Source organism: Sphingomonas lenta, assembly GCF_002288825.1.
In the GTDB taxonomy this organism is placed as follows: Bacteria; Pseudomonadota; Alphaproteobacteria; order Sphingomonadales; family Sphingomonadaceae; genus Sphingomonas; species Sphingomonas lenta.
The window spans coordinates 55,763-166,089 of the sequence record NZ_NSLI01000002.1; the positions used below are offsets into that span (position 1 = coordinate 55,763).

Genomic DNA, 110,327 nt, shown 5'->3' on the forward strand with positions numbered 1-110,327 from the left:
GCTCGGGCTTGTCATCGATGGGCTCCGCACTCTCGGCGGGCTCCTCCTCACGCCGGCGGCGGAACGCCTCGATGCGGGCGACGAGGTCGGAGATCGCGAAGCCGTCCGTCGGCGGCGGGGGCGGCGCCGTCTCCGGCTCGGTACGCGCCAGCGCTTCGGCGACGACGGGCAACCCGCGCGCGACCTCGCCCAGCGCCACGAACGGGCTCTCGCTCAGCGGCACGTTCGGCGGCGGCGTGAATAGCGGCTCGGCGGACGTGGCCGGCTCGGGCGCGGCGATCATGTCCGGCTGGAGCTCCAGCGCGTCGGGCTCCGGCAGGGCGAAGTCGATCGAGCCGAAGCTCTCCAGCGCGCGCACGACGTCGCCCGGCAGATCGCGGCGGTGCCGGAGCACGGAGCGCAGGGCGGGCGACAGCCTGGGCAGCAGCGCGATCCAGTCCACGGCCGGCAACTCCGCCGTACGCAGCACCGGCGCGGCGATCGCCAACGTGTCCTCGGCGAAGAAGCCGACCAGCCGCGCATCCGGCCGCGCATAGGCGAGCCCCCGCGCGCTCGCCGCGCGCACCTCGGCCGGCACGACTTCGCGCAGCATCCGTAGGCGCGCGATCACCGGCTCGTCCGTCGGCGCGCGGCCCCGACCGGCCAGGTCGACGAGCTGCCGCCACGCCGACCGCGCGCCGAAACCGGTCGTCACGTCGGAGTTGAGCACCGTCCTGAGGCTGTCGTCGAAACGCAATGAAACTTCCTCGCCGCGCCGGGTCCGCACCCCTGCGTCAAGAAACCCTTAACCGTCCGATTCACCCGGTCAAAGCGCCGTTTCGGCACGTCGCATTGTGGGACGATTGCACTTGCGCGCAATGTTCTTACGTTGAAGAGACAGTTTAGTTCAGATCAGACTAGTTCCAAGGAGTGACGATGGCGTTGGACCGTATCGACCGGCAGATTCTCGCGTTGCTGCAGGCGGACGGCCGCATGACCAATGTCGACCTGGCGGAGCGCGTCGGCCTGACCGCCCCGCCCTGCCTCCGGCGCGTCCGCGCGCTGGAAGAGATGGGCGCGATCCGCGGCTACCATGCCGAGCTCGACGGCACGCGTTTGGGCTACCCGATCACCGTGTTCGCGATGGTGAGCCTGAAGAGCCAGGCCGAGCACGACCTTTCCGCGTTCGAAGCGCACGTCGCCGCGATCCCCGAGGTCCGCGAGTGCCATATGCTCAACGGCGAGATCGACTTCATCCTGAAGATCGTCGCCACCGACCTGCGCGCGTTCCAGGAAATCCTGACGACGCATCTGACGCCCGCGCCCAACGTCGCGAGCGTAAAGACGTCGCTGACGATCCGGACGGCGAAGAGCGAGTCCGGCATCCCCATCACGGCGGAGTGAACGAGAAAGGGGCGGCCCCGCGGGACCGCCCCTTTCCCTTCTCATCGAAATCGCGGCGCTTACGCCGTCGTATCGACGTGCAGCGACCAGAGCGCGGCCAGGTCCTTGCGCGGCGCGCCCTGCACCGCGGCGAACGCCGCCTTGGCGCCGGCCTTGTCGCCCTGACGCGCGAGCGCGATGCCGAGGCGCGTATTGACCTCGTCCGCGTTCACGCCGCCCTTCTGCAGCGCGGCGCGATAGAGCTCCGCCGCCTTGGCGTTGTTGCCCTGGCTCAGATACGCGTCGCCCGTCTGCGCGGCGAGCTTGCCGTCGCCGGCCGCCTTGGCCTTGGTCTCCAGCGGGCCGAGCGGACCCTCGTTGGAGATCAGCTTGGCGATCTCCGACTGCATCGCCTTGTACTCGGCGTTGCCCGCCGGGATCTTGCCGGCGGCGATGCCCTCCTGAAGGATCTTGCGCGCCTCGACGGGCAGACCGCGGTCGCGCAGCTTCTGCGCGAACTCGCCGTAATCATACTGGTCCGCCAGCGAGTTGGTGTCATCCATCAAACGGAACAGGTCGATCTTCTGCGGCGTGTCGAGGGTCGCGATCGAGCCCTGCTGCAGACCGTAGAGGACCAGCATGTCGCGCCAGTTCTTCTGCGTCGGGTAAGCCGCCAGGAGCCGCTGCATCCAGGGCAGCGCCTGGCCGGGCTGCTTCATCGCGCGCGCCAGGGCATAGCGGTAGACTTCCTCCGGTGCCTTCTGGCCCGTCGCGGTCGCGCGCTGGATCTCCGCCTCGTAGCTTCCCAGCGCGCCTTGGACGTCGCCAGCCCGCTCCTTGGCTTGAGCGATCTGCAACGTCAGATCCGGGCTGGTATAGCCCAGCTGTTGAGCTTGCGTAAAATACTGAACGGCTTGCGGATACTGCTTGCTGTTGAACGAGATGATCCCGCGATTGTACGCCAGCTGCCCCTTCAGCTTGGGATCAGTGCGCGGCGAGTTGATCAGCACGTCGAGCGGCGCGGCGAGCCGCGTCTGGTCGATAACGCCCGTCGGGTTGGCCGCGCGCTGCGCCTGTATCTTGCGCTCCTCCAGGCTGATGCGTGAAGCCGCGGCGAAGTAACGATCTTCGTCAGTCTTCGCGGCGGCTTCAGCCTGGGCGATGGCAGGCTCTGCCGTAGCCAAATCGTTCACCTTCAGCGCCGCCTCGGCGGCCTGAAGCGGCTTAAGGACGTCCGGGCTCAGCTTAGGCTGCTGAACCTTCTCCTTCTTCTTCTGCGCCGCGGCGGGCTCGGCGACGATCGCGCCGCCGGCGGCGCCCGTCAGCAGCAGCGCGGACAGCACGGCGGTGGAAACGTTCTTCATGCGGGATCTCTCCTGATGGTGGGCGGGGGCCTTAACCACGGCCGGCGCTGTACCGACCCCGCCCGCCCCGTTCAAGCGATCCGCCCCATAGGCTTAGCCTACTGAACCGCGATTGAACGCGCCCGAGCACGCCGCTAACCCGCGCCTCGCACCATGATCGCCGTCATCTCACCCGCCAAGTCGCTCGACTACGAGCGCGCGCCGCCGCCCTGCACGCCCACCCGGCCCCGCTTCTCGGAGGAAGCGGAAACGCTCGCCAAGGCCTGCTCGCGCCTGTCGCGGAAGCGCTTGGCCGAGTTGATTAAGATCTCGCCCGCGCTCGCCAAGCTGAACGCCGACCGCTACCGCGGCTTCGCCGACGCGCCCGAGCGGCCCGCGCTGTTCGCCTTCGCGGGCGACGTCTATGTCGGTCTCGACGCCTATTCGCTCGACGAGGAGGCGGTGGCCTATGCGCAGGATCATCTCCGCATGCTGTCCGGCCTCTACGGCCTGCTCCGCCCGCTGGACGCGATCAGGCCTTACCGGCTGGAGATGGGCACGCGTTGGGCGCCCGGGGATCGCTCGGGTCGCGACCGGCTGACCGACTGGTGGGGCGACCGCATCGCCCGCGCGCTCGGGGAGGAGCTGGGGGCGGAAGGCTCGGGCGTGATCCTCAATCTCGCCAGCGAGGAATATTGGGCGGCGGTGGACAAGTTCGTCCCCGCCGGCGCGGGCGTGATCGCGGTCGACTTCCGTGAAGGGCCCGACGCCAGGTTCGTCAGCTTCCACGCGAAGAAGGCGCGCGGCATGATGGCGCGCTGGGTCGTCGAGCACCGCATCCAAGACCCGGCCGCGCTCCCCGGCTTCGACGCGGACGGCTATCGTCATGACGCCCAGGCGAGCACGCCCGACCGCCTCCGGTTCGTCCGCGCGTGAGGGCGGTCGTCATCGGCGCCAGCGGCGGCATCGGCGCGGCGCTGGTCGAGGCGTTGCGCGACGAGGACGCCGAGGTCCACGCCTTCGCCCGCTCGTTCGAGGGTGACCGCCGGATCGACGTCGCCGACGAGGCGAGCGTCACCGCCGCGGCCTCCCGCGTGCCGGCGGGGGTCGACCTGGTGTTCGTCGCGACCGGACTGCTCCACGACGACGGGCGTGGGCCGGAGAAGGCGTGGCGCGAGCTCGATGCCGACTGGCTCCAGCGCAACTTCCTCGTCAACAGCATCGGCCCCGCGCTCGTCGCCAAGCACTTCCTGCCGCTCCTGCCGCGCGACCGCCGCGCGGTGTTCGCGGCCCTATCCGCGCGTGTCGGCTCGATCTCCGACAATAAGCTCGGCGGCTGGTACGGCTATCGCGCGTCCAAGGCGGCGCTCAACCAGCTCATCCGCACGCTGGCGATCGAGGAGAAGCGCCGCAACCCGCAGTCGATCGTGGTCGCGCTACACCCGGGCACTGTGGACACGGGGCTGTCCAAGCCGTTCCAGGGCAACGTCCAGCCCGGCCGTCTCTTCACCCCCGACCGCGCTGCCGTGCAGCTCCTCGACGTGCTGGACGGGCTCAAATCTGGCGACTCCGGCCGCTTGTTCGACTGGGAAGGCAAGGAGGTCGCGCCCTGAACACCCCTCTCCCGCTTTCGCGGGAGAGGGACAGCGGCGCAGCCGCAGGGTGAGGGCCCGCTCTCGACAGGTACTGCCCTCACCCTGGCGCGTGCCGCGCCTGTCCCTCTCCCGCGAAAGCGGGAGAGGGCTAAGGTGTCGCTCCCTCGCGCGTACGCGCACGCGTACGCGCGCGTGACTTTGGTGGCCGGCGTTCCTATATTCGATCTGTAACGATCCTGAAGAAAGCTTGCCCTTTGGCCGACGACACCGCCCTCGCCGACCCCATCCAGTCCATTTCCATCGTCGACGAGATGAAGTCCAGTTATCTGGACTACGCTATGAGCGTCATCGTCGCGCGCGCGCTGCCCGACGTGCGCGACGGCCTGAAGCCCGTGCACCGCCGCATCCTCTACTCGGCGGCGGAGAGCGGCTTCACCTACAATCGCCCCTATCGCAAGTCGGCGCGCATCGTCGGCGACGTCATGGGTAAGTACCACCCCCACGGCGACAGCGCGATCTACGACGCGCTCGCGCGCATGGCGCAGGACTGGTCCATGCGCGTGCCGCTGATCGACGGCCAGGGCAATTTCGGCTCGATGGATCCCGATCCGCCCGCCGCGATGCGCTACACGGAGGCGCGGCTGGCGCGCGTCACGGGCGCGCTGCTCGACGACCTCGACAAGGACACGGTCGACTTCCAGCCCAACTACGACGCCTCGGAACGCGAGCCGCAGGTTCTCCCGGCGCAATTCCCCAACCTGCTCGTCAACGGCGCGGGCGGCATCGCAGTGGGCATGGCCACTAACATCCCGCCGCACAATCTCGGCGAGGTGATCGACGCCTGCCTGGCCTATATCGACAACGGCGCGATCACCGCGGAGGAGCTGCAGGAGATCGTTCCCGGTCCCGATTTCCCGACCGGCGCCATCATCCTCGGCCGCGCGGGCGCGCGCTCGGCATACAATACCGGCCGCGGCTCGATCATCGTCCGCTCGCGCCACGAGATCGAGGAAGGGCGCAACGACCGCCGCTCCATCGTGCTGACCGAGATCCCCTACCAGCAGGGCAAGAACGCCCTGGTCGAGAAGATCGCCGAGGCCGCCAAGGAGAAGCGGATCGAGGGCGTCACCGACGTCCGCGACCTGTCCAACCGCGAAGGCGTGCGCATCGTCATCGACCTGCGCCGCGACGCCACGCCTGAGGTGGTGCTGAACCAGCTCTGGCGGCACACGCCCGCGCAGTCGAGCTTCTCCGCCAACATGCTCGCCATCCGCGGCGGCCGGCCGGAGCTCCTCAACCTTCGCGACATCATCCAGGCGTTCGTCCAGTTCCGCGAACAGGTCATCACGCGGCGCTCGAAGTTCGAGCTCGCCAAGGCCCGCGAACGCGCCCACATCCTGCTCGGCCTCGTCATCGCCGTCACCAACCTCGACGAAGTGGTGGCGCTGATCCGCGGCTCGCGCAGCCCGGCGGAGGCGCGCGACAAGCTGCTCGCCCGCGAGTGGCCGATCGCGGAGATCCTGCCCTACATCCGCCTCGTCGAGGCGATCGAGCACGAGGTGGAGGGCGACACCTACCGCTTGTCCGACGCGCAGGTGAAGGCGATCCTCGACCTCCGCCTGAACCGCCTGACCGCGCTCGGCCGCGACGAGATCGGCGACGAGCTCAAGCAGCTCGCCGCCTCCATCACCGAGCTGCTCGAGATCCTGGCGAACCGCGCCAAGCTCTACGAGGTCATGCGCGGCGAGCTCCGCGCCGTCCGCGACCAGTTCGCGACGCCGCGCCGCACCGAGATCGCGGCAGCGGCCGAGGGCATCGACGACGAGGACCTGATCGAGCGCGAGGACATGGTCGTGACCGTGACCATGCAGGGCTACATCAAGCGCACGCCGCTCGACACCTTCCGCGCCCAGCGCCGCGGCGGCAAGGGCCGCGCCGGCATGGCGACCAAGGAAGAGGACGCGATCGCCAAGCTGTTCGTGACCTCCACGCACACGCCCGTGCTGTTCTTCTCCACGCACGGCAAGGTGTACCGCATGAAGGTGTGGCGCCTGCCCGAGGGCGGTCCCGCCACCCGCGGCCGGCCCATGATCAACCTCCTGCCGCTCGCGCCCGGCGAGACGATCTCGACCGTGCTCCCGCTGCCCGAGGACGAGGCGAAGTGGGGCGACCTCCACGTCATGTTCGCCACCGCGAACGGCACGGTGCGTAGAAACTCGATGGACGCGTTCACCAACGTGCCGTCGAACGGCAAGATCGCGATGCGCTTTGATGAAGGCTCGGACGACTGCCTCGTCGCCGTCGCGCTCCTGACCGAGGAGGACGACGTGCTGCTCGCGACCAAGGGCGGCCGCGCGATCCGCTTCGCCGCGACCGACGTGCGCGAGTTCCAGAGCCGCACCTCGACCGGCGTGCGCGGCGTCAGCCTCGCCGAGGGCGACAAGGTCATTTCGCTCTCCATCCTCAAAGGCTTCGCCGCGACTACCGAAGAGCGCGAGGCGTACCTCCGCGCCGCTCCGTGGAAGGAGGGCGAACGCGAGATGTCGCTGTCGCCGGAGCGCATGGCCGCGTTCGAGGAGGCGGAGGAGTTCATCCTCACCGTCACCGCCAACGGCTACGGCAAGCGCACCAGCGCCTACGAATATCGCCGCACCGGCCGCGGCGGCCAGGGGATCACCAATATCGTGACCTCCGACCGCAACGGCCCAGTGGTCTCCTCCTTCCCTTCGCACAATGGCGAGCAGCTCATGCTCGTCACCGATCAGGCCAAGCTCATCCGCATGTCGGTCGGCGACACGCGCGTGACCGGCCGGAACACGCAGGGCGTCAGGCTGTTCGACGTGGCGGCGGACGAGCACGTCGTCTCCGCCGCCCGCATCGACGAGGCGGAGGACGCCGAGGATCCCGCCGAGGAGGAGGTCATCGCCGAAGTGCGTGACACGCCCGCGCAAGCGCCCGACCCTGACAAGCAGCTGACCGTGGACGACGGCACCAGCCCGCACACCATGGCCGAGCGGGTCGATGAGAGTGGGGACGAGAGCGGGGAGGAGGACGAATGAGCGCGCCCGAACTCGTCTACAAGGTCCTGACCGGTGCCGAGATGGAGGCGTTCGAGCGCGACGGCCGCTTCGAGGGCTCGAATGCGGACCGTCGCGACGGCTTTATCCACCTGTCGACCTGCGACCAGCTGACCGAGACGGTGGACAAGCATTTCGCCGGCCAGGACGGCCTCCACGTCGCCGCGGTCGATCTCTCCGCCTACCGGTCGGAGAAGGTGAAATGGGAGGAGTCGCGCGGCGGCCAGCTCTTCCCGCACCTGTACGAGCCGATGCTGCTGGAGACGGTTACCGCTTACAGCCCGCTCCAGCGCAACGCCGACGGCACCGTCCGCCTGCCGGTGGCGGGCTGAAGTCCTACCCTCTCCCGCTTTCGCGGGAGAGGGACAGCGGCGCAGCCGCAGGGTGAGGGCCCGCCCTCAACAGGCACTACCCTCACCCTGGCGCGTGCCGCGCCTGTCCCTCTCCCGCGAGAGCGGGAGAGGGCTAGAATGTCACCGCCGCCACAGCCCCAACAACCCCCGCGGCTTGGGCGGCGGCGCCTCCGCCTCGGCGCGTAGCCGGTCGAACCCGGCCACGGCTTCCTCCGACCGCAACACCGCCTCCAGTTCCTCCGCCTCCAGCGGCGCCTGGAACAGGCACCCGTACCCGTTCCCGTCCCGCCGCACGACGCGCACCTCGCGCGAGCTGCCCGCGGGCAGCGCGGCGGTGAACCGCGCCCAGAGCGGCAACTCGATCGGCGATCGCACGAACATGCCCGTGGCCGAGATGTTCGCCGCCTCCGCCTCCACGGTCGCCGTCTCCGTCCGGTCGAGCGTGATCACGAAGGAGACGGGGACGCGGGCTGCGCCCCGGCGCTCGGCGGGCTGTGTCGCGGGTTCGGCCATGCCGGACAGGGTAGCGGGCCGGTTCCTAACGGAACGTTGCCGGGATCATCCCGGGCCGCGGCACACCGCTTCGATGTTCGCGCCGTCCGGGTCGAGCACGAAGGCGGCGTAGTAGTTCGGCCCGTAGTGCGGCCGGAGCCCCGGCCCGCCGTGATCGACGCCGCCGGCCGCTACCGCGGCCGCGTGGAACGCGTCCACCGCCGCACGGCTGTCGGCCGGGAAGGCGACGTGCGTGCCCTCACCCACCCGTTCGTTGTCGCCGATCCAGAAGAACGGGTAGCCCACGTCCGTCTTGCCGAACCCGATCGCCGTCCCGCCCGACTGCGTCTGCTCCGGCGTCGCCACCATGATCACGCCCATGCCGAGCGGCGCGAGCGCGGCCTCGTAGAAGCGCCGGGACCGCGCGATGTCCGACACAGCGAACCCCATATGGTCGATCATCCCCGCCTCCTCACCTGTTCGGGATGAGCAACTCCACCCGTCGGTTCCGCGCCCGGCCGCCCTCGTCGTCGCTCCCGTCCAGCCGCGCGTTGGGCGCGACGGGCTGCGCCTCGCCCTTGCCTGCGACGGTGAAGCTCCGTTGCCGCACGCCGACTTGGCCGCGCATCCACTCGGCCACCGCCCGCGCGCGGGCCTCCGAGAGCTCCTGGTTGTACGCGTCGCTCCCTTTGGCGTCCGTATGGCCGGTGACTGCGACGGGTCCGGGCGGCGCGCGGCGGATCGCCTCGGCGGCCTTGAGCAGGTTCTCCTGCGCGGCCGGAGTCAGCTCGGCCTTGTCGAACTCGAACAGCGTATCCGCCGGCAGCTCGATCACCGTGCCCAGGTCCGTCACCCGCGTGTTCAGCCCGCCCGTATCGGCGGCGAGCGCGCTCACCTCGCCGCGCAGCCCGCCGCCGGTGGTCGCGACGCCGCCCACATCCGCTTCGGGCGCGGACACCGCCGCCGCGGGAGGGGGCTGCGCTTGCCCGTCGGGCGACGGCTCGGAGCAGCCCGCGACCGCCAGCGCGAGCGCGGGCAGGAGCGGTCTCACCGGGTGACCGGGATGCCGTCGAAGGGACCGACGCCGGGGATGTTGATCGACACCGTCCGGCTGGTGGGCGGCGGCGCGGGGAACTTGAACCAGACGATCTGCGGCGCGCTCTCGTTCGTCTCCACGCGGATCTCTTTGTCGTTCGAGCCCAGCGGAGCGGCGAGCCAGCGGCCCTGCCCGTCCTTCAGGACGCCGATCTGCTGAGCGGTGGCGTCGTCGATCACGCTGACCCGATCGACTGGTATGTAGCCGCAGCAGCTCGTCCCGCCGCTAAAGCTGAGCTGCACCGTCATCACGTCGCCGGTCACCGCGGCGCGGTTCAGCGCCACGCGCGAGCCCTCCGGTCCCGGCTGCTCCTGGATCACGCTCGCCAGCGGCGCAGGCGAGGGCGTGGGGGACGGCGACACCTCGGTGCGCGTCACGCCGCCGGCGCTACCCCGCGAGGGCGGCTGCGTCGCGAGCACGTCCTCCGCCGCGCCTTGCTCCTGCTGCTGCCCGCATCCCGCCAGCATCGCCGCGCTCATCAGCAAGGCGGTCCAACCTTTTCGCAAAGCACGCACTCCCGACCGTTGTTGTTGCGATAGAGAAACGGCGAACGCGACGGGGGTTCCCGACCGGGGTTCACGGCTTGACCTCGCCACCCTCTTCCGATATTTCTGTTTTTACGGAAAGGACGCGCGACTATGTCCCTCATGGACCACCCCGACGCCAAGACGTTCATCCTTCACTGGGGTGAGATGGGGTCGCAATGGGGCGTCAACCGCTCCGTGTCGCAAATCCATGCGCTGCTCTACCTTTCCGACCAGCCGCTCACCGCCGAGGCGATCTCCGACACGCTCGGCCTCGCGCGCTCCAACGTATCGACGGGCCTCAAGGACCTGCAGGGTTACGGCATCGTCCGCCGCGTGCATATCGAGGGCGACCGTCGCGACCATTTCGTCGCGGAGGCGGACCTCTGGGACATGCTCACCCGCATCGTCGCCGAGCGCAAGAAGCGCGAGATCGATCCGACGCTCGAGGTCCTGGCCGAGCTCGCCGACCGCCTCGCGGCCGACAGGAGCGCCCCCGCCCACCTGCGCGAGCGCATCACGCGCATGCACGACTTCATGGGAAATCTGTCCCGTTGGTACGATCAGGTGCGGATGCTGCCCAAACCGACGCTCGTCGCGTTGATGAAGCTCGGCTCCAAGGTCGCCCGGTTCATCCCCGGCCAACGCGCCGCGAGCTGACGGGGTGGGCCGCTCCGACCCGATGCTCGCGCCGCCGAGCCGTCGACGGACCGCAGCCATTCGTATCACCGCAGCCCTCGCGGTCGCGCTCGCCTTTGCGCTGGGCGTGTACCTGCTCCTGGAGTTCACGCGTCCGAACGGCGGGCTGATCAGCTTCTCCTTTCTGATCATTCTGCCCGGCGCGATTTCGGCGTTCGTCGCCTACGTCGCCGACCCCTGGGGCGAGCGGTCGCGCGGGGCGTACCTGCTCGTCCCCGTCTGGCTGTCGCTCGCGGCGATCGTCGCGTCGGCCGCGTTCCTGCGGGAAGGCGTGATCTGCATCGTGATGCTCGCACCTCTTTGGCTGCTGAGCGGCATGGCGGGCGCCGCGCTCACCTACAGCTTCCGTCGTCGGCGGCCCGAGGTCGACATCGACGCCTTCTACTCGGCCGCGCTCCTCGCGCTGCCCGTCATCGCGTTGCAGGTCGAGCCGTTCATTCCTTTACCGGAGGCGAGCAGGACGGTCAGCCGATCGGTGGTCGTGCACGCGCCTCCCCAGGCGATCTGGCCGTTGCTCCGCGGCGTGCCCGACGTTCGGCCAGGCGAGGGTCGCTGGAATTTCACGCAGGACGTGATCGGCGTTCCGCGCCCGGTCGGCGCGCGGCTGATCGGCAATGGCCTGGGTGCGGATAGGCACGCCGTTTGGAGTCACAGAATCCGCTTTCGCGAGCGCGTCGTCGATTGGGAGCCGAACGAGCGGATCGGCTGGCGCTTCATCTTCGACGACGTCGCGGCCTGGGCGTTCACCGATCGCCATCTCACGCCAAACAGCAGCTATTTTCGCGTGACGACCGGCGGCTACGCGGTCGAGGCGCTGTCGGGCGGTGGTTCGAGGGTGACACTCACGACACGCTATTGGATGCGCACTCCCGTGAACGCCTACTGCGCCTTGTGGGGCAAGTTGTTCCTCGGCGATCTGGAGAACAACCTGCTGGCGGTTATCCGGCAGCGGGCGGAGGGTCGACCCGCCGCGCGGTGAGACGTAATTGGCCGGGCTGTCCTACAAGGCCGCACTCTGCCATGGCCTTCTCATGCCTGTCGACGCACCGGAGCCGCCGCGCAACAAAAGCCAAGTCGGACGACACGGAATTGCCGAACAGGCGCGAAGATTGAGAAGCTAAGCCGAATCATGACGTACCACATCCATATTATCGGCGGCGGCCTCGCCGGCTCGGAAGCCGCCTGGCAGCTCGCCCAGGCAGGGTTCCGCGTCCGCTTGTCCGAAATGCGCGGTTCGGGGGACATGACTCCTGCGCACCATACCGACGGCTTGGCCGAGCTCGTCTGCTCGAACAGCTTCCGCTCCGACGATGCGGAGTCGAACGCCGTCGGTCTGCTTCACCAGGAGATGCGCGCGCTCGGATCGCTGATCCTGACCCAGGGCGACCACCACCGCGTGCCCGCCGGCTCGGCACTCGCCGTCGACCGCGACGGCTTCTCCGCCGGCGTGACCGCCGCGCTCGAAGCGCACCCGAACGTGGAGATCGTCCGCGAGCGCGTCGACAGTCTGCCCGAGGACGGCCTCGCGATCGTCGCCACCGGTCCCCTCACCGCCCCCGGTCTGGCCGACAGCATCGGCCGGGCGACCGGCGCCGACGCGCTGGCCTTCTTCGACGCCATCGCGCCCATCGTCCACCGCGACAGCATCGACATGGGAACGGCGTGGTTCCAATCGCGCTGGAACAAGGGCGATGGGCACGACTACATCAACTGCCCGCTCACCAAGGAGCAGTACCTCGCCTTCCACCAGGGCCTGCTCGACGGCGAGAAGACGCCGTTCCGCGACTGGGAGAAGGACACGCCCTATTTCGAGGGCTGCATGCCGATCGAGGTCATGGCCGAGCGCGGCGTCGACACGCTCCGCTACGGCCCGATGAAGCCCGTCGGCCTCGACGATCCGCGCACCGGCCGCTGGCCTTACGCCGTCGTCCAGCTCCGCCAGGACAACGCGTCCGGCACGCTCTGGAACATCGTCGGCTTCCAGACCAAGCTCAAGCACGCCGAGCAGGTGCGCCTGTTCCGCACCATCCCCGGCCTGGAGAATGCCGAGTTCGCCAGGCTGGGCGGGCTGCACCGCAACACGTTCATCCGTTCGCCCGGGTTGCTCGACGGCTCCTTGCGCCTGAAGAGCCGCCCCAATATCCGCTTCGCCGGCCAGATCACCGGCTGCGAGGGCTATGTCGAGAGCGCCGCGATCGGCCTGCTCGCCGGCCGCTTCGCCGCCGCGGAGCTCAGGGGCGAGGCGCTGACGCCGCCACCCGTCGAGACCGCGCTGGGCGCGCTCCTCAACCACATCACCGGTGCAGCGGACGCGGAGCTCTACCAGCCGATGAACGTCAACTTCGGCCTGTTCCCGCCCATCCCGGGCCGGTCCAAGAAGGCCGAGCGCAAGAAGATGTACACCGACCGCGCCCGCGCCGCGCTGGCCGAGTGGCTCAGCCCCAATAACCTCAACCGTCGTCCTGCTGCGGAGGACAGGCCGGTCGCCGAGCCGGCCGCCGTTTGACTGCGGTGGTCGCGAACTCGGCCGCGTTCATCGCCCCCGACTTGTCGCGGTCGGCGGTCGCGAACTTGGTCGTGGTCTTCACCGACCACTCGTCGAACGACAGCCGCCCGTCGCCGTCGCGGTCGAGCTTGGCGTACGCCTTGCGCCGGCTCAGCAGATACTCGTCGCGCGTGATCGCGCCGTCGCGGTCCTTGTCATATCGCCCGAACCGCTTTTCCTCGCGCGTCTTCGGGGTCGCTTCCGGTAGGGTGGGCGCGCCGCCCTCCGTTTCTTGCGCCGGCGGGGCGACTTGCGCCGACGCCGTCGGCAATACGGCTGGCGGGGGCACCTCGCCGCCGACCAGGAGCCAGCCCGCCCCGCCCATGGCGAGCACCGCCGCCCCGCCCACCGCGTACCGCCACCACATGCGCCTGCTCCCTGTCGCCCGGTGGCGAGCCTAGCCATCCGTTACGGAGCCGCAACCCTCATCTAGCGTCCCGTCAGTCGGTGCAGCAGCAAGCGCCCCACACGCCCGGCCCCGCTCCCGCCCTCGAGATCGAACCGGGCCAGCAGCGCCAGCGCCCCCAGCGCCCGCCCCGCCCGCGACCAGCGCCACCCCATCGCCTCTACTAATCGCGCGCGCGCCAGCTCCCGTGCGCGCGCCGCGACTTGCCGGTCGGAGAGGTTGCTCGCCAGGTCAGCCAGCGCCCAACCCTCGCCCGCCACCGCCGCCTGCTCGTCCGCCGCGCCCGACACCGCCGCCGCCGCCCGGAACAGCCGACCGCCCCGCTCGCGCGCGAAAGTCCGCAGAGCCGTCTCGCCGAGCGGCTCCTCCAGGAGCACCTCCCACCCCTCGACCATGCCCGCCAGCGTCGTACCCGTGACGCCCCGTGGCAGCACCTCGCCCGCTAGCGCACGCAGCACCGGTTCGGCGGGGGGCGGCTCGCGGTCGAGCCGCTCCAACGCCTCGAACCACCAGGTCAGCCGCATCTGCCCCACCATCGGCTCGCGCGTGGTGCGCAGGATGCGGCCGAGCGTGTCGTCGAGGGCGAGCAACGCCTCCAGACCCGGGCGCGAAGCGGGAGGGGTATAAGTCAGGATGAGAGCACGGTCGGGCTTTTGGAAATCCTTCACCTTATTCCCTTAGCCGTTCGCAACGGACCCTTGTCCATCACCTCGTGCTGGACCCGGGCCGGTTCGACTCGCGGAGCGTTCGGCGGATGCATCAACGACTTTCCTCCTTCCTGGTACGGCTGCTTCGCAACAAAGCGGGCAACACCATGGTCATGATGGCCATGGCGATGGTTCCCTTGGCCGGGCTGGTCGGAGGCGCGGTCGACGCGAGCCGCCTCTACTTGGCGAAGACGCGCCTTCAGCATGCTTGCGACGCGGGCGCTTTGGCGGGCAGGCGTCAAATGGGTGCGGGAGCTTGGGCGGCGGATTCCAATCGCGCCCGCACCGTCGCCGACCGCTTTTTCGACGTGAACTTCCAGCAGGGGCTCTACGGCACCGAGACCCTGACCCGCAACTATGTCGAGAACGCCGGAAAAGTGACGGGCACCGCGAGCGTGATCGTGCCGATGACGTTGATGCGCATCTTCAACTTCCAGCAGACCACCGTCGATGTCGTCTGCGACGCGGAGATGCGGCTGCCCAACACGGACGTGATGTTCGTCCTCGATACGACCGGGTCGATGGAGCAGACGCTCAGCGGCGACACCCAGAACAAGATCGCTGGTCTGCGCACCGCCGTTCTCTGCTTCTACGAGATCCTGGCTCGTCTGGACACGAGCGCGACGTGCAGCGGCACCGGCGCAAGCGACGGCGTCGGGACCGAGGTGCAGATACGCTTCGGTTTCGTCCCGTACGCCACGAACGTGAACGTGGGAGAGCTGCTGCCCGCTTCGCACGTCGCGAACCAGTGGCCTTATCAGACCCGCCTGGCGAACTTCACCACGCAAGTCGCTGGTGAGGTCGTGTCCGACGAGTACGAAGCCTATAACGTCGATGGGACGCCCCGGTCCATCAGCATCAGCGACTGCGCGGCTTTCGGCAACAACGTACAGTTCACCGACCAGAATGACGGCAATCGGGTATATACGCCTAATCCGTCAGGTGCCTCGATCGACACCGGAACCGGGGCGAACCTTCGGCGCACGACGTACAGCAACAGCACCGCAGACGACCGCGACTGGGGTTACTCGGGCGCACCCGACAACTCCGGCGAGTTTCGCACCTGCCGGCGGCGCAAGATCGTCCAAAAGGTCGGGACGCCGCGTTTCGCCTTCACGGATTGGACCTACCGGCAGGACACGATCGACGTATCCAGCTACAAGCTCCGCAACGACGTGAGCTTCGCGAACGACACGTGCCTGAACGTGATCGGCGACGGCGCCGCTTGCACGGGCGAGTCGCGCATCTCCGGAACGGTTCCCGCATCCGGAACCTATGACGAGCGCGAGCTCGCGACCGTCTCCGGCCAACAGAACATCGACCTGATTAACCGCCGCTGGGACGGCTGCATCGAGGAGCGCGATACCGTCCACCAGGCGAGCTACGTCCCGATCCCCTCCGGCGCCAAAGACTTGGACATCGACTCCGCGCCCTCCCTCCTCTCCGGGACGAGCTGGGGACCGACGTTGTACAGAGTCGTCTACCCGCGTGGCACCGGCAGCGCGATCAACGTCAGCCAGTGGCAGAACGTCTCACAACAGACGACGATGCGAAACCTGATCTGGCCGGATTACCAATGCCCGACCGTCGCACGTAAAGTGCAGTCTTGGCCGACCGCCGCCAACTTCGAAAACTATGTCAACGGTCTGACTACCGGCGGCAATACGTATCACGACATCGGGCTGCTATGGGGTGCGCGCCTGCTGTCGGGGACCGGCATCTTCCGTGCCGATAACGAGTTCACGGCGCAAGGCGGCGCCATCGAACGGCACTTGATTTTCATGACCGACGGCGAGACGTGCACCAGCGTCTACAATTACGCCTCATATGGCCTCGAGTGGTTCGATCGCCGCAGAACCGGAACTTCGAATCCAGGAGGCCGATGCGAGACGAACAGTGATCCGGGCGGCAGCATCAGCGAGCAGGTGAACGCCCGCACGCTGGCGATTTGCGAAGCGGTGAAGAACAAGAACATCACCCTGTGGGTGATCTGGTTCGGTGAGAGCAAGCCCTGGCTGGAGACTCGCCTGACCGGCTGTGCGACGGCCAATCGCTTCTTCGCCGCGCGCACCTCGGCGCAGCTGCAGACAACCTTCGCGACGATCGCCGATCAGATCGGCCAGCTCAGGTTGACCAACTGATGCGGTCGAGTCTCGCCACCGACGTCCGCGGGGCCGCGTTGACCGAATTCGGCCTGCTGCTGCCGGTCCTCGCCATGCTGCTGCTGGGCTCGCTGGACATGGGGCATCGCGCCTATGCCCGCGTCGTCCTGGACGGCGCGCTGCAAAAGGCGGCCCGAGACTCCGCGCTGGAGGGCGGCAACGCGCCCGCCAAGCAAGCTCAGGTCGATGCGCGACTCCTCGACACGGCCCGCGATCTCCACAACGGCGCAACAGTGACGACGACCCGCTTATCCTATCGCACCTTCGCCGACGCGGCCCGCCGCCACGAGCCGTATACCGACACGAACGGGAACGGTCAGTGCGATAACGGCGAGCCCTTCACGGACGTGATCGTCAACAACAGCTTCGACGCGGATATCGGGCGCGCCGGTCAGGGCGGGGCGCAGGACGTTGTCGTCTTCACCTCGACCATGACCTATCCCGCGATCATGCCGGTCCGCGGATTGCTCGGTCTCAGTGACACCGTCAGCATCACGGCGACGGCGGTCGTCCGCAACCAGCCCTACAATGATCAGGGCGCGAACGGGACGGCGGGCACGGGGAACTGCACATGAGCCCGGTTCGTGGAATGCTGTCCGACGCCCGCGGCGTCGCCTTCGTCGAGTTCGCGCTGTCGCTCCCGCTGTTCCTCGTCATGCTGATGGGGGGCGCGGAGGTCGCGCACTACATGACGACGCGCATGCGCGTGAGCCAATTGGCGCTGCACGTGGCCGATCACGCCGCGCGCATCGGCGACGGCGACCTGCTCGCCGCCAAGCTCATATCCGAGCGCCAGATCAACGACCTGCTCACCGGAGCGGGCCTGCAGAGCGCCGAGTTGGACATCTACGGCCGCGGACGCGTGATCCTCTCCAGCCTCCAAGAAATGGACGCGCCGAACCCCAATAATCGCTTCGAGATCAAATGGCAGCGCTGCCGCGGATCGCTCACCCACACTCCCGAATATGGTGAGCAGGGCGCCACCGACCTCACCGGCATGGGTCCCGCAGGCAACCAGGTCACCGCGCTTCCGAACGGCGCGACCATGTTCGTCGAGATCCGGTACGATTATCGCCCGCTGCTCGGCTCGGATTACATCGCCTTCGGCGATTTCACGGAGAGCGCGGCGATGGCGGTACGCAACCGCCGCAATCTCCAGCAGATCGCCCAGGACGCGCCGCCGTCCAGCTGCTCCTAGCGGTAACACACCTTCCTGACTGCCGCGACGACCTTGGCCGCGTCGATCAGCGCCAGCTTCTCGAGGTTCGCGGCGTAGGGCAGCGGCACGTCCTCGTCCGTCACGCGCGTCGCCGGCGCGTCGAGATCGTCGAAGCCGTCCTCCATGCAGATCGCCATGACTTCCGACGAGATCGAGCAGGTGGGCCAGCCCTCCTCCACGACCACCATCCGGTTGGTCTTGGCCAGGCTCTTCAGCACCGTCTCGCGGTCGAGCGGCCGTAACGTGCGCAGGTCGATCACCTCCGCATCGACACCCTCGCCCGCCAACTGCTCCGCCGCCTCCAGCGCGACGCCGACGCCGATCGAGTAGCTGACGACCGTCACGTCCTTACCCGGGCGCACGATCCGCGCTTTGCCGATGGGCAGCACATAATCGTCGAGCTTGGGTACCTCGAACGAGCGTCCGTACATCAGCTCGTTCTCGAGGAACACGACGGGGTCTTCGGTGCGGATCGCGGCCTTTAGCAGGCCCTTGGCGTCCGCCGCGTCGTAGGGCGCGATGACGATCAGGCCGGGCACGCTCGCGTACCAGGGGCCGAAGTTCTGGCTGTGCTGCGCCGCGACGCGGCTCGCCGCGCCGTTGGGGCCGCGGAACACCATGGGGCAGCGCATCTGGCCGCCCGACATATAGTTCGTCTTCGCCGCCGAATTGATGATGTGGTCGATCGCTTGCAGCGCGAAGTTGAACGTCATGAATTCGACGACCGGGCGAAGGCCGCCCATCGCCGCGCCCGAGCCCACGCCCGCGAAGCCGTACTCGGTGATCGGCGTGTCGATGACGCGCTTGTCCCCGAACTCGTCGAGCAGTCCCTGCGTGACCTTGTACGCGCCCTGATACTGCGCGACCTCCTCGCCCATCACGAACACGCGCGGGTCGCGGCGCATCTCTTCGGCCATCGCGTCGCGCAACGCCTCGCGGACGGTGAGCTTCACCATCTCGGTGCCGGCGGGTACCTCGGGATCGGCGACGGAGGTGCGCTCGACGGCCTGTGTGAGCTGTTTGGTCCCCGTGTCCTGCTTCGGCGAGGGACCTGCATCTTCCGTACCCTGGTCGGACGGCCGCTCCACCTCGGCGGTGCCGCCGGGCGAGGCCGACGCCGCGCTCTGCGGCGGCGGCCCGTCGCTCGCCTGAGCGGGCGCTCCCGCGTCCTCGCCCTCGCCGGCCAGCGTGGCGATGACGGTGCCGACCTTCACGTTATCGGTGCCCTCGGCGACCAGCAGCTTGCCGATCGTCCCTTCGTCGACCGCCTCGAACTCCATGGTTGCCTTATCGGTCTCGATCTCCGCCAGGATGTCGCCCGACTTGACCGCGTCGCCTTCCTTCACCAGCCACTTGGCGAGCGTGCCCTCCTCCATGGTGGGCGACAGCGCAGGCATCTTGATCTCGACAGGCATCAGTAACGCTCCACCAGCACGTCCGTGTACAGCTCCGACGCTTCGGGCTCGGGCGTCTGCTCGGAGAAGTCGGCGGCCTCGTTCACGATCTTCCTGATCTCCTGCTCGACCGCTTTCAGCTGGTCCTCCTTGATCCCGGCCTGGTCGAGCAGCGGCTTCAGCCGCTCGATCGGGTCCGACTTCTCGCGCACCGACTGCACCTCCTCGCGCGAGCGATACTTGGCCGGATCGGACATGGAGTGGCCGCGATAACGATAGGTCTTCATCTCGAGGATGACCGGCCCCTTGCCCGCGCGCACCCATTCGAGCGCGGTCTCGGCGGCACCGCGGCAGGCGAGGACGTCCATCCCGTCGACCTGGATGCCGGGGATGCGGAAGCTCTCGCCGCGGCGGTAGAGCTGGTCCTCGGCCGAGGCGCGATTGACCGACGTGCCCATCGCGTACTGGTTGTTCTCGATCACGTAGATGATCGGCAGCTTCCATAGCTCCGCCATGTTGAAGCTCTCGTACACCTGCCCCTGGTTCGCCGCGCCGTCGCCGAAATAGGCGAGGCAGACGCCCCCGTCCTCGTTGTACTTGTGGCTGAACGCGAGGCCCGTGCCGAGCGACACCTGCGCGCCGACGATGCCGTGGCCGCCGTAGAACTTATGCTCCACGGAGAACATGTGCATGGAGCCGCCCTTGCCCTTGGAGATGCCCGCCTGGCGGCCGGTCAGCTCCGCCATCACGTCGGCGGGCGGGATGCGGCACAGCAGCATGTGGCCGTGGTCGCGATAACCGGTGATGACCGAGTCCTTCTCGGACAGAGCGGACTGGAGCCCGACCGCGACCGCCTCCTGGCCGATATAAAGGTGGCAGAAGCCGCCGATCAGCCCGAGCCCGTAGAGCTGCCCCGCCTTTTCCTCGAAACGCCGGATGAGCAGCATGTCGCGGTAGAACTGGAGCAATTCCTCCTTGGACGCGCTGTACGGTTGCGGCTCGCTCGGACGCTCGCGGTTGGGAGTCGCGGGCGGGGCTGGCGCGGGGCTTACGGCTTTGGCCACGATGGGTGAGACCTCTGATCCTGGGGAGGAAGATGCCGGGCCTATAGGCGCGAAGCCGCGCGGCTTTCAATCCGTTGGTCAGGGCCCTACACGCCCCGCCCGATGAGCAAGCCGCCGCATCCGTTCCGGATCGCCAACTTCCGCGCCTATTGGGTGTCGCGCTTCGCCGGCACCATCGCCCAGAACGCGATGGCGCTGATCATCGCCTACCAAGTCTACAACATCGCCCGCGAGACGCTGGACGTGCGCGAGGCGTCGTTCCTGCTCGGCATGATCGGGCTCGCGCAGTTCGTGCCGCTGTTCCTGCTCACACCGGTCGTCGGCCTCGTGGCGGACAGCGTCGATCGGCGCTGGATCGTGCGGAGCACCACCGCGCTCCTGATCCTGACCGCCGCCGGCCTAGGGCTGCTCACCTGGACGGGCGCGTTGACGCTGCCCGTGCTGTTCGGGGCGGCGGTGCTGATCGGCATCGCGCGCGCTTTTTCCGGCCCCGCCTACTCCGCGCTCGCGCCCAACCTCGTGCCGCGCGAGGTGCTGCCTACCTCGATCGCGGTAAGCTCCATCGCTTGGCAGGTGGGTACGATCATCGGCCCCAGCGTCGGCGGCGTGCTGCTGTCGATCAGCCCCAACGCGGCCTATGCGGGCGCGGTGGCGCTGTTCGCGGTGGCGCTTTCGGCCATCTTCCTGATCGGCCCCGTGCCGCAACCGCCGGTGCAGAAGGACCACCGTCCCCTCGCCCGCATCGCCGAGGGCTTCGACTATGTGAAGCGCAACCGTCTCGTCCAGGCGACGATCACGCTCGACCTGTTCGCCGTGCTGCTCGCCGGATCGACCGCGCTGCTGCCAGTGTTCGCGCGCGATATCCTGAAGGTCGGTCCCGACGGTCTCGGCGTGCTCGCGGCGGCGTCAGGTATCGGCGCGGCGGCGATGGCGATCTGGTTCTCGTTCAGGCCCATGAAGGAGAATGTGGGCGTGAAGATGCTGTGGGCCGTGGTCGCCTTCGGGATCGCCACCGTCGTGTTCGGCCTCTCCACCTATTTTTGGCTCAGCGTCGCCGCCCTCATCGTCGCGGGTGCGATGGACATGGTCTCCGTCTACGTCCGCTCCTCGCTGATCCAGCTCCACACGCCGGATGCGATGCGCGGCCGCGTCAGCGCCGTGTCGCAGCTCACCATTTCGGCCTCCAACGAGCTCGGAGAGGCGGAGTCGGGGCTGCTCGCCTCGATCCTGGGGCCGGTCGGCGCGGTGGTGTTGGGCGGAGCGGGCGCGATCGGCGTTACCCTGCTCTGGGCGCGGCTGTACCCGGAGCTGAGACTTGCAAAGACGTTTGACGCACCCGACAAACCCGCCCACGCAACACTCGGAGCCCAGACATGAAGGCTGACACGATCCTCCAGACCATCGGGAAGACCCCGCACATCCGCGTCCAGCGGCTGTTCCCGGGCTCGGAGGTCTGGATCAAATCCGAGCGGTCCAATCCCGGCGGCTCGATCAAGGACCGCATCGCGCTCGCGATGATCGAGGCGGCGGAGCGCGACGGTTCGCTCCAGCCCGGCGGCACGATCATCGAGCCGACCAGCGGCAATACGGGCGTGGGCCTGGCGATGGTCGCGGCGGTCAAGGGCTACAAGCTCGTCCTCGTCATGCCCGAGTCGATGTCGCTCGAGCGCCGCCGCTTGATGCTCGCCTATGGTGCGACCTTCGACCTCACGCCGCGTGAGCGTGGCATGAAAGGCGCTATCGAGCGCGCGCTGGAGCTGGTCGAGCAGACGCCTGGCGCCTGGATGCCGCAGCAGTTCGAGAACCCGGCGAACATCGACGTCCATGTGCGGACGACCGTGCAGGAAGTCCTTGAAGACTTCCGCGACGCACCGATCGACGTGATCATCACCGGCGTCGGCACGGGCGGCCACATTACAGCAGTCGGGCAGGAGCTGAAGAAGGTCTGGCCGGGCCTCAAGGTCTTCGCGGTCGAGCCCGCGGCGTCGCCCGTCATCTCCGGCGGCCAGCCCGGCCCGCACCCGATCCAGGGCGTCGGCGCGGGCTTCATCCCGGCCAACCTCCACACCGCCGTGCTCGACGGCGTGATCCAGGTCGACGCCGACGTCGCCAAGGACATGGCTCGCCGCGCCGCTCGCGAGGAAGGGATGCTGGTGGGCATCAGCTCAGGCGCGACCCTGGCGGCGATCCTGCAGAAGCTGCCCGACCTGCCCGACGGCGTGCGGGTGCTCGGCTTCAACTACGACACGGGCGAGCGATACCTATCGGTTCCGGATTTCCTGCCCGAGTGATGTGGCGCACAACTGACGGGGATGCTTCCCATCCCGTTCGTGCTGAGCTTGTCGAAGCACCGTCCTTCCTTTCACCGGAGGAAAAGGACAGCCCTTCGACAAACTCGGGGCGAACGGGAGCGAGCGGCCCGCCCGCAATCAAGGTGGTTCTCGTCGCCACGGCCGTGGCCGCGCTCGTCGCGCCGGCGCTGATCGTCCGCAACGCGCCGGCGGTCCGCCCCGTCCCGCGCGCGGTGGCGACACCCCAGCGCGTGGTGCCGCCCGCCGAGATCCCGCCCGTCGAGCCGACGCGCTTCGTCGAGATCGCGCCGGAGGACGCGCGCGCGATTAATGCAACCGTCCCATTCTCCGCCGCGCCCAACCCTGCCGCGCGCCCGTTCAGCTTCGCGGGTTCGACGGAGGACCTGGCGCGCGCCACCGACTGCCTCGCCGCGGCGGTGATCTACGAGGCGGGCGACGACGCGCCGGGCGAGCGCGCGGTGGCGCAGGTCATCATCAACCGCCTGCGCCACCCCGCCTTTCCCAAGACGATCTGCGGGGTCGTCTTCCAGGGGCAGGAACGCAGCACCGGCTGCCAGTTCACCTTCACCTGCGACGGCGCGCTAAACCGCTGGCGTCCGACCGAGGCCGGCTGGCGCCGCGCGCGCGAGATCGCCACCATGGCGTTGCGCGGATCGGTCTACCGGCCCGTCGGGCACGCGACGCACTACCACACCGATTGGGTCGTTCCTTACTGGAGCTCCAGCCTCGACAAGATCACTGCGGTCGGCACGCACCTGTTCTTCCGCTGGACCGGTTGGTGGGGCACCCCGCCCGCCTTCAACCGCCGCCAGGCCGGACCGGAGCCGGCCTTCGCCAAGATGGCCGCACTGTCGCCCGCCCACGCGTCGGGCGTCGCCGCCGGCGAGGCGGTCGCGGGCGACGAGCCGCTGCTGGAGGGGCTGCCGCCCGCGGCGGCCGAAGCCGCGGTGGAAGGCGCGGCCCTGCCCGACGCGGAGATGACGCCGGACGCGAACAGCTTCCTCATCACGCTTCCCGCGACGGTCGCGCCCGACTTGTGGCACCTGCTCGCCAACAAGATCTGCGGCGCGCGACGCTACTGCAAGGTACTGGGCTGGGTCGATCCGAAGCTGACGCCCGCGCGGCTCCCGCTCAACACGGCGCAGGTGGCGAGCCTCAGCTTCAGCTACCTGCGCGACGACGAGAACGGTTTGGAACGCCGTCTGTGGAACTGCCGCGAGTTCAAGCGCCCCGTGCCCGCGCAGTGCATGCGCGCGCAGGTCTTCATCCCGACCGGCGAGACGATCGGTGGCCCGGCCGACGTTCAGCCGCCCGCCGTGGTCCCGACGCGCGGGCCGGGCGAGCTCGACGGCGTACGGCGGAGGAGCGGGCCTCCGGCGCCCGCGCCGAGCCCGACGCCGAGCGCTGCGGCGGGTGCGCCGAAGGCGGCGACGCCCTGACGCGCGTGAACCGGCGCGGTGAAGCCGCGCCGTCGGTCGTCGGCGGGCCGACGCCGGCCGGGCTTGGGCGTCTCGCGGCCAGCCTCAGTCAGCCGCGTGCGCCCTGCGCCTAAGCCGCCAGGAACATCTCCGGCTCCAGCGCCATCACGCTGTCCGCTCCACCCTCGATCTTGCGCCGCAGCGCGCCGGTGTCCGGCAGGATACGCTCCGCGAAGAAGCGGGCCGTAATCAGCTTGGCGTTGAGGAACGTTCCGTCCCCCTCGCCTGCCGCCTTTAGCCGCGCGGCGGCGCGCGCCATCTTGAGCCACATGTAACCGACCGCCACGATCCCCATCAGGTGCATGTACGGCACCGCACCCGCGCCGACATGGTTCGGGTTCTTCATGCCGTTCTGCATAAACCAGAGGCTCGCCACCTGCAGGTCGCCCAACGCCTTCTCGAGGCGGGTCGCGATGTCAACGACGGCCTCCTCAGACTTACCCGCTGCGATCTCCTCCTGCACGAGCGCGAGCATCGCCTGCGCCGCGCGGCCGCCGTTCTGCATCAGCTTGCGGCCGACCAGGTCCATCGCCTGCACGCCGTTGGTGCCCTCGTAGATCATGGCAATGCGGGCGTCGCGGACATACTGCTCCATGCCCCATTCGGCGACATAGCCGTGCCCGCCATAGACCTGCTGCGCGTCGGTCGCGATCGCGTAGCCCATGTCCGTGCCGTAGCCCTTGATGACCGGCGTCAGCAGCCCGATCAGGTCGCCGGCCAGCCGCCGGTCCTCCTCGGTCGCGCCGTTGTGCTCGAGGTCGACCTGGAGCGCACCCCAGAGGCAGAGCGCGCGCAGACCCTCGGTCAGCGCCTTCATCTGCATGAGCATGCGGCGGACGTCGGGGTGGACGAACAGCGTGTCGGCGGGCTGGTCCGGCTCGGCCGCGCCGGTCAGCGCGCGGCCCTGGCGACGGTCGTGCGCGTAGGCGACGGCGTTCTGGTACGCGGTTTCGGCGACGCCCAGCCCCTGCAGGCCGACGCCCAGGCGGGCGGCGTTCATCATGATGAACATGGCGGCGAGACCCTTCATCTCCTCGCCAACAAGCCAGCCGGTGGCGCCGTCATAGTTCATGACGCAGGTAGAGTTGCCGTGGATGCCCATCTTGTGCTCGATCGAGCCGCAGCTGACGGCGTTGCGCTCGCCCAAGCTGCCGTCGGCGTTCACCAGGAACTTCGGAACGACGAAGAGCGAGATGCCCTTGGAGCTGTCGGGGGCGCCCGGCGTCTTCGCCAGCACCAGGTGGATGATGTTCTCCGTCAGGTCGTGCTCGCCCGACGAGATGAAGATCTTGGTCCCGGTAATGGAGTAGGAGCCGTCGGCCTGCGGCTCGGCGCGGGTGCGGATGAGGCCGAGATCGGTACCGCACTGCGGCTCCGTCAGGTTCATTGTACCGCCCCACTCGCCCGACACGAGCTTGGGTACATACGTCGCGATTTGCTCGGGCGAGCCCTTCGCGATCAGCGCCGCGATCGCGCCGTGCGTCAGGCCGGGGTACATGGCGAAGGCCATGTTGGCGGAGATCATGTACTCCTGAAAAGCGACCGAGACGACGTGCGGCATGCCCTGGCCGCCATATTCGGGCACGTTGCCCAGCGTCGCCCAGCCACTCTCGACGAACTGGCGATACGCCTCCTTGAACCCCGGCGGCGTCGTGACGGAACCGTCCTCGTGCCGCGTGCAGCCGTGGCGATCACCGACCTGGTTGAGCGGGAACAGCACCTCGGCGACGAAGCGGCCGCCCTCCTCCAGCACCGCTTCGACCACGTCGGGGCTGGCGGCGTCGAAGCCGGGCAGGTTGGAGTGGTTCTGCAGGCCGACGACGTGCTCCAGCACGAAGCGGGTATCGCGGACGGGGGGCGTATAGGTCGGCATGGGTCAATCCTTCAGGGTTTCGATCGTCTGGACGAAGTCGTTGAGCTCGGCGATGGCGGCGTCGATGTCGCGCTTCTGCGCCTCAAGCGCGGCGATGCGCTCGCGGCACTTCTCGGCGGTGACGGCGCGCTGCACGCGGCGGCCGTCGCCGAGATCGTAGAGATCGATCATCTCGCGGATCTCGGCGAGGCTGAAGCCGACGCGCTTGCCGCGCAGGATCCAGGCGAGCCGGGCGCGGTCGCGGTGCGAGTAGATGCGCTGCGTGCCGCGGCGCTCGGGCGCGATCAGCCCTTCGTCTTCGTAGAAGCGGAGCGCGCGCGGCGTGACGCCGAACTCGGAACAGAGGTCGGTGATGGAATAGTGCTCGCGGTCGTGACGCGGCTCGATCAGGGCGTATGCGGCGACTGGGGCGGCGACGGTCGACATCGCTCGCCGAAGTAGTTGCCGTTTACGTTAGCGTCAATCTGCGCAGAGCAGCCGGCCGGAGGGCGTGCGCAGCGTCGCAGCCTCCGCGGCGGAGTCGCTGACGCGGGCGACGGAGAGAGCGGACAGCGTCGCGTTGCCGCGGCATAGGCGCTCGCAGTCCTGGGGTACGCTGGCCGGGAAGCTGATCCGCTCGCCATCGAAACGGGCCTGGACGCGGCACCGGCCGAAGTCGACGTCGAGCCGGTCGCCCGCGCGGCGCACGCCGCCGGCGGCGACGCAGCCGTTACCCTCGCCATAATCGAGCAACACGCCGATGCGGTCGCGACCGCCCTCACCCGGCGCGACGCAGACGCGATCGGAATCGGCGGCCCAGCTGCCGATCAGCGTCGCGCGCTCCGGGTCGGGCACCAGCCCCGCCTCGATCGCCGCGGCTTCCAGCTTGGCGCCGGCCGAGGCGGTGTTGGTGGTCGCGCGGTCCTCACCGCAGCCGGCGAGAAGCAACGCCGCCAGTACCCCCACCATTCGCCCTGAGCTTGTCGAAGGGCTGTTCTTCTGATGGCAGCGAGAAGGACGGTGCCTCGACAAGCTCAGCACGAACGGACTGTGTGAGATCATGCGACGGGGACTAGGCCGTCGCCCTCGACGCGCCGGTAAAAGCAGCTCCGCGCACCCGTGTGGCAGGCCGGACCGGCGGGCTCGACGAGGAGCCAGAGCGCGTCCTGGTCGCAGTCGACGCGCATCTCGCGGACGCGCAGCACGTGGCCGGAGGTCTCGCCCTTGCGCCAGAGCTTGGCCCGGCTGCGCGACCAGAAATGCGCCTCGCCCGTGTCGCGCGTCAGCCGGAGCGCGTCGGCGTTCATGTGCGCCACCATCAGCAATTCCCCCGTCGCGGCGTCGGTCGCCACGGCGGTGATCAGGCCGTTGCCGTCGTACTTGGGATGGAGGTCGAGGCCGGTCTCGCGCAGGTCGGGCATGCGCCCGATCTAGCCGTGGTTGCGGATCGCGTCGATGAGTTCCGCCTTGCGCATCCTGGACCGGCCGGCGATGCCGATGCGCTTCGCTTCCTCCTGCAGGTCGGCGACGCTGCGCTTGTCGAGGCGCACGCTGTTGTGGCGCAGCGTGCCCGCGGCCTTGGCGTTCGCGATGCGCGCGGCCTTCTCCGGCGACGCGCCTTGGGCGAGCAGCGCCTCGTAGACCGCCGGGTCTTTGATCTGCGGAGCGTGCTTGATCGCCATCCGGCATCAACCGACGAGCGGCGCGTTTTTTCCGTGACAGGTGGAAGACAAAGCAGGTTAGCCCGCCTATATCCCGGCCGCGATCACCGGGCAGGGCTCGATGCTTACCACCAATCCGTTCGACGACGACAAGCTGCGCGAGGAGTGCGGCATCTTCGGGGTATCCGGCAACGACAGCGCGGCGGCGCTGGTAGCGCTGGGTCTGCACGCGTTGCAGCACCGCGGCCAGGAAGCGGCGGGCATCACCAGCTTCGACGGGCGCAACTTCCACACGCACCGCGCTATGGGCCATGTCGCGGGCAATTTCGATCGCGACGACGTGATCCGCTCGCTGCCGGGGCCGGTCGCGGCGGGCCATGTCCGCTATGCGACGACGGGCGACACGGCGATCCGCAACGTCCAGCCGCTCTACGCCGAGCTCCAGTCCGGCGGCTTCGCGGTGGCGCACAACGGCAACCTGTCCAACGCCGCCAAGCTCCGCCGCGAGCTCGTGCGCCGCGGCGCGATCTTTCAATCGACCAGCGACACGGAGGTGATCATCCACCTCGTCGCGACGTCGAGCTACCGCACGCTGCTCGACCGCTTCATCGACGCACTGAAGCAGATCGAGGGCGCCTATTCGCTGATCGTGATGACGCCCGAGGGCATGATCGCCTGCCGCGATCCGCTCGGTATCCGGCCGCTCGTCATGGGCAGGCTGGACGACGCCGTGATCTTCGCGTCCGAGTCGGTGGCGTTCGACGTGGTCGGCGCGGAGTTCGAGCGCGCGGTTGAGCCGGGCGAGCTGGTGATCGTGCAGGGCGACCAGATCCGCTCGATCAAGCCGTTCGCGCCGATGAGCCCGCGGCCGTGCATCTTCGAATGGGTCTATTTCTCGCGCCCCGACTCCATCGTCGACGAGCAGTCGGTGTACGACGTGCGCAAGGCGATCGGCGCCGAGCTCGCGCGCGAGGCGCCGGTCGACGCGGACCTCGTCATCCCCGTGCCCGACTCGGGCGTGCCGGCCGCGATCGGCTACGCGCAAGAGTCGGGCATCCCGTTCGAGCTGGGCATCATCCGCTCGCATTATGTGGGGCGCACCTTCATCCAGCCTGGCGACAAGGTCCGGCACCTCGGCGTCAAGCTGAAGCACAACGCCAACCGCGCGCTGATCCAGGGCAAGCGCGTCATCCTGGTCGACGACTCGATCGTGCGCGGCACGACCAGCCTCAAGATCGTGCAGATGATGCGCGAGGCGGGCGCGGCGGAGGTGCACATGCGCATCGCGTCGCCGCCGACCAGGCACTCCTGCTTCTACGGCGTCGACACGCCGGAGCGGGCGAAGCTGCTCGCGGCGAAGCTGGACCTGGGCGGCATGACCGACTTCATCCACGCCGACAGCCTGGCGTTCGTGTCGATCGACGGTCTGTACAAGGCGCTTGGGGAGATGGGCCGAGCGGACGTGCGGCCGAAATACTGCGACGCCTGCTTCACGGGCGACTATCCGACGACGCTGACCGACCAGGACGAGGTCGAGCAGGTGGACCAGTTCGCGATGCTGGCGGAGCGCGTCGAGCGGGTGAACTGAGCGCCCGGGCTTGACCCGAAGCCGCGCCGCCTGAAAGGGGCGGACATGGACAAGCCGCTCAAGGACAAATTGGCGCTGGTGACGGGTGCCAGCCGAGGCATCGGCGCGGCGACGGCGATCGCGCTTGCGGCGCGCGGTGCGCATGTGGTGATCACCGCGCGGACCACGGCCGGGCTGGAGGTGGTCGAGCAGACGGTGTTCGACGCCGGCGGCTCCGCCACGATCGCGCCCTTGGACCTGACGCAGACGGACGCGATCGCGCGGCTGGCGACGGCGGTGGGCGAGCGGTGGAAAAAGCTCGACGTGCTGGTGCTGAACGCGGCGACCTTGGGCAGCCTGGCGGCCGTGCCGGCGATCGACCCCAAAGAGTTCGCGCAGGTGCTGACGCTCAACGTCAGCGCGCAGCTCGCGATGCTGACCGCGTTCGACCCGCTCCTCCGCGCGTCGGAGGGCGCGCGGGTGATCGGCGTCACCTCGTCGGTGGCGCGGCAGCCGCGCGCCTATTGGGGCGCGTACGGCGCGTCCAAGGCGGCGTTCGAGACGCTGCTGCTCTCCTACGGCGACGAGGTGGAGCGGATGACGGGCGTGCGCTGCGCGGTCCTCGACCCGGGCGCGACCCGGACCAAAATGCGCGAGCGGGCCTATCCGGGCGAGGACCCGAACTCGGTCAAGCCGCCCGAGGTCGTGGCCGAGCGCATCGCCGAGCTGGCGGTCGCCGGGTATGAGCCGGGGCATTTCGAGCGGGTGGGCTGAGCCGACCCGCTTTTCTCTCTCGCCGTCACCCCGGCCTTGAGCCGGGGTCCATGCGCGTACGGTCGTGACCCGATCGCGGCGGCAAACATGGAGCGATCGGACGCGCATGGATGCCGGATCAAGTCCGGCATGACGGAGTAGAAGGCCGTAGGAGTTCCTTACCCTTTCACCAACGTCACCTGGTGGACGTCGATGCCGCCGCCGCGAAAGCCGCCTTCGCAATATTGCAGGTAGTAGCGCCATAGGCGGCGGAAGCGGTCGTCGTAGCGGGCGGGGAGCTCGGCGGCGTCGAAGGCTTCGCGCCAGCGCTTGAGCGTTTCGGCGTAGTCCAGGCCGAAATCGTGCTGATCGCGCCATTCGAGCCCGCGCGCCTCCGCGAGCGCCCGGAAGCGACTGGTCGAGAGCAGCATGCCGCCGGGGAAGACGTAGCGCTGGATGAAGTCGACGGACGCGGCATAGGCGGTGAAGACGTCGTCGGCGATCGAGATATACTGGATCGCCGCGCGACCGCCCGGCTTGAGCACGCGGGCGATCGTGTCGAGATAGGCGGGCCAATATTCCTGGCCGACGGCCTCGACCATCTCGATGCTGGCGACCGCGTCATAGGCGCCCTGCACGCTGCGATAGTCCTCGAGCGAGATGGTGACGTTCGCGAGGCCGAGCGCGTCGACATGGGCCTTCTGCTCGGTCGATAACGTGAGGCCGTGGACCGCCCTTCCCTGCTCGCTCGCGAGGCGGGCGAAGCTGCCCCAGCCGCAGCCGATCTCCAGGATGCAGTCGCCGGGCTTCGTGCCGGTCCGGTCGAGGATCGCCTGGAGCTTGCGGCGCTGCGCCCGCTCCAGTGGCTCGTCAGGCGCGGCGAGGATCGCGCTGGAGTATGTCTTGGTCGGGTCGAGCCAGAGGCGGTAGAAGTCGTTGCCGAGGTCGTAGTGCGCGGCGATATTCTTGCGGGCGTTGCGCGGGCTGTTCGCGCGGCGCTTGTGCCAGGCGCGCAAGGCGCGGCGGAACGGGCCTTCGGCGCGGGCGGTGCGGCCGAGGCTGACGCGGTTGCGCATGAACAGGTCGAACAGGGGTACGGGATCGGGGCTGGACCAGTCGCCCGCGGCCCAGCCCTCGTACCAGCCTACGGATCCGCCGAGCGCCAGGCGGACCAGCGCGCGCCAGCGGTGGAGGGTGACGATCGGCACGGGGCCGTCGGCACGGCCGCCGATCAGGCGGCAGGTGCCGTCCGGTAGGTGCGCGTCGATCGCGCCCGCCTCAAGGCCGGCATCGATGCGGTCGAGGAAGCGGTGGAAGATCGGGGCAGCGAGTCGAGCCGGGCGAAGGTAACGAAGGTAAGCGTATGTCGGCGCGGAAACGCGACGAACCGAGTGGCTCGGGGCGGCGTTGGAGGTCGAGTCGAGGCGGCGTAGGTCGTGCACCGCGGCGGATATGGCAAAGGCGCAGGCTGTAGGACAGGCCCCACCTCAACTCCTCCCCCGCTTACAGCGGGGGAGGGGGACCGCTCGCGTAGCGAGTGGTGGAGGGGGGCGGAGGTTGATCAGCGACAAGCCGGGGGCTTGTCGCCGACCGGAGCCGGCTTGCGAAGCAAGCCGTGGGCGATGCCGTATCCCGCAGCTCCCCCTCCACCAGCTACGCTGGTCCCCCTCCCCCGCTGTAAGCGGGGGAGGATTTAGACTGATCAGATGACGTGCGGGGCCTTGTCGACCATCCAGGTCTGGCCCTGGCTGAGCAGCTTCTGGAGATCGGGCCGCTTACCTTCGCTCGCCTGCGCGTTCTGCAGGACCACCGCCTCGTCGAACGTCGGCGCGGGGTCGTCGTAAAGGACGCCGAGCGCCATCGGGAACGGGCCGAAGGGCATCTCGACGAGCATGTGCGCGAGACCGCGGTTGGTCTGGTCGTGGACGACCACCCCGCTCGCGTCGCCGTCGACCACGTCGACGACCTTGAGCGTCAGCCGCTCAGGATCGAGGGCGAGCCCCTTCTGGCCGCCGGCGAAGAGCAGCGGCTTGCCGTGCTCCACCCAGAGCTGGTTGCCCTGCGCCTGAGCCTTCTCGGTGAAGGGGGCGAAGACGTCGTCGTTGTAGACGATGCAGTTCTGGAAGATTTCGACGAACGCCGCGCCCTGATGGGCGTAGGCCGCTTTCAGCACGGGGACGAGGTTCTTGTGCACGTCGATCCCGCGCGCGACGAACCGCGCGCCCGATCCTAACGCGAACGCGCACGGGTTGGCGGGACGGTCGACCGAACCGAGCGGGGTCGACGGCGTGCGCGTGCCGACGCGCGACGTGGGCGAGTATTGCCCTTTGGTCAGCCCGTAGATCTCGTTGTTGAACAGCAGCACCTGGCAGTTCAGGTTGCGGCGGAGCAGGTGCATCGTGTGGTTGCCGCCGATCGACAAGGCGTCGCCGTCGCCGGTGATGATCCACACGTCGAGCTCCGGATTGGCGAGCTTCACCCCCGTCGCGATCGCGGGCGCGCGGCCGTGGATCGTGTGGAAGCCGTAGGTCTCCATGTAATAGGGGAAGCGCGACGAGCAGCCGATGCCGGACACGAACACCGTGTTCTCCGGCCGCGCGCCGAGCTCCGGCATGGTGCGCTGGACGGCCTTCAGGATCGCGTAGTCGCCGCAGCCGGGACACCAGCGGACCTCCTGGTCGGTCTCCCAATCCTTGGGCTTGGTCGTGATGGGGGTCATGTCGTTCATGGCTGGGTGCCTTTGGTCAAATCTGCTTCGTCATGCCGGACTTGTTCCGGCATCCATCGTTGTGCGGACGAGCCAGTCGGTGTGCGCGTACAACGATGGACCCCGGAACAAGTCCGGGGTGACGGGTGGGGGTATAATGGGCCGCGCTCACGCCGCCGACTGGGGCGAGAACGCCCCGCGGTTGGTGCCGTCGTCGTGGCCCGACGCAGGCTCCGGTAGCTGGGTCGGGTCGGCGTCGACCTCGCCCCCGCCCTGCCCGCCGAGCGCGTTGTCGATCGCGGCCTCGATCTCCGCGATGCGGAAGGGCTGGCCCGACACCTTGGTCAGCGGGCGGGCATCGACGAGGAACTGGTCGCGCAGCACCGTCTTCAATTGGCCGGTGTTCATCTCCGGCACGATCACCTGGTCGTAGTTGCGGAGCAGCGCGCCGAGGTTGGCGGGCATCGGCCAGATGTGGCGGATGTGGATGTGCGCCACGTCCTGACCCTTGCGGCGGGCGCGGCGGACGGCCTGGTGGATGGGGCCGAAAGTCGAGCCCCAGCCGACGATGGCGAGGCGGCCCTTCTCCTCGCCCAGCTCCACCTTCTGGAGCGGCACGCGAACGCCCGACACCTTGTCGTGCCGGACGTCCGTCATCTCCTGGTGATTGGCGGGCGAATAGTCGATGTGGCCGGTGCCGTTCTTCTTCTCGATACCGCCGATGCGGTGGAGCAGACCGGGGGTGCCGGGCTTGGCCCAGGGACGGGCGAGCTTCTCGTCGCGCTGATAGGGCAGGAACTTGCCCTCGGGCGCGTTCGGCTCGGTCGCGAACTTCACGGGGAACGGTGCGAAGCCGCTCATGTCCGGCACGCGCCAGGGCTCGGCGGCGTTGGCGATGTAGCCGTCGGTGAGCAGCATGACGGGCGTCATATACTGGACCGCGATGCGGCACGCCTCGATCGCGACCTCGAAGCAGTCGGCGGCCGAGCGCGCGGCGAGCACGGGCATGGGCGCGTCGCCGTTGCGGCCGTACACGGCCTGGTAGAGGTCGGACTGCTCGGTCTTGGTGGGCAGGCCCGTCGAGGGCCCGCCGCGCTGCGAGTTGACGATGACGAGCGGCAACTCGGTCATGATCGCCAGGCCCATCGCCTCGCCCTTGAGCGCGATGCCGGGGCCGGACGACGAGGTGACGCCGAGCTGGCCCGCGTAGCTCGCGCCGATGGCGGAGCAGATGGCGGCGATCTCGTCTTCCGCCTGGAAGGTGGTGACCTGGTATTCCTTGAGGCGGGCGAGGTGATGCAGGATCGCCGACGCGGGCGTGATCGGGTAGCCGCCGAAGAACATGGGCAGCCCGGCGAGCTGCGCGCCCGCGACGAGACCCAAGCTGATCGCCTCCGCGCCGGTGACGGTGCGGTACAGGCCGGGCTCGGCGGGGGCGGCCGCGATATGGTGCTGCTTCAAGGGGCCGGCGAGCTCGGCGGTCTCGCCGTACGCGTGGCCGGCGTTGAGCGCGGCGATGTTGGCCTCTGCGAGCAGCGGCGCCTTCACGAACTTGGCCTTGAGCCAGTCGACGATGGGCTGACGATCGCGGTCGAACATCCAGAGCGCCAGGCCCAGCGTCCACATGTTCTTGCAGCGCAGCGCCTCCTTGTTCCCCAGCCCGAAGGGCTTTACGGCGTCGAGGGTCAGCTGCGAGATGTTGAAGGAGAGCAGCTGCCACTTGGCGAGACTACCATCGGTCAGCGGATTGCTCTCGTACTTGGCCTTGGCGAGGTTGCGCTCGGTGAACTCGCCCTCATCGGCGATGATGAGGCCGCCGGCCTTGAGCTGGTCGACATTCACCTTCAGGCCCGCGGGGTTCATCGCGATCAGCACGTCCGGCTGGTCGCCCGCGGTCTCGATGTCGTCGGAGCCGAAGTTGATCTGGAACGCCGACACGCCGAACAACGTGCCCTGCGGAGCGCGGATCTCGGCGGGAAAGTCCGGAAAGGTCGCGAGGTCGTTGCCCGCGAGCGCGGTCGAGAGCGTGAACTGGCCGCCGGTCAGCTGCATGCCGTCGCCGGAGTCGCCCGCGAAGCGGACGACGACGGACTCGAGCTTGGGATGCGCCGACGCCTCTTCGGGCGTCACTTCGTGGACGGCGGTGGCCATGGAAGATTCCTGTCAGATGATGGCGGCCATGTATGCCCCTCGCGGGGGTCGGCCAAGGTAGAACGGATTGGGGGTGAGGGAAACTGGCGTTTAGTCGCCGAACGCCTCTCCCAGCGTGAGGATCGCGTCGACGTGGCGCTTCGCCAGCGCGGGCTTGTCGGGGCCGTAGCCGCCGCCGACGGTACTCGCGAGGGGGATGGCGCGTGCGCGGGCGAGCTCGGCGACGAGCAACTCGCGGCGGCGCAGGCCATCCTCGGTCAGGGCGAGGCGGCCGAGCTGGTCGTCGGCGAACGGGTCGACGCCTGCCTGGTAGAGGATGAGCTGCGGGCGGTGCTCGTCGAGCATGGGCGCGAGCGTCTCCTCCAGCGTGCGGAGATACTCCTCGTCCTCGACGCCGTCGGCGAGCGGCACGTCGAGCGTCGACCGGGCTTTGCGGGCGGGGAAGTTCTTGGCGGCGTGGATAGAATACGTGGCTATGCCCTGCCGGCCGGCGGTGAGGGCGGCGGTGCCGTCACCCTGGTGGACATCGACGTCGACCACGAGGACGCGCTCGACCGTGCCTTCCTCTGTCAGGCGGACGGCGGCGAGCGCGAGGTCGTTGAACACGCAATAGCCCGCGCCCGTGTCATGGAGCGCGTGGTGGCTGCCGCCCGCGCTGTTTGCGGCGAACCCGTGCTCCAGCGCGAGCTTCGCGGCGAGCCAGGTACCGGCGGGGACGACCTGCGAGCGCCGGGAGACGATCTCGGTCACGGGAAAGCCGATGCGGCGCTCCTTCTCGCGCGGGACGGCGGCGGACAGGACCTCGGCGACGTAGCCGGGGTCGTGCACCTCCTCCAGCCAGCGGCGCGGCATCGGATCGGGCCGGTGCCACGCGATCGGCGCGCCGCTGTCGCGCAGCAGATCGCGGATCAGGCCGTTCTTGCTGGACTGCGCGCGGGCGCGGGGGTCGGGCGGGGCGACGTAATCGGGGTGATGGACGATGTGGATCACCGCCCCTAGTTAGGCCCGACCCGACGAAATCAGGAGAGGCGCATGACGGACACGGCGGTCGGCGGCGAGCAGAGGCCTTTCGTCCGGCCGGACGTGCGCCAGTTCTTGAATTACTTAAACGCCCTGCCTGGGCCCAAGACGCACGAGCTAGAACCGCCGGCGGCGCGCGCGGTGTACCGGGCGATGAAGGACGTGGCCGACCCGCCGCTCGGCGAGCTGGCGCTGACGCGCGACTTCACCATCCTGGGCCCGGCTGGCGGTGTTCCCGCGCGGCTGTTTGATGCACGCGAGACGCGGGAGCCGGGGCCGGTCGTGGTGTTCTTCCACGGCGGCGGATTCGTGATCGGCGACATCGACACGCACGCCAGCCTCTGCGCGGAGATGGCGCGGGTGCTGGGGCTGCCGGTCGTGTCGGTGGACTATCGGCTCGCGCCCGAGCATCGCTGGCCCGCGGCGCCCGATGATTGCGAGGCGGCGGCGCGCTGGGTGGCCGCCGGCCCGGCCGAGCTCGGGCGCAAGGTGACGAGCCTGGTGCTGTGCGGCGACTCGGCTGGCGGTACGCTGGCGATCGTGACGGCGATGGCGCTGCGGGATCAGCCCGCGGCGGCGCCGGTGATCGTGCAGGCGCCGATCTATCCCGCAGCCGATCCGTTGAGCGATCACCCGTCGTTCACTGACTTCTCGGAAGGCTATCTGCTGACGCGCGCGTCGATGGACTGGTTTGCGGACGCCTACGCGGCCGACCTCCAGCACATGCGCGGCAATCCGATGGCGGGGTCGCTGAAGGGTCTGCCGCCGGCGGTGGTGATCACCGCCAGCCTCGATCCCTTACGCGACCAGGGCCGCGCCTACGCCGCGGCGCTGATCCGCGAAGGCGTGCCGGTGACGTATCGCGAGGCGGTGGGGAACATCCACGGCTTCGTGACGCTGCGAAAGGCGATCCCGTCGAGCGCGGGGGACGTGGCGGGCTACCTGTCGGCGCTCAAGGCGGCGATCGTCGAGGCCGAGGGCGAGCGCGTCATGGCGCAGGCGGCCGCCGGGTGAGCACCGACCCGACCACCCTTCCCTACCGCCCCTGCGCGGGCGTGATGCTGATGAACGCGCAAGGTCAGGTGTTCGTCGGCCAGCGGGTCGATACCGTGCTGGAGGCATGGCAGATGCCCCAGGGCGGGATCGACCCCGGCGAGGACGCCGAGGAGGCCGCGCGGCGCGAGTTGGGCGAGGAGACGGGCATCGCCCCAGAGCATCTGGAGCTGGTCGCGCGGGGCGACCGCGAGCTGTTCTACGATATCCCGCCCGAGATGGTCGGCAAGGTCTGGAAGGGTAAGTGGCGCGGGCAGCGGCAATGGTGGTTCCTGTACCGCTTCACCGGCCGCGACAGCGACGTGCACATCGACACGCCGCACCCCGAGTTCCGCGCCTGGCGCTGGATCGACGCGGAGGAGCTGCCCGGGTTGGCGGTGCCGTTCAAGCGCGCGCTCTACGAGGACGTGCTCGGCATATTTCGGCCGTATTTGCGGGGCGGCTGACGGCCCGCTAAGGCCGCCCGCATGGAGGGGCTGACAAGGGCGGAGCGCGACGCGGTGGCGCGGCTAGGCGACGCGCCGATGCTGGACCATGTGCTCGCGTGGAGCGCGGTCAACAGCGGGACGGGCAACCTCGACGGATTGGCGACTATGGCGGGGCTGCTGACCGACGCCTTTTCGGCGCTGCCGGGCGAGCTGCAGCTGGTCGAGCCCGCGCCCGCAAGCCGTGTCGAGGCGGACGGGCGCGTCGTGCCGGTCGAGCATGGGCGGCACCTGCTACTGAGCATCCGGCCCCATGCCCCGGTACGCATGTTGTTCACCGGGCACATGGACACGGTCTATCCGGCCGACCACCCGTTCCAGCAGGTCACGACGCGCGACGACGGAACAGTCAACGGGCCGGGTACCGCGGATATGAAGGGCGGGCTGGCGGTTATGCTTACAGCGCTCCAGGCCGTCGAGGCGAGCCCGCTCGCCTCGCGGCTCGGATACGAGGTGCTGATCAACTCGGACGAGGAGACGGGGTCGCTGTCGTCCGCCTCGCTGATCGCCGAAGCCGCGCAGGGCAAGGTGGCCGCGCTGACCTATGAGCCCGCGCTCGCCGACGGCACGCTGGCGGGCGCGCGCGGGGGCACGGGCAACTTCTCGCTCGTCGTCGAGGGACGCGCGGCGCATGCCGGGCGCAATCCGGAGGAGGGCCGCAACGCGATCGTCGCGGCGGCGGACCTGGCGTTGAGGCTGGCGGCGGCGAAGGGGGACGGGCTGACCGTCAACCCGGCCCGCATCGACGGCGGCGGACCGAACAACGTCGTGCCGCCCCATGCGGTGCTGCGCGTGAACTTCCGGCCGGCCGACCACGACGCGATCGACCGCGCCCAGGCGGCGATCGACCGCGCCGTCCTGGAGGTCGCGCGCGAGCATGATGTGGCAATCCGCGCGCACGGCTCGTTCAATCGCCCGCCCAAGCCGGTGGACGCCGGAGCGGAAGCGCTGTTCGCGCTCGTCGGCGAGGCCGGGCGCGACTTGGGCTTGAATATCGGCCGCCGCGCGACGGGCGGGGTGTGCGACGGGAACAACATCGCCGCGGCGGGCGTGCCGGTAGTGGATACAATGGGGGTCAGGGGCGGTGCCATACATTCGGCGGACGAGTTCATGATCGTCGACAGCCTTCCAGAGCGCGCGGCGCTGTCGGCCGTGACGATCCTACGCATCGCCGAGCGGGGTCGGCCGTGAGCCACATCGTCCGCCCCGCCACGCCCGACGACCTCAAGCACCTCTACGAGATGGCGAAGCTGACGGGCGGCGGCTTCACCAACCTGCCGCCCGACCGCGACGCGCTCCAGGCCAAGCTCGACCGATCGGAAGCCGCCTTCTCGCGCGCCGAGGGGCCGGTCGAGGACGAGCTGTTCGTGCTCGTGCTTGAGAACCCCGACACCGGCGAGGTGCGCGGCACGTGCCAGGTGTTCACGCAAGTCGGCCAGAAGCACCCTTTCTACAGCTACCGCCTCGGCACGCTGACGCAGCACAGCCGCGAGCTGTCGCGGACGTTCCGCGCGGAGATGCTGACGCTGACCACCGACCTGGAGGGGTCGAGCGAGGTGGGCGGGCTGTTTCTTCATCCGCAGGAGCGCGCGGGCGGGCTGGGCATGTTGCTGGCGCGGAGCCGCTACCTGTTCATCCGCACCCACCGCGCGCGCTTCGCCGACCGCATCCTGGCGGAGCTGCGCGGCGTCATCGATGAGGCGGGCGGGTCGCCGTTCTGGGACGGGCTGGCGGGCCGCTTCTTCGGGATGAATTTCCAGGATGCGGACCAGTTCAACGCGATCCACGGGCACCAGTTCATCGCCGACCTGATGCCCAAGCACCCCATCTACACCGCCATGCTGCCCGAGACCGCGCGCGCCGCGATCGGCCTGCCGCACCCGAGCGGGCGGGCGGCGATGCGGATGCTGGAGCGCGAGGGGTTCCGTTACGAAAATTACGTCGACATCTTCGACGGCGGGCCGACCATGACCGCGCTGACCGACCAGGTGCGATCCATCCGCGACGCGCGCGAGCACCGGGTGGTGGCGATCGACCGCGACGGCGGCGAGGAGGCGCTGGTCGCGCGGGGGACGTTGCGCGACTTCCGCTGCACCTGCGGGCTGGTGCGCGAGGCGGGCGACGGGATCGTGCTGTCGCGCGACGCCGCCGCGGCGATCGGCGCGGAGGAGGACGGGGCCGTGTGGCACGTCGCCCGGTGGTAGGGGCCCGGTGGTGAGCATGCGCGAGATCAACTTCGACGGAATCGTTGGTCCCAGCCACAACTATGCGGGCTTGAGCCCCGGCAACCTCGCGGCGACGCGCAACGCGGGACACGTGTCGCACCCGCGCGCGGCGGCGCTGCAGGGGCTGGAGAAGATGCGCGCCAACCTGCGCCTCGGGCTGGCGCAGGGCGTGTTCCTGCCCCAGCCGCGCCCGGACCACGCCTGGCTCGATCGGCTGCACCAGCGCTACGATACCGCGTCACCGCACCTTAAGGCGCAGGCGCTCTCCGCCTCGCCCATGTGGGCGGCGAACGCGGCGACGGTCAGCCCGGCGGCCGATACGGCGGACGGCAAGTGCCACCTCACCGTCGCTAACCTCATGACCATGCCGCACCGTAGCCACGAGTGGCCGGACACGCTGCGGCAACTCCGGCTCGCCTTCGCGAGCGGGGCGTTCGCGGTGCACGGCCCCGTCCCCGCCCCTTTCGGCGACGAGGGTGCCGCCAACCACATGCGCTTCGCGGCCGAGCACGGGCGGGCGGGCGTCGAGGTGTTCGTCTACGGCGAGCGCGGCGGCCCCTTCCCCGCACGCCAGCACCGCGAGGCGTCGGAAGCGGTCGCGCGCGCGCACCGGCTTGACCCCGCCCGCACGCTGTTCGTCCAGCAGGCGGAGGTGGCGATCGCCGCGGGTGCGTTCCACAATGACGTGGTCGCGGTCGCGAACGAGCGCGTGCTGTTCGCCCACGAGCTCGCGTTCGAGCACCGCGACGCCTTCTACGCCGACCTCAGGCGGCTCATGCCCGAGGTCGAGATCGTCGAGGTGCCGGACGCGCGCGTCTCGCTCGCTGACGCGGTGTCGAGCTACCTGTTCAACGCCCAGCTCGCGACGCTGCCCGACGGCGGCATGGCGCTGATCCTGCCCGGCGAAGCGCGCGCGAACGAACGCGTCTGGACGTGGCTGCAGGAGCTGGTGGCGGGCAACGGGCCGATCCGCCGGCTGGAGGTGGTCGACGTGCGCGAGTCGATGGCGAACGGCGGCGGTCCCGCCTGCCTGCGCCTGCGCGTCGTCGCCGATCCCGCGACGGTCGACCCGCGTTTTCTGGTCGACGAGGCCAAGCTCGACCGGATCGCCGAGATCGTGACGGCGCACTGGCCCGAGGCGATCGAGCCGGGCGCGATCGGCGACCCGGCGCTGATCGCGCAGGTCGAGCAAGCCCGCGCCGAGCTGCTCCGCGCACTCGATCTTGTCGAGTTACTTGACAGTTAACCTCGCCCGTTAACGCGCGAACGGCGGAAATCCGGGGTTGGCGCGGGGGTTGCTTAACCTCTCGGCATGTTCCGTCGCGTCGCTCGCCTGTTTCAGATCAAGACCAAGTTCGAGGCGTTCCTCGTCATCTACGGCCTCGCTACCGGGGCGTGCGAGCGGGGGGTCGGGTATCTGGAGGAATTTCCGGGCGCGGGCGGCTGGGTGCTGTTCGCGGCCTGCCCGATCGCGGTGTTCATGGCGGGTGCGCGGATCCTGGACTCGATCGAGCGGGAGCGGGCGGAGCTGGGCTGACCTGCCCTCTCCCGCTTTCGCGGGAGAGGGACAGCTGCGAAGCAGCAGGGTGAGGGCCTGTTCTGACGTAACAGGGTGCCCTCACCCTGGCGCTAAAGCGCCTGTCCCTCTCCCGCCAAAGCGGGAGAGGGTTGGAGGAGGGGCGGTCGCGGCGTAGTTGCCCGGTATGACCGACGCCGAACTCGCCCGTTCCATCGCCGAGGAGGCCGGCCGTCTGCTCCTGGACCTGCGGCGGACGGGCGGGCTCGCGGGCAAGGCGCTGGGTGACGAGGGCGACGCCCGGGCCAACGCGCTGATCCTGCGCCGGCTCGCCGCGGCGCGGCGCGACGACGCGGTGCTGTCGGAGGAGAGCCACGACGACCAGGCCCGTTGCGCCTGCCCGCGCGTGTGGATCGTCGATCCGCTGGACGGCACGCGCGAGTATGCCGAGGGGCGTGACGACTGGGCGGTGCACGTCGCCTTATCGGTGGATCGGCACGCGGCGGCGGGTGCGGTGGCGCTGCCTGCGACGGATACGACGCTCGTCAGCGGCGAGCCGCGCGTGCCGCACGCCCTCCCCGCCCGGCCGCGCATGGTGGTCAGCCGTTCGCGCCCGCCGGCGCTCGCGACGCGGGTGGCGGAGGCGATCGGGGCGGAGCTGATCCCGATGGGCTCGGCGGGCGCCAAGGCGATGGCGGTCGTGCGCGGCGAGGCGGACCTGTACCTGCATGCGGGCGGGCAGCATGAATGGGATAACTGCGCGCCGGTCGCGGTGGCGCGGGCGCATGGCCTGCACGCGAGCCGGGTGGATGGGGCGGAGCTGGTGTACAACTGCCCGGACCCGCGCTTGCCGGATCTGCTGATCTGCCATCCCGAACTGGCGGAGCGGGTGATCGGGTTGGTGCGGAGTTTATCTTAATCCTCCCCCAGCTTGCTGGGGGAGGGGGACCAGCGAAGCTGGTGGAGGGGCTGGGCGCGTACTGGCGGCGGTCCGCGCCCAGCCCCTCCACCACGCCAGCAAGCTGGCGCGGTCCCCCTCCCCGAGACAAGCTCGGGGAGGATTTTGGGTCAGATGGGCAGCTTCTCGCTCAGATACGGGTCGACCGGCGGCGTCTCCGGCACTTGCAGCCTCGGCCCCTCCCGCGCCGCCATCTTCCTGAGCCATTCCGGCCCGCCCGGCCGCTCGCGAATGGAGCGGTCGGTTCGCGTCTGCACCAGCCCATAGATCGGGTTGTCGCGATAGCCCGGCGCGGCGTCGCCCCAGGCCCAGGCGAGGTTGCCGTAGGTCGACGGGTCGCGCCCGTCCAAGCTCAGCCGGTCGTTAAGGTAGCACGCGGTCGCCCAGCCGGTCTGCGGGTCGGGCGTCATCGCGATGATGCGCTTGGCCCAGTACATGCGCAGGTTGTTGTGCATCCAGCCGTCGATCAGATACTGCTTCTGGCACGCGTTCCACGTCTCGTCGCGCGTCTCGCCGTGAACGAGCGCGTCCAATGTCTCGAGCTCGGGCCGTGGGTCGTCGGCGTGCTTCTCCAACTGTCCTTTCGCCCAGTTCGGCACACGTGCGTAGCTCTCCGGCACGCGCATGGTGCGCGCGCGGTAGTGGAACCACTCGCGCCAGGTCAGTAGCTCGTCGGCGAACTTTTGCTGCTGGTCCTCGGCCACGTCGGCGGCCTTGATCGCGGCCATGATCTCGCGCGGGCCGACCACGCCGAAATGGAGATAGGGCGAGAGCGTGCTCGACCCCTCCGGCCTGGACGCGTTGTTGCGCGCCTCCGCATAGGCCGGCAGCACCTCCTCGGTCAGGCGACGCAGGCGGATCAGCACCTCGTCGCGCGAGCCCGGCAGCATGGCGCTGGGGTAAAGCGCATGGTCGATGTCGAGCGAGGCGATCAGCGCGTCGAGCTCCGCGTCGGACGCGCCGCCCAGCCGGTCGGGCTCGTAGGCCAGCGGGCCGTCATAGGGCGCGACCGTCGGCTCTTCGTCGCGCCAGAGGTACCAGGCCTCGCGCGCCTTTTCGTGGCGGCGGCGGAAGGCGGAGGTGGTGCCGACGCCCTGGTCGAGCGCGGCGGGCGGCACGAGGCAGGCGGCGTTGACGGCGACGACGCCCGTTCCGCTCTTCGCCGCGACGCGCTCCGCCTGCCATTGCGCGACGAAGGCAGGCTGGTCCTCCAACACGACGGCCGCCGCGTCGGCGGCGAGGCGGTAGACGAGGCCCTTCTCCCGCTTCGCCGCGCGATCGACATATTGGACGCAGGCGAGGCCGCGCCGCTCGCAGCCGATTGCCAGGTCGCGGCTCGCGCCCAGGATGAAGCGGTGCAGCCGGTCGGAGGCGAAGGGATAGTCCTCGCGCAGGCCGTGATAGACGAGCACCGGCAGGCCGAGCGCGTTGCCGAGCAGGACGGCCACGTCGATGACCGGATTGTCGCGCGCGCGCAGCGCCTGCTGCAGCCAGCACAGGACGTACCAGCCTTCACGGCGGAACGGCGCTTGGTTGAGGCGCCGCACGCGCGGCGCGTCCGTCCATTCCGTCAGCGTCGGGGGTAGATCGTCCATGCCCTTGCGCCCCTCTCCGTTCGGCTTTCCCCGGTCGAACGATGCTCGGGCGGCGAGGTTCAACCGCGCCCTGAGCAGGAGATAGTATCACCTATGATGAAAATTTTCACAATCAGTGATCGAATGCGCATCCTTTTGGCCGGTTCGTACGTATCTACATTGGATCGCAGCTAAGTGCATGCGATCGCATGAGAAAAGGGTCGCGCATATTGACGTATGTCGTTCGTCCGTCGTTCACTTCCGGGCCGGTTCGGCTCGAACGGCGCTGCGCGACTTGCTGAATCAGCCACGAACGCGGGTGTCGAGCTCGTGGGCGCGTCCGCGCGCGTGGCGGTCGAACTAAGCCAAGATAGAGGGAGAGTTCCAAGATGTGCATGTCCTGCGCAATGAGGGAGTTCAGGTCGTATAACCAGCCGGGCGCCTCCGGCGACGCGAACGTCCATTACGGCGCCGCGGGCGCGGGTGGGACGGCGTTCCAGATCGGCGTTACCCCGTCCGCCGGCGTGATCGGCGTCGGCACGACCGATGACGTCGCCAACGACCGTACCACCACCGCGACGCTCGCGGTCGGCGGCGAGCGGATCTCCACGCTGGAGACGCTGGGCGACAAGGACTTCTTCAAGGTCCAGCTCGAGGCGGGCCGCAGCTACGAGATCGGCATGTTCGGCCAGGTCGCCGGACCCAACGGCATTCCGTTGGTCGACTCGTACATCGAGGTGTACGACGCGGCGGGCAACAAGATCGGCGAGGCCGACGGCGGCGCCAGCACGCAGATCAACACCGTCAATTCCGGCTTCGACGCGATCCTGCAGCTCACCGCGGCCAGCTCGGGCACTTACTACATCGCCGCGCGCGCCTTCGACAACGCGGCGCAGGACGGCAGCAACGACGGCGACCTGGTCGGCGATTACCGCTTGACGCTTGACGACACGACGGGCCAGCCGGTCTACAAGCCCTATTACGACCCGACCACCAGCCCGCTCCACGCGCTCGACTGGGGCAGCCAGGTCAACAAGGTGCACCAGAGCGTGCGCAACCCCGACGGCGCCGAGGGTCCGCGCCCGACCGGCAACGCGGCGGGTACGCCGACCGTCAACCCCGACGCGCCCGACGGCGCCCAGACGTTCAACATCACCGGCAAGAACGTCATCACCGTCTACTTCGCCAAGCTGGGCGAAGTGTACGTCGACAGCGATCCCACCTCGGTCGGCACCACCGACACGATCGTCGCCAAGGGTCTGGAGCAGTTCGAGAAGGACGCGTTCGAAGCCGCGTTCGCTTCGATCGAGAAGGTCGCCGACATCGACTTCCGCGTGGTCGACGGCGTGTACGACCCGCTCGCGCAGGATGCGGCCGCGGACTTCGTGTTCGTGACCTATACCGGCACGCCGCGCACCGGCCTGCTCGGCCGCATGAGCCCGCCCGACGAGGACAATGAGGGCCAGGCCGAGTTCAACGCGCTCGGGCCGGGCTGGGACGCCCAGAACCTGGTGCCGGGCGGCTTCAGCTACGTCACGCTGATCCACGAGATGGGCCACGGCCTCGGCATGGCGCACCCGCACGACAATGGCGGCCGTTCGTCGATCATGCGCGGCGTCGTCGCGGAGGGCACGGCGTTCGACTACACGACCGGCGACTTCAACCTGAACCAGGGCGTCTTCACCATGATGTCCTACGAGGACGGCTGGGTCGAATCGCCCTACGGCAACGCGTCCACCTCCGCGGGCTACGGGTACAACAAGGGCCCGATGGCGTTCGACATCGCCGTGCTGCAGGACAAGTACGGCGTGAACGAGGAGACGGCGCGCGGCAACGACACCTACCGGCTCGCCGACGCCAACCAGCGCGGGACCGGGTTCGAGTCGATCTGGGACGCCGCGGGCGTCGACCAGATCGTCTATGACGGCCTGAAGGACGCCAGCATCGACCTGCGCGCGGCGACGCTCAAGTACGAGGTCGGCGGCGGCGGGCGCGTTTCGTACGTCGAGGGCATCTTCGGCGGCTTCACCGTCGCCAACGGCGTCACGATCGAGAACGCCAGCTCGGGCGCCGGCGCCGACCGGATCGTCGGCAACGCGGCCAACAACAACCTGTCGGGCAATGCGGGTTCGGACCTGCTGATCGGCGGGGCGGGGGTCGACACGCTGCTCGGCGGGATTGGCAACGACTGGCTGGAGGGCGGCGCTGGCGCCGACACGCTGACCGGCGGGACCGGATCCGACGTGTTCTTCTTCGACAAGGACCTCGCGGCGGGCCGGGACCGGATCAGCGACTTCGCGGCCGACGATTTCATCGTCACCACCGTCGCCTTCCGCGACGGCAACCGCGACAACATCATCACCGCCAACACGAACAAGGTGTTCGACTTCACCCAGGGCGGCAGCGTCGCCGTGGTGGCGAACGGCAAGGCGGTTACGTCGCTCCGCTACGACGGGACCTACACCGAGGACGGCGTGCAGTACTTCGTGTACAGCCTGGGCGGCGGCAACTCGCTGGCCGACTTCACGTCGCGGCCGGGTCAGTACGACTTCCTGTGATCGACGGGCACGTCGCGGGCGCGTCCCGCGACGTACCTCGGCGTCGAGGGCCGGCCGGTTGGTCGGCCCTTTTCTTTTGGCGCGAGCGGCGGGCGCGCACGACTACGCCGGCGGGCTGAGCGGGAAGCGGCGATGTAGGGAAAGTGGCGCGCCCGGAACGATTCGAACGTCCGACCCTCAGATTCGTAGTCTGATGCTCTATCCAGCTGAGCTACGGGCGCGCATTGGAGGGCGGCTGTTAGAACGGCCCGCGCGGGGTTGCAAGCCTGTTGTGCGGATTTCCTCCCGTCCATAGACGGGCGTCATGCTCCGCGCCCTGCCCTTCGCCGTCCTCGCACTCCTCCCGGCCTGCGCGCGCGACGACGCCGCCTACCCCTCCCTAGCCCCGCGCCCCGTCGAACGCCTCGGCTTCGAGGAGCCGGAGCCGCCCGCGTCGCAGCCGGTGGAGCCCGACCCGCAGCTCGACGTGGAGATCGCCGCCGCGACCGCGCGGCTCGACAAGGCGCAAGCCGACTTCGACGCCGCGGCGCGCGGGGCCGACGCCGCCGCCCGGCGCGCGCGCGGCGCGGCGGCCGGCGACGAGCGCTGGATCGACGCGCAAACGGCGCTGGCGGGCCTGGACGTGCTGCGCGTCGAGACGTCGGACGTGCTCACCGACCTGGAGCAGCTCGCGATCGACCGCGCGGTGGCGCTGGCGCCCGCCTACCCCGCTTTGGAGACGGCCCGCACGCGCGCGCGGACGGAGCTCGGCGAGCAGGACGCGACGATCCGGCGCATCGGCGCCGCGCTCGCGCCCGCCTGAGCGGGTCAGTTCAGCGCGTTCATGACCGGCAGGATGGACGAGTAGTCGTCCGTCCAGGGCCGGAAGCCCCGCCGCTTCTCCAGCGGCCGCCAGCCTTCCTGGCGGATCGTGGTCGCGACCAGGATGTCGGGGTTGCGGCTCAGCGCCACCCAGGACGAGGCCGAACCCGCCGGCTCCAGCGACGAGGGCGAGTGCTCGTACACCGCCGCGTTCCACCCGCCGAGCCGCGCCGCCTCCGCCACGACCGGCTCCAGGTTGAGGAAGCGGTTGGAGATGTGCACCAGGAGCAGCCCGCGTGGGCTCAGCACGCGGCCATAGGTCGCGAACGCCTCGCGCGTCAGCAGGTGCGCGGGCACCGCGTCCGAGGAGAAGGCGTCCAGCGCGAGCAGATCGAGGCTCCCCGGCGCCTCGGCCGCGAGGCTCAGCCGCGCGTCGCCCAAGCGGATGCGCCCGTCGGGCAGGCAGCGCCTGAGGTAGGTGAACTGGCCCGAGTCGCGCGCGATGCCGACCACGGTCGGGTCGATCTCGTAGAAGCGCCAGCGCTGGCCCGGCTGCGCGTAGCAGGCGAGCGTGCCCGTCCCCAGCCCCACCACGCCGATCCTGGCGTTCGGCCCGTACAGGAGGGGGGCGATCGCCATCGCCTGGCCCACGCCCGAGCCGCGTGCGTAATAGGTGGTGGGCGTCCGCTCGCGCTCAGCGGAGCCGGTGAGCTGGAGGCCGTGCACCGTCGTGCCGTGGTCGAGCTCGCGCGAGCTCGGGCGGTCTCGCACCGTGTAGACGCCGAAGTAGCTGCGCGTGCGCGCGTCGCCCTCCAGCGACAGCTGCAACGCGTCGAGCCCACCGAACAGCAGCAACGACGCCGCGAGCAGGCCGGTGAAGGCCGGCCGCGCGCCGATCACGAACAGGCTGGCGAGCGCGACCACGATGAACAGCGGCCCGGGATTGTCCTCGCCGAAATAGCGCTCCGGCCCGTAGAGGCGCCCGACGAACATCAGCGCGATCACGGCGAGCACGACGGTGAAAGCGAGCGCGCGATGCCGTACCCAAGCACGCTTTACCGTTTCCGTAAGGTAGAGCTGAGGCACGAGCAGGCCCGCCGCGAGCACGAGCAGCGGATACTCGTAGGTCCAGTCGAACAGCACGGGCGCGATCAGCGCCGCGAACACGCCGCCCAGCGCGCCGCCGATCGACATGGCGAGGTAGAAGCCCGTCAGCCGGTCGGGCGCAGGCCGCTCGTCGTACATGGTCGTGTGCAGCGCGACCGCGACCATGAACAGCAGCAGGAGCGATACGCCCGCGCTGAGATACGGCATGGCGTTGTAGCCGCCCACCATCACGCCTCCGAACAGCAGGATGCTGAGCGGCGCGACGCGGGTCAGGATTTCAGCCAGATCGCGGCGGGTGGCGAAGGCGACGGTGAAGCTGAGCAGGTACAATCCCAGCGGCACCACCCAGAGCAGCGGGCCGGCGACGATGTCGGTCGTGATGTATGTCGACGTGGCCAGCATCAGCCCCGACGGCACGGCGGCGAGCGCGATCCAGCGCAGCACGGTACGCACGCGCGGCGCGGGACTGGTCGGATGGTGATCTTCTGCCTTGGCGTGTCGCGGCAGGAGGGCCGCGCAGGCGAGAACGAACAGCGCCAGGAGCGAGTAGCCCGCGCTCCAGAGCCAGCTCTGCTCCGCGACCGAGAGCCGCGGCTCGACGAGCAACGGATAGGCGATCAGCCCGCCGAAGCTGCCCAGGTTGGACGCGGCGTAGAGCGCGTAAGGGTCCGCCCCGCCGCTCGCGGTGGAGTACCATCGCTGGATCAACGGCGCCTGCGCGGAGACGGCGAAGAAGAGCGGCCCGATCGACAGGCCCAGGAGCCACGGCACCCACAGCGCCGGCTGCGCGCCGGGCGGCAGCTGCATGCCCGACAAACCGATCGGCAGCAGCGCCGCGCCCGCCACGACGAGCAGCAGCACGTGCACCGCTCCTTGCGTCGCGGGCCTGAGCCGCCCGATCGCATGGGCGTAGGCGTAGCCGCCGAGCAGCAGCGCCTGATAGACGAGCATCGCCGAGTTCCACACCGCCGGCGCGCCGCCGAGCCGGGGCAGCGCCATGCGCGCGATCATGGGCTGGACGAGGAAGAGCAGGAACGAGCCGAGCAGGACGGTCGCGACGAACAGCGCGCGGCGAGGCGCCGGGGCGACGATGGGATCGGTCAAGCGGGCCTCGCGATCGTGTGAACCAGGTGGCGGCGTAGCGGATGGCCGGCCTCGAAGCGGGGATGGTCGAAATCGAGCTCGGGTCGGTGCACCATGCCCAAGCGGGCCATCAGCGTCCAGGACGCCACGTTCGCCGGCACGGTCCAGGCCGCCACGCGCGGCGCCTGGGTATGCCGCCACGCCCAGTCCAGGCACGCTTCGGCCGCCTCGCGCGCATAGCCCTGCTTCCAGGCAGGCCGGGCGAGACGCCAGCCGATCTCCAGCTCGCGCTCGACCGGCGTTCCGGGATGACCGCCCACCCGCAGGCCGCAGAAACCCAGGAACGCGCCGTCGCCCCGGCGCTCCAACGCCCAGAAGCAATGGCCCTGTTCGGCCTGAACGGCGCGCTGCCTAGCGATGACGTCGGCGGCGTGTGCGCGATCGACGACTCCGTCGAGGTGACGCATGACCTCCGGGTCGGCGCTCATCGCGGCGAACGGGTCGAGGTCCTCATCGCGCCAGGGGCGGATCAGGAGGCGTTCCGTCCTAATCACCGCGTCCGTCATGCCGGACTTATTCCGGCATCCATCGTCGTGCGTACGATCCCGTCGGAGTGCGCGTACGACGATGGACCCCGGGACAAGTCCGGGGTGACGTCGCATGTGCCGGGAAGTGCGCCCCTATCCACCCAGCAGCCGCGCCGCGTGCGCCGCATGGTAGGTCAGCACCCCCGAACACCCCGCCCGCTTGAACGCGAGCAGCGTCTCCAGCACCAGCTGGTCGCGATCTCCCGCGCCTGCCGCGGCGGCGGCCTCGATCATCGCGTACTCGCCCGAGACCTGATACGCGAACACCGGCACCTGGAACTCCGACTTCACGCGCAGGATGATGTCCAGATAGGGCAGCCCCGGCTTCACCATGACGCTGTCCGCACCCTCGGCCAGGTCGGCCGCGACCTCGCGCAGCGCCTCCTCGGCGTTGGCGGGGTCCATCTGGTACGTCCTCTTGTCGCCCTTCAGCAACCCGCGGCTGCCGACCGCGTCGCGGAACGGGCCGTAGAAGCCGCTGGCGTACTTGGCGGCATAGGCCATGATCTGGACGTTGTGCCGCCCCGCCCCTTCGAGTGCATCGCGGATCAGGCCGACGCGACCGTCCATCATGTCGGACGGCGCGATGATGTCCGCGCCCGCCTCGGCCTGCGTGAGCGCTTGGCCGACCAGCACCTCGGCGGTGGCGTCGTTGAGCACATAGCCCTGCGCGTCGACCAGCCCGTCGTGACCGTGCGTCGTGTACGGATCGAGCGCCACGTCGGTGAGCACGCCCACATCGGGCACCGCGTCCTTGAGCGCACGGATGGCGCGACAAATCAGGTTGCCGGGGTTGAGCGCCTCGCGCCCGTCGTCGGTGCGCAGCTCGCGCGGGGTGTTCGGGAACAGCGCGACGCACGGGATACCCAGCTCCCGCGCCTCCTTCGCCCGTGCGACGATGCCGTCGATTGACCAGCGTGACACGCCGGGCAGGCTCGCGATCGGCTCCTCCACGCCTTCACCCTCGACGATGAACAGCGGCCAGATCAGGTCGGCGGGCGTCAGCACGGTTTCGGCGTGGAGCCGTCGGCTCCAGGCATGCGCGCGCGTGCGGCGGAGGCGGAGGGCTGGATAAGCTGCCGACATGGCGCGCGTCATGCGGGATCGTGCACCCGTTAACAAGCGTTACGCCCGCGCAACCTATCCGGAAACCGCATGCGCGAAATCAAATCGGCCGCCCTCGTCGTCAACGCGCGCTCGCGGAAAGGACGCAAGCTGTTCCGCCGCGCGTGCCGGCGGCTGCGGTTATTGCCCTACCCCGTCGCCGCCTATGCGGTGAAGAACCCGAAGGACTTGTGCGACGTGGTCGCGCGCGCGCTTGAGAAGAAGCCGGACCTGCTGATCCTGGGCGGCGGGGACGGCACGATCAGCGGGCTCGTGGACCAGATGGTCGGGCATAACGTCATGCTGGGCGTGCTGCCGCTCGGCACCGCCAACAGCTTCGCGCGCACGCTCGGCATCCCGCTCGACATCGACGGCGCGATCGACGTGATCCGCCAGGGGCATGCGCGGCGCATCGACCTCGGGATGATCGACAAGGACTATTACGCCAACTGCGCCGCTATGGGCATCTCGCCCCAGATCGCCGAGACGGTGCCGCACGACCTCAAGAAGTATTTCGGGCGCGTCGGCTATCTCGGCTGGGCGGCGTGGCAGTTTACGCGGTTCAAGCCGTTCACGCTCATCGTCGAGAAGGGCGACCACAAGGAGCGGCTGCGCGTCGTCGAGGTCAGGATCGCCAACGGGCCGTACCACGGCGGCACCGAGCTGGTGGACTCGGCGGAGGTCGACTCGGGCGAGATCGTCGTCCAGGCGGTGATGGGCCATGTGAAGCGGCGGCTGGTGAAGAACTGGTTCGCCTCCGTCATCCGACACAAGTCGCGCCACGAGGACGTGCGCGAGTTCCGCGGCAAGAGCTTGCGCATCGACACGGAGCCGCGGCTGCCGATCTCGATCGACGGCGAGGTGCTGGCGCATACGCCGGTCACCGCGCATATTGCGGCCGGCATCATCGAGGTGATGGCGCCCGCTACGCCGCCGGCCTGAGCGTGCCCGCGGGCTCCGCGTTCGCCTGCGCGCGCTTCTCGCACTCGTCCTCGCCCGGCACGGCCATCGCCGCGCGCCGCCATGGGCCGTAGCGGTAGTAAAGGGCCGCGCCGATGACGTTCGCCGCCGACCCGATCGGGAAGCTCCACCACAGCGCGTCCGGCCCGAGCGCTGGCTGGAGTGCGGCGGCGAAGCCTAAGCGGATCGGGAACATGGACACGAACAGGATGGCGAGCGGACCCCACACCGCCCCGTTCGCGCGCACCACGCCGAACAGCACCATCGTCGCCCCGAATAGCACAAAGCCCCAGGTCGCGAGCGCGTTGACGTGCTCGGCGATGGGCAGCGCCGGGCTGTCCCCGCCGACGAACAGGCCGAGGATCTGACGGTCGAACAGCAGCAGCACGCCTACCATCGCGCCGGTGAGGAGCAGGTTGTAAACGAGACCCGCGCGCGTGATCTCGCCTACCCGGTCCCATTTGCCCGCGCCGATGTTCTGCGCCGCCATGGCGGAGACCGCCGCGCCGATCGCGAGCGCGGGCATCTGGACATAGGCCCACATCTGCAGCGTCACGCCGTACCCTGCGGCGGTGTGGACGCCGAGCCGGTTCACCAGCCCGAACATCGCCAACCCCGCGACCGAGATGACGATCATCTGCGCCCCGATCGGCAGGCCCTTGGCGACGATGGTGCGCGTCAGCCGCGCCTCGGGCAGCACGTAGCGCAGTTCCGCGCCTCTCAGCCGGAGCGGCAGGTCGCGCTGGTGGATGTACGCGGCGAGCCCGATCGCGGTGAGAGCACCGCCGATCAGCGTCGCCGCCGCCGACCCCGCGATGCCGAGCTCGGGAAACGGTCCGAGTCCCAGGATCAGCAACGGGTTCAGCGCCGCGTCGAGCACCACCATCAGCCCCATGAACCATAGCGGCGTGAGCGAGTCGCCCGACCCGCGCAGGCCCATGAACATCAGCACCAGCATCATCTGCGCCGGCAGGCTCGCGAAGATGACGCGCAGATACGCGATCGCGCCGTCGAACGCGCTCGGCGGGGTGGCGAGCGCGTCGAGGATCTCGCGCGTGAACACCCAACCCAGCGTCGCAACGACCAGCGACGCGGCGAGCACCAGCCCGATCGCCGACCCGAACGCCCGCCGCGCCCCCTCCACGTCGCGCCGCCCGAAGCTCTGGCCGACCAGGATCGTCGCCGCCATGCCGAACCCGAACACCGCGCCGAACATCAAGAACATGATGGTGTTCGCGTTCGACGTCGCCGCCAGAGCGTCCTCGCCCAGGAAGCGCCCGACCCAGATCGCGTTGATCGAGCCGTTCAGCGATTGGAGCACGTTCGACCCGAGCGTCGGCAACGCGAAGGCGAGCAGCGTGGACGCGATCGGCCCGGCGGTCAGGTCGCGCTGGCCGGGCCGGGCCGGGGGTGCGGAGGCGGGGGCTGAGTCGGAAGCGGAGGCCATGCCGTCACCCTACCCCGTCACCCCGGACTTGTTCCGGGGTCCATCGTCGTGCGCACGAAACCTTCGAGGGCGCGTACGACCGCTCGCGCCTACGCTCGCAGGCAGTTCGCCCGAACAGCGATGGACCCCGGAACAAGTCCGGGGTGACGAGGGTGGGAGCGGGTCACCCCAATCGCGCCAACGCCGCGCTTAGCCGCTCCGCTTCCGCCGCCTTCTCCGCGTAGTCCGCCCGCGCCTTTTCCACCGCCTCCGGCTTGGCGCGCTCGACGAAGCTCGGGTTGTTGAGACGTCCCGCGAGCGAATCCCGCTCCTTCTTCGCCGCCGCGATCCCCTTGGACAAGCGCGCGCGCTCGGCGCCCAGGTCGATCACGCCTTCCAGCGGCAGCACGAACGTGGCCTCCTCGACGACGACCTGCGCCGCGCCGCCCGTGGGCGCGACGCCGTCGGCAAGGTCGACGCGCGCGAGGCGTGCGATCGCCGGTGCCTGCCGCCGCAGCCGCTCGACCGTCTCCGCCGACGCGTCGCGCGCGTGCAGCGCGAGGCGTGCGCCCGGAGGTACGTTCAGCCCCGTGCGCGCCGCGCGCACCTCCGACACGAGCCGGATCAGCCACTCCACCTCCGCCCCGGCCGCCGGATCGAGCGCGCGAGCGTCCGGCATCGGCCATTGCGCCACGATCAGCTCGGAGCGGCCCGGCTTCAGCCCGTGCCACAGCTCCTCGGTGATGAACGGCATGAACGGGTGGAGCAGCACCAGCACCTGATCGAGCACCCAGCCCGCGACCGCCTTGGTCTCCGTGTCGATCCGGCCTCTCTCGACTGCGCTCGAGACAGGCTTGATCAACTCCAGATACCAGTCGCAGAACTGGCTCCAGACAAACTGATAGATTGCGTTCGCGGCGGCGTCGAAGCGATATTCGGTGAGCGCCAAGTCGACCGCCTGCACGGTACGGACCGTCTCGGCGATCACCCACTTGTTCACCGCCAGCGTCGCCGCGGGCGGCTCCAAATGATCCGAGCCGCCGATGCCGTTCACCTGGCAGAAGCGCGCCGCGTTCCACAGCTTGGTCGCGAAGTTGCGATAGCCCTCGACGCGCTTCTCATCCATCTTGATGTCGCGGCCCTGGCTTTCCATCGCCGCCATGAAGAAGCGTAGCGCGTCCGCGCCGTAGCGGTCGATCAGGCCGAGCGGGTCGACCGTGTTCCCCTTCGACTTCGACATCTTGGACCCGTCCGCCGCGCGGACGAGGCCGTGGAGGTAGAGCGTGCGGAACGGCACGTCCTCCATGAAGTGTAGCCCCTGCATCATCATCCGCGCGTCCCAGAAGAACAGGATGTCGAAGCCGGACACGAGCACGTCGTTCGGGTAACGCCCGCCGAGCGTGCGGTCGTCGGTCTCCGGCCAACCCATCGTCGCGAAGGGCCAGAGCGCGGAGGAGAACCAAGTATCGAGCACGTCCTCGTCCTGCTGCAGGCCGACCCCCTCGCCCGCCTCCGCTTGCGCCTCCTCGGCCGTCTCCGCCACGAACACGCGGCCGTCGTCGGCGTACCAGGCCGGGATGCGGTGTCCCCACCAGAGCTGGCGCGAGACGCACCAGGGCTGGATGTTCTCCATCCAGTTAAAGAAGGTCTTCTCCCACGTCTTCGGCACGATGCGGATGCGGCCCGAGCGCACCGCCTCAATCGCGGGCTGGGCCAGCGTCGCCGCGTCGACATACCATTGATCAGTCAGCCAGGGTTCGATCACTACGCCGGAGCGGTCGCCGAACGGCGTCTGGATCACGCGATCCTCGACACGCTCCAGCGCGCCGTCCGCCTCCAGCATGCCGATGACGAGCTTGCGCGCCTCGAACCGGTCGACCCCGACGAGCTCCGCCGGGATCAGCCCGTCCGCCGTCTGCGTCACCCGCGCCTTGGCGTCGAGCATGTTGAGCATGTCGCGCGCCTCGATCCCCGCGCGGCGGCCCACCTCGAAGTCGTTGAAGTCGTGCCCCGGCGTGATCTTCACCGCGCCAGAGCCGAGCTCAGGATCAGCATGCTCGTCGGCGACGATCGGGATCAGCCGTCCCGTGATCGGCAGCCGGACCTGCTTGCCCACGAAGTCGACATAGCGCGCATCGTCCGGATGCACCGCGACCGCCATGTCGGCCAGCATCGTCTCCGGCCGCGTCGTCGCGACCGATATGTGGCCGGAGCCGTCGGCGAGCGGGTAGGTCAGATGCCAGAACTTGCCCTGCACCTCGCGCGTCTCGACCTCCAGGTCGCTGATCGCGGTGCCGAGGCCGGGATCCCAGTTCACCAGCCGCTTGTCGCGGTAGAGCAGCCCTTCGCGGTGCAGCTGCACGAATACCTTGATCACCGCGGCCGAGAAGCTCGGGTCCATGGTGAACCGCTCGTTCGCCCAGTCCATCGAGCAGCCGAGCCGCCGCAGCTGCCGCGTGATCTGCCCGCCCGACTGCGCCTTCCACTCCCACACGTTCGCGACGAACTCGTCGCGCGTCATGTCCGTGCGCTTCACGCCCTGGCTCGCCAGGTTGCGCTCGACCACCATCTGCGTGGCGATGCCGGCATGGTCGGTGCCGACCACCCACAACGCATCCTTACCCTTCAGCCGCGCGTGGCGGACCAGGATGTCCTGAAGCGTGTTGTCGAGCGCGTGGCCGATATGGAGCGAGCCCGTGACGTTAGGCGGCGGGTTGACGATCGTCCACGGCTCCGCGCCTGGACGCTCAGGGCGGAACAGGCCGTTCCGCTCCCAATGCTCGTACCAGCGGGACTCGATGGCGGCGGGGTCGAAGGTCTTGGGCAGCTCGGTCATGCGGCGGGGCTGTAACGAGCCCGTCCGCGCGCCGCCAGACTCAGGTGCGCGCGCCCGGCTTGTCCAGCACGGCGCGGATGCGTTCATTGAGCTCGGTGCGGCGATAGGGCTTGCGGATCAACTCGTACGACTTCGCGCCCTCGTCGATCGCGTCGTCGGCGAAACCGGTGGTGAGCAGCACCTGGGTATGCGCGTAGTCGCGGCGGACCACCTGGGCCAGCGCGACGCCGTTCATCCCGGGCATGAGGATGTCAGTGAACAGCAGCTGGAAGTTCGCGTCGCCCTTCAGCACGTCGAGCGCGGCGCGGGCGGAGTTCACCAGCACGACCTCGTAGCCGAGATCCTCCAGCACGGCGCGACCGAGCTCGCCGACCTCCTGCTGGTCCTCCACCATCAGCACGCGCTCGACGCCGCTCTGGGGCCCGAACTGGATCGCCGTCGGCTTGCGCTCCAGCCCGCCGCTCGAGCGAGGGAAGTAGAGCAGGAACTCGGCGCCGCCTGGTGCGCGGTTCTGCACGGCCGCGAGTCCGCCCGACTGCTTCATGAAGCCGTAGACTTGGCTGAGGCCAAGGCCCGTGCCCTTGCCCATCTCCTTGGTGGTGAAGAACGGGTCGAAAATCTTGTCGGCGACCTTGGCGTCGACGCCGGGTCCCGTGTCGGCCACCGTGAGCAGCACGTACTCGCCCGGATCGAGCCGCTGGGCCGAGGGGCTGCCGTCCGGCAGGACGACGTTGCGCGTGGTGATCGTCACCTCGCCCGCCCCCTCCATCGCGTCGCGCGCGTTGGACAGGATGTTGAGCAGCGCCACCTCCGCCTGCACCGGATCGATGCGGCAGTTCCAGAGATTGTCCTCGAGGTCGCGGCGGATCTTCACGCCCTCGCCCGCCGTCCGCTCGATCACCGGCCGGAAGTCCGCGATGAGCGAGTTGAAGTTCATCAGGCGGTCCCGCAGCTCCTGCTTGCGCGCGAAGGCGAGCAGCTGCTGCGTCAAGGTGGAGCCGCGCTGCGCCGCGGCGGAGATCGCGTCGACGGCCCGCTTGGCCGCGCGGTCGCCCGCGTCGATCCGCGCGTCCAGGATGTCGGTATAGCCCTGGATCACTTGGAGCAGGTTGTTGAAGTCGTGCGCGATGCCGCCCGTCAGCTTGCCGACGGCCTCCATCTTCTGCGCCTCGTGCAGCGCCTCCTCCGCCTCGCGGCGGCGGGAGATGTCGAGCTGCGACCCGAAGAAGTAGAGGAGGTCGCCCTTGGCGTCGTACACCGGCGACACGAACAGCGCGTTCCAGAAGGTCGAACCGTTCTTGCGATAGTTGAGAACCTCAACCGCGACTTCCTCGACCTTCTCCACGGCGGCGCGGATCTGGGCGATGACGGCGCGGTCGGTCTCGGGGCCCTGCAGGAACCGGCAATTATGCCCGACGATCTCCTCCTCGGTATAACCGGTCATGAAGGTGAACGCGTCGTTGCAGAAGATGATCGGATTGTCCGCCTGGTGCGGATCGGTCACGATCATCGGCATGCGCGTCGTCTTCACCGCGGCGAAGAAGATGTCGTGCGGCGCCTTATGCGGCGGCGCCGTGTTGTCGATCTCGACCGAGCCGTGGTGCTGCGGCGCGTCCGGCGAGACGGCCCCGCCGGTCAGCGTCGTCGTGTCCGCTCCAACGAAACCGCTCTTCTCGTCGCCCACTACGCTCGTCTACTCATTGAACCCGTCCGCTCGTTGAGTCCTACTCGCTCACTGAGCTTGGCCGGCGATCCTGGCGATCTCGCGCGACACCATCCGCTCGACCATATCGGGCAGGTGGGCGTCCATCCACTCGCGCAGCATCGGGCGCAACATGTCGCGCACGAGGCCCTCGAGCGTGCCGTCGCCCTGCGGTTCGGGTTTGATCATGAGCCGCGACAACGACTCCAGAGCACCGCGGGTTGCATCGGCGGCCGCCGGCGACAGCAAGGTTTGCGCGGAACTCGCCGACTGTTGCACGGGCGCAACGGCTTCTTCGGTGGCATCCGGCATGGCGGCGTCTTCTTCGAGTCGCACGTGGGAAGCGACGGGCATGGGATCACTCAGCTCCAGGATCTCTTCTTCATGGGCCGGCTCCGCCCCGAGCGGCGGCTCGGGCTCGGCGGCTACCGGCGGGGGCGCCGCCGCGGCCGCGCGCGCCCCGGCGCGGCGGCGTCCCGGCGGGCTATCGCCCTCTTCGGCGATGATGCGTTTGATGGAGGACAAGATCTCCTCCATCGACGGCTCGGCGCTGATGTCACCCATTGTTCGACCCCCGGCGGCATGACGCGCGCCGTCCGCTCACTGGCGGTCGGGCGCATCCTCACCTGTGGTTAACCGCGTGCTCCTGTCAACCGCGCTGTTGAGCAGCGGATCGAGCGGGCGCGTGACGTCGGCGCGCTGGCTGGGCGTGTTCGCCGTCGAGGTCGCGACGGGCATGGGCCGCGGGTCGCTGTCGAAGTCGATGAAGCGCGCCCGGACGCGGCGGTAGTTCACCTCCGGATCATAGAGCTGTCCGCCGCCAAGCCCCAGGTCGCGCGCCTCCGCGTTGCCGGTCGCCGCCAGGAGCGAGAAGCCGGCGACATAGGCGTCGCGCCTGGCCGTCACGAGCGTCACCTGGCTGTTCAAGAGCTCCTGCTCGGCGTCGAGGATATCGAGCACGGTGCGCGTGCCGACGCTGTTCTCGGCGCGTACGCCCTCCAGCGCCAAGCGGTTGGCGGCCACCGCCACCTCCGCCGATTCGATCACCTGGAGGGAGCCCTGGTACACCGCGAACGCGGAGCGCGCCTGGGCGACGACGTTGCGCTCGGTAGCGGTGACGTTCTCTATAGCCTGGCTCTCACGCGCCTGCGCCTGACGCACCTGAGCGGCGGGTCGCCCGCCCTGGAAAATCGGGAGCGTCACGCCAATCCCGGCGTCGGCCGCTCTCGCCGAATTCGGGATGTTGAAACCGCCGGCCACCGACGGAATGGAGCCGAGGAAGCTGCTATAGCTTCCCCCCAGCGTCGCGTTGACGCTGGGCAGGCGATTGGCGCGGGCCACGCTCACGTCGAACCGGCTCGCGTCGCGGTCGCGCCGAGCCGCCAGCAGCCCGGGATTCTCGTCGAGCGCCACGGCGACGGCCTGGTCGGGCGTCGCGGGAAGGTTCGGCAGCGGCGGCGGATCCTGCAGACGGCCCGGCGGCTCCCCGATAATGCCGATATAGTTCTCCCGGCTGGAGATCAGCTGCGCCTCCGCCTGCTGCAGCTGCGCGCGCGCTTGCGCGAGCCGCGCCTCCGATTGCGCCACGTCGGTGCGGGTCAGGTCGCCCACCTCGAACCGGTCGCGGCTCGCCTGCAGGTTTATCTCGAGGACCCGCACGTTCTGGCGGTTGAGCGCCACCACGGCCTCGTCGCGGATCACGTCCATGTACGCGGCGACCGCGTTGCTGAACAGCTGCGCCTCCGTGTCGCGCAACCGCGCCTGCCCCGCCTCGACGCGCGTCTCGGCCGCGCGCACGCCGTTGCGCACCGCGCCGCCCTGGTAAAGCGGCACGCTCAGCTGCGTTTGCGCCAGGAACTGCCGCTGCGCCGCGAGCAGCTGGTTCCCAGGAATGATCAGGTTCTCGGTCGCCTGGGCCTGCGCGTTGACGCCCGGGAGCCCCTGCGATCGCGCGATCGGCACGTTCTCGTCCAGCGCGCGCTGCGCTGCGCGCTGGCCGGTCAGCGTCGGGTTGCCGCGATAGGCGAGCAACAGCGCACCCGCCAAGGTCTGCGTCGCCCCGGGCACCGGCGGCTGCGGCGCTTCCACCCGCTCGGGCGCGGGCGTCGGCGTGATGCCCTGCCGCGTCTGCGCGCCCACCGGAGCCGCGGTCGCGGCGAGCGCCGTCCCCGCTAAGATCATCCAACGCGTCACTAAGCTCGAGCCCCCCGGCTTGATCGTTAAAAGGTGAAGCGCCGCGGACGGCTGAAGCCGGGCAGCACCGCGCAATCCATGTCGGCGAAAGCGACGAGCCCGAACCCGCCCCTGCTCCGCCGTCCGCTCGCCAGGCGGATGACGTTCTGATCGACGAGGCCGGTCACGACGCGGCCGTCGGGCTTGACCTGCTCGAGCAGCACGTCCGGCACGAACTCGACCGCGCCGTCGATCATCAGCACGTCGTAGGGCGCACCCGCGGGCCAGCCTTCCTGCAGCGGCGCCTCCACGATCTCGACCTGGGACTCCGCCCGCAGCGCGTCGCGCGCATGGGCCGCCAGCGCCGGATCGCTCTCGACGGCGACGACATGCGCCACCAGCTCCGCCAGCACCGCTGCGGCGTACCCGGTCGCCGCGCCGATCAGAAGCACGCGGTCGTCGGGCTCCAGATACGCCTCGGTCAGCAGCCGCCCCGTCGAGACCGGCACGTTCAAGTAACGGCCCCGGCCGAGCGCGAGTTGCCGGTCGAGATAGGCGAAGGCGCGCTCGTCCTCGGGCACGAAGCGCTCGCGCGGCACCTTGCCCATCGCCAGCACCACGCGCGGGTCGTTGACCGCGTTGGTGCGCAGCTGGCTCGCGACCATGGCCTGGCGCATGCCCTCGAAGGTCTGCGGCCGCGGAGAGGAGAGCGTCGTCGTCATGGCCCCTTTCTGTCGCACAACTGTTATACCTGCGCAATACACCTTTTCACGCCCGCCTCTCTATCCCGGAGCCGCCGCGCCGTCGAGGCGTGGCGCGCGCTGGCCGCGAGGTTGACAGGCCGACGCGCCGGGTGCAGTGCCGCCCGCTCCGGCCCGATGGCGGAGTGGTTACGCAGAGGACTGCAAATCCTTGCACGCCGGTTCGATTCCGGCTCGGGCCTCCACTCCTCCCCCGCATCATGGACATTCCTACGCAGGATGCGTGCCAGAGCCGCCGCCCTTCACCTGGGTGCGCGCGCGGTCGCGCTCTGTCCGGAAACGGACATCGCCGTTCGTTTCCGGACGCCGGCTAGGCCATCAGGCGAGCGAGCAGGTCGATCAACGGCTCGTCGGCCGGTGGCATGGGTAGGGCGCGCATCTCGGCGGGCCGGACCCAAGCCAAGCCGCTCGCCTCGACCGCGCGCGGCTCCCCCGTCCACTCGTCCACGACGTACAGCAACAATATCAGGTGCCGCTCCCCCAACGCCGCGCTCGCGAAGCATGCGGGCCGGACACACGCGGGATCGACGACGATCTCCAGCTCCTCCGCGAGTTCCCGCACCAGCGCCCGCTCCGGCGACTCGCCCGGCTCCACCTTGCCGCCGGGGAACTCCCACAAGCCCGCCATCGCCTTGCCGGGCGGTCGTCGCTGCAGCAGCACGCGGCCGTCTCCGTCGACCAGCGCCGCCGCGACCACCGGTAGTAGCGTCGTCGGAGCCTCCAAGTTCTTCGCCATTCGTTAAGCTCCCGCTCCTATGCTCGCTCCATGCGACCGCTCCGCCCCTTGCTCGTCCAGTTTCGTGCGTTTCTCGAGGACAAACGCGGCGGAACCGCCATCGAGTACGGCCTGATCGCCGCGCTGATCGTGATCGCCATGATGTCGGCGCTGAGCGCGTTCGCGGACACCGCCATCGGCATTTGGAATTTCGTCGGCAACGCCGTCGTCGACAGCGACCCGACCACCTGAGCGCCTTAAACCTTTATCAATGCCGACGCCTTACTTCCCGATTCGCTGTTCCGGCATCCTCGGGCCAGCCGGGTGACTGAAGTTCGAACATCAAGGAGACCGGTATGAAGTTCCTTCGCAAGCTTTTCCGCGACGAGAAGGGCGCCACCGCCATCGAGTACGGCCTGATCGCCGCCCTGATCGCCGTCGCCGCCACCGTCGCCATGGGCGCGCTGGGCAACACGCTGACCAACACCTTCAACAAGGTCGAGGAGAAGATGCGCACCGCCCCGAACAACGGCGGCGCCGCGGCGACCCCGGCGGCGAGCTGATCGCCCGCCCACGTCGCGAGTGGATGGGGGCGGCGGAGCTTCGGCTTCGCCGCCCCTTCTCCGTTCAGAGCCTGCCCATCGCCAAGAACTTGTCGCGCCGCCCGCGCCTGAGCTCGGCCGCCGGCACGCCGTCCAGCTCGCGAAGCGCCTTGTCGATCGCGTCGCCCAGCGCGCCAACCGCGGCGCCCGGCGCGCGGTGCGCGCCGCCCACCGGTTCGGGCACGATCGTGTCGATGACGCCGAACGTCCTCAAGTCCTGAGCGGTGATGCGCATCGCCTCGGCCGCCTCCGCGGCCTTGTCGGCGGTGCGCCAGAGGATGGATGCGCAGCCCTCCGGCGAGATTACCGAATAGACGGCGTGCTCGAACATGAGCACGCGGTTGCCCGCCGCGAGCGCGACCGCGCCGCCCGAACCGCCCTCGCCGACGATCGACGCCACCACCGGCACGCCCGCCGCGAGGCAAGCCTCCGTCGAGCGCGCGATCGCCTCCGCCTGGCCGCGCTCCTCCGCCTGCACGCCGGGGAACGCGCCCGACGTGTCGACCAGCGTCACGATCGGCAGCCCGAAACGGTCGGCGAGCTGCACCAGCCGGATCGCCTTGCGATAACCCTCCGGCTTGCCCATGCCGAAATTGTGACGGAGACGGCTGGCGGTGTCGTCACCCTTCTCGTGGCCGAGCACCATGACCTTGCGCCCGCGGAACGTCGCGAAGCCGCCCAGGATCGCCTGATCGTCGGCGAAGGCGCGGTCGCCGGCCAAGGGCACGAACTCGTCGAAGAGCCCGGCGACATAATGCTTGAAGTGCGGCCGTTCCGGATGGCGCGCGACCTGCGTCTTCTGCCAGGGCGTGAGCCGCGCGAAGGTGTCGCGGAGCAGCTTGTCCGACTTCGCCTGGAGCCGCTGCACCTCGGCGGTGATGTCCACCGTGCCGTCGGCGGCCGTGTCGCGCAGCTCGTCGATGCGGCCCTGGAGCTCGGCGATGGGTTTCTCGAAATCGAGGAAGGAAGGCATCGGCGGCGGTTAGGACCGGCGTTGCGGTAGGTCAACGAGGGGGTGGCGCGTCTTGACCAGCTCTACGAGGCGGCTCGCGTCGACGTGCGTGTAGATTTCGGTGGTGGCGATGTCCGCGTGGCCGAGCATGGCCTGGAGCGCGCGCAGGTCCGCGCCGCCCTCCAGAAGGTGCGTCGCGAAGGCGTGGCGGAGCACGTGCGGGCTGACGCGGTCGGGGGGCACGCCGGCTTCGGCGGCTAGCGCCTTGATGAGCTGGTACAGGCGGATGCGCGACAGGTGGCCCTTGCCCGACGGGAACAGGTAAGCGCGGTCCGCGGTCACATGCTCGCGCCACGCCGCGACCGCCGCGCGGGCGCGATCGGACAGCGGCACCAGCCGCTCGCGGCCGCCCTTGCCCTTGAGGATCAGGAACGGCCGGTCGGGGTTGACCGCGTTGCGCGGCAGCCCGACGAGCTCGCTCGCGCGCAGGCCCGACCCGTAGAGCAGCTCGACCAGCGCGGCGAGCCGAAGATCGTTCGGGTCGGACGGGTCGCGCCCGAGCCGCTCGGCGATGGCGGCGAAGAGGCGGTCGACATCGGCATGGGCCAGCACCTTGGGCAATGCGCGGCGCTGGCCCGGCCTGGGGAGCGCGGCCCTGAGATCGTCCGAGCGATGCCCTTCCTCGTAGAGGAAGGCGTAGAAGCGCCGGAGCGCGGCCGACTTGCGCGCCACCGTCGCGCGGGACAGGTCGCGCCACTCGTGCGCGAGTCGCTGGACCGCGGGCTCGTCGGCCTGAACGAGCCCGCCCTCCAGGAACGAGGAGGCGAGCAGGAGATCGCTTCGGTACGCCGCGACCGTGTTCTTCGCCGCCCCCGCCTCGGCCGACAGCATCTCGAGGAAGCGGTCGATGAGGGCGCGGTCGTTCATGACCCGAGTCTCCCTCTCCCCTCCGGGGAGAGGGTCGGGGAGAGGGGCAGTTCGAGACGTGGGCACTCTTCCCCTCTCCCCTGCCCTCTCCCCAGAGGGGAGAGGGAGAAAGCGCTACGCGCGCGCGATCGCCTCGGCGGCGATCATGCGCGCCTCGCCTTGCAAGCCCACCGCCCTAAGCGCGCCGATGATGCGGTACAGCATCTCCGGCCGGATCCCGCGCCAGTTCGGCGTCTGCATGCCGACCGCCGCGAGTAGCGCGACGTTGCCCTGCTCGCCCGCCGCGGCGGCGCGGTCGAGCGCGCGGGTCCAGCTATTCTCCGCGCCGATGCGCACGTCCAGCGCCTGCGCGCCGCGCTCGATGTCCTCCGGCGACAGCCGTCCGAGACCGGCCAGCCCGGCGAAGAGCAGCCGCTGCTTCGCCGCCGCGTTCCCCGACCCGGAGTAGGAGGCAAAGTCGCCGTAAGCGAGCCTTCCTTGCGCGTCCGGGTCCGACACGACGATCATGGCCCAACCGTCCGAGCCCTCCTGCACCGCGTCGCGCCAGCGCGCGGCGGTGCGGTCCATGCCCGCCGCCAGCATCGCCGCGACGAGCCGGTCGGCGTCGTCCTGATCCTCGCGCACGGGTATCCGCGCCGCCGCGCGCGCCGTCAGCAGCAGCCGCGCATAGCCCGGTTCGTCGCCCCATACCGAACGGAGCGCCGAAAAGCGCGCGTTCGCGTCGCGATTTACATAAGCAGTGCGCAGGTCCTGCGCCGTCGCGGTCGCCGCGGCGGGAATGTCCTCGGCGTCGTCACCTTGAGCGGCCGCGTAGAGGTCGACGAGCGCCGCGCTCGATAGCACGCCCGCCTCCGCCGCCGCGTCCGCCACGCCCAAGCGGTTCGCGAGCGACACGGCGGGCGAGGTCGCGTGCCAGTAGCGCACCTGCCGCCCGACGCTCCCCATCAGCTCGTCGGGCACCTCGACGCCGGTGGTGCTCGCCAGGCCCCAGCGCCAGCTGGTGAGCCGGTCGACGCCCTCCCACTCGATCGTGATCGCCTGGCGTCCGCCGGCCGCGCCGACGACCTTCTGCGCGAGAAGCAGGTCGATGCCGCTCGCCACGCGGCGACGCCGCGCCTGGGTCAGCAGCGTCGCGCCCTGGTTCGGCTGGCCGGCGAGCGCCGCGCACATGCCCTGCGCCAGCGTCCAGGCGCGCTCGCCCGTCGCGCCCACCGCGTCGTCGGCGAGCGGGCACAGCCCGGCCGGGTCGCTCGACGCGAGCATCGCGTTCATCGCGACCTGGTAGAGCTTGGGCGTGTAATTGCCCGGATCGACGCTCTGCACGACGGCGCGGGCCGCCTGCGCCTCGCCCATGCGGAGCAGCAGCCAGGCACGCTCGGCGGCGAAGTCCGCACCGTTGACGCCCGGCGGCGTGCTCGCCTGCGCCGTCAGCGCGCGCCGGAGCAGGATATGCGCCCAGCGCGACGGCAGCGGCGCGTCGAGGCGGCGCATCAGGATCTCGGTGTAGCGCCCGTCCGTGTCGCCCCAGATATCGGAGCCGAGCGCGCCCTCGCCCGGCCCCGCCGCACCGACGACCGCCAGCGAGCGGCGTGCAAAGGCGGGGAGCTCATACTCGGCCAGCACCTCAGGATCGATCGGCGACGGCGTCGCGGTCGGGCTGGCGGTCGCGGTCGCCGTCGGCCGGGGGGCAGGCAGCGCCGCGCCCGACGGCGGCAGCGGCTGGACGAAACCGGGCTGCGCCGGCGCGGGCGCCGTCGTCGGCGCGGCGGTCGGCGTCGGCGTCGGCGCGGGCTGCGGATCGCCGAAGCCCGGCGGCAAGATCGATTCGGGCCTGTCCTGCCCCAAGGCCGGAAGCGCGGCCCCGGCGAGCAGGATGGAGAACGCGGCGAACCGCGCCTTAGGATAGGTTTTCAAGCGAGACGCTCTTCTCGACCTGGGTCTGGGGGCGCTCGGTCGCGCGGCCCGACAGCCAAAACAATCCGCCCACCAGCAGCACGAGCAGGAGGATCAGCACGACGACGGAACGGGACATAAGCCGGCCTTACGAAACTTGAGCGTGGCGGAGCGCACTCGGCTTTTTGCCGCCCGCCCCGCACGCTGTATAGCGCGCAATCCCATGTTGCAAAGCGCCGCCCCGCCCTCCTCCTCTTGCGCCTGGAACGGCCAGCCGATCGTGCTGGTCGGTCTGATGGGCGTGGGGAAGTCGACGGTGGGACGCCGGCTCGCCGCCCGCCTCAAGCTGCCTTTCGTCGATGCGGACCACGAGATCGAGCAGGCGGCGGCCATGACGATCTCGGAGATCTTCGAGAAGTACGGGGAAGAATATTTCCGCGACGGCGAGCGGCGCGTCATCGCCAGGCTGATGGACGGCAGGCCCAAGGTGATCGCGACGGGCGGCGGCGCGTTCATCAACCCCGACACGCGCGCGCTGATGCTGCGCGACGCGCTCGTCGTCTGGCTAGACGCGGAGACGGAGGTGCTCGCCGACCGCGTCCGCCGCCGCGACACGCGCCCGCTGCTGCGCGGCCGCGACGCGCATGAGGTGCTCCGCGAGCTCGCGGCTAAGCGCAACCCGATCTACGCCGAGGCCCACCTGCGCATCTCCAGCCAGGCCGCGCCCCACGACGCGACGGTGCGCGCGATCATGAAGGCGATCGGCAAGTGACGGTCGTCACGGTCGGGCTGGGCGAGCGGAGCTACCCCGTCGTGATCGAGCCGGGCCTGCTCGCGCGGGCGGGCGGGCACCTCGCCCCGCTCGCGCGCGGGCGGCGGATGGTGATCGTCGCGGACGGCAATGTCGGCCCGCACCTGGCGACGCTGCAGGCCGCGCTCTCCGGGGCGGGCGTCGCGACGGAGGCGGTGACGACGCGCGCCGGCGAGGGCGCGAAGAGCTGGGCGTCGCTCGAGAGGCTGTGCGACCGCTTGCTCGAACTCGGGGTCGAGCGCGGCGACCACATCGTCGCGCTCGGCGGCGGGGTGGTCGGCGACCTGGTCGGCTTCGCGGCCGCCATCCTCAAGCGCAGCTGCGGCTTCGTGCAGGTGCCGACCACCCTGCTCGCGCAGGTGGACAGCTCGGTCGGCGGAAAGACGGGCATCAACGCGCGCGCGGGCAAGAACCTGATCGGCGCGTTCCACCAGCCCGCACTCGTGCTGATCGACCCGGACGTGCTCGACACGCTGCCGCCGCGCGAGCTCCGCGCCGGGTACGCGGAGGTGGTCAAGTACGGCCTGATCGACGACCCAGACTTCTTCGGCTGGTGCGAGGCGAACGGCGCGGCGCTCCTCGCCGGCGACAAGGCCGCGCAGGTGCACGCCATCGCCCACTCGGTCGCCGCCAAGGCGCGCATCGTCGCCGCCGACGAGCGCGAGACGACGGGCGTGCGCGCGCTGCTCAACCTCGGCCACACCTTCGGCCACGCGCTGGAGGCGGAAGCCGGCTATGACGGCAGCCTGCTCCACGGCGAGGCGGTCGCGGCCGGCATGGCGCTCGCGTTCCGCTACTCCGTCCGCCGCGGCCTCTGCCCGGCGGAGGACGCGGAGCGCGTCGCCGCCCATCTCCGCGTGTCCGACCTTCCCGACGGCCTCCGCGGCGTCACCGCGTCCGGCGAGCGCCTGGTCGAGCATATGCGCCACGACAAGAAGGCGAGCGGGGGCGTGCTGCCCTTCCTCCTCGCGCGCGGGATCGGGCGGACGTTCCTCGACCGTTCGGTCGACCTCGCCGACATCGCCCGCTTCCTCGACGAGGAGCCGCGCTGATGCCGAACGGGGTGAAGAAGCAGGACCTGCCGACGACGACGTGCCCGGCCTGCCAGCGCCCCTTCACCTGGCGCAAGAAGTGGGCGCGCGATTGGGAGAACGTCGTCTACTGCTCCGACGCGTGCCGGAAGAAGCGTTAGACAGAGAGAACGGGTCCATCCTCATCTTCCGTTCGTTTCGAGTCCAGTCGAGAAACGGATCCAGCGGCGTCGCTCGAAGGCTTCTCGACTAGGCTCGAAGCGAACGGAGTGTGATGAGATCGCTTCGTATCATGCGTGCATTTCGCTCCAGGCGAGCCAAAGCCAGCCGACGATCAGCAGCAGCCCGCCGATCGGCGTGATCGCGCCTAACCAGCGCGGCGCGCCGAACGCCATCAGGTAGAGCGTCCCCGCGAACAGCGCCGCGCCCGCGACGAACGCCCAAGCCGGCCCGGTCGCGCCCATGCGCACCGCGACCAGCGCCGCGACCGAATGGACGAGCCCGTACTGCGCGCCCGTCTGCAACCACTCCGCCGCCTTCCCCTCCGCGCCGTGCGCGCCGTACGCGCCCGCCGCGACGGAGATCGCGCCCAGGAGCGCCGCCAGCATGGTCAGCATCAGCGCTCCTCCATCAGAGCGCGGTTCTGCGTCACGATCAGCTCGCGCGCCGCGCCTAAGTCGCCGGAGTCCGCCTGCAGCTTGAGCCGCTCCTCGTCGCGGCGACGATATTCCTGCTCCGCGCGCTCGATCTCGTCGTCGTCGATCTGGACGCACGTCATCGCCTGGCGCGCCATGCACACGGCCGACTCGAACACCTCGCGCACCGCGCCCGCGTGCGGGCCGCCGGCGATCTTCATCATGCTTCGCCGGTCGAACGCGCGCACGAACACCGCCGCCTTCGGGAAGGACGTGGCGACCGAGTGGAGGAACTCGGCATCGATCCCGTCGCCGTCCTGGCAGAAGAGCAGCAGCTGCGCGTCCGCCGCCCCCGCCTGGCGCAGCAGGTCGAGCCTGAGCCCGTCGCCGTAGAACACCTTGGCGCCGAACGAGCCCGCGATCTCGATCCGCTCCGGATTGACGTCGATCAGCGTCAGCCTGATCCGCTGGAGCATCAGCATCTGCGACACAGTCTGCCCGAAACGGCCGTATCCGATGACGATCGCGCTCGCCCCATCGGCGGTCGGCGCTTCCAGCTCGCCCGTCTCGCGCTTCGGCTCGGCACGGATACGGCGCGTCCAGCGCATGAGGAAGGGCGTGGTCGCCATCGACACCGTCACCACCGCGCCGAACAGCGACGCGGCCTCCGGCGCGATCAGGAATGCGTTCTGCGCCGCGGCGAACAGCACGAAGCCGAACTCGCCGCCCTGGCTTAGCAGCAGGCCCAGCGCCAGCGCCTCGCGCCAGCCCATGCCGAACAGCCGCCCCAGCCCGAAGATCACGCCCGCCTTGGTCGCGATCAGCGCCGCCGCCATGCCCGCCACGAACAGCGGCCGCTCGGCGATGGCCTGCAGGTCGAGCATCATGCCGACCGCCAGAAAGAAGAAGCCGAGCAGGATGGAGCGGAACGGCTCAACATCCGCCTCCAGCTCGTGCCGGTAGGGGCTGTCGGCCAGCATCACGCCCGCGATGAACGCGCCCAGCGCGGTGGACAGGCCCAGCACCTGCATCACCGCCGCCGCCGCGACCACGGTGAACAGCCCGGCGAACACGAACATCTCGCGCTCGCCCAGGACGCCGATCAGCCGGAAGAGCGGCCGCAGCACGAAGCGGCCCGCCAGCACCAGCCCGACCACCGCGCCGACCGTGTAGAGCCCGAGCAGCCAGCCGGGCGTCGCGTGCGCGTCCGCCGGCGCGCGGCTCAGCACCGCGACCAGCGTGATCAGCGGCACGATGGAGAGGTCCTGGAACAGGAGCACGGAAAAGGCGCGCTCGCCGAACGGCGTTCGGAGCCGCCCCGCCGATTGCAGCATCGGCAAGACCTGCGCCGTCGAGGAGAGCGCCAGCGGAAAGCCGATCGCGAGCGCCGCCTGCCAGCTCCAGCGCGTGGCCAGCAGCACCGCCGCCAGCGCTAGCCCGCAGAACAGGACTTGGGCGAGGCCCAGGCCGAAGATGTCGCGCTTCAGCCGCCAGAGCCGCGTCGGGTTGAGCTCCAGCCCGACGAGGAACAGGAGGAGCGTGATGCCGAACTCCGAGACGGAGAGCACCGACTCCGCCCCGCCGACCAGCCCCAGCACGTGCGGCCCGACCAGCGCACCCGCGAGCAGATAGCCCAGCGTCGCGCCCAGCCCGAGCTTGCGGAACAGAAGGACGCAGGCGAGCCCGAAGCCGAGCAGGATCGCGCCGTCGCGGAGCAGGGTGCCGCCGTGCTCCATCAGCGCGCCGGCTGCCGGGCGGCGGCGAGTTCCGCCGCCTCCGCCGCGGCTTCGAAGGCGAGGCGAATTGACGGGTGCCGCGCGGTGTAGGCGCGCGCGGGCTCGAATATGGCGAGCCCCGGCCAGCCAGGTGCGATTTCACTCCCTGCTAGCCAGGCGGTGAGCTCGTCACGCGCGGTGGCCAGCTCCTCGGGCGTCCTACCCTCGATCGCGTTCGCCAGCAGCGCCGAGGAGGCCTGGCCTAGCGCGCAGGCGCGGACCAGCATGCCGACCCGGCTGACCCGGCCGTCCGGGCCGAGATCGAGGTCCACCGTCATGCGGCTCCCGCACACAGGGGAGCGCTTCTCCGACGAGCCCATCGGGGCCGCCAGCCGCTCCTGATGCGCGATCGACGCCGCGAGCCTCAGGATCCCCGCATTGTAGAGCGGCGCGTTCATTCGGCCGGCTCCGTCGTGTTCTCGACAGGCTCGGCTTTGCGCTTGCCGAACACCGGTTGCCCCTTGCGCCGTCGATCGACGAAATCGGCGATGCCGGCGCTCGTCGCGTTCAGGAGCGGGTAGGTCCGCGAGTCGCGCATCCACGCCGGCCGCCCGCGCGGGCCGCCGCCGACGAAGTCGAACAGCAAGGTCATGAGCAGGAACAAGAGGCTCGCGATGATCAGCCCCTTGAGCGCTCCGAAGCCGAAGCCGAGCGCGCGGTCGACGGGGCCGAGGACCGACGACTTGGTCCGATTGCCGATCGCGTTCGCCACCAGCCGCCCGCCGAACCAGGTGCCGCCCGCGAGCAAGGCGAACGCCAGCGTCGCGCCGCCCGCCGGCGTGCCCACCGTCCCGGCCAGCACGCGCGACAGCGGCAGGTGGAACAGCTTGATCGCGAATACCACCGCCACCCAGGCGAACAGCGCGAGCACTTCATAGACGAAGCCGCGCTTCAACCCGAGCAGCGCCGCGCCCGCGACGACGATGAGGACGAAGATGTCGAGAGAGGTCAGGGCCACGGGCCACCTCTACCCGCTCGTCCTTTCCTCGTCACCCCGGCCCCGAGCCGGGGTAGGCCATAGGCCTGCTATCCGCGCCCGAGCAGGTGGTCCACCAACCGCCCGAGCTTCGCGAACCCCTCCAGCTTCAGCCCGCCATCGTCCTTACCTACCGCCGACGGCACCAGCGCACGCTCGAAGCCCAGCTTGCCCGCCTCCTTCAGCCTGAGCGCCGCGTGCGCGACGGGGCGCACCTCGCCCGACAGTGCGATCTCACCGAACGCGACCGCATCCGCGGGCACCGGCCGCTCGGACAGCGCGGATACGAGCGCGGCCGCCACCGCCAGATCGGCCGCGGGGTCCTGCACGCGGTAGCCGCCCGCGACGTTCAGATACACCTCGGCCGACGAGAAGCTCAGCCCGCACCGCGCCTCGAGCACCGCCAGGATCATCGCCAATCGCCCCGAGTCCCAGCCCACGACCGACCGCCGGGGCGTCGCCCCGCTCGCGAGCCGGACGACGAGCGCCTGGATCTCGACCAGCACCGGCCGCGTGCCTTCCAGCGCCGGGAACACAGTCGTTCCCGTCACGCCCTCGTCGCGGTGCGTCAGGAACAGCGCGGACGGGTTCGCCACCTCCGACAGCCCCGAATCGGCCATGGAGAACACGCCGATCTCGTCCGTGCCGCCGAAACGGTTCTTGATCGCGCGAAGGATGCGATACTGGTGGCTGCGCTCGCCCTCGAAGGCGAGCACGGTGTCGACCATGTGCTCCAGCACGCGCGGGCCCGCGATCGATCCGTCCTTGGTCACGTGCCCGACCAGCACCAGCGCCGTGCCGCGCTCCTTGGCGAAGCGGATCAGCTCCTGCGCCGACGCGCGCACCTGACTCACCGTGCCCGGCGCGCCCTCGATCAGGTCGGAGTGCATCGTCTGGATCGAGTCGACCACCAGCAGCGCCGGCGGCCGGCCAGTCGACAGCGTGGTCAGGATGTCGCGCGTCGAGGTCGCCGCCGCGAGCTGCACCGGCGCGTCGCCCAGCCCCAGCCGCCGCGCGCGCAACCGCACCTGGTCCGCCGCCTCCTCGCCCGAGACGTACGCGACCGGCCGCCCGGCCTGGGCCAGCTTGGCCGCAGCCTGGAGCAGCAGCGTCGACTTGCCGATGCCCGGATCGCCGCCGATCAGCGTCGCCGACCCCTCGACGAACCCGCCGCCCAGCGCGCGGTCGAGCTCGGCGATGCCCGTTGCCATGCGATCCGGCAGCGGCACGTCGGTGTTCAGCCCGGATAGGTCGATCAGCCGCCCGCCGCCCTGCAGATTGTGCTTCGCCTGGAACGGCGTCACGACCGACGGCGCCTCCTCGACGATCGTGTTCCATTCCGAACAGTCGGAACACTGCCCCTGCCACCTGGAGGACACCGACCCGCAGGCCTGGCAGACGTAGCGCTTCTGAGGTTTCGCCATGCCCCGAATATAGGAAGGACGGAACGGAAAGGGAACTCGGAATGGCCGTACCGTCCGGGGCCGCCGGGCCGCGCGGACCGCGTTGACAGGTGGGTCCGGAACGGGAAGGTTCCGGTTCGGAAGCCTCAACAGGGGCGCATCGGGTCGGCGGGGCGAGGATGGAGTCGGGGGCTACTCGCGAGAACGAGCGGGCGAGCGGCACTTCCGTACGCATCTACTTGCCCGACGAGCGGCTGCGAAGCTTCGCGACCTTCTACTATTTCGTCGAGTGCTTCGACGAGCTGGAGGACTTCCTCTACCCCGAATGGGGCAATGTCCGCTTCTCGATCGCGGGCTCCTGGTGGGTGCAGTCGCGCGAGGTGCGCGGCCATATGCCGGTCGACGGCGCCCTGTTCGGTGCGACGGACCGCGCGGCAAGGGTGGTCAGCCGCGGGGGCAAGACGGCGGGGTTCGGCCTCACCCCGCTCGGCTGGCAGCGGCTGTTCGACGTGCCCGCCGACGCGCTCGCGAACCGTATCGCGCCCTTGTGCGATAGAATGGGACGCCCGGCCCACACGATCACGACGGAGCTCGTCGCGCACCGCAGTGACGAGCAGGGCGTCGCGCTGTTCGACGCCCTGTTGTTCGAGCTCCTGGCCACTCGCCCGCCCAACACGCCGGACGCGATCGCGGTGGACGCCGCGCTGCGCGACCGGCCGCGCACCGTCGCGGCGTTCGCCGAGGCGGCCGGCACGGATCGGCGCGCGCTCGACCGCGTCTGCAAGCGCGTGTTCGGCTTCGGACCCAAGCGGCTGCTCAAGCGCCAGCGCTTCCTCGATACGCTGGGCCGGGTGCGCTACGAGGAGCATCCCCGCTTCGATGACCTGCGCGACCCGGAATATTACGACCAGTCGCACTTCAACCACGAGTTCCACGAGTTCATGGGCCTGTCGCCGCGCGAGTACCTGTCCGCGCCGAGGCCGCTGATGGGCCAAGCGGCGCTGGTCCAGCTGCAGGCGGGCATCCCGCTCAGCTTCAAGCTGCCGCCGCCGCCGGAAGAGCTGGGCTGAGGCCGAGTTTGTCCGCGGCGGACGCGCCCGCTATGCGCCCCGCCGATGCAGCCTTCCGACCTTCGCGTCGCGCTCTTCAGCGGCAATTACAATTACGTGCGTGACGGTGCGAACCAGGCGCTGAACAAGCTGGTCGGCCACCTGCTCGGCGAGGGCGTCGCCGTGCGCGTCTATTCGCCCACCGTCGACGAGCCCGCCTTTCCGCCCACCGGCGACCTGGTGAGCGTGCCTGCCGTCCCCGTTCCGGGCGGGCGCGGCGAGTACAAGATCGCGCGGGGGCTGCCCGCCAAAATACGCCGCGACCTCGACGCGTTCGCACCTAACCTCGTCCACGTCTCCGCGCCCGACATACTCGGCCACCGCGCCGTCAGCTGGGCGCGCAAGCTCGGCCTGCCCGCGGTGGCTTCGCTCCACACGCGGTTCGAGACCTACTTCACCTATTACGGCCTGGGCTTCCTCGAGCCGGCCGTCATCCGCGCGCTCACCCGTTTCTACAATCGCGTCGACCGCGTGCTCGTGCCGGGCGGCAGCATGGCGTCGCTGATCGGCGACTGGGGCGTGCGCACGCCCGTCACGATCTGGTCGCGCGGCATCGATCACGACCGCTTCAACCCCGGCCGCCGCAGCCCGGCATGGCGCCGATCGCTCGGCATCGCCGACGACGAGATGGCGGTCGGCTTTCTCGGCCGGCTGGTGAAGGAGAAAGGCCTCGACGTATTCGCCGAGGTCGCGACCGAGCTCCGCCGCCGAGGCACGCCGCACAAGATCCTCGTCATCGGCGAGGGCCCCGCGCGCGACTGGTTCCGGTCCCAGGTGCCCGACGCGGTGTTCGCCGGGTTTCAGACCGGCGACGCGCTGGGCCGCGCGGTCGCGTCAATGGATGCACTGTTCAACCCCAGCGTCACCGAGACATTTGGCAACGTCACCGCCGAGGCGATGGCGTGCGCCGTGCCCATCGTCGCCGCCCGCGCGACCGGGGCGGTGGACCTGATCGCCGACGGCGCGAACGGCTTCCTCGTTCCGCCGCGCGACGTGGCCGCTTACGCCGACGCGCTCGCGCGCCTGGCCAACGACCCCGTTCTGCGCCGCCGCATGGGCGCGGACGGGGCCGAGCGGGCGCAGGGCTATCGCTGGGAGAAGGTCAACGAGGCGGCGCTACAGGCGTACCTAGAGGTGATGCGAGGACGGTTTCACCAACACCGTTCGCCCTGAGCTTGTCGAGGGGCGGTTCTTCTAGCGCCGGCAGAGAAGAACAGTGCTTCGACAAGCTCAGCACGAACGGAAGTTAGGAATCCCGCCAATCGAACGTGAGCGGCCCTTCACGGAACGCGAAGCGGTCGAGGTGCTCCTCGACGACGCCTCGCATCCGCTCCGCGTCCTCGCCGTCCGGCACCGTCAGCGCGCAGTCGAGCGTTTCGCTGTCCGCCCGCATCTCCACCCGCGTGCCGTTCGGGAAGGCGACCGTCGCCTCCTCCGCGTCGAACCGCACCTCCAGCTTGTGCGACCAATGCTTGGCGAGCTGCTGCATGTAGCGGCTCGCCGAGCGCGTCGGTACGCGGGCGACCAGGACGGCGCTCACCGCAGCCGCTCGATCTTCTGCGCGACCTCGTCGATCAGCGCCGCCACGTCGTGCAGCGTGTCTTCCGAGAAGTCGCCGCGCTGGATGCGGTGCTGCAGCGCCACCTTCAGGTTCTGCATCGCCCGGCGGATCGGCATCGCCTCGCCCCCGCGCCGCCTAGCGCCGAGCTCGGACAGCCGCGCCATCAGCGCCTCCACGCGCTCGCGGTTCTCGTCGAGCAGCGCCTGGCCCTCCAGCGTGATCGCGTAGCGCTTCTTCGCGCCCTCGCTGGCCTGCTCCGCGATGTGGTTCATGTCGTCGAGCAGCGTCAGCATCGGGTACACCACGCCCGGGCTGGGGGCGTAGGCGCCGCCCGTCATGCCTTCGATCTCGCGGATCAGGTCGTAGCCGTGCCGCGGTTCGTCCGCGATCAGCTTGAGGAGCACCAGCTTGAGCTCGTCGCGCTGGAACATGCGCCGCCCGCGGCCGCCGTCAGGCCGCTCCATCCCGTCCACCTCGAACACGAACGCGCCGTAAGGCCAACCTCGCCCGCGCGACCCGAATCCGCGCCCGAAGCCCCGTCCACCGAACCCGTACCACATCGCAGACCCCCTATGTATCGCGATGCTGCTAAGATATATCTTGAGCGGGACAGGTGCAAGTGCCTGTTCTTCGTTCTTCCGCCGTCACCCCGGACTTGTTCCGGGGTCCATCGCCGTGCATACCGTCCGCCCGGAGTGCGCGTACGACGATGGATGCCGGAACAAGTCCGGCATGACGAAAGGGGTCGGGGCAGCTAGGGTCGAAGCATGGCCGACCTGTTCGCCGACCACGACTTGGCCCCGCCCCCCGCGCCGGACGCGCCGCTGGCCGACCGCCTCCGCCCCAAACAGCTGGACGAGGTCGTCGGCCAGGAGCACCTGACCGGCCCGGACGGCGCGATCGGCCGCATGGTCGCCGCCGGCCGCCTCTCCTCCGTCATCCTCTGGGGCCCGCCCGGCACCGGTAAGACGTCGATCGCCCGCCTGCTCGCCGACGCGGTGGGCCTGCGCTTCGTCGCGATCAGCGCCGTGTTTTCGGGGGTAGCCGACCTGAAACGCGCCTTCGCCGAGGCGCGGGACCACGCCCGCTCCGGCCGCCGCACGCTCCTGTTCGTGGACGAGATCCACCGCTTCAACCGCGCCCAGCAGGACGGCTTTCTGCCATACGTCGAGGACGGCACCGTTACGCTGATCGGCGCCACGACCGAGAACCCCAGCTTCGAGCTCAACGCCGCGCTGCTCAGCCGCGCGCAGGTGCTTATCCTCCACCGCCTGGACGCGGCGGCGCTGAACAAGCTCCTCGACCGCGCCGAGGCGGAGGTCGGTCGCCCCCTCCCGCTCACGGCCGAAGCCCGCGACGCGCTCGTCGCGAGCGCGGACGGCGACGGCCGCTTCCTCCTGAACCAGGTCGAGACGCTCTACTCGGTCGAGCTCGCCGAGCCGCTCGACGCGAGAGGCCTGTCGAGCTTCCTCCAGCGCCGCGTCCCCGTCTACGACAAGGACCGCGAGGGCCACTACAACCTCATCTCCGCGCTGCATAAATCGATCCGCGGCTCCGACCCGCAGGCCGCGCTCTATTATCTCGCGCGCATGCTGACCGCCGGCGAGGAGCCGCTCTACGTGCTCCGTCGCCTCGTCCGCGCCGCCGTCGAGGATGTCGGCCTCGCCGACCCGCAAGCGCTCCAACAATGCCTGCTCGCCAAGGACGCCTACGACTTCCTGGGCTCGCCCGAGGGCGAGCTCGCCATCGCGCAGGCGTGCCTCTACCTCGCCACCGCGCCGAAATCGAACAGCGCCTACGCCGCGCAGAAAGCCGCCTGGAAATGCGCGCGCGAGACGGGCAGCCTCATGCCGCCGATGAACATCGTCAACGCGCCGACCAAGCTGATGCGCGACGCCGGCTATGGCCAGGGTTACGAGTACGACCACGATGCCGAGGGCGGGTTCAGCGGCGCCGATTACTGGCCCGATGACCTGCCGCCCCAGACCTTCTACACGCCCACGGACCGCGGCCACGAGAAGCGCGTCGCCGAGCGCATAGCCTGGTGGGAGGAGATGAGGAATGCGAAGCGTCGTTAGCCTATGTCTGCTGCTGGCCGTCCCCGCCGCGGCTCAACAGGCCCCGGCTCCCGCCCAGCCTACGCCCTATCAGCGCGCCATCGCCGCCGGGTACAAGGCGGCGATGCTCTGCTCGGGCATCTTCAACGCCGGCCGGACGGAGGCGCAGGTCGCGGCCGACGAGCTTCGCGGCATCTATCCCGAGTATCAGGCGCTCGTCGCCGAGTTGCCTGCGAAGGTCGATCATGCGGGCCGAACGGTGACCGTGGCATGGTCCGACACGCTGCCGCCCCGCCGAGCCCAATGGGTGCGGCAGCAGGGGTGCACGAACTTCCCGATCGGCGACGCGGAGCTGACGGTCTCGACGGGCGGGCGCGACGGCCGGACCGCCGCCGGTCCGGACTCCCGCGCGTGGCCCATGGGTGATGCGGGCGTTCGGCCCCGCCCCTCGCCTGCGCTCGCCGCCACCGTCGACCGCGCCTTTGATCGCGCCACCTACGGCCAGAACTCGGAGACGGTCGGCGTCGTCGTGCTCCGCGACGGCAAGGTCGTGGCGGAGCGGTATCGCGACGGCTTCGGCCTCTACACCTCCAACCGCACCTGGTCCGTCGCCAAGAGCCTGGCCGGCGCGGTGCTCGGCGTCGCGCAGGCGCAGGGCGCGATCGACGTCGCCCAGCCCGCGCCCGTGCCGGAGTGGCAAAGCCTCGGCGACCCGCGCCGGCAGATCACTACCGACCAGCTGCTCCGCATGTCCTCCGGCCTCCACAGCGCCACCGCCGGCAACCGCACGGACGCGATTTACTTCGGCGGCACCGCCGTCACCGAGGAGGCGGTCGCCTGGCCGCTCGAGGTCCGGCCCGGCACGCGCTTCCGCTACGCCAACAACGACACGCTGCTCGCAGTTCGCGCGCTCCGGGCCAAGCTGGGCGAGGAGCGCCACCGCGACTTCCCCGCCCGCGAGCTGTTCCTGAAGCTCGGCATGAACCACACCGTCGCCGAGACTGATTGGAAGGGCAACTACATCCTCTCCAGCCAGGTCTGGAGCACCGCGCGCGACCTCGCCCGCTTCGGCCAGTTCATGCTGCAGGACGGCGTCTGGCAGGAACGGCGCCTGCTCCCCGCCGGCTGGATGGCCGAGTCGCTTCGCCCGAGCGGTCCTCAGCCCGCTAGCGGCCCCGGCTACGGCCGCACGCTCTGGCTTTTCGGCCCGAAGCAGGGCCTGCCGGAGGGCAGCTACGCCGCCCAGGGCAACCGCGGCCAGTACGTGATGGTGATCCCCTCCGAACGCCTCGTCGTCGTCCGCCGCGGCGAGGACCCCGGCCCCGCCCGCTTCGACATCGCCAAGTTCACCGCGGACGTCCTCGCCGCCAAGTGAGGTTCACCCGCTTCGCCTGCTGGGATTGGTCGGGCGCGGCGGTCGAGCGCCCGCCGGGCCTCGCGCTGGCCGTCGCCGAGCGGGACGGTCCGCCGCGACTGATCGACCGCCGCTGGTCGCGCGAGGACGCGCTCGCCTGGCTGCGCGACGTCGCCCGCTCCGGCGAGCCGGTGCTGGTCGGCCTCGACCTCTCGCCTGCGCTGCCCTTCGCAGATCGCGGCGCATACTTTCCGGGCTGGCCCGACAGCCCGCCCGACGCCCGCGCGCTCTGGCGCTTGGTGGACGATCTCTCCGCCGACGATCCGCACCTCTCCGCCGCCGGCGTGCTCCGCCACCCCGAGATCGCCCGCCACTTCCGCCAGCACCGCTCGAAGGGAGACCGCTTCGGCGAGGGCCGCGGCCGGCTGCGTGCGACGGAGCGGGCGATGCCCGGCCTGCCGTCGAGCTGCTTCAATCTCGTCGGCGCCGCGCAGGTCGGCAAGTCGAGCCTGACCGGCATGCGCGTCCTGCACCGCCTCGACGGCGCGATCCCCGTCTGGCCCATCGACCCGCTCCCGCCGACCGGTCCCGTGATCGTCGAGATTTACCCTCGTCTCGCCGCGCTCGCCGCCCAAGTGGCCGGTGGCCGCAAGCTCCGTGACCCTGCAGCACTGGCGCAAGCGCTGGCCCGGCTCGGCAGTCCCGCGCCCGAGCTGCCCGCCCGCCTGACCGACCACGCCAGCGACGCCCTGCTTACCGCGGCTTGGCTGCGCGCCACCGCAGACCGCGCCGACCTCTGGGCCGTGCGCGATGCCGAGATCGCCCGAACCGAAGGCTGGACCTTCGGCGTCCCCTGGCGTTAGAGGCGCGAAGGACGCCGGTTTAGCTCAGCTGGTAGAGCAGCGGTTTTGTAAACCGAAGGTCGCGGGTTCGATCCCTGCAACCGGCACCGTCATCCTTCCAGGAAGTCCGCGCCCAGCGCCGCGTCGCGCCGGCGTTCTATCTCCTCCACGCGGTCGCGCAGGCGTTTGGTCAGCGTCTCGTACGCGAAGCGCCCGAGCGGCAGGTGGCGCGGCGGCCGGGGCTCTTCCGTTATGGCGACGATCGCCTCCGCCGCCCGCCTGGGGTCGCCCGGCTGCTTGCCGCTATAGCCCGACGTCAGGCTCAGCCGCGCGCCCGCGGTCTGCTGGTACGCGTCGATCATCACCGGCGTTTGGTGGAGCGACCGCCCCGCCCAGTCGGTGCGGAACGGCCCGGGCTCGACGCAAGTCACCTTGATGCCCAGCGGCTCGCCCTCGGCGGCGAGCGAGTCCGACCAACCCTCCACCGCGTGCTTACTCGCCGCGTAATAGCCTGAGCCCGGAAAACCGACGAGCCCCGCCACCGAGCTGATGTTGATCACGTGCCCGCCGCCCTGCGCCCGCATGTGCGGCAGCACCGCGCGGGTCAGCGCGAACAGCCCGAACACGTTGGCGTCGAACTGCGCGCGGATCTCCTTCTCGACGCCCTCCTCGACCGACGACTGGTAGCCGTAGCCCGCGTTGTTCACGAGCACGTCCACGCGCCCGAACCGCTCGATCGCCTGCTCCACCGCAGCCCGGACCTGCGCCGCGTCCGTCACGTCCAGCGCCAGCGCCAGCGCGCGCTCGCCGCCCTCCTCGGCCAGGTCCGCCACCCTGCCCGCGTCCCGCGCCGTCGCGACCACTCGGCCGCCCCGCGCCAGCGCCGCGCGCGCGATCTCCCGCCCGAAGCCGGTCGAGCAGCCGGTGATGAACCAGACGGGATTGGCTTGCATGAGGGGGCTCGCTCGGCTGAAGGGCTGATCCGTGTTGCAACCCCCCGTCGAACCCCCGCGTTCCGCCGCGCGAATGATCAAGCTTGCCAGTTACAACATGCGCAAGGGCATCGGGACCGATCGCCGCCGCAACCCCGAACGCACGCTGGAGGTCCTCCGTGAGATCGACGCCGACGTGGTCGCGCTGCAGGAGGCCGACCGCCGTTTCGGCCCGCGCGAGATGGTGCTCGACCACCATCTGCTCGACGAGCATAGCGACTGGAAAGCGGTGCCGCTGAACGTCCGCGAGCGGTCGATGGGTTGGCATGGGAACGCCATCCTGGTGCGCAAGTCGGCGGAGATCGTGGACTGCGGCGCGATCCACCTCCCCGCGCTGGAGCCCCGCGGCGCGGTGGTCGCCGACGTGAAGCTAGGGGACGAGGTGCTGCGCGTCATCGGCATGCACCTCGACCTGTTGGGCCTGTGGCGTCGCCGCCAAGCGCACGCGATCCTCGCCCATCTCGCCGCCGCGTCCGAGCCGCGGCCGACCGTCATGATGGGCGACCTGAACGACTGGAGCGCCCGGTCGGGCTGCCTGCGCGACTTCGGGGCCAAGTTCCGCATCGCGCCGACCGGCCCCAGCTTCCACGCCCGCCGCCCCGTCGGCCGCCTCGACCGCATCATGATCAGCCCCGAACTGCAGCTGAAGGATTGCGGCGTCCACGCCAGCGCCGCCGCGCGCAAGGCGAGCGACCACCTTCCCGTCTGGGCGGTGGTAGAGCGCGCGTGACCCTTCTTCTGACGTTCGCCCTGAGCTTGTCGAAGGACCGTCCTTCTTGCTGTCGGCGATGAGAAGAACAGTGCTTCGACAAGCTCAGCACGAACGGAATCAGGGGAGGGCCCGCTGATGCGCGAGAAGGAACTCCGCCTGGCGCTCGTCTGCTACGGCGGCGTCAGCCTCGCCGTGTACATGCACGGCATCACCAAGGAGGTGTGGCACCTGGCCGCCGCCAGCCGCGCCTACGCCGAGGGCGTGGCCTGCGCGAACGGCTCGCGCCGCGTCTACGCCGACCTCCTCGCCGAGATCGAGCGGGCGGCCGGCGTCCGTCTCCGCGTGCTCGCCGACATCGTCGCGGGCGCGAGCGCGGGCGGCATCAACGGCGTGTTCCTCGCCCAGGCGGTCGCGACCGGCCAGTCGCTCGACCCGCTCACCGACCTATGGCTCGACCACGCCGACGTCGAGTCGCTGATCGACCCGGAGGCCGCCCCCGCCGGGCGCTTCTCGCGCGTCTGGGCCATGCCGCTCGCCTGGCTCGCCGGGCGGCGCGGGACGGAGAACGCCGACCCCGCCGACGCCGCCACGCGCGACGAGGTCCGTGCCAAGATCTCGCACTTCGTCCGTTCCCGCTGGTTCGAGCCGCCGTTCGGGGGCAAGACGCTGACCGGCCTCGTCCTCGACGCGCTAGACGCGATGCGCGCGGGCGAGCGCGGTCCGCGCCTGTTGCCCGCCGACCAACCGCTCGACCTGTTCGTCACCGTGACCGAGTTCCTCGGCCATCCCGAGCGGCTCCGCCTCCACTCGCCGCACGAGGTGGTCGAGACCGAGCACCGCCTCGTCATCGACTTCACCGATAATGGCGACCCGTGCGACACGCTCGCCCACCCCGCCGAGCTGACCTTCGCCGCGCGCGCGACGTCCAGCTTCCCCGGCGCGTTCCCGCCTTTTACGGTCACCGAGCTCGACGGGGTGCTCGCCGCACGTGAGGCGAGCTGGGCGGGCCGCCGCTCCTTCCTGCGCCGCGTACTCCCGCGCCAGACGGCGGCGAACGCGCTCGACACCGCGGTGCTGATCGACGGCTCCGTCCTCGCCAACGCGCCTTTCGGCCCGGCGATGGCCGCACTCAAGGACCGCCCCGCCCGCCGCGAGGTCGACCGCCGCTTCGTCTATATCGACCCCTCGCCCGGCATCGACCTGCGCGTCTCGCGGGCCGAAGGCCCGCCCGGTTTCTTCCAGACCATCCTCGGCGCGCTGAGCGACCTGCCCCGCGCCCAGCCAATCCGCGACAATCTGGAGGCCATCGCCGCCCGCTCCGCCCGGATCGAGACGATGCGCGCGATGGTCGACGCACTCCGCACCCGCGTCGACGCCGAGGTCGAGCGGCTGTTCGGCCGCACCTTCTTCCTCGACCGCCCCACGCCCGCGCGCCTCGTCGCGTGGCGTCGCCGCGCCCAGATCGGCAGCATGGCCGCAGCCGGCTACGCCCACGCCGCCTACGGCCTGCTCAAGATCACCGCGCTCGCCGATCAGCTCACCGAGCTGCTCGCGGGCGTCATGGGCGACGCGCGCGAGGAACGCCGCACCGTCATCCGCACCGCGATCGCGCGCTGGCTCGACGCGCGGGGAGTCGCCGCCGATCCGGAGGGCGAGACCGCCGTCGACTTCTTCCGCCGCTTCGACTGGAGCTTCCGCGTCCGCCGCCTGCGCCTGCTCGCGCGCCGCCTGGCCGAGGCGGAGACTGCAGGTGAGACGCCCGGCCTGCCCGAGCTGCGCAAGGCCATCTACGACTCGCTCGGCCCCTATCTCGACGGGCAGCGTCCGCGCGCGCATCGCCAGCTCCGCCGCGACATCCGCCGCATGCGCGAGGACGCGGGTCCGGTGCTCGACCGGCTCGCCCAGTCGCTCGACCTCGCCCGGCTCGACGCCGAAACCGACGAGCGCCTGTCCGCCGCGCTCGCGCTCCTCCCCCGCGAGACGCGCCGCCAGCTGCTCCTCGCCTATCTCGGCTTTCCCTACTTCGACACCGCCACGCTCCCGCTGCTCCAGGGCGAGGGGCTGGACGAGTTCGACCCGATCAAGGTCGACCGCATCTCGCCGGAGGACGCGCGCTCGGTGCGCGAAGGCGGAGCGGCGGCGACGCTCAAGGGCATCCAGTTCGGCACGTTCGGCGCCTTCTTCTCGCGCGCATACCGCGAAAACGACTATCTCTGGGGCCGCCTCCACGGCGCGGAGCGGATGATCGACATCGCCGTCTCGGCGCTGCCGCCCGGCCAGCACCTCGCCCCCGGCCGTGTCGCCGCGATCAAGCGCGATGCGTTCCTTGCCATCCTGGCGGAGGAGGAACCTCGCCTGACCGCCATCCCGTCGCTGTTCGAGAGCCTGCGTCGGGAGATAGGCTGACCCACCCTTCTCCCCCTGGGAGAGGGGCAAGCTGCGCAGCAGCGCGGGGTGAGGGTGACGCGCACACGAGCCCGATCACCCTCACCCCTCGTCCGCTACGCGGCCTCGCCCCTCTCCCGGTGGGAGAGGGGTAGAAGGTGACAACCCGCCGCCCCCGCGCTACCCCTCCCTCATGCGGTTCCTGCAAACGCTCTTCTGGTGCCTCCTCGCCTTCGTGGCCGCGCTCTTCACCTACGGCAACTGGACCAGCGTGCCGATCAAGCTGTGGAGCAACATCGTCGCAGACGTGAACCTGCCTTTCCTGCTGCTGCTCACCTTTCTTATCGGCTTCGTCCCCGCGGCGCTCTGGGGCTCGACCGTGCGCTACCGCCTGCGCCAGCGCCTGACCCAGGCCGAGCGCGCCGCCTACTCGCCCGTCACGCGCCCCGCGCCCACGGAGCCGCAGCCGTGAGCAGCCGCATCTACGTCGCGCTAGACCTGCCCAGGCTCGACGACGCCCGCGCGCTCGCGACCCGCGTTCGCCACCATGTCGGCGGCCTGAAGCTCGGGCTCGAGTTCTTCTGCGCCAATGGTCCCGCGGGCGTGCACGCCATGGCCGAGCTCGGCCTGCCGATCTTCCTCGACCTCAAGCTCCACGACATCCCCAACACCGTCGCCAAGGCGGTGCAGTCGCTGGCGTCGCTGGAGCCGGCGGTCCTCACCGTCCACGCCGCGGGCGGCCGCGCCATGATGGAGGACGCCAAGGCCGCCGCCCCGACGGGGACGAAGGTTGTCGCCGTCACGATGCTCACCAGCCTCGACGAGCGGGACCTGGCCGACACGGGCGTCGCGGGCTCCGCGCACGACCACGTCGTCCGCCTCGCCGAGCTGGCGCAGGAAGCCGGGATCGACGGCATCGTCTGCTCCGGCGCGGAGGTCGTCGCGGCCAAGGCGTCCTGGCGCGATGGCTTCTTCGTCGTCCCCGGCGTCCGCCCCGTGAACGGCGCCGCGGGCGACCAGAAGCGCGTCGTCACGCCGCGCCAGGCGGCGGACGCGGGTGCGTCGATCCTGGTGGTCGGACGCCCGATCACCCAGGCGGACGACCCCGACGGCGCCGCGCGCGCGATCGCGGGGACGCTATAGCGCTTCGGCGAACGCCCGCACCTCGCGCCGCGAGCGGAGCTGGATCACTTGGTCCCACCTGCCCGCCAGCCGCTCCAGCGTCTTCGGCCGCTGCACCCGCCGGAACGTCGCGACATAGTGCAGGAAGGTCCAGTCCAGCCGCTCGGGGCAACCCGGCCCCATGTCGGACCGGACGCGCCCGCGGGCGAGCGCCACCCGCTTCAGCACGCGCCACACACATAAGCCGGTGGGCAGGTCAAGCCATATGATCACGTCCGCCCGCGCCGCCCGCCTCGCCAGGCCCGCCCCGTAGTTGCCGTCGATCACCCACCGTTCGCGCGCGATCAGCGCGTCTTCCGCCGCCCGCCACTCGTCGTCGGGCGGCTCGACCCAGCCAGGCCGCCAATGCTCCTTGTCGAGGTGGACGAGAGGCAGCCCTGTCCGCAAGGCTATGATGCGCGACAGCGTCGACTTGCCCGCGCCCGGCGAGCCGACCACGGCGATACGCCGCGCCCCACGCACGTCCGCGATCCTCGCCATGCCATTCCCTTTCGCGCGATCCCGCGCCATTAGCGCCGCATGCCCGCCACCGCCAAGATCTGCGGCCTCAGCACGCCCGAGACGCTCGACGCCGCCGTCGCGGGCGGGGCTAGCCATGTCGGCTTAGTGTTCTTCCCGCCGTCGCCGCGCGACCTGAGCTTCGATCGCGCCGCCGGTCTCGCCGGCCGCGTGCCGAGCCATGTCGCCCGCGTCGGTGTCTTCGTCGACCCTGACGACGCGCTGCTCGACCAGGCGGCCGCCGCCGGCCGCCTCCAAGCGCTCCAGCTGCACTCCACCTCGCCCGACCGTGTCGCCGCGATCCGCGCCCGCACGCGGCTCGAGACCTGGGCCGCCGTGCCCATCCGCACCCGCACCGACCTCGACGGGGCGCGCGCGTTCGCCGGCGCGGCCGACCGTCTCCTCTACGACGCTAAAACGCCGCCCGGCTCGGCGCTGCCCGGCGGCATGGGCCTGCGCTTCGACTGGGCGCTGCTCGACGGCTTCCGCCACCCGCTCCCCTGGGCGCTGTCCGGCGGGCTCGACCCGGCCAACGTCGCGGAGGCGATCCGCCGCACGGGCGCGAAGCTGGTCGACGTGTCCTCGGGCGTGGAGACCGCGCCGGGGATCAAGGATGCATGGAAGATCGCGACGTTCCTGAAAGCGGTGCGCGCCGCCTAACCTTCTTCCGTCACCCCGGACTTGTTCCGGGGTCCATCGTTGTCCGGGCGATCTGGTCGCGTGTGCGTGGACGGACAGCGGTGCGCGCTCTTCGAAGCCTGCGCGCCCACCACGATGGACCCCGGAACAAGTCCGGGGTGACGGTTCGGTTAGCAACCGGCCGTCTCGACACTCGCCCGCATGGTGATAAACGCGGCCACGATGAACGCCCCCAACTCCTTCCGGACCTTACCCGACGAGCGCGGGCATTTCGGCCAGTTCGGCGGCCGCTACGTCGCCGAAACGCTGATGCCGCTTATCCTGGAGCTCGAGCGCGAGTATCGCGCGGCCAAGGACGACCCGGCCTTCGCGCGCGAGTTCGACGACCTGCTCGAACATTATGTCGGCCGCCCCAGCCCACTCTACTTCGCCGAGCGGCTGACCGAGGCGCTGGGCGGCGCGCAGGTATGGTTCAAGCGCGACGAGCTGAACCACACGGGCGCGCACAAGATCAACAACTGCATCGGCCAGATCCTGCTCGCGCGGCGCATGGGCAAGACGCGCATTATCGCAGAGACGGGCGCGGGCCAGCACGGCGTCGCCACCGCGACCGTCTGCGCCCGCTTCGGCCTGCCCTGCACCATCTTCATGGGTGCGCGAGACATCGAGCGGCAGCAGCCCAACGTCTTCCGCATGAAGCTCTTGGGCGCGGAGGTCCGCGCCGTTACGTCCGGCGCGCAGACGCTCAAGGATGCGATGAACGAGGCGCTGCGCGACTGGGTCGCGAACGTCCACGACACCTTCTACATCATCGGCACCGCCGCCGGCCCGCACCCCTATCCGGAGCTGGTGCGCGACTTCCAGTCGGTGATCGGCCGCGAGGCGCGCGCGCAGATGCTGAGTCGCACCGGCCGCCTCCCCGACCTGCTCGTCGCGGCGATCGGCGGCGGGTCGAACGCGATCGGCCTGTTCCACCCCTTCCTCGACGATGCCGACGTGAGGATGCTCGGCGTCGAGGCGGCCGGCCACGGGCTCGACAAGCAGCACGCGGCGTCGCTCGCCGGCGGCTTCCCCGGCGTGCTCCACGGCAACAAGACCTACCTGCTCCAGGACGAGGACGGCCAGATCGCCGAGGCGCACTCGATCAGCGCCGGCCTCGACTATCCCGGCATCGGCCCCGAGCACGCCTGGCTCCACGAGATCGGTCGGGTCGAGTACACCGCCGTCACCGACCACGAGGCGCTCGACGCCTTCCAGCTCCTCTGCCGCACCGAGGGCATCATCCCCGCGCTCGAACCCAGCCACGCCATCGCCGCCGTCGCCAAGCGCGCGCGGGAGATGCGCACCGACGAGGTGATCCTCGCCAACCTGTGCGGCCGCGGCGACAAGGACATCTTCACCGTCGCTCACGCGCTGGGAGTGCAGATGTGACGCGAGACAGAAGATTGCTGGCCGCGTTACTATCGCTCGTCGCTGCCGCGATGGCGCTGGTGGTTCAAGCAGCGATCGTTAACAGATACATCTACGCGGCCGTTATGGGCAACTGGACCGGCTTTCCTAATCCGCCCGCATCGGGGCCTGACAAGTACTGCCTTGATTATTGTGTTGCGGATCTGCCCTTTGCAGCAGGCTGGATAGGCATCGGCACGTTCTTGCTGGGGCTGCTGCTCGTGGCGCACGCCTGGTGGAAACCGAGGGCATGACCCGCCTCGCCTCCGCCTTCTCCCGCCGCCCCGCGCTGGTCGCGTTCGTCACCGCCGGCGATCCCTCGCCCGCCGCTACGCCCGCCGTCCTCGACGCGCTGGTCGAGGGCGGGGCGGATGTGGTCGAGCTCGGCATGCCCTTCACCGACCCGATGGCGGACGGTCCCGCCATCCAGGCCGCCAACATCCGCAGCCTCGCCGCCGGCACGACCACCGCCGACGTCCTCGCCATCGCCCGCAGCTTTCGCGAGCGTCACCCACACGTGCCGCTTGTGCTGATGGGCTACGCCAACCCGATGCTCTGCCGCGGCCCCGACTGGTTCGCGCGCGCCGCGGCCGAGGTGGGCGTCGACGGCGTGATCGCGGTCGACCTGCCGCCGGAGGAGGACGACGCGCTCGGCCCCGCGCTCCGGGCGCACGGCCTGGCCCCGATCCGCCTCGCCACGCCCACCACTGACGCGGCACGCCTGCCGGAGGTGCTGAACGGTGCGGGCGGCTTCCTCTACTACGTCTCCGTGGCCGGCATCACCGGCCTGCAACAGGCGACGCAGCTCTCGATCGAGACCGCCGTCGGGCGCCTGAAGGCCGCGACCGACCTCCCCGTCGCGGTCGGTTTCGGCATCCGCTCGCCCGATCAGGCCGCCGCCGTCGCGCACGTCGCCGATGGCGTCGTGGTCGGCTCGGCGATCGTCGATCTCGTCGCCCAGCACGGCGCCGCCGCGCCCGCGCCCATCGCCGCCCTGGTCCGCTCGCTCAAGGAGGCGATGACCGCCGTGAAAGTACCCGCATGACCTGGCTCAACTCCGTCCGCAACGCGCTCCCCTTCGTCCACAAGCGCGAGACGCCCGACAATCTATGGCACAAATGCCGCGGCTGCGGGCAGATGGTGTTCAACAAGGAGCTGGCGGAGAACCTCCACGTCTGCCCGCGCTGCGACCATCACGAGCGCATCGGCCCCACCCAGCGCTTTCGCCACCTGCTCGACGAGGGCAGCTGCGCCGAGCTTCCGGCACCCCAGGTGCCCGAGGACCCGCTCAAGTTCCGCGACTCGAAGCGCTACACCGACCGCCTGAAGGCCGCTCGCGCCGAGCACCACGAGCGCGACGCGCTGGTGAACGCCAAGGGCTCGATCGGCGGCCACCCCGTCGTCATGGGCGTCCAGGACTTCGCCTTCATGGGCGGCTCGATGGGCGTCGCCGTCGGGGAGGCCTTCGTGCGCGGCGTCGAGGCCGCGATCGAGGCGAAATGCCCCTACATCGTCTTCACCGCGTCCGGCGGCGCGCGCATGCAGGAGGGCATCCTGTCGCTCATGCAGATGCCGCGCACCACGGTCGCGATCCAGATGCTCCACGACGCGGGCCTGCCCTACATCGTCGTGCTGACCGACCCGACCAGCGGCGGCGTCATGGCCGCCTACGCCATGCTCGGCGACGTCCAGATCGCCGAGCCCAAGGCCACGCTCGCCTTCACCGGCCGCCGCGTCATCGAGAACACGATCCGCGAGAAGCTGCCCGACGACTTCCAGACGAGCGAGTACTATCTGGAGCACGGCCTGATCGACATGGTCGTGCATCGCAAGGAGTTGAAGGAGCAGCTGGCGACCGTGATCGGCTATCTGACGAGCACGCGGAAGGCGGCTTAGGGGGGAGCAGGTATAAGGGAGCAGGGCCTACGTTCAGGCGTGGCGTCCCGTTACCTGCTCCCTGCTCCCTGCTCCCTGCTCCCTCTCACATGCCCGACCACGCCCGCTCCTCAGACCCCGCCGTCCAGGCCCAACTAGACCGCCTTTGGCGCCTCTCCCCGGGCGCGGACGTCCTCGGCCTCGACCGCATCACGCGCTTGCTCGCCCGCCTCGGCGACCCCCATCGCCACCTGCCCCCCGTCCTCCACGTCGCCGGCACCAACGGCAAGGGCTCCACCTGCGCCTTCCTCCGCGCCGCACTGGAAGCGGCGGGCTATAAAGTACACGCCTACACCAGCCCCCACCTCGTCCGCTTCAACGAGCGCATCCGCTTGGCCGGTAACCTCATCACCGACGCCCAGCTCGCCCCCTTGCTCGCCGAGGTTCTCGACCGGGCTGACGGCGTCAACGCCAGCTTCTTCGAGGTCACCACCGCCGCCGCGTTCCTCGCCTTCGCGCGCACCCCCGCCGACGCCTGCGTCGTCGAGGTGGGCCTGGGCGGCCGCCTCGACGCCACCAACGTCCTCGCCGACCCCGCCGCGACCGGCATCGCCGCGCTCGGCATCGATCATCAGGCGTTCCTGGGCGACACCGCCGTCCAGATCGCCCGCGAGAAGGCCGGCATCGCCGAGCCCGGCCGCCCGCTCATGACCCTCGCCTACCCGGACCCGATTGCCGCCGCCGTGCAGGAGGTCGCCCTCGCCGCCGGCGCGCCGGTGCTCGCCGCCGAGCGCGACTGGCGCTTCACCTCGCATCCCGACCATGTCCGCTACGAGGACGCGACCGGCGCGCTCGACTTGCCGCTACCCGTGCTCCCCGGCCGCCACCAACACGCCAATCTGGCGCTCGCCGTCGCCATGCTCCGCCACCAGGACCGCATCGTCGTTCCGGATGCCGCGCTCCAGGCTGCCGCGACCGGAGCCCGCTGGCCCGCCCGCATGCAGCGCCTCCGCCCCGGCCCGCTCACCGCGCTGCTGCCAGAAGGAGCCGAACTCTGGCTCGACGGCGGCCATAACGAGGACGCCGCCGCCGCGATCGCGCCTGTCATCGCCGCGCAGGCGCAGGGCCGCCCCGTCCACCTCGTGCTCGGCCTGCTCGCCAACAAGGACATGGCCGGCGTGCTGCGCCACCTCGCCCCGATCGCGGGCGCGCTGACGGCCGTGCCCGTCCCCGACCACGCCCACCACGCCCCCGCCGACCTCGCCGAAGCCGCGCGTGGGGCGGGCGTGCCGGTCGTCGCCACCGCCCCCGACGTCCCCGCCGCGCTCGCTCAGGCCGACGCGCCTGTCGTCCTGATCGCCGGTTCGCTCTACCTCGCGGGCGCGGTGCTCGCCGCGAACGACGAGCCGCCTGACTGACCGTCAGACCGCCGGCACCGACCGCTCGGCCGGCTCGCGCGGCGCACCGCGCCACCATTCCAGCAGCACGAGCCCGATCGCGACCAACCCCAGCGCTGCGGTGAAGCGGAACACGCTGGCGTAGCCGACCTGCTCGATCGCCTCGCCCATCGCCGCGCGCCCCAGCGCGCCGACCAGGAACGTCAGCGACGACAGCAGCGCATACTGCACTGCGCTGTAATGCTTTGATACGATCGACGAAATGTACGCCACGAACGCCGCGCCCGCGAGGCCGCCCGCGATGTTCTCCCCGGAGATCGCGATCATGAGACGTACCATGCGCGCGTCCGCCCCACTCAATGCGCCCAGCCGGTCGAGCCCGAACAGACCGGCGAAGACGTCGATGCCTGCACCGCCCAACGCCAGGTCGGCGTAGAGCAGGTTGGACGCCGCCGCCGCCACTGCGCCCGCCAGCAGCGTCGGCATCCGCCCCAGCGTTGCGAACAGGAACCCGCCCAGCGCGACGCCGACGATCGTCATCAGCACGCCGAAGAGCTTGGACGCGAAGGCGACCTCGTCGTTCGTATAGCCAAGGAAGTCGAGGTAAAAGGGAAAGGCGAACGGCGCCCAGATCGAGTCGCAGATGCGGTAGGCGAGGATCAGCGCCACGACCACCGCCGCGCCCCAGCGCAGGCGCGACACGATCTCCGACAGGGGCAGGATCAGCGCGCGGTAGCAATGATCCGCCGCCCGGCCCGCGGCGCCAATCGAAGGATCGCCTCGCACGGCCGAGGCGAACCCGTTCGCCCAGGCCGACACCAGCGCAGGTACGACCACCGTCGCGACCACGATCCAGGGCCCCCAGAATTTTGTGAAGTCACCCGCCGACGGCGCGGTCGCGCCCGGCGCGGCGGGCGTGAGCGCGCTCACCATGAAGCGCGCCAGCATCAGGATGGCCCAGCCCCAGCAGACCGCGACGACGCCCAGCGCGATAGCGCGCCGACGGCGATCGGGAACAGCGTGCCCCTCCAGCGGCGCTCGCGCGTCTGCCTCCGGGTCCGGCGCTTCGGGCGCGAGCATGGTCACCGCCGCCAGCGCGAGCATTACGACGCCGAAGCCCGTGTAGATGGCGGGCCAGCCCAGCCGCGCCGCCAGGACCAGCGCCAGCGCGCCGCCCGCCAGCGCGGCGATGCGGTTGCCGAGCTGGTAGATGGCCGACAGGATCTCGACGGTCGCCCGCTCATCGGCGATCTCGATGCGCCACGCGTCGATCACGACGTCCTGCGTCGCCGAAAAGAACGCCGCCGTGACGGCCAGCACCGCGAAGCTGCCGATCGCTGCGATCGGATCGGTCGCGGCCAGCCCCCACAATAGCAGCCCCAGCACGACCTGGCACAGCACCAGCCAGGACCGCCGCCGACCGAACCGCGCGATCAGCGGCGGGCGCGTGCGGTCCACCACCGGCGACCAGAGAAACTTGAACGCGTAGGCGAGCCCGATCCAGGATAACACGCCGATCGTGGCCAGGCTGACCTTGAGCTCGCCCAGCCACGCATTCAGCGTCCCGATCAGCAACACGAAAGGCAGGCCGGACGCGAAGCCGAGCGCCAGCATCACCGCTGTCTTGCGGCTGGTCAGCGCCGCCCGCGCCAGCGCCAACCCCGTCAGTTTCTCCGCCAAACGTCCATCCCTACTCCAAAGCCGGCCACCCTAAAGGCAAAATGCTGAACGGGAAGCCTGACCTGCGGCGGCTGGCGAAATCGCTCGTCGCACCCGTGCCAGCGTTCGCCGCAAAGCGGGGCAGCGGCGACCCACCTCCCCTCGTCACCCCGGACTTGTTCCGGGGTCCATCGTCGTGCGGGCGGCGCGTCGAGGGTGTGCACGACCGCCCGCCCCCATGCTCGCGAGCGGTTCGCCCGGACAGCGATGGACCCCGGAACAAGTCCGGGGTGACGGTTTGGAGGTCGGCTCAGAGGAGCCGAAATTTACGCCCGTTCGAACAGACGCAACCCCGCCGGCATGCGCTTGGGCCGACGCCCGTCCTGCGCCGCCTCGATCGCGTCGATGGCGGCGAGCAGGTCGCGCTGCTGGTACGGCTTGGACAGGCACCCGCTCGCGAAAGCCTGCGCCTCGGCCGGGCAGTTGCCCGTGACGTACAAGGCCGGAATCGCCCTGGCGAACGCCGCGCGCGCCACGTCCATGCCGTTGCCGTCGGTCAGCACCAGGTCGACCAGCACCAGGTCGATCGCCTTGCCGCTCGCGATCTCGGCCACCGCGTCCGACACGCGGTCGGTCGTCGCCACCACCGTGAACCCGGCGTCGAGGAGGAAATGCTCGTTGTCGAACGCGACCAGCGGCTCGTCCTCGACGACGAGCAGCTTCTCGATCCGCCTCTTTTTCCTCCCGAACAGCATCGGCGCCCTCCGTGGCGCTTATTCGTCTCAAGTCCTTGCGCTAACGTACCGAGCGGCGGATCGGTCGCAAAATAAAATGCGTGCGCCCCCAAACGCATGTATCGCGCTCGGCCTATGGCCGTCGATCCCCGCCCCGAACAGCGTATCGCCAAGCTCCTCGCCCGCGCCGGCGTCGCCTCGCGCCGCGAGGTGGAGCGCATGATCGCCGAGGGCCGCGTCGCGCTGAACGGCCAGGCGCTCGACACGCCCGCGACGCTGCTGCGGTCGCTCCACGGCGTCACCGTCGACGGCCAGCCCGTCGCCGCGCCCGCGCCCGCGCGGCTGTTCCTGTTCCACAAGCCCAACGGCCTGCTCGTGACGGAGCGCGATCCCGCGGGCCGGCCCACCATCTACGATCGCCTGCCCCGCGACCTGCCGCGCGTGGTCCCCGTCGGCCGCCTCGACCTCAACACCGAGGGTCTGCTGCTCCTCACCACCGACGGCGGGCTGAAGCGCCAGCTCGAGCTCCCCGCCACCGGCGTCGAGCGCGCCTATCGCGCCCGCACCTATGGCGAGGTGAGCCAGGCGCGGCTCGAGGAGCTGATCGAGGGCGTGGAGATCGACGGGGTCCGCTACGGCTCGATCGACGCCAACCTGGAACGCCGCACGGGCGCGAACGCCTGGATCGAGCTGATCCTGACCGAGGGCAAGAACCGCGAAGTCCGCCGCGTGCTGGAGCATCTCGGCCTCCAGGTCAGCCGCCTCATCCGCACCCGCTACGGCCCGTTCGTGCTCGGCGAGCTGCAGCCGGGCGAGATCGGCGAGGTGCGCCAGCACGACCTCGTCGCGTTCCGCCGCCAGCTGGAGAAGAAGCAGAAGCCGGAGTATCTGGTGGCGGTCGGCCCCCGCTCTAATCCTCCCCGAGCTTCGCTCGGGGAGGGGGGCGTAGCGGCGATCAGCGACTTGCCGGGGGCAAGTCGCAGCCGCGGAGCCGGCTCGCAACGCGAGCCGAGGCCGAAGGCTGGTGGAGGGGCCGACCCCACGCCGCGCCCGTCCAAGCCCCTCCACCCCCGGCCCAAGAGGGCCGGCGGTCCCCCTCCCCGAGCAAGCTCGGGGAGGATCAAGAAGGACGAGGCCACCCCCGCCAAACCCAAGCGCCCCGCCCGACCACCCCGCCGCGACGAACCGGAGCAGCTCAATACCCGCCCGCCCCGCCCCCCGCGCCCTGGCCGCGCGACCACCCGCGGCCCGCGCCGTCCGGGCAAGCGCTGAACCGTGCGCGTCATCGCCGGCCAGTGGCGCGGCCGTCCGCTCGTCGCCCCCAAGGGCCAGGCGACCCGCCCCACCGCCGACCGCACGCGGGAAGCGCTCTTCTCCATGCTCACCGCCCGCCTCGGCGGCTTCGAGGGCCTCGCCGTCGGCGATTTCTTCGCCGGCTCCGGCGCGCTGGGCATCGAGGCGCTCTCGCGCGGCGCGGCGTCCTGCCTCTTCGTCGAACAGGACCGCGCCGCCCTCGACGCGCTCCGCGCCAACCTCGACAAGCTCGGCGCGAAAGCCGACATCCGCGCCGCCTCCGTCCTGGCGCTCGGCCCGGCCCGCGCGCCCCTCGACCTCATCCTGATGGACCCGCCCTACGGCACCGGCGCGGGCCTCGTCGCGCTCGACAAGCTGTCGCGCCTCGGCTGGACCGGCCCCGCCACCTGGGTCAGCCTGGAGACCGCCCGCGACGAAGCTGTCGAGGTCGCAGGTTTCCAGGTCGATGCCGAGCGCGTCCACGGCAAGGCCAAGATCACCTTGCTCCACCCCGCCTGACCCCGCTACGCGCGGCGAAACTTCGAGGAGCCTCCCCATGCGCCCCAGCGGCCGCGCGCCCGACCAGATGCGCCCCATCACCATCGAGCCCAACTTCACCCGCCACGCCGAAGGTGCGGTGCTGATCGGCTTCGGCGACACCAAGGTGCTCGTCACCGCGTCGGTCGAGGAGAAGGTGCCGCCCTTCCTCCGCGGCAAGGGCGAGGGCTGGGTCACCGCCGAATACGGCATGCTCCCGCGCGCCACACACACCCGCGGCAGCCGCGAGGCCGCCAAAGGCAAGCAGTCCGGCCGCACCCAAGAAATCCAGCGGCTCATCGGCCGTAGCTTGCGCATCGTCACAGACCTCAAGCTGCTCGGCGAGCGCCAGATCACGCTCGACTGCGACGTGATCCAGGCCGACGGCGGCACGCGCACCGCCGCCATCTCCGGCGCCTGGGTCGCGCTCCGGCTGGCGGTGAACAAGCTCATGGCCGACGGCAAGCTCGCGCAAGACCCCATCCGCCAGAAGGTCGCCGCCGTCTCCTGCGGCATCTACGAAGGCACGCCCGTCCTCGACCTCGACTATCCGGAAGATTCGAGCTGCCACGCCGACGGCAACTTCGTGCTCCTCGAGAACGGCCATATCGCCGAGGTCCAGGCGACCGCCGAGGGCGCGACATACGACGAGGAGGAGCTGCTCCGCCTGCTTCGCCTGGCGCGCATCGGCTGCACCGATATCTTCGCCGCCCAGGCGCGGGCCATCGCATGAGCCTCGACCTCCCCGGACCGCAAGCCGTCCGCAAGCTCCAACCCGGCCGGCTCGTCATTGCCAGCCACAACCCCGGCAAGGTGCGCGAGATCAGGGCGCTGCTCGGCCCCTACGGCGTCGAGCCCGTCTCGGCCGCAGAACTCGATCTGCCCGAGCCCGAGGAGACGGGTACGACCTTCGTCGCCAACGCCGAACTCAAGGCGCGACAGGCCGCGGACCTGTCCGGCCTCCCCGCGCTCGCCGACGACAGCGGCCTGTGCGTCGAGGCGCTGGGCGGCGACCCCGGCATCTTCTCCGCGCGCTGGGCTGGCGAGAACAAGGACTTTGCCGAAGCCATGCGCCGCGTACACGCCGCGCTGGAGGCCGCCGGCCCCGACGCGCCCCGCGACGCGCACTTCATCTGCGCGCTCGCGCTCGCCTGGCCCGACGGTCACGTCGAATGGTTCGAGGGCCGCGTCGACGGCACCCTCGTCTGGCCGCCCCGCGGCGACAAGGGGTTCGGCTACGACCCCATGTTCCAGATGGAAGGCATGGGGCGGACCTTCGGCGAGATCGACCCCGACAACAAGCACGGCATCAGCCACCGCGCGAAGGCGTTCGAGCAGCTGGTGAAGGCGGTGTTCTGACGGGCGAATATAGGCGAGGTCCTTCCTTCACCACCAACCGTCACCCCGGACTTGTTCCGGGGTCCATCGTCGTCCGGGCGAAGCGCCTGACGATTGTAGCACGGACGGCCGTGCACACCCGCGATTGTCGCACGCGCTCACCGATGGACCCCGGAACAAGTCCGGGGTGATGAAGCAAGGCAAGCTTCCTCACGCCAACGCCGCCCGTACCTCCCCCTCGCTCAATCCGAACTCCTCGATCGCGTACCGATGCCCCCCGCGCCCCTCCCGGGCCGCGCGCGCGAGGTAGCGCCGCATCCGCCGCTCCACCTTAGGCGTCAGCTCCAGCCCGATCACCGCGTAGACCCGCCGCATCTCCCCCGACCAATCCCGGTTCATGTTGTCGAACGCGACCTCCACCACCGGCACCTCCGGCCGAGCCGCGAGAGCCGCCTCGACGCGCTCGCGCCGCAACCGCACCTTCCCCAACCACTCCCGCCCGATCCACGCGTCGTCGACCGCGTCCGACTGCACCCGCATCTGGTTGCGCACCAGTGACGCCGCCGACGCGACCGTCGCCACCGGATCGCGCTCCACACGCACCAGCCGCGCGTCGGGGAACGTCTCCAGCACGCTCGCCAGGTCCTGCGTCAGCTGCGGCACTTTGACGACCCAGGGCCGGTGCTCCCGCCCACCTCGCAACCACGCGATCGTCTGCAGCAACCGCTTGAACTCGGCGTAGACCGGCCGCGTGTCCCTTCCCTCGCACCAGCGCGCGAAGCCCGGCACGCGCCACTGCGCCTCGAACGTGGCACCGTACGTAGCCAGGCTGAACAGCCCGATCTCCTCGTCCGGCGCGCCGGCGCTCGTCGGGTGGATGACCGAGAACTCCGGGTTGAGCGCCCGCATCACGCCCAAGGTCGCCGCCGCCCGCAACCGCCGCGCGCGCCCCACCGGGCACCAGCTCTCATAGTGCCGCGTCCAGCTCAGCCGCGGGTCGCACGCCAGCAGCCGCTGCATCCGCGTCGTCCCCGACCGCATCTGCCCGAGCACCAGCACCGGCCGCGCTACGGGCACGTCGGCGATTTCCGGATGCTCCGCCCATAGCCGATGCGCGAGCATCCGGTTCCTGAGCGCCGCCACCAACTGCCCGCAAGCCATCGTCTTGCCCAGCGCGCTCAGCCGCGCCTCACCGCTCAACAGGTCCGCGCACAGCACGTCTAAATTGACCCGCCACACGCCCGGATCGCCCAGCTCGCCGCCGGGCACACGTTTCCGCGCTTCCGCCACCAGCGCATCCGGCGACAGGTCAGGCACCGGCGACCAGCCCTTCGCCCAGGACCGCTCCAGCGCCCGATTCGCCCAGGCGATCCGCCGGCGCGCAGGCATCTGCAGCGTATGTGCGGCCGGAACGTCGAGCATCATCCTCCCCCTAACCCATTGATCCTCCTATGGTGCCGGACGCCCTCCGCCTAGCCCGACAATTTGCGATTGCGTCGCAACAACAAGCAGCTTAGTTGCGACCCGTTCGCAATTCCGGAGTGCCCTCTTGCTCGCCCTGACGCTCGCCCTGATCGCCGCCGACCCCGTGCCCGAAGCGCCCGCGGCCGAACCGGTGCAGGCCGATGTCGTTGTCACCGGCGAACGGATCGCGCGCACCGTGTCCGAGACGCCCACCAGCGTCCTCGTCTTCACCGACGAGCAGCTGCGCGAGCTCGGCGGCGCGGACCGAGTCGAGGACGTGCTCCAGCTTACCCCTAACGTCACGGTCGGCGCGGGCGACAGCGGCCCCGCCATCCGCGGCCAGGACTCGACGGGCGTGCTCGTCGGCGCCGACGCCTTCCTCGGCGGCTCGCGCCCGCGCGCCACTGTCTCGCTCGACGGCCGCCCGCTCTCGTACAACGAGTTCATCTACGGCCTGAACGGCATTTGGGACGTCGAGCGTGTCGAGGTGTTCCGCGGCCCGCAGACGACCGCGCAGGGCCGCAACTCCATCGCCGGCGCGATCTTCATTGAAACCGCGGACCCGAGCTTCGACACGCAGGCCGCCGCGCGGCTCCTCGTCGGCAATGGCTCGACCGAGCAATATTCGGCCGCACTCTCCGGCGCGCTCGTCCCCGACCAGCTCGCCGCGCGCGTCGCCTTCGACCGCCGCGACGCGACCAGCTTCGTGCGCAAGCCCAACGTTGCCGCCGCCGACATCGGCGTCGATCCGCGCAAAGACGACTTCACCGTCGCCCGCGCCAAGCTGCTCGCCACGCCTGCCTTCCTCCCCGGCCTGCGCGCGCTCCTCACCTACCAGCACACGCAAGCGACCGCGCTTCAAGGCGAGGCGGTCGACGGCCCGGACGAGGACCGGATCGACGCCGGCCGGACCGGCGCGCTGTTCGGGACGAACGTCGACAGCCTCGTGCTCGACATCGACCAGGACTTCGGCGGCGGACTCGTCTGGGCCAACCGCCTCACCTACGCCGACATCCGCACTCGCCGCTTCACGCTGCCCGGCAACGGCGTTGCCGGCGTCCAGACGGACGAGGTCTCGCTCGAGTCGACGCTCCGCTTCGGGGGCACGGACGCGCGCGTCTCGGGCCTCCTCGGCGGCTACCTGTTCGACTCGCGCCAGGACGAAGAGATCGACCTCACCGCCTTTTTGGCGCTCGGCGCGTTCCGCGACGAACAGGTCAGTCGCGCCGTGTTCGGCGAAGCGACGCTCCGGGCCACAGACCGCCTGAGCGTCACGCTGGGCGGCCGCTACCAGTACGACCGCCAGGACCGCGACGGCGCGCTCGGCCCGTTCGTCGTCGATTACGACCGCAGCTTCGACGCCTTCCTGCCCCGCGCCAGCGTCGCCTATGAGCTCGCGGCCGACACGCGCGTCGGCCTGCTCGTCGCGCGCGGCTACAACCCCGGCGGCACCACCATCTCGTTCGACACCGGCGAGCAGGACGTGTTCGACGCCGAGAAGCTCTACAATTACGAGCTCTTCTTCCGCGGCCGCACCCCCGACGGCCGCCTGTCGCTCAACGCCAACGCCTTCTTCACCGACTACGAGGACGCGCAGCGTCCGACCACCACCGTCGGCCCGTCCGGCCTGATCCAGACCGTGTTCGACAATGCGGAGGACGCCCGCGCCTACGGCCTGGAGCTCGAGCTCGCCTACCGCGCCTCGCCCGCGCTCTCGTTCCGCGGCGGCTTGGGGCTCCTCGAGACGGATCTGCGCCGCTTTTCCGTCTCGAACGCGGGCGTCGAGGGCAACGAATTCCAGCGCTCGCCGGGCCTGAGCGGCTTCCTGGCGGTCAACTGGACGCCGATCGACCGCCTCACGCTCGACGCGCAAGGGCGCTACACCGACGGCTACTTCAACGACGACGCCAACTCGCCCGAGCTCCGCTCCGGCAAGCTCGCCACCGTCGACGCGCAGGCGAGCTACCAGTACGGCCCCGTCCGCCTGTTCGGCTTTGTCCGCAACCTGTTCGACGGCTTCCAGGCGACGCAGATCTACTACCAGGGCTTCGGCACCGTGAACGAGCCGCGCCGCTACGGTGTCGGGCTGGAGGCGCGCCTCTGATGTCCGCGCGACGGCTCCTGGCCAAGCTCCACAGCTGGGTGGGCGCCGTCGTCGCGCTGTTCCTCGTGGCCATCAGCCTGTCGGGCGCGGCGCTCGCCTTCGACGCCGAGCTGTTTCGGCTGCAATACCCCTACCTCGCCAGCACCGACCCCGCGCGCGCTGCTAACGCCCCGCCCCAGGTCGACGCCATGCTCGGCGCCGCCCGCGCCGGCTACGGCCGCGAGTTCGAGCCGATGGGCCTGTTCATGCCGAACAGCCGCGTCGAGGTCGACACCGCCATGTTCTACGGCCTCCGCCCCGGCGGCACCGGCCTGGAGGACACGGTGATGATCGTCGTCGATCCGGCCACGAACCGCTACCGAGGCGACTTCATCCTCGACCATGCCTGGGGCCACCAGCTCATCCACTTCCACCACGAGCTGTTCGCGGGTGAGATCGCCGCCGCCTTCGTCGCCGTTCTCGGCATCCTCCTCGCCGCCTTCGCGCTCACCGGGCTTTACCTCTGGTGGCCCCGCCACGGCCCCGTCCGCCGCAAAGCGCGCGTCCCGCACCTGAGCGGCCGGCCGCTCGGGCGCTGGTATCGCGTCCACAGCTGGATCGGCTTCTGGACCGCGATCCCCGTCCTCGTCTTCGGCCTGACCGGCACCGCCGTATCCCGCCCCGACTGGTTCGGCGGCCTGCTCGCGAAGCTGCCCTATGAGACTCCCGCCGAGCTCGCTCCCGCCTTCGCCCGCACCTGTCAGGGCCAAGTCACGCCCGACCAGGCGATCGCGATCGCCCAGGCCGCACTCCCCGGCCAGCGCCTAGCCACCGTCGGCTTCGCGCACGGGAACGAGCCCTATCGCCTCACCTTCAAGAGCGGCTCGCCGCTCGACCACATTGAAGGCGATACCGTCGCCTTCGTGCACGCCACCTGCCCCGGCGTCGTCCGCACCGCTCAGGCGACGGGCGCGCGCGGCGTGCTCGGCCAGCTCATGTTCTCGCTCCACTCCGGCCGCAGCTTCGGCCCCGTGCTCGGCGACCTGCTCGTCCTGATCGGCGGCCTGGCGAGCGCGCTCCTCGCCGGCTCCGGCCTCTACGTCTTCGTCGCCCGCCACTTGACCAGGCGCAAGCGCGCCCGCGAACCCGCCTGGATCGCCCACCCGGCGGAGTAGCCGGTCAATACTCGCCCGACGATATGTCCCGTATCTCCGCGATCCGGTCCGAGTAGGCCTGCGCCACGCATCCCGCGCTGTCGCAACGGTCGCGGAAGCTCAGGAACCGGTCGCGACTGCGCCGCAACGCCCGCCGCGTCTCCGGGTCCGCCTCGGCCAGCGCCGCGTAGAATTCCGAGCTCATCGCCCGATCCGCCCGCGCCAGCCCCGGATCGGCGCACACCATCCGCTCCACCCGGCTCCGCGCATAAGAGCAGTTGAAGCTGGGCCGCGTCGTCGCCCGAGGCCGCTCCGCCACCTCCACCGCGGGCCCGGTCGCGGGCGGCGACGGGCGCGGCCTGGGCGGAGGCGGCGCGGGCCGCGCGACTTGCGTGGGTCTGGGGGCGGGCGCGGGCCGACGGACGACCTGCGTCGGCCTAGGCGCGGGAGCCGGCGCGGCCGCCGGCGGCGCGGGCCTTGGCGCAGGCGCGGCCGCGGGCGGCGCGGGGGTCGGTTCCGGCGCGGGCGGCGGCTCCGTCACGTCCGCGCTCGCCACCGCCGTCGGCTCCGCTGGAGGCAGCCCCGGCCGTCCCGCGGGCAGGTCGAACGCCGCCAGCCGATAGATGATCGGGTCCGCGCCCTGCATCTGGTACACCAGCCCGCTGCCGTCCACCGCCTCCTGCGCGGCGTATTCCACGTCCGCCTCCAGCCGGCGGTCGCCGTCGAACACGTCCTCCGCGCCGGGCGGCAGCTCCAGGATCAGTCGACCGGAGCAGACCGTCACGTTCAGCTCCTCGTCGCGCCGCTTGGCGACCGGGTCCTCCATCCGGATAACGGACGCCGCCGCGAGCTTCGCCAGCGCCTCCGACTCGCCGCGCCTGACCTTCACCGCCTCGTCGAACGCCAGCGCCTTCAGCCGCTCATACGTCTCCTGCGACCCGCACGCTTTCTTGAGCCGCCGGGCGTTCGCCAACTCCTCGGCCTTCGCTTTCTTATCCGCGGCCGGGTTGTTCGGCTCCGTCATCCCGCACGCGGCGAGGCTGAGGCAAAGCGACAAGGTCAGTACACGCACGCGAAACGCTCCCAAGCAGTTCCGCGCGCCCAACGCGCATCGCCGCCCGCGGGTCCTAATCGACCTGCCACTCTTGCCTGGTGATCAGCGGCACGCGCACCGCCCGGCCGTCCGGCTCGCGCGCCGGCTCGTAGCGCATGCGCAGCTCCATCGCGCGGCAGGCGTTCGCGTCCAGCTCCGGCCAGCCGCTCGACTCGACCACGCGGCATCCCGTCAGCCGCCCGTCCGTCTCGACGATGAAGCGCATCTCGACCGCGTACAGCCCTTCGCGCCACCTGAGCGCTTCCGGCAGCACCGCGTTGCTCAGCCGTCCGCTCCGCCAGCGCGGTGGCGACAGCTCGCCCTCATATCCTCCGCCGTCGCCGTCCCCCTCGCCCCCACCACCGAAGCCGTCGCCCCGCCCGCCCGCGCCCGTCCCCGGCCCGACCCTGTCCGCCGCCCCCGCCGTCGCTTGGCTGCCGACATGCGCGACGGGCGCGGTGACGATCAGCGGCGGCACGGGGAGCGGCACCACCGGCACGGGCGCCACCACCTGCGTCGCTCGGGATCGAATGTTGGGAGGCGCCGCCCGCCCCTCCGGCCGCTTCGACCGCACGGTCGGCAGCACGACGGGCTCTTGCGGAGGCGGCGGCGGCGGCGCGATGTCGAATGCCGCCATCGCCTCCTCGGCCCCGCGCGGGAAGCTCACGCCGAGGCCGGTGATCAACGCCCAGCCTAGCCCCGCGACCAGCACGGCCGACAGCAGCCCTGACGCGACCCGCTCGCGTGGGTCCGCGCGCATCACCTCACCCGAACAGCGCCCGGATCGCCGGATCGCGCACCGCGGCCGGGTTCGCCCGGATTTTCGCCTCCTCCCGCCCGATCGCGCGGAAGATGCTTAGCGAAGCCAGCCTGGACAGGTCGCGCGCCAGCACGCGGTAGTCCACCCCCGTCCGCGCCGCGACCGCCGCCGACGCGATCTCCGCCAGGTCGGACGACAGCCCCGTCGAGAACTCCGGATACATCGCCTCGATCAGCTGATTGCCCACTTCAGCTGCCAGCAGGTCCGTCGCCGCCGTCGGCCCGCCCCGCACGATGCTGAGCGCGTCCGCGAAGCTCATCCGCCGGATCGCGTCCGTCACGATCGGCGCGGCGCGGTCCGCCGCGTCCACCGCCACCTCGTTCAACGCGATCGCCACCTGCCGCCGCACCGCGCCCGTCCTGAGGATCGCGCCCAGCACGTCCGTCGACCCCGGCTGCGCCACCGGCGGATCGATCCGCAGGAGCTGGTCGTCGTAGAACCCGCCCGGCCGCAACAGCCGCGCGAACGCGCGCTGCGACGACAGCTCGAGCAGGCGACGCACGCCCTCCTCGATCGAGTAGGTCCCGACGGGACCGGTGCAGGCCGCGATCGGCCAAGCGAGCGCGGCGGACAGGATGTGACGGCGGTTCAGGCTCATACGCGGATACTCCCAGGTTCCGCCTGAACAACGCGTGACCCGCCCCCGCTCTCCCGTCAGGCGGCCCGGAGGTGGTCGAGGAACGCCATGCTCGCCGAACGCAGCGCGTCGCTCTGCCCTGCGAGCTGCCCCGCCAATCCGCGCAGCTGCTCGCTCAAGGTGCCCGCCTGGCGCGCGCTCGCGGCCACCGTCGCGATCTCCTCGCGCACATAGGCGGTGTCCTGCGCCGCGCTCGCCGCGTTGCGCTCGATGTTGCGGGCGGACGCGTGCTGCTGTTCGACGGCGGCGGCGATCTCCACCGCCTGGCCCGCGACTTCGACGACGTGCGCGTTCACCTCGCCCATCGCGTCCACCGCGACGCCGATCCGCCCGTCGATCTTGCCCACCGTCGCCGCGACGGAGCTGATCGCCGCCTGCGCTCCACCCGCCAACGTCTTCACCTCCTTGGCGACCACCGCGAAGCCCAGGCCGGCCTCGCCCGCCCGGCTCGCCTCGATCGTGGCGTTGAGCGCGAGCAGGTTGGTGCTCGCGGCGATCTCGCGGATCGTGTCCACGATGGCGGTCACGTCCGTCGTCTCCGCAGCGAGCTCCGTCATGCTCTGGTTGCCCTCACGCGTCCGGCTGCTCGCCACGTCGGCGGCCTCGACCTGTCGCCCGGCCAGCGCGCCGATGCCGGCCGCCGCGCCGCTCAGCTCGCGGATCTCGTCGGCCACCGCCGCCGCCGCCGCGGTCGCGCTGTCCGCCCGGTGGCTCAGCTCGACCGCCTTGCGGCTGGTCGTCGCCCCGATCGCCTCCAAAGCGGCCGTGGAGCGCGCCAGCTGCTCGGCCGCCTCGCCGAGCGCCTGGACGGCTCCGCCCACCGATCCCTCGAAGCGCTCGGCCAGCGCCACCATCTCGGCGCGACGCCGCGCGGCTTCGCGCTCGCGCCCGGCGGCCGCGGCCTGCTCATGGAGCCGCTCCTGCTCCGCGCGCAGCTCCGCCGCACGCCGCTCGGCCGCCGCCCGCGCCTTTTCCGCCTCCGCCTGATCCCTGAGCGACACCGCCAGCCGGTGCGCCGCGTTCACCCGCCGCCCGAACTCGCGCGCCTGCTCCAGCACCAGCGCCGCCAGCATGCCCCCGAAGCCCAGGATCGCCGCGTAGAAGACCACGGGCGCGTTCGGCGTGCCCACGCGCACCATCAACACGCCGCCTACCGTCACCGGGGCGAGGTACCACAACGCCGCCCTCGGCAGCGCCGCCAGGCTGAAGCTTCCGATCGCCATCGCGCCGATCGTGACGCAGGACACGAACGGCATCATCTCCACCGACGCCGCCCCCGCGCAGAGCACCACCACCGCCGCCCAGGCGCCGCCGATCAGCAGCGAGAACCACCCCAAGGCGCGCGCCGCGCTCCGGTCCGAGGAGTAACGCCCGAGCGACAAGGTGCTGAACGGCTGGAACAGCGTCGCCGCCACGGACAACGCGAACAGCGCAGCGCTAGCCGCCGCGATCGCCGGCCAGCCAGGCAGCCCATAGGTCGCGAACGCCGCGATGCCGGCGGTGGCGATGTTCGCCGGCTGCAGCTTCTGCGCCGCCCGCCCCGCCTCCTCGACCTGCGCGGTCAGGCGCGCGCGCGCCGAAGCGGAGTTCTTGCGCGGCGCCACCCGCGCCAGCAGTCGAAGAGTACGGATTCGCATGTTCAAGGCAGGACCGCCCCAGGAGAATGGAGCCGGCACGATACTCATCAATGGTTAAGGCCTTGCGTACCTTGATCACCTTTTGGGCTAATCAAGAACCCGCATGATCGGCCGCTCACCTTGCCGGAGGCGGCCCCTACCGTATATACCTGTATACACATTTGGAGCGCGACATGGGCGTCCACGAGACGAAAACCTTCAAAAGCGGCAACAGCGAGGCGGTACGGCTCCCCAAGGAGTTCGCCTTCGGCCCGGGCACGCCCGTCCGCCTCGAGCGGGACGGTGACGCCGTCGTGATCCGCCCGGTGCCGGTGGAGGATCCGGAGGAGGCGCGTCGTACGCTTAAACGGCTGATCGCCGACCTGAACGCGATCGGTCGTCCTGGCGTGGTTCAGAAACGCGAGCCTATCGAGTTTCCCAACCGCCCTGGACTATCCTGACGCTTGCGTTTCCTGCTCGACACCAGCGCTGCGATCATCTTGCGCGACTCCGTATCGGAGGCAGATCGCCGCTTGACGGAGCTGGCCAGCATTCCCGCGCTTTCCATCATCACTCAGATCGAGCTGGAGGGCGGCGTCGTCGCCGAACCGCTTCTGGCGGCGAAGCGGCGCATGCTGCTCGACGCTATGCTGCTCCAATTCCCGGTGCTCGACTTCGACGCCGACTGCGCGGCGGCTTATCGCGAGATCGTCGAGGCGCGGGGCTACTCGCGGCCTAAAGTGGTCGACAGGATGGTGGCGGCTACAGCGCTAAGGTACGGGCTGACCGTGGTCACCGCGAACGCCCGCGACTTTCGCGACGTCCCCGGCCTGGCGTTGGAAGTCTGGCCCTCGGCCTAACCCTCGTCCCCCATCCTGAGCGCCGCGATGAACGCCTCCTGCGGGATCTGCACGCTCCCATACTCCCGCATCTTCAGCTTGCCCTTTTTCTGCTTTTCCAAGAGCTTGCGCTTGCGCGTGATGTCGCCGCCATAGCATTTGGCGGTCACGTCTTTCCTGAGCGCCGCGATCGTCTCGCGCGCGATCACCTTGCCGCCGATCGCCGCCTGGATCGGGATCTTGAACAGGTGCCTGGGGATCAGCTCCTTCAGCCGCTCGCACATGCCGCGCCCGCGCGTCTCCGCGGTGCCGCGGTGGACGATCATGGAAAGCGCGTCGACCGGCTCCTCGTTGACCAGGATGCTCATCTTCACGAGGTCGCCCTCGCGATAGCCGATCTGGTGGTAGTCGAACGACGCGTAGCCGCGGCTGATGCTCTTTAGCCGGTCGTAGAAGTCGAACACCACCTCGTTCAGCGGCAGCTCGTACGTCGCCTGCGCGCGCCCGCCGACATAGGTCAGGTTCTTCTGCACGCCACGACGGTCCTGGCACAGCTTCAGCACGGAGCCGAGATACTCGTCGGGCACGTAGATCGTCGCCTCGATCCACGGTTCCGAGATGCTCTCGATCTTGTTCGGCTCCGGCATGTCGGCCGGGTTGTGCAGCTCGATATAACCGCCCCCGTGCGTCAGCTCGATCTGGTACACCACGCTCGGCGCGGTGGTGATGAGGTCGAGGTCGTACTCGCGCGTCAGCCGCTCCTGGATGATCTCCAGGTGGAGCAGGCCTAAGAACCCGCACCGGAACCCGAAGCCCAGCGCGGCGCTCGTCTCCATCTCGAACGAGAAGCTCGCGTCGTTCAACCTGAGCTTGCCGATCGACTCGCGCAGCTTCTCGAAATCAGCGGCGTCCACGGGGAACAGCCCGCAGAACACCACCGGCTGCACCTCCTTGAACCCCGGCAGCGCTTCGCGGGCCGGCTTCTTCGCGTCGGTCAGCGTGTCGCCGACGCGCGCCTGCTGCACTTCCTTGATCTGCGCGGTGATGAAGCCGATCTCGCCCGGCCCGAGCTCCGTCAGCTGCTCGATCTTGGGCCGGAAGCAGCCCACGCGGTCGACCAGATGCTCGGTCCCCGCCTGCATGAAGCGGACGTTCTGCCCCTTCCGGAGCGTCCCGTCGATTACGCGCACCAGGATGACGACGCCCAGATACGGGTCATACCACGAGTCCACCAGCATCGCCTTGAGCGGCGCCGAAGCGTCGCCCTTGGGTGCCGGGATGCGCTCCACGATCGCGTCCAGCACCTCCGTGATACCGATCCCCGACTTGGCCGACGAGAGCACCGCGTGAGACGCGTCGAGCCCGATCACCTCCTCGATCTCCGCCTTCACCTTGTCGGGCTCGGCGGCGGGCAGGTCGATCTTGTTGATCACGGGCACGATCTCGTGGTCGTGCTCGATCGACTGGTACACGTTGGCGAGCGTCTGCGCCTCCACGCCCTGCGCCGCGTCGACAACCAAGAGCGCGCCCTCACACGCCGCCAGGCTCCGCGAGACTTCGTAGGCGAAGTCGACATGGCCCGGCGTGTCCATCAGGTTCAGGACATGGCCCTTATAGTCGAGGCGCACCGTCTGCGCCTTGATCGTGATGCCGCGCTCGCGCTCGATCTCCATGTTGTCCAGCACCTGCGCCGACATCTCGCGTTCCGACAGCCCTCCGGTGACCTGGATCAACCGGTCGGCGAGCGTCGACTTGCCGTGGTCGATATGCGCGATGATGCTGAAATTACGGATGCGGTCCAAAGGCGTCGTCATGATCGGCCGCGCCTAGCCCAGAGCGCGGCTCCATGCTAGGGACACGCCTCGACAGGGTCGCATGCATCACCCGCAGACCGGACGCCGGCGCGGGCCCGATCGAAAAGGGGATCGATCATGCGTCTCGCCTACCTCGCCCTCGCCGCCACGCTCGCCCTGGCCCCCGCCGCCCACGCCCAGAACCGCGGTTCCGGCGCGCACCAGCAGCAGATGCGCGGCGAGGCGCAGATCCCGCGCTGCGCCAAGCGGCTCGGCAGCGTGGCGATCGTCGAGCCCGACAACCAATGGTGGCGCGAGTTCAACCTCGGCAGCCCGGAGGCGATCCTCCGCGTGTTCATCCAGCAGTCCGGCTGCTTCACCATCGTCAACCGCGGCCGCGCCATGGCGAGCCGCAACATGGAGCGCGCGATGGCCGACGCGGGCGAGCTCCAGGCGAACTCGAACCTCGGCCGCGGCCAGGTCCGCGCCGCCGACTATTTCCTCCAGCCGGACATCGTCACCGCCAACCGCAACTCGGGCGGCGGCGGGCTCGGCGGCGCGCTGGGCAGCGTGGGCGGACTGTTCGGCCGCGGCGGCGCGCTGATCGGCGGCATCGCCGGCGGCATCAACGTCAAGAAGGGCGAGGCCCGCACCACCCTCTCGCTCGTCAACGCCCGCACGACGGAGGAGGAAGCCATGACGCAGGGCTACGCCCGCAAGTCGGACGTCAGCTTCGGCGGCGGCGCGGGCGGCCTGTTCAGCGGCGGCGGCTTCGCCGCGGCCGGCGGCTACGGTTACCAAGATACCGCCATCGGCCAGATCATCGTGCTCTCCTACCTGGACGCCTACACCAAGCTCGTCTCCGAACTGGGCGGACTACCCACCAACGCGGCGGCGGCCGCGCCCCGCGCGCAGTAGCCCGCGCGACGCTCGTCGCTCGTTCGTCGCTTCGCCGCCGCCCGGTCGCTCCGACCGGGCGACGCCGCCGGACATGCGGCATAGCGCCCCCCGTCACGGCCGCCGCCTCCCGGCGCGCCGCAGAAAGGGGAACCACCATGCGCCAGATCCTGCTCGCCACCGCCGCCCTCGCCACGCTCGCGGCCGCCACGCCCGCCTCCGCCAAGGAGAAGGGCTCGTCCGCCCATCAGGAGCAGATGCGGGGCGAGGCCGCCATTCCGCGCTGCGCCAAGAAGCTCGGCACCGTCGCCATCGTTGAGCCGGACAACCAGTGGTGGCGCGAGCTCAACCTCGGCTCGCCGGAATCGATCCTGCGCATCTTCATCCAGCAGTCCGGCTGCTTCTCGATCGTCAACCGCGGCCGCGCGCTGGGCAGCCGCAACCTCGAGCGCGCCATGGCCGACGCCGGCGAGCTCCAGGCCAATTCGAACCTCGGCGCGGGACAGGTGAAGGCGGCCGACTATTTCCTCCAGCCCGACATCGTCACCGCCAACCAGAACTCGGGCGGCGGCGGGCTCGGCGGCGTGCTGGGCGGGCTGGGCGGCATGTTCGGCCGCGCCGGCTATGTCGCGGGCTCGATCGCCGGCGGCATTAACGTCAAGAAGGGCGAGGCGCGCACCACCCTCTCGCTCGTCAACGCCCGCACCACCGAGGAGCAGGCGATGACCCAAGGCTACGCCCGCAAGAAGGACACCAGCTTCAACATCGGCGCCAGCTTCTGGGGCGGCGGCGGCTGGGGCGGCGCAGACGTCGGCGGCTACCAGAACACCGCGATCGGCCAGATCATCGTGCTGAGCTACCTCGACGCCTACACCAAGCTGGTGACCGAACTAGGCGGCCTCCCCGAAAACGCCTCCGCGGCCGCCCCCACGGCGGTACGCTAACCTGTTGAATTCCTCCCCCGCTTATAGCGGGGGAGGGGGACCAGCGAAGCTGGTGGAGGGGGAACAACGGGATGCGGCATCGCCCCGCACCCCCTCCACCACGCCCTAAGGGCGCGGTCCCCCTCCCCCGCAACTGCGTTGCGGGGGAGGAATTTACGTATATCCACCCGCACGATAGCATCCCCGCTCCTTCCCCGGAGCCCGCCCGATGCGCCCCACCCTCCTCGTCGCCCTCCTCCTGCTCGCCACCCCGGCGACCGCCCAAACCCTCCTCATCGGCAACAAGGGCGAGGACAGCTTGAGCTTCGTCGACCTCGCCACCGGCCGCGAGATGCGCCGCGTCAAGACGGGCGAAGCACCTCATGAGATCGCCACCTCCCCCGACGGCCGCCAAGCCGCGGTCGTCAACTATGGCGGCCAAACGATCGAGATCTACGCTCTCCCCTCCGCCCAACGCATCCGCACCATCGACCTCGGCGCGAACGCCCGCCCGCACGGCCTGCTCTGGCTCGCCGACGGCCGCCTCGTCGCCACGGCGGAGGGCCGCGACGCGCTGATGCTGGTCGACGGCGCCACCGCGACGCCAAGCGTGGCTGAGATCGCCACCGGAGCGGAGGGCCCGCACATGGTCGCCGTCTCGCCCGACGGCCGCCGCGCTTATGTCGCCAACATGGGCTCGGGGACCGTCGGCGTGTTCGACCTCTCCACCCGCGCCAAGCTCCGCGACCTGCCCGCCGGCAAACAGCCGGAGGGCATCGCGCTCAGCGCCGACGGTCGTCGCCTCTGGGTCGCCGACCGCTCGGGCGACACCGTCCGCGTATTCGACACGGCGAGCTTCGCCGAGGTCGCCGGCGCCCCCACGGGCAAGACGCCCATCCGCGTCGCGCTCACGCCCGACGGCCGCCACGCCGTCACTTCCGACTTCGGCGCGGGCACGCTCAGCGTCTTCGACACCGCGACCGCGAAGCCGCTGCGCACGATCCGCGTCGGCGCGCCCGACTTCCAGCAGGTGACCACCATCTTCTCGAGCGACGGCCGCAGCGTCTACGTCGCGGAAACCGGCATCGACCGCATCGCGGAGGTCGACTTCGCGACCGGCCGCGTCCTCGGCCGCCTGCCCGCGGGCGACCAGGGCGACGGCCTCGCGATCAGCCCGGTGTCGATGCGCTGACCCCGCCCTTCCCAAACCCGTTCGTTTCGAGCTCAG

108 protein-coding genes and 3 tRNA genes (1 of these 111 cut by a window edge) are annotated in these 110,327 nt (G+C 70.2%); 59 read left to right on the top strand and 52 right to left on the bottom strand.

Features of this window, described 5'->3' with window-relative positions; all coding sequences use genetic code 11:
- Nucleotides 1-736: the start of a sensor histidine kinase gene (locus tag CKY28_RS03455; protein WP_095996969.1), read on the bottom strand. 1,007 nt of this gene lie to the left of the window's left edge; 736 of the gene's 1,743 nt are visible here — the first part of the coding sequence; it begins with the start codon at nt 734-736; its stop codon lies beyond the left edge, outside the window.
- Between the two features lie 179 nt (nt 737-915).
- Between CKY28_RS03455 and CKY28_RS03460 the strand changes: the two genes are divergently transcribed.
- On the top strand, nt 916-1,383 hold the full coding sequence (locus tag CKY28_RS03460; protein ID WP_095997605.1) for an Lrp/AsnC family transcriptional regulator: 468 nt from the start codon (nt 916-918) through the stop codon (nt 1,381-1,383).
- Between the two features lie 59 nt (nt 1,384-1,442).
- Here CKY28_RS03460 and CKY28_RS03465 read toward each other — a convergent pair whose 3' ends face one another.
- A complete protein-coding gene (locus CKY28_RS03465) occupies nt 1,443-2,726 on the bottom strand; it encodes a tetratricopeptide repeat protein (RefSeq protein ID WP_095996970.1) in 1,284 nt (427 codons plus the stop codon).
- A gap of 153 nt (nt 2,727-2,879) precedes the next feature.
- Between CKY28_RS03465 and CKY28_RS03470 the strand changes: the two genes are divergently transcribed.
- The 4 genes from CKY28_RS03470 to CKY28_RS03485 all read left to right on the top strand — a co-directional run bounded on the left by CKY28_RS03470 (nt 2,880) and on the right by CKY28_RS03485 (nt 7,709).
- Entirely contained in the window at nt 2,880-3,641 is a 762-nt protein-coding gene (locus CKY28_RS03470) for a YaaA family protein (protein WP_095996971.1), read from the top strand.
- Nucleotides 3,638-4,318 carry an SDR family NAD(P)-dependent oxidoreductase gene (locus CKY28_RS03475; protein ID WP_095996972.1) on the top strand — a complete coding sequence of 227 codons (681 nt, stop codon included), beginning with the start codon at nt 3,638-3,640 and terminating at the stop codon, nt 4,316-4,318. Before CKY28_RS03470 ends, CKY28_RS03475 begins: the two co-directional genes overlap by 4 nt.
- 236 nt (nt 4,319-4,554) lie before the next feature.
- Nucleotides 4,555-7,359 carry a DNA gyrase subunit A gene (gyrA, locus tag CKY28_RS03480; RefSeq protein WP_095996973.1) on the top strand — a complete coding sequence of 935 codons (2,805 nt, stop codon included), beginning with the start codon at nt 4,555-4,557 and terminating at the stop codon, nt 7,357-7,359.
- On the top strand, nt 7,356-7,709 hold the full coding sequence (locus tag CKY28_RS03485) for a DUF952 domain-containing protein (RefSeq protein ID WP_095996974.1): 354 nt from the start codon (nt 7,356-7,358) through the stop codon (nt 7,707-7,709). The genes gyrA and CKY28_RS03485 overlap by 4 nt, the downstream gene beginning before the upstream one ends.
- Before the next feature lie 141 nt (nt 7,710-7,850).
- Here CKY28_RS03485 and CKY28_RS03490 read toward each other — a convergent pair whose 3' ends face one another.
- Genes CKY28_RS03490 through CKY28_RS18515 form a run of 4 tightly spaced genes read right to left on the bottom strand, consistent with a single transcriptional unit; the run spans nt 7,851 to nt 9,797 of the window.
- The gene (locus tag CKY28_RS03490; protein ID WP_095996975.1) at nt 7,851-8,243 is read right to left on the bottom strand and encodes a PilZ domain-containing protein; all 393 of its coding nucleotides are present in this window, start codon (nt 8,241-8,243) and stop codon (nt 7,851-7,853) included.
- A gap of 45 nt (nt 8,244-8,288) precedes the next feature.
- Nucleotides 8,289-8,684 (bottom strand): VOC family protein, encoded by a 396-nt coding sequence (locus CKY28_RS03495; protein ID WP_095996976.1) that lies wholly within the window; start codon nt 8,682-8,684, stop codon nt 8,289-8,291.
- A 10-nt stretch (nt 8,685-8,694) separates the two neighbouring features.
- Nucleotides 8,695-9,273 (bottom strand): OmpA family protein, encoded by a 579-nt coding sequence (locus tag CKY28_RS03500; RefSeq protein WP_176472942.1) that lies wholly within the window; start codon nt 9,271-9,273, stop codon nt 8,695-8,697.
- Nucleotides 9,270-9,797, bottom strand: coding sequence for a hypothetical protein (locus CKY28_RS18515; protein ID WP_176472943.1), 528 nt, complete (start codon nt 9,795-9,797; stop codon nt 9,270-9,272). Before CKY28_RS18515 ends, CKY28_RS03500 begins: the two co-directional genes overlap by 4 nt.
- Before the next feature lie 159 nt (nt 9,798-9,956).
- On the opposite strand from CKY28_RS18515, the gene CKY28_RS03505 reads away from it, so the two are divergent.
- The 3 genes from CKY28_RS03505 to trmFO all read left to right on the top strand — a co-directional run bounded on the left by CKY28_RS03505 (nt 9,957) and on the right by trmFO (nt 13,047).
- Nucleotides 9,957-10,502 carry a GbsR/MarR family transcriptional regulator gene (locus CKY28_RS03505; RefSeq protein WP_095996978.1) on the top strand — a complete coding sequence of 182 codons (546 nt, stop codon included), beginning with the start codon at nt 9,957-9,959 and terminating at the stop codon, nt 10,500-10,502.
- Nucleotides 10,503-10,506: 4 nt separating this feature from the next.
- Entirely contained in the window at nt 10,507-11,520 is a 1,014-nt protein-coding gene (locus tag CKY28_RS03510) for an SRPBCC family protein (protein WP_245841569.1), read from the top strand.
- A gap of 150 nt (nt 11,521-11,670) precedes the next feature.
- Entirely contained in the window at nt 11,671-13,047 is a 1,377-nt protein-coding gene (gene trmFO, locus CKY28_RS03515) for a methylenetetrahydrofolate--tRNA-(uracil(54)-C(5))-methyltransferase (FADH(2)-oxidizing) TrmFO (RefSeq protein ID WP_095996979.1), read from the top strand.
- Here the strand turns inward: trmFO and CKY28_RS03520 are convergent.
- Complete coding sequence (locus CKY28_RS03520; protein ID WP_095996980.1) at nt 12,992-13,453, bottom strand: EF-hand domain-containing protein; 462 nt, start codon at nt 13,451-13,453, stop codon at nt 12,992-12,994. The genes trmFO and CKY28_RS03520 overlap by 56 nt on opposite strands.
- Before the next feature lie 62 nt (nt 13,454-13,515).
- The gene (locus CKY28_RS03525; protein ID WP_095996981.1) at nt 13,516-14,160 is read right to left on the bottom strand and encodes a squalene/phytoene synthase family protein; all 645 of its coding nucleotides are present in this window, start codon (nt 14,158-14,160) and stop codon (nt 13,516-13,518) included.
- Between the two features lie 86 nt (nt 14,161-14,246).
- Here CKY28_RS03525 and CKY28_RS03530 point away from each other — a divergent pair, with 86 nt between their 5' ends.
- From CKY28_RS03530 to CKY28_RS03540, 3 genes are read left to right on the top strand one after another with little or no spacing between them, the layout of a single operon-like run.
- On the top strand, nt 14,247-16,340 hold the full coding sequence (locus CKY28_RS03530; protein ID WP_095996982.1) for a TadE/TadG family type IV pilus assembly protein: 2,094 nt from the start codon (nt 14,247-14,249) through the stop codon (nt 16,338-16,340).
- Nucleotides 16,340-16,936: a TadE/TadG family type IV pilus assembly protein gene (locus CKY28_RS03535; protein ID WP_095996983.1), complete on the top strand. Its 597-nt coding sequence runs from the start codon at nt 16,340-16,342 to the stop codon at nt 16,934-16,936. The genes CKY28_RS03530 and CKY28_RS03535 overlap by 1 nt, the downstream gene beginning before the upstream one ends.
- Nucleotides 16,933-17,559 carry a TadE/TadG family type IV pilus assembly protein gene (locus tag CKY28_RS03540; RefSeq protein ID WP_095996984.1) on the top strand — a complete coding sequence of 209 codons (627 nt, stop codon included), beginning with the start codon at nt 16,933-16,935 and terminating at the stop codon, nt 17,557-17,559. The genes CKY28_RS03535 and CKY28_RS03540 overlap by 4 nt, the downstream gene beginning before the upstream one ends.
- Here the strand turns inward: CKY28_RS03540 and CKY28_RS03545 are convergent.
- Entirely contained in the window at nt 17,556-18,995 is a 1,440-nt protein-coding gene (locus tag CKY28_RS03545; protein ID WP_095996985.1) for a pyruvate dehydrogenase complex E1 component subunit beta, read from the bottom strand. The genes CKY28_RS03540 and CKY28_RS03545 overlap by 4 nt on opposite strands.
- Complete coding sequence (gene pdhA, locus CKY28_RS03550) at nt 18,995-20,038, bottom strand: pyruvate dehydrogenase (acetyl-transferring) E1 component subunit alpha (RefSeq protein WP_095996986.1); 1,044 nt, start codon at nt 20,036-20,038, stop codon at nt 18,995-18,997. The genes CKY28_RS03545 and pdhA overlap by 1 nt, the downstream gene beginning before the upstream one ends.
- A 102-nt stretch (nt 20,039-20,140) precedes the next feature.
- Here pdhA and CKY28_RS03555 point away from each other — a divergent pair, with 102 nt between their 5' ends.
- From CKY28_RS03555 to CKY28_RS03565, 3 genes are all read left to right on the top strand, one after another.
- Nucleotides 20,141-21,415 carry an MFS transporter gene (locus CKY28_RS03555; RefSeq protein WP_095996987.1) on the top strand — a complete coding sequence of 425 codons (1,275 nt, stop codon included), beginning with the start codon at nt 20,141-20,143 and terminating at the stop codon, nt 21,413-21,415.
- The gene (cysK, locus tag CKY28_RS03560; protein ID WP_095996988.1) at nt 21,412-22,329 is read left to right on the top strand and encodes a cysteine synthase A; all 918 of its coding nucleotides are present in this window, start codon (nt 21,412-21,414) and stop codon (nt 22,327-22,329) included. Before CKY28_RS03555 ends, cysK begins: the two co-directional genes overlap by 4 nt.
- 164 nt (nt 22,330-22,493) lie before the next feature.
- Nucleotides 22,494-23,789, top strand: a complete 1,296-nt coding sequence (locus CKY28_RS03565) for a cell wall hydrolase (RefSeq protein WP_245841572.1) — start codon at nt 22,494-22,496, stop codon at nt 23,787-23,789.
- Between the two features lie 109 nt (nt 23,790-23,898).
- On the opposite strand, the gene CKY28_RS03570 is transcribed toward CKY28_RS03565, so the two are convergent.
- From CKY28_RS03570 to CKY28_RS03590, 5 genes are all read right to left on the bottom strand, one after another.
- Nucleotides 23,899-25,701, bottom strand: coding sequence for an acyl-CoA dehydrogenase C-terminal domain-containing protein (locus CKY28_RS03570; RefSeq protein ID WP_095996990.1), 1,803 nt, complete (start codon nt 25,699-25,701; stop codon nt 23,899-23,901).
- A 3-nt stretch (nt 25,702-25,704) separates the two neighbouring features.
- Nucleotides 25,705-26,127, bottom strand: a complete 423-nt coding sequence (locus tag CKY28_RS03575) for a MerR family transcriptional regulator (RefSeq protein WP_095996991.1) — start codon at nt 26,125-26,127, stop codon at nt 25,705-25,707.
- A 33-nt stretch (nt 26,128-26,160) separates the two neighbouring features.
- On the bottom strand, nt 26,161-26,649 hold the full coding sequence (locus CKY28_RS03580) for a hypothetical protein (RefSeq protein WP_095996992.1): 489 nt from the start codon (nt 26,647-26,649) through the stop codon (nt 26,161-26,163).
- Nucleotides 26,650-26,738: 89 nt separating this feature from the next.
- On the bottom strand, nt 26,739-27,101 hold the full coding sequence (gene hisI / locus CKY28_RS03585; protein ID WP_095996993.1) for a phosphoribosyl-AMP cyclohydrolase: 363 nt from the start codon (nt 27,099-27,101) through the stop codon (nt 26,739-26,741).
- 9 nt (nt 27,102-27,110) lie between these two features.
- Entirely contained in the window at nt 27,111-27,362 is a 252-nt protein-coding gene (locus CKY28_RS03590) for a DUF7218 family protein (protein ID WP_095996994.1), read from the bottom strand.
- A gap of 100 nt (nt 27,363-27,462) precedes the next feature.
- Between CKY28_RS03590 and purF the strand changes: the two genes are divergently transcribed.
- Both purF and CKY28_RS03600 read left to right on the top strand, forming a co-directional pair.
- The gene (purF, locus tag CKY28_RS03595) at nt 27,463-28,929 is read left to right on the top strand and encodes an amidophosphoribosyltransferase (RefSeq protein ID WP_095996995.1); all 1,467 of its coding nucleotides are present in this window, start codon (nt 27,463-27,465) and stop codon (nt 28,927-28,929) included.
- 45 nt (nt 28,930-28,974) lie between these two features.
- Entirely contained in the window at nt 28,975-29,682 is a 708-nt protein-coding gene (locus tag CKY28_RS03600) for an SDR family NAD(P)-dependent oxidoreductase (RefSeq protein ID WP_095996996.1), read from the top strand.
- 158 nt (nt 29,683-29,840) lie between these two features.
- On the opposite strand, the gene CKY28_RS03605 is transcribed toward CKY28_RS03600, so the two are convergent.
- The 4 genes from CKY28_RS03605 to CKY28_RS03620 all read right to left on the bottom strand — a co-directional run bounded on the left by CKY28_RS03605 (nt 29,841) and on the right by CKY28_RS03620 (nt 35,509).
- Nucleotides 29,841-30,980 carry an SAM-dependent methyltransferase gene (locus tag CKY28_RS03605; protein WP_245841682.1) on the bottom strand — a complete coding sequence of 380 codons (1,140 nt, stop codon included), beginning with the start codon at nt 30,978-30,980 and terminating at the stop codon, nt 29,841-29,843.
- Nucleotides 30,981-31,363: 383 nt separating this feature from the next.
- On the bottom strand, nt 31,364-32,389 hold the full coding sequence (locus CKY28_RS03610; RefSeq protein WP_095996998.1) for a 2-oxoacid:ferredoxin oxidoreductase subunit beta: 1,026 nt from the start codon (nt 32,387-32,389) through the stop codon (nt 31,364-31,366).
- Nucleotides 32,390-32,536: 147 nt separating this feature from the next.
- The gene (locus CKY28_RS03615; RefSeq protein WP_095996999.1) at nt 32,537-34,519 is read right to left on the bottom strand and encodes a 2-oxoacid:acceptor oxidoreductase subunit alpha; all 1,983 of its coding nucleotides are present in this window, start codon (nt 34,517-34,519) and stop codon (nt 32,537-32,539) included.
- A gap of 90 nt (nt 34,520-34,609) precedes the next feature.
- Entirely contained in the window at nt 34,610-35,509 is a 900-nt protein-coding gene (locus CKY28_RS03620; protein ID WP_095997000.1) for a histone deacetylase family protein, read from the bottom strand.
- A 42-nt stretch (nt 35,510-35,551) separates the two neighbouring features.
- Between CKY28_RS03620 and CKY28_RS03625 the strand changes: the two genes are divergently transcribed.
- The 7 genes from CKY28_RS03625 (at nt 35,552) to CKY28_RS03655 (ending at nt 41,737) form a co-directional block, all read left to right on the top strand.
- The gene (locus CKY28_RS03625; protein ID WP_095997001.1) at nt 35,552-36,553 is read left to right on the top strand and encodes an alpha/beta hydrolase; all 1,002 of its coding nucleotides are present in this window, start codon (nt 35,552-35,554) and stop codon (nt 36,551-36,553) included.
- Nucleotides 36,550-37,038, top strand: coding sequence for an RNA pyrophosphohydrolase (locus CKY28_RS03630; RefSeq protein WP_281253202.1), 489 nt, complete (start codon nt 36,550-36,552; stop codon nt 37,036-37,038). The genes CKY28_RS03625 and CKY28_RS03630 overlap by 4 nt, the downstream gene beginning before the upstream one ends.
- A 21-nt stretch (nt 37,039-37,059) precedes the next feature.
- Entirely contained in the window at nt 37,060-38,268 is a 1,209-nt protein-coding gene (locus CKY28_RS03635) for a hydrolase (RefSeq protein WP_176472944.1), read from the top strand.
- Complete coding sequence (locus tag CKY28_RS03640) at nt 38,265-39,281, top strand: arginine N-succinyltransferase (RefSeq protein ID WP_095997002.1); 1,017 nt, start codon at nt 38,265-38,267, stop codon at nt 39,279-39,281. Before CKY28_RS03635 ends, CKY28_RS03640 begins: the two co-directional genes overlap by 4 nt.
- A 10-nt stretch (nt 39,282-39,291) precedes the next feature.
- Nucleotides 39,292-40,548: an N-succinylarginine dihydrolase gene (locus tag CKY28_RS03645; RefSeq protein WP_095997609.1), complete on the top strand. Its 1,257-nt coding sequence runs from the start codon at nt 39,292-39,294 to the stop codon at nt 40,546-40,548.
- A gap of 66 nt (nt 40,549-40,614) precedes the next feature.
- Nucleotides 40,615-40,839 (top strand): hypothetical protein, encoded by a 225-nt coding sequence (locus tag CKY28_RS03650; protein ID WP_095997003.1) that lies wholly within the window; start codon nt 40,615-40,617, stop codon nt 40,837-40,839.
- A gap of 166 nt (nt 40,840-41,005) precedes the next feature.
- Nucleotides 41,006-41,737: a 3'(2'),5'-bisphosphate nucleotidase CysQ gene (locus CKY28_RS03655; RefSeq protein WP_095997004.1), complete on the top strand. Its 732-nt coding sequence runs from the start codon at nt 41,006-41,008 to the stop codon at nt 41,735-41,737.
- Nucleotides 41,738-41,886: 149 nt separating this feature from the next.
- Here CKY28_RS03655 and CKY28_RS03660 read toward each other — a convergent pair whose 3' ends face one another.
- Entirely contained in the window at nt 41,887-43,371 is a 1,485-nt protein-coding gene (locus CKY28_RS03660) for a deoxyribodipyrimidine photo-lyase (RefSeq protein ID WP_095997005.1), read from the bottom strand.
- A gap of 386 nt (nt 43,372-43,757) precedes the next feature.
- On the opposite strand from CKY28_RS03660, the gene CKY28_RS03665 reads away from it, so the two are divergent.
- Nucleotides 43,758-45,908 carry a M10 family metallopeptidase gene (locus tag CKY28_RS03665; protein ID WP_095997006.1) on the top strand — a complete coding sequence of 717 codons (2,151 nt, stop codon included), beginning with the start codon at nt 43,758-43,760 and terminating at the stop codon, nt 45,906-45,908.
- Between the two features lie 144 nt (nt 45,909-46,052).
- Here the strand turns inward: CKY28_RS03665 and CKY28_RS03670 are convergent.
- Nucleotides 46,053-46,129: transfer RNA gene (locus tag CKY28_RS03670), tRNA-Arg, on the bottom strand.
- A gap of 83 nt (nt 46,130-46,212) precedes the next feature.
- On the opposite strand from CKY28_RS03670, the gene CKY28_RS03675 reads away from it, so the two are divergent.
- Nucleotides 46,213-46,710, top strand: coding sequence for a hypothetical protein (locus CKY28_RS03675; RefSeq protein ID WP_095997007.1), 498 nt, complete (start codon nt 46,213-46,215; stop codon nt 46,708-46,710).
- A 5-nt stretch (nt 46,711-46,715) separates the two neighbouring features.
- Here CKY28_RS03675 and CKY28_RS03680 read toward each other — a convergent pair whose 3' ends face one another.
- From CKY28_RS03680 to hemB, 3 genes are all read right to left on the bottom strand, one after another.
- A complete protein-coding gene (locus CKY28_RS03680) occupies nt 46,716-48,920 on the bottom strand; it encodes a spermidine synthase (RefSeq protein ID WP_095997008.1) in 2,205 nt (734 codons plus the stop codon).
- Nucleotides 48,917-49,465 (bottom strand): GNAT family N-acetyltransferase, encoded by a 549-nt coding sequence (locus tag CKY28_RS03685; RefSeq protein ID WP_245841575.1) that lies wholly within the window; start codon nt 49,463-49,465, stop codon nt 48,917-48,919. The genes CKY28_RS03680 and CKY28_RS03685 overlap by 4 nt, the downstream gene beginning before the upstream one ends.
- A gap of 114 nt (nt 49,466-49,579) precedes the next feature.
- Nucleotides 49,580-50,572: a porphobilinogen synthase gene (gene hemB / locus CKY28_RS03690; RefSeq protein WP_095997611.1), complete on the bottom strand. Its 993-nt coding sequence runs from the start codon at nt 50,570-50,572 to the stop codon at nt 49,580-49,582.
- A gap of 69 nt (nt 50,573-50,641) precedes the next feature.
- Between hemB and CKY28_RS03695 the strand changes: the two genes are divergently transcribed.
- Nucleotides 50,642-51,532 (top strand): diacylglycerol/lipid kinase family protein, encoded by an 891-nt coding sequence (locus CKY28_RS03695; protein ID WP_095997009.1) that lies wholly within the window; start codon nt 50,642-50,644, stop codon nt 51,530-51,532.
- On the opposite strand, the gene CKY28_RS03700 is transcribed toward CKY28_RS03695, so the two are convergent.
- The 6 genes from CKY28_RS03700 to CKY28_RS03725 form a co-directional block, all read right to left on the bottom strand.
- Nucleotides 51,516-52,997 (bottom strand): MATE family efflux transporter, encoded by a 1,482-nt coding sequence (locus CKY28_RS03700; RefSeq protein WP_095997010.1) that lies wholly within the window; start codon nt 52,995-52,997, stop codon nt 51,516-51,518. The genes CKY28_RS03695 and CKY28_RS03700 overlap by 17 nt on opposite strands.
- Before the next feature lie 163 nt (nt 52,998-53,160).
- A complete protein-coding gene (locus CKY28_RS03705) occupies nt 53,161-55,812 on the bottom strand; it encodes a valine--tRNA ligase (RefSeq protein ID WP_095997011.1) in 2,652 nt (883 codons plus the stop codon).
- 40 nt (nt 55,813-55,852) lie between these two features.
- Nucleotides 55,853-57,496, bottom strand: a complete 1,644-nt coding sequence (locus tag CKY28_RS03710) for a histidine kinase famiy protein (RefSeq protein ID WP_245841577.1) — start codon at nt 57,494-57,496, stop codon at nt 55,853-55,855.
- 48 nt (nt 57,497-57,544) lie between these two features.
- On the bottom strand, nt 57,545-58,078 hold the full coding sequence (locus CKY28_RS03715) for a DUF2497 domain-containing protein (RefSeq protein WP_176472945.1): 534 nt from the start codon (nt 58,076-58,078) through the stop codon (nt 57,545-57,547).
- A gap of 36 nt (nt 58,079-58,114) precedes the next feature.
- Complete coding sequence (locus CKY28_RS03720; protein ID WP_176472946.1) at nt 58,115-59,695, bottom strand: TolC family outer membrane protein; 1,581 nt, start codon at nt 59,693-59,695, stop codon at nt 58,115-58,117.
- Between the two features lie 38 nt (nt 59,696-59,733).
- Nucleotides 59,734-60,408, bottom strand: coding sequence for a protein-L-isoaspartate O-methyltransferase family protein (locus CKY28_RS03725; protein ID WP_095997013.1), 675 nt, complete (start codon nt 60,406-60,408; stop codon nt 59,734-59,736).
- Nucleotides 60,409-60,558: 150 nt separating this feature from the next.
- Here CKY28_RS03725 and CKY28_RS03730 point away from each other — a divergent pair.
- Nucleotides 60,559-60,632: transfer RNA gene (locus CKY28_RS03730), tRNA-Cys, on the top strand.
- A gap of 125 nt (nt 60,633-60,757) precedes the next feature.
- Here the strand turns inward: CKY28_RS03730 and CKY28_RS03735 are convergent.
- A complete protein-coding gene (locus tag CKY28_RS03735; protein WP_095997014.1) occupies nt 60,758-61,183 on the bottom strand; it encodes a (deoxy)nucleoside triphosphate pyrophosphohydrolase in 426 nt (141 codons plus the stop codon).
- Between the two features lie 30 nt (nt 61,184-61,213).
- Between CKY28_RS03735 and CKY28_RS03740 the strand changes: the two genes are divergently transcribed.
- Both CKY28_RS03740 and CKY28_RS03745 read left to right on the top strand, forming a co-directional pair.
- Nucleotides 61,214-61,414: a Flp family type IVb pilin gene (locus CKY28_RS03740; RefSeq protein ID WP_095997015.1), complete on the top strand. Its 201-nt coding sequence runs from the start codon at nt 61,214-61,216 to the stop codon at nt 61,412-61,414.
- Between the two features lie 104 nt (nt 61,415-61,518).
- Nucleotides 61,519-61,725: a Flp family type IVb pilin gene (locus CKY28_RS03745; RefSeq protein WP_095997016.1), complete on the top strand. Its 207-nt coding sequence runs from the start codon at nt 61,519-61,521 to the stop codon at nt 61,723-61,725.
- Nucleotides 61,726-61,789: 64 nt separating this feature from the next.
- On the opposite strand, the gene CKY28_RS03750 is transcribed toward CKY28_RS03745, so the two are convergent.
- The 4 genes from CKY28_RS03750 to CKY28_RS19240 all read right to left on the bottom strand — a co-directional run bounded on the left by CKY28_RS03750 (nt 61,790) and on the right by CKY28_RS19240 (nt 65,675).
- Entirely contained in the window at nt 61,790-62,737 is a 948-nt protein-coding gene (locus CKY28_RS03750) for an acetyl-CoA carboxylase carboxyltransferase subunit alpha (RefSeq protein ID WP_095997017.1), read from the bottom strand.
- 9 nt (nt 62,738-62,746) lie between these two features.
- Nucleotides 62,747-63,643: a tyrosine recombinase gene (locus CKY28_RS03755; RefSeq protein ID WP_095997018.1), complete on the bottom strand. Its 897-nt coding sequence runs from the start codon at nt 63,641-63,643 to the stop codon at nt 62,747-62,749.
- Between the two features lie 114 nt (nt 63,644-63,757).
- Entirely contained in the window at nt 63,758-65,557 is a 1,800-nt protein-coding gene (locus tag CKY28_RS03760) for a hypothetical protein (protein WP_245841579.1), read from the bottom strand.
- Entirely contained in the window at nt 65,541-65,675 is a 135-nt protein-coding gene (locus CKY28_RS19240; RefSeq protein WP_281253203.1) for a hypothetical protein, read from the bottom strand. The genes CKY28_RS03760 and CKY28_RS19240 overlap by 17 nt, the downstream gene beginning before the upstream one ends.
- Before the next feature lie 84 nt (nt 65,676-65,759).
- Here CKY28_RS19240 and CKY28_RS03765 point away from each other — a divergent pair, with 84 nt between their 5' ends.
- Genes CKY28_RS03765 through CKY28_RS03775 form a run of 3 tightly spaced genes read left to right on the top strand, consistent with a single transcriptional unit; the run spans nt 65,760 to nt 67,539 of the window.
- The gene (locus CKY28_RS03765; protein ID WP_095997019.1) at nt 65,760-66,308 is read left to right on the top strand and encodes a shikimate kinase; all 549 of its coding nucleotides are present in this window, start codon (nt 65,760-65,762) and stop codon (nt 66,306-66,308) included.
- Complete coding sequence (gene aroB / locus CKY28_RS03770; RefSeq protein WP_095997020.1) at nt 66,305-67,399, top strand: 3-dehydroquinate synthase; 1,095 nt, start codon at nt 66,305-66,307, stop codon at nt 67,397-67,399. Before CKY28_RS03765 ends, aroB begins: the two co-directional genes overlap by 4 nt.
- The gene (locus CKY28_RS03775; RefSeq protein ID WP_095997021.1) at nt 67,399-67,539 is read left to right on the top strand and encodes a DUF2256 domain-containing protein; all 141 of its coding nucleotides are present in this window, start codon (nt 67,399-67,401) and stop codon (nt 67,537-67,539) included. Before aroB ends, CKY28_RS03775 begins: the two co-directional genes overlap by 1 nt.
- A gap of 129 nt (nt 67,540-67,668) precedes the next feature.
- Here CKY28_RS03775 and CKY28_RS03780 read toward each other — a convergent pair whose 3' ends face one another.
- The 5 genes from CKY28_RS03780 to radA form a co-directional block, all read right to left on the bottom strand.
- Entirely contained in the window at nt 67,669-67,995 is a 327-nt protein-coding gene (locus CKY28_RS03780; RefSeq protein WP_095997022.1) for a DUF423 domain-containing protein, read from the bottom strand.
- Nucleotides 67,995-69,749 (bottom strand): cation:proton antiporter domain-containing protein, encoded by a 1,755-nt coding sequence (locus tag CKY28_RS03785; protein ID WP_095997023.1) that lies wholly within the window; start codon nt 69,747-69,749, stop codon nt 67,995-67,997. Before CKY28_RS03785 ends, CKY28_RS03780 begins: the two co-directional genes overlap by 1 nt.
- A complete protein-coding gene (locus tag CKY28_RS03790; RefSeq protein ID WP_095997024.1) occupies nt 69,749-70,186 on the bottom strand; it encodes an iron-sulfur cluster assembly scaffold protein in 438 nt (145 codons plus the stop codon). The genes CKY28_RS03785 and CKY28_RS03790 overlap by 1 nt, the downstream gene beginning before the upstream one ends.
- Nucleotides 70,183-70,746, bottom strand: a complete 564-nt coding sequence (locus CKY28_RS03795; protein WP_095997025.1) for a CvpA family protein — start codon at nt 70,744-70,746, stop codon at nt 70,183-70,185. The genes CKY28_RS03790 and CKY28_RS03795 overlap by 4 nt, the downstream gene beginning before the upstream one ends.
- 68 nt (nt 70,747-70,814) lie before the next feature.
- Nucleotides 70,815-72,188, bottom strand: coding sequence for a DNA repair protein RadA (radA, locus tag CKY28_RS03800; protein WP_095997026.1), 1,374 nt, complete (start codon nt 72,186-72,188; stop codon nt 70,815-70,817).
- Nucleotides 72,189-72,346: 158 nt separating this feature from the next.
- Here radA and CKY28_RS03805 point away from each other — a divergent pair, with 158 nt between their 5' ends.
- Together CKY28_RS03805 and CKY28_RS03810 are read left to right on the top strand one after the other, a co-directional pair.
- A complete protein-coding gene (locus CKY28_RS03805; RefSeq protein ID WP_095997027.1) occupies nt 72,347-73,237 on the top strand; it encodes a helix-turn-helix domain-containing protein in 891 nt (296 codons plus the stop codon).
- Nucleotides 73,238-73,282: 45 nt separating this feature from the next.
- Nucleotides 73,283-74,449 carry a glycosyltransferase family 4 protein gene (locus tag CKY28_RS03810; RefSeq protein ID WP_095997028.1) on the top strand — a complete coding sequence of 389 codons (1,167 nt, stop codon included), beginning with the start codon at nt 73,283-73,285 and terminating at the stop codon, nt 74,447-74,449.
- Between the two features lie 73 nt (nt 74,450-74,522).
- On the opposite strand, the gene CKY28_RS03815 is transcribed toward CKY28_RS03810, so the two are convergent.
- A complete protein-coding gene (locus CKY28_RS03815) occupies nt 74,523-74,765 on the bottom strand; it encodes a DUF2218 domain-containing protein (RefSeq protein ID WP_095997615.1) in 243 nt (80 codons plus the stop codon).
- A 47-nt stretch (nt 74,766-74,812) separates the two neighbouring features.
- Nucleotides 74,813-75,397 carry a PadR family transcriptional regulator gene (locus tag CKY28_RS03820; protein WP_095997029.1) on the bottom strand — a complete coding sequence of 195 codons (585 nt, stop codon included), beginning with the start codon at nt 75,395-75,397 and terminating at the stop codon, nt 74,813-74,815.
- A gap of 207 nt (nt 75,398-75,604) precedes the next feature.
- On the opposite strand from CKY28_RS03820, the gene CKY28_RS03825 reads away from it, so the two are divergent.
- From CKY28_RS03825 to CKY28_RS03840, 4 genes are all read left to right on the top strand, one after another.
- Entirely contained in the window at nt 75,605-76,915 is a 1,311-nt protein-coding gene (locus tag CKY28_RS03825) for a replication-associated recombination protein A (protein WP_095997030.1), read from the top strand.
- The gene (locus CKY28_RS03830) at nt 76,899-78,269 is read left to right on the top strand and encodes a serine hydrolase domain-containing protein (RefSeq protein ID WP_095997031.1); all 1,371 of its coding nucleotides are present in this window, start codon (nt 76,899-76,901) and stop codon (nt 78,267-78,269) included. The genes CKY28_RS03825 and CKY28_RS03830 overlap by 17 nt, the downstream gene beginning before the upstream one ends.
- Complete coding sequence (locus CKY28_RS03835; protein ID WP_095997032.1) at nt 78,266-79,111, top strand: hypothetical protein; 846 nt, start codon at nt 78,266-78,268, stop codon at nt 79,109-79,111. The genes CKY28_RS03830 and CKY28_RS03835 overlap by 4 nt, the downstream gene beginning before the upstream one ends.
- 13 nt (nt 79,112-79,124) lie before the next feature.
- Nucleotides 79,125-79,197: transfer RNA gene (locus tag CKY28_RS03840), tRNA-Thr, on the top strand.
- A gap of 3 nt (nt 79,198-79,200) precedes the next feature.
- Here the strand turns inward: CKY28_RS03840 and CKY28_RS03845 are convergent.
- Nucleotides 79,201-80,043, bottom strand: a complete 843-nt coding sequence (locus CKY28_RS03845) for an oxidoreductase (protein ID WP_095997033.1) — start codon at nt 80,041-80,043, stop codon at nt 79,201-79,203.
- A gap of 73 nt (nt 80,044-80,116) precedes the next feature.
- Between CKY28_RS03845 and CKY28_RS03850 the strand changes: the two genes are divergently transcribed.
- The 4 genes from CKY28_RS03850 (at nt 80,117) to pyrF (ending at nt 84,322) form a co-directional block, all read left to right on the top strand.
- Nucleotides 80,117-80,812 (top strand): endonuclease/exonuclease/phosphatase family protein, encoded by a 696-nt coding sequence (locus tag CKY28_RS03850; protein WP_095997034.1) that lies wholly within the window; start codon nt 80,117-80,119, stop codon nt 80,810-80,812.
- A gap of 117 nt (nt 80,813-80,929) precedes the next feature.
- Nucleotides 80,930-83,200, top strand: a complete 2,271-nt coding sequence (locus tag CKY28_RS03855) for a patatin-like protein (RefSeq protein ID WP_095997035.1) — start codon at nt 80,930-80,932, stop codon at nt 83,198-83,200.
- Between the two features lie 172 nt (nt 83,201-83,372).
- Complete coding sequence (locus tag CKY28_RS03860) at nt 83,373-83,651, top strand: lipopolysaccharide assembly protein LapA domain-containing protein (RefSeq protein WP_095997036.1); 279 nt, start codon at nt 83,373-83,375, stop codon at nt 83,649-83,651.
- A complete protein-coding gene (gene pyrF, locus CKY28_RS03865; RefSeq protein ID WP_095997037.1) occupies nt 83,648-84,322 on the top strand; it encodes an orotidine-5'-phosphate decarboxylase in 675 nt (224 codons plus the stop codon). Before CKY28_RS03860 ends, pyrF begins: the two co-directional genes overlap by 4 nt.
- On the opposite strand, the gene CKY28_RS03870 is transcribed toward pyrF, so the two are convergent.
- On the bottom strand, nt 84,317-84,841 hold the full coding sequence (locus tag CKY28_RS03870) for a P-loop NTPase family protein (protein WP_095997038.1): 525 nt from the start codon (nt 84,839-84,841) through the stop codon (nt 84,317-84,319). The two genes, pyrF and CKY28_RS03870, sit on opposite strands and share 6 nt — an antisense overlap.
- A 39-nt stretch (nt 84,842-84,880) precedes the next feature.
- Between CKY28_RS03870 and CKY28_RS03875 the strand changes: the two genes are divergently transcribed.
- The 6 genes from CKY28_RS03875 (at nt 84,881) to CKY28_RS03895 (ending at nt 90,240) form a co-directional block, all read left to right on the top strand.
- Nucleotides 84,881-85,519 carry a phosphoribosylanthranilate isomerase gene (locus tag CKY28_RS03875; protein ID WP_095997039.1) on the top strand — a complete coding sequence of 213 codons (639 nt, stop codon included), beginning with the start codon at nt 84,881-84,883 and terminating at the stop codon, nt 85,517-85,519.
- A 201-nt stretch (nt 85,520-85,720) separates the two neighbouring features.
- Nucleotides 85,721-86,929, top strand: a complete 1,209-nt coding sequence (gene trpB / locus CKY28_RS03880) for a tryptophan synthase subunit beta (RefSeq protein ID WP_095997616.1) — start codon at nt 85,721-85,723, stop codon at nt 86,927-86,929.
- A gap of 14 nt (nt 86,930-86,943) precedes the next feature.
- Nucleotides 86,944-87,201, top strand: coding sequence for a hypothetical protein (locus CKY28_RS18145; RefSeq protein ID WP_141243840.1), 258 nt, complete (start codon nt 86,944-86,946; stop codon nt 87,199-87,201).
- On the top strand, nt 87,198-87,992 hold the full coding sequence (gene trpA / locus CKY28_RS03885; protein ID WP_095997617.1) for a tryptophan synthase subunit alpha: 795 nt from the start codon (nt 87,198-87,200) through the stop codon (nt 87,990-87,992). The genes CKY28_RS18145 and trpA overlap by 4 nt, the downstream gene beginning before the upstream one ends.
- Nucleotides 87,989-88,843, top strand: a complete 855-nt coding sequence (gene accD / locus CKY28_RS03890; protein ID WP_095997040.1) for an acetyl-CoA carboxylase, carboxyltransferase subunit beta — start codon at nt 87,989-87,991, stop codon at nt 88,841-88,843. The genes trpA and accD overlap by 4 nt, the downstream gene beginning before the upstream one ends.
- 89 nt (nt 88,844-88,932) lie before the next feature.
- Complete coding sequence (locus CKY28_RS03895) at nt 88,933-90,240, top strand: bifunctional folylpolyglutamate synthase/dihydrofolate synthase (RefSeq protein ID WP_095997041.1); 1,308 nt, start codon at nt 88,933-88,935, stop codon at nt 90,238-90,240.
- Between the two features lie 3 nt (nt 90,241-90,243).
- Here the strand turns inward: CKY28_RS03895 and CKY28_RS03900 are convergent, their stop codons facing one another.
- Together CKY28_RS03900 and CKY28_RS03905 are read right to left on the bottom strand one after the other, a co-directional pair.
- Nucleotides 90,244-91,899, bottom strand: a complete 1,656-nt coding sequence (locus tag CKY28_RS03900) for an AmpG family muropeptide MFS transporter (protein WP_095997042.1) — start codon at nt 91,897-91,899, stop codon at nt 90,244-90,246.
- A gap of 305 nt (nt 91,900-92,204) precedes the next feature.
- Nucleotides 92,205-92,633, bottom strand: coding sequence for a response regulator (locus CKY28_RS03905; RefSeq protein ID WP_095997043.1), 429 nt, complete (start codon nt 92,631-92,633; stop codon nt 92,205-92,207).
- 114 nt (nt 92,634-92,747) lie between these two features.
- On the opposite strand from CKY28_RS03905, the gene CKY28_RS19005 reads away from it, so the two are divergent.
- From CKY28_RS19005 to rdgB, 4 genes are read left to right on the top strand one after another with little or no spacing between them, the layout of a single operon-like run.
- Nucleotides 92,748-93,884 carry a pseudouridine synthase gene (locus CKY28_RS19005; RefSeq protein WP_245841581.1) on the top strand — a complete coding sequence of 379 codons (1,137 nt, stop codon included), beginning with the start codon at nt 92,748-92,750 and terminating at the stop codon, nt 93,882-93,884.
- A gap of 3 nt (nt 93,885-93,887) precedes the next feature.
- Nucleotides 93,888-94,424: a 16S rRNA (guanine(966)-N(2))-methyltransferase RsmD gene (gene rsmD, locus CKY28_RS03915; protein ID WP_095997044.1), complete on the top strand. Its 537-nt coding sequence runs from the start codon at nt 93,888-93,890 to the stop codon at nt 94,422-94,424.
- Between the two features lie 37 nt (nt 94,425-94,461).
- Nucleotides 94,462-95,175, top strand: a complete 714-nt coding sequence (gene rph / locus CKY28_RS03920) for a ribonuclease PH (RefSeq protein WP_095997045.1) — start codon at nt 94,462-94,464, stop codon at nt 95,173-95,175.
- Nucleotides 95,172-95,801 carry an RdgB/HAM1 family non-canonical purine NTP pyrophosphatase gene (gene rdgB, locus CKY28_RS03925; protein ID WP_095997046.1) on the top strand — a complete coding sequence of 210 codons (630 nt, stop codon included), beginning with the start codon at nt 95,172-95,174 and terminating at the stop codon, nt 95,799-95,801. Before rph ends, rdgB begins: the two co-directional genes overlap by 4 nt.
- 189 nt (nt 95,802-95,990) lie before the next feature.
- Here rdgB and CKY28_RS03930 read toward each other — a convergent pair whose 3' ends face one another.
- Complete coding sequence (locus tag CKY28_RS03930; RefSeq protein WP_095997047.1) at nt 95,991-97,205, bottom strand: sulfotransferase family protein; 1,215 nt, start codon at nt 97,203-97,205, stop codon at nt 95,991-95,993.
- A 124-nt stretch (nt 97,206-97,329) separates the two neighbouring features.
- Between CKY28_RS03930 and CKY28_RS03935 the strand changes: the two genes are divergently transcribed.
- Complete coding sequence (locus tag CKY28_RS03935) at nt 97,330-99,348, top strand: TonB-dependent receptor (protein WP_095997048.1); 2,019 nt, start codon at nt 97,330-97,332, stop codon at nt 99,346-99,348.
- Nucleotides 99,348-100,502, top strand: coding sequence for a PepSY-associated TM helix domain-containing protein (locus tag CKY28_RS03940; protein WP_095997049.1), 1,155 nt, complete (start codon nt 99,348-99,350; stop codon nt 100,500-100,502). The genes CKY28_RS03935 and CKY28_RS03940 overlap by 1 nt, the downstream gene beginning before the upstream one ends.
- 4 nt (nt 100,503-100,506) lie before the next feature.
- Here CKY28_RS03940 and CKY28_RS18520 read toward each other — a convergent pair whose 3' ends face one another.
- The 4 genes from CKY28_RS18520 to CKY28_RS03960 are packed head-to-tail and all read right to left on the bottom strand — an operon-like array spanning nt 100,507 to nt 104,668.
- Entirely contained in the window at nt 100,507-101,553 is a 1,047-nt protein-coding gene (locus tag CKY28_RS18520) for a lysozyme inhibitor LprI family protein (protein WP_176472947.1), read from the bottom strand.
- Between the two features lie 55 nt (nt 101,554-101,608).
- Entirely contained in the window at nt 101,609-102,334 is a 726-nt protein-coding gene (locus CKY28_RS19245; protein ID WP_281253205.1) for an energy transducer TonB, read from the bottom strand.
- Nucleotides 102,335-102,338: 4 nt separating this feature from the next.
- Nucleotides 102,339-102,992 carry a DUF4197 domain-containing protein gene (locus CKY28_RS03955; protein WP_095997050.1) on the bottom strand — a complete coding sequence of 218 codons (654 nt, stop codon included), beginning with the start codon at nt 102,990-102,992 and terminating at the stop codon, nt 102,339-102,341.
- A 56-nt stretch (nt 102,993-103,048) separates the two neighbouring features.
- Complete coding sequence (locus CKY28_RS03960) at nt 103,049-104,668, bottom strand: methyl-accepting chemotaxis protein (RefSeq protein ID WP_141243841.1); 1,620 nt, start codon at nt 104,666-104,668, stop codon at nt 103,049-103,051.
- 173 nt (nt 104,669-104,841) lie between these two features.
- Between CKY28_RS03960 and CKY28_RS03965 the strand changes: the two genes are divergently transcribed.
- Both CKY28_RS03965 and CKY28_RS03970 read left to right on the top strand, forming a co-directional pair.
- Entirely contained in the window at nt 104,842-105,108 is a 267-nt protein-coding gene (locus tag CKY28_RS03965; protein ID WP_141243842.1) for an antitoxin, read from the top strand.
- 3 nt (nt 105,109-105,111) lie between these two features.
- Entirely contained in the window at nt 105,112-105,507 is a 396-nt protein-coding gene (locus CKY28_RS03970) for a PIN domain-containing protein (RefSeq protein ID WP_095997053.1), read from the top strand.
- Here the strand turns inward: CKY28_RS03970 and lepA are convergent.
- Entirely contained in the window at nt 105,504-107,300 is a 1,797-nt protein-coding gene (lepA, locus tag CKY28_RS03975) for a translation elongation factor 4 (protein WP_095997054.1), read from the bottom strand. The two genes, CKY28_RS03970 and lepA, sit on opposite strands and share 4 nt — an antisense overlap.
- A gap of 117 nt (nt 107,301-107,417) precedes the next feature.
- Here lepA and CKY28_RS03980 point away from each other — a divergent pair, with 117 nt between their 5' ends.
- The 3 genes from CKY28_RS03980 (at nt 107,418) to CKY28_RS03990 (ending at nt 110,291) form a co-directional block, all read left to right on the top strand.
- Nucleotides 107,418-108,197, top strand: a complete 780-nt coding sequence (locus CKY28_RS03980; RefSeq protein ID WP_095997055.1) for a CsgG/HfaB family protein — start codon at nt 107,418-107,420, stop codon at nt 108,195-108,197.
- Between the two features lie 137 nt (nt 108,198-108,334).
- Nucleotides 108,335-109,120, top strand: coding sequence for a CsgG/HfaB family protein (locus CKY28_RS03985; protein WP_095997056.1), 786 nt, complete (start codon nt 108,335-108,337; stop codon nt 109,118-109,120).
- A gap of 208 nt (nt 109,121-109,328) precedes the next feature.
- Entirely contained in the window at nt 109,329-110,291 is a 963-nt protein-coding gene (locus tag CKY28_RS03990) for a YncE family protein (RefSeq protein ID WP_095997057.1), read from the top strand.
- Nucleotides 110,292-110,327 lie beyond the last annotated feature (36 nt).

What these genes read in the sequence shown, in the direction of transcription:
- CKY28_RS03875 (WP_095997039.1), top strand. Translation starts at nt 84,881, where the DNA reads ATGCCCGCCACCGCCAAGATCTGCGGCCTCAGCACGCCCGAGACGCTC.
- CKY28_RS03540 (WP_095996984.1), top strand. Translation starts at nt 16,933, where the DNA reads ATGAGCCCGGTTCGTGGAATGCTGTCCGACGCCCGCGGCGTCGCCTTC.
- CKY28_RS03580 (WP_095996992.1), bottom strand. Translation starts at nt 26,649, where the DNA reads ATGGTGGGGGTACTGGCGGCGTTGCTTCTCGCCGGCTGCGGTGAGGAC.
- CKY28_RS03830 (WP_095997031.1), top strand. Translation starts at nt 76,899, where the DNA reads ATGCGAAGCGTCGTTAGCCTATGTCTGCTGCTGGCCGTCCCCGCCGCG.
- rdgB (WP_095997046.1), top strand. Translation starts at nt 95,172, where the DNA reads ATGAGCCTCGACCTCCCCGGACCGCAAGCCGTCCGCAAGCTCCAACCC.
- CKY28_RS03980 (WP_095997055.1), top strand. Translation starts at nt 107,418, where the DNA reads ATGCGTCTCGCCTACCTCGCCCTCGCCGCCACGCTCGCCCTGGCCCCC.
- CKY28_RS03965 (WP_141243842.1), top strand. Translation starts at nt 104,842, where the DNA reads ATGGGCGTCCACGAGACGAAAACCTTCAAAAGCGGCAACAGCGAGGCG.
- CKY28_RS19005 (WP_245841581.1), top strand. Translation starts at nt 92,748, where the DNA reads ATGGCCGTCGATCCCCGCCCCGAACAGCGTATCGCCAAGCTCCTCGCC.
- CKY28_RS03930 (WP_095997047.1), bottom strand. Translation starts at nt 97,205, where the DNA reads ATGATGCTCGACGTTCCGGCCGCACATACGCTGCAGATGCCTGCGCGC.
- CKY28_RS03715 (WP_176472945.1), bottom strand. Translation starts at nt 58,078, where the DNA reads ATGGGTGACATCAGCGCCGAGCCGTCGATGGAGGAGATCTTGTCCTCC.
- CKY28_RS03485 (WP_095996974.1), top strand. Translation starts at nt 7,356, where the DNA reads ATGAGCGCGCCCGAACTCGTCTACAAGGTCCTGACCGGTGCCGAGATG.
- CKY28_RS03545 (WP_095996985.1), bottom strand. Translation starts at nt 18,995, where the DNA reads ATGCCTGTCGAGATCAAGATGCCTGCGCTGTCGCCCACCATGGAGGAG.
- CKY28_RS03825 (WP_095997030.1), top strand. Translation starts at nt 75,605, where the DNA reads ATGGCCGACCTGTTCGCCGACCACGACTTGGCCCCGCCCCCCGCGCCG.
- CKY28_RS03705 (WP_095997011.1), bottom strand. Translation starts at nt 55,812, where the DNA reads ATGACCGAGCTGCCCAAGACCTTCGACCCCGCCGCCATCGAGTCCCGC.
- trpA (WP_095997617.1), top strand. Translation starts at nt 87,198, where the DNA reads ATGACCCGCCTCGCCTCCGCCTTCTCCCGCCGCCCCGCGCTGGTCGCG.
- CKY28_RS03555 (WP_095996987.1), top strand. Translation starts at nt 20,141, where the DNA reads ATGAGCAAGCCGCCGCATCCGTTCCGGATCGCCAACTTCCGCGCCTAT.
- CKY28_RS03855 (WP_095997035.1), top strand. Translation starts at nt 80,930, where the DNA reads ATGCGCGAGAAGGAACTCCGCCTGGCGCTCGTCTGCTACGGCGGCGTC.
- CKY28_RS03820 (WP_095997029.1), bottom strand. Translation starts at nt 75,397, where the DNA reads ATGTGGTACGGGTTCGGTGGACGGGGCTTCGGGCGCGGATTCGGGTCG.
- CKY28_RS03895 (WP_095997041.1), top strand. Translation starts at nt 88,933, where the DNA reads ATGCCCGACCACGCCCGCTCCTCAGACCCCGCCGTCCAGGCCCAACTA.
- hemB (WP_095997611.1), bottom strand. Translation starts at nt 50,572, where the DNA reads ATGTCGGCAGCTTATCCAGCCCTCCGCCTCCGCCGCACGCGCGCGCAT.
- CKY28_RS03775 (WP_095997021.1), top strand. Translation starts at nt 67,399, where the DNA reads ATGCCGAACGGGGTGAAGAAGCAGGACCTGCCGACGACGACGTGCCCG.
- CKY28_RS03940 (WP_095997049.1), top strand. Translation starts at nt 99,348, where the DNA reads ATGTCCGCGCGACGGCTCCTGGCCAAGCTCCACAGCTGGGTGGGCGCC.
- rph (WP_095997045.1), top strand. Translation starts at nt 94,462, where the DNA reads ATGCGCCCCAGCGGCCGCGCGCCCGACCAGATGCGCCCCATCACCATC.
- trmFO (WP_095996979.1), top strand. Translation starts at nt 11,671, where the DNA reads ATGACGTACCACATCCATATTATCGGCGGCGGCCTCGCCGGCTCGGAA.
- CKY28_RS03860 (WP_095997036.1), top strand. Translation starts at nt 83,373, where the DNA reads ATGCGGTTCCTGCAAACGCTCTTCTGGTGCCTCCTCGCCTTCGTGGCC.
- CKY28_RS03790 (WP_095997024.1), bottom strand. Translation starts at nt 70,186, where the DNA reads ATGAACGCGCCGCTCTACAATGCGGGGATCCTGAGGCTCGCGGCGTCG.
- CKY28_RS03845 (WP_095997033.1), bottom strand. Translation starts at nt 80,043, where the DNA reads ATGCAAGCCAATCCCGTCTGGTTCATCACCGGCTGCTCGACCGGCTTC.
- CKY28_RS03955 (WP_095997050.1), bottom strand. Translation starts at nt 102,992, where the DNA reads ATGAGCCTGAACCGCCGTCACATCCTGTCCGCCGCGCTCGCTTGGCCG.
- CKY28_RS03655 (WP_095997004.1), top strand. Translation starts at nt 41,006, where the DNA reads ATGACCGACGCCGAACTCGCCCGTTCCATCGCCGAGGAGGCCGGCCGT.
- CKY28_RS03810 (WP_095997028.1), top strand. Translation starts at nt 73,283, where the DNA reads ATGCAGCCTTCCGACCTTCGCGTCGCGCTCTTCAGCGGCAATTACAAT.
- CKY28_RS03460 (WP_095997605.1), top strand. Translation starts at nt 916, where the DNA reads ATGGCGTTGGACCGTATCGACCGGCAGATTCTCGCGTTGCTGCAGGCG.
- CKY28_RS03600 (WP_095996996.1), top strand. Translation starts at nt 28,975, where the DNA reads ATGGACAAGCCGCTCAAGGACAAATTGGCGCTGGTGACGGGTGCCAGC.
- CKY28_RS03635 (WP_176472944.1), top strand. Translation starts at nt 37,060, where the DNA reads ATGGAGGGGCTGACAAGGGCGGAGCGCGACGCGGTGGCGCGGCTAGGC.
- CKY28_RS03590 (WP_095996994.1), bottom strand. Translation starts at nt 27,362, where the DNA reads ATGGCGATCAAGCACGCTCCGCAGATCAAAGACCCGGCGGTCTACGAG.
- CKY28_RS03625 (WP_095997001.1), top strand. Translation starts at nt 35,552, where the DNA reads ATGACGGACACGGCGGTCGGCGGCGAGCAGAGGCCTTTCGTCCGGCCG.
- CKY28_RS19245 (WP_281253205.1), bottom strand. Translation starts at nt 102,334, where the DNA reads ATGCGCGCGGACCCACGCGAGCGGGTCGCGTCAGGGCTGCTGTCGGCC.
- CKY28_RS03505 (WP_095996978.1), top strand. Translation starts at nt 9,957, where the DNA reads ATGTCCCTCATGGACCACCCCGACGCCAAGACGTTCATCCTTCACTGG.
- hisI (WP_095996993.1), bottom strand. Translation starts at nt 27,101, where the DNA reads ATGCCCGACCTGCGCGAGACCGGCCTCGACCTCCATCCCAAGTACGAC.
- CKY28_RS03720 (WP_176472946.1), bottom strand. Translation starts at nt 59,695, where the DNA reads ATGATCTTAGCGGGGACGGCGCTCGCCGCGACCGCGGCTCCGGTGGGC.
- CKY28_RS03750 (WP_095997017.1), bottom strand. Translation starts at nt 62,737, where the DNA reads ATGCCTTCCTTCCTCGATTTCGAGAAACCCATCGCCGAGCTCCAGGGC.
- CKY28_RS03570 (WP_095996990.1), bottom strand. Translation starts at nt 25,701, where the DNA reads ATGCCGACCTATACGCCCCCCGTCCGCGATACCCGCTTCGTGCTGGAG.
- CKY28_RS03470 (WP_095996971.1), top strand. Translation starts at nt 2,880, where the DNA reads ATGATCGCCGTCATCTCACCCGCCAAGTCGCTCGACTACGAGCGCGCG.
- CKY28_RS03735 (WP_095997014.1), bottom strand. Translation starts at nt 61,183, where the DNA reads ATGGCGAAGAACTTGGAGGCTCCGACGACGCTACTACCGGTGGTCGCG.
- CKY28_RS03685 (WP_245841575.1), bottom strand. Translation starts at nt 49,465, where the DNA reads ATGACGGACGCGGTGATTAGGACGGAACGCCTCCTGATCCGCCCCTGG.
- CKY28_RS03675 (WP_095997007.1), top strand. Translation starts at nt 46,213, where the DNA reads ATGCTCCGCGCCCTGCCCTTCGCCGTCCTCGCACTCCTCCCGGCCTGC.
- CKY28_RS03785 (WP_095997023.1), bottom strand. Translation starts at nt 69,749, where the DNA reads ATGGAGCACGGCGGCACCCTGCTCCGCGACGGCGCGATCCTGCTCGGC.
- CKY28_RS03615 (WP_095996999.1), bottom strand. Translation starts at nt 34,519, where the DNA reads ATGGCCACCGCCGTCCACGAAGTGACGCCCGAAGAGGCGTCGGCGCAT.
- CKY28_RS03725 (WP_095997013.1), bottom strand. Translation starts at nt 60,408, where the DNA reads ATGACGACGACGCTCTCCTCTCCGCGGCCGCAGACCTTCGAGGGCATG.
- lepA (WP_095997054.1), bottom strand. Translation starts at nt 107,300, where the DNA reads ATGACGACGCCTTTGGACCGCATCCGTAATTTCAGCATCATCGCGCAT.
- CKY28_RS03530 (WP_095996982.1), top strand. Translation starts at nt 14,247, where the DNA reads ATGCATCAACGACTTTCCTCCTTCCTGGTACGGCTGCTTCGCAACAAA.
- CKY28_RS03535 (WP_095996983.1), top strand. Translation starts at nt 16,340, where the DNA reads ATGCGGTCGAGTCTCGCCACCGACGTCCGCGGGGCCGCGTTGACCGAA.
- CKY28_RS03665 (WP_095997006.1), top strand. Translation starts at nt 43,758, where the DNA reads ATGAGGGAGTTCAGGTCGTATAACCAGCCGGGCGCCTCCGGCGACGCG.
- CKY28_RS03740 (WP_095997015.1), top strand. Translation starts at nt 61,214, where the DNA reads ATGCGACCGCTCCGCCCCTTGCTCGTCCAGTTTCGTGCGTTTCTCGAG.
- CKY28_RS03990 (WP_095997057.1), top strand. Translation starts at nt 109,329, where the DNA reads ATGCGCCCCACCCTCCTCGTCGCCCTCCTCCTGCTCGCCACCCCGGCG.
- CKY28_RS03850 (WP_095997034.1), top strand. Translation starts at nt 80,117, where the DNA reads ATGATCAAGCTTGCCAGTTACAACATGCGCAAGGGCATCGGGACCGAT.
- CKY28_RS03650 (WP_095997003.1), top strand. Translation starts at nt 40,615, where the DNA reads ATGTTCCGTCGCGTCGCTCGCCTGTTTCAGATCAAGACCAAGTTCGAG.
- CKY28_RS19240 (WP_281253203.1), bottom strand. Translation starts at nt 65,675, where the DNA reads ATGTCCCGTTCCGTCGTCGTGCTGATCCTCCTGCTCGTGCTGCTGGTG.
- CKY28_RS03985 (WP_095997056.1), top strand. Translation starts at nt 108,335, where the DNA reads ATGCGCCAGATCCTGCTCGCCACCGCCGCCCTCGCCACGCTCGCGGCC.
- CKY28_RS03745 (WP_095997016.1), top strand. Translation starts at nt 61,519, where the DNA reads ATGAAGTTCCTTCGCAAGCTTTTCCGCGACGAGAAGGGCGCCACCGCC.
- accD (WP_095997040.1), top strand. Translation starts at nt 87,989, where the DNA reads ATGACCTGGCTCAACTCCGTCCGCAACGCGCTCCCCTTCGTCCACAAG.
- CKY28_RS03765 (WP_095997019.1), top strand. Translation starts at nt 65,760, where the DNA reads ATGTTGCAAAGCGCCGCCCCGCCCTCCTCCTCTTGCGCCTGGAACGGC.
- CKY28_RS03780 (WP_095997022.1), bottom strand. Translation starts at nt 67,995, where the DNA reads ATGCTGACCATGCTGGCGGCGCTCCTGGGCGCGATCTCCGTCGCGGCG.
- radA (WP_095997026.1), bottom strand. Translation starts at nt 72,188, where the DNA reads ATGGCGAAACCTCAGAAGCGCTACGTCTGCCAGGCCTGCGGGTCGGTG.
- CKY28_RS03575 (WP_095996991.1), bottom strand. Translation starts at nt 26,127, where the DNA reads ATGTCGACCGTCGCCGCCCCAGTCGCCGCATACGCCCTGATCGAGCCG.
- CKY28_RS03695 (WP_095997009.1), top strand. Translation starts at nt 50,642, where the DNA reads ATGCGCGAAATCAAATCGGCCGCCCTCGTCGTCAACGCGCGCTCGCGG.
- CKY28_RS03905 (WP_095997043.1), bottom strand. Translation starts at nt 92,633, where the DNA reads ATGCTGTTCGGGAGGAAAAAGAGGCGGATCGAGAAGCTGCTCGTCGTC.
- cysK (WP_095996988.1), top strand. Translation starts at nt 21,412, where the DNA reads ATGAAGGCTGACACGATCCTCCAGACCATCGGGAAGACCCCGCACATC.
- CKY28_RS18515 (WP_176472943.1), bottom strand. Translation starts at nt 9,797, where the DNA reads ATGAGCGCGGCGATGCTGGCGGGATGCGGGCAGCAGCAGGAGCAAGGC.
- CKY28_RS03755 (WP_095997018.1), bottom strand. Translation starts at nt 63,643, where the DNA reads ATGAACGACCGCGCCCTCATCGACCGCTTCCTCGAGATGCTGTCGGCC.
- CKY28_RS03520 (WP_095996980.1), bottom strand. Translation starts at nt 13,453, where the DNA reads ATGTGGTGGCGGTACGCGGTGGGCGGGGCGGCGGTGCTCGCCATGGGC.
- trpB (WP_095997616.1), top strand. Translation starts at nt 85,721, where the DNA reads ATGAACGCCCCCAACTCCTTCCGGACCTTACCCGACGAGCGCGGGCAT.
- CKY28_RS03660 (WP_095997005.1), bottom strand. Translation starts at nt 43,371, where the DNA reads ATGGACGATCTACCCCCGACGCTGACGGAATGGACGGACGCGCCGCGC.
- CKY28_RS03870 (WP_095997038.1), bottom strand. Translation starts at nt 84,841, where the DNA reads ATGGCGAGGATCGCGGACGTGCGTGGGGCGCGGCGTATCGCCGTGGTC.
- CKY28_RS03700 (WP_095997010.1), bottom strand. Translation starts at nt 52,997, where the DNA reads ATGGCCTCCGCTTCCGACTCAGCCCCCGCCTCCGCACCCCCGGCCCGG.
- CKY28_RS03960 (WP_141243841.1), bottom strand. Translation starts at nt 104,668, where the DNA reads ATGCGAATCCGTACTCTTCGACTGCTGGCGCGGGTGGCGCCGCGCAAG.
- CKY28_RS03490 (WP_095996975.1), bottom strand. Translation starts at nt 8,243, where the DNA reads ATGGCCGAACCCGCGACACAGCCCGCCGAGCGCCGGGGCGCAGCCCGC.
- purF (WP_095996995.1), top strand. Translation starts at nt 27,463, where the DNA reads ATGCTTACCACCAATCCGTTCGACGACGACAAGCTGCGCGAGGAGTGC.
- CKY28_RS03815 (WP_095997615.1), bottom strand. Translation starts at nt 74,765, where the DNA reads ATGCAGCAGCTCGCCAAGCATTGGTCGCACAAGCTGGAGGTGCGGTTC.
- CKY28_RS03805 (WP_095997027.1), top strand. Translation starts at nt 72,347, where the DNA reads ATGGAGTCGGGGGCTACTCGCGAGAACGAGCGGGCGAGCGGCACTTCC.
- CKY28_RS03465 (WP_095996970.1), bottom strand. Translation starts at nt 2,726, where the DNA reads ATGAAGAACGTTTCCACCGCCGTGCTGTCCGCGCTGCTGCTGACGGGC.
- CKY28_RS03610 (WP_095996998.1), bottom strand. Translation starts at nt 32,389, where the DNA reads ATGAACGACATGACCCCCATCACGACCAAGCCCAAGGATTGGGAGACC.
- CKY28_RS03495 (WP_095996976.1), bottom strand. Translation starts at nt 8,684, where the DNA reads ATGATCGACCATATGGGGTTCGCTGTGTCGGACATCGCGCGGTCCCGG.